Genomic DNA, 115,343 nt, shown 5'->3' on the forward strand with positions numbered 1-115,343 from the left:
GGCGAGCGCGGCCGCGACCAGGAACGCCCGGGTGAAGCCGTAGGTGAGCACGTGCTCGGCCTGGCGAGCCGGGGAGAGCCCGGCGACGGGGTGCTCGGCCTCGTGCCTCGCGGCCGTCCCGGCGACGGTGACCAGCGCGGCCAGTCCCAGGCTGCCGCCGATCTGCGACATGGAGTTGAGCATCCCCGAGGCGGCGCCCGACTCGTCGTCCGCGACGCGGGCGGCGGCGCCCACGGTGGCCGGGACGAAGATCAGGCCGGCCCCGATCCCGAACAGCACCAGCGGGCCGAGGACGCCGGTGAGGTAGCCGCTGTTCTCGTCCAGGAAGCCCAGCCAGACCAGCCCGGCGACGGTGACGGCAGCTCCGATCGCGGTGGGGGCCTTGGCGCCGACCTTCGGCAGCACCGACGCCGTCTGCTGGGCGGCGAGAATCAGCACCAGCGACAGCGGCAGGAAGGCGAGTCCCGCCTTGAGCGGCCCGAACTTCAGGACCTCCTGCAGGAACTGGGCGAGGAAGAAGAACATCGCGAGCATGCTGCCCGCGATCAGCAGCAGGACGAGGTAGGCGCGGATCCGGTCGGCGTCGCGGAACAGGTGCAGCGGCGTGATCGGCTGGCGGGCCCGCGACTCGACGGCGACGAACAGCAGCAGCGACACCACGGCCAGGGCGATCGAGCCCACCGTGATCGAGTCGCGCCAGCCGTCCGACGAGGCGTGGATGAACCCGTAGACCAGCGCGCCCATCCCGACGGTCGAGGTGACGGCGCCGGCGATGTCGAAACGGCCGGGCTGCCGGTCGGCCTCGCGGATGAACCGGGGCGTGAGCACGAGCACCAGCACCGCGATCGGGACGTTGATGAACAGCACCCAGCGCCACGACAGCACGTCGGTGAGGACGCCGCCGACGATGAGGCCGAGGGTCGACGCCGACCCGGACACCGCGCCCCACAGGCCGAGGGCCCGGGTGCGCTCGGGCCCCTCGGCGAAGCTGGTGGAGATGAGGGCGAGGGCGGACGGCGAGGCCAGCGCGGCGCCGAGGCCCTGCGCGGCGCGGGCGCCGAGCAGCCAGCCCGAGTCGGGGGCCAGCCCGCCGACCAGGGACGCCACGCCGAACAGCGCGACCCCCGCCATGAACACGGCACGGCGGCCGAGGATGTCCCCGGCCCGGCCGCCGAGCAGCAGCAGCCCGCCGAAGACCACCGTGTAGGCGTTGAGGACCCAGGCCAGGTTGTCGGCCGAGAAGCCCAGCGAGCTCTTGATGTGGGGCAGGGCGATGTTCACCACCGTGACGTCCAGCACCAGCATGAGCTGGCAGCCGAGCAGCGCGGTGAGGACGATGCCGGAGCGCTGCCGGTAGGGCGGTGGACTTGTGTCACTGGTCTGGGCGGTCGCCATCGTGGCTCCAGGAGAACGAGGTCATGGGAACTTGTGGGAGCGGAGTATGCGCACGTTGCCCCGCATGTAGGGAACGTCGACGTCTACAGCAACTATAGGACGTAGTGAACGTGGACGTCTACAGCAACACGGATCCAGTGGACGCGGACGTTCCTTGCGTGCGGCAAGGCGGCGTGGTCGCGGGCATGCGACCACGCCGCCGGAGAGCGCCGTTCCCGGAGGCCGTGCGGCTCAGCCGAACCAGGTCTTCAGCGCCAGTTCCAGGCCCTCGGGGTCGGAGCCGTCCCCGTGCGCGTAGGCGATGTAGCCGTCCGGGCGCACCAGCGCCACCGCCGCGTCGATCTCCTCGACGGGGCGGGCGCGCACCAGGTCGACCCGCCCGGCCCAGTTGGAGACGTCGACGCTCTCCGCGTCGCCGCCCGAGAGGTCCAGCAGCACCCCGTGCCCCGCCCGCAGGGTCTCCGCCACGGTGCGCTCGCCGTCGGATGTGGCGAGCGTGGCGTTGGGGATGCGGCGGCCCTCCAGCGGGTGCGGGCCGTCCGCGCGGTCGGGATACTCGAAGTCGTAGGCGACCGCGATGCCGGTCACCATCTCGATCAGGTGCCTGCGCACCTCCTTGTACTGCAGCAGCTCGCCGAACAGGTCGCGCAGCGGCCCGATCTTCCCCACCGGGTGCAGCAGCGCCAGCTGGGCCTCGGTGTTCCTCGCGACCCGCGCGGCCACCGGGTGCCGCTCGGCGTGGTAGCTGTCCAGCAGGGCGGGCGGGCCCCAGCCGTTGATCTCGGCGGCCAGCTTCCAGCCCAGGTTCACCGCGTCCTGGATGCCGGAGTTGAGGCCCTGCCCGCCCATCGGGTAGTGGACGTGCGCGGCGTCCCCGGCCAGGAAGATCCGGCCCCTGCGGTACGCGGTGACCTGCCGGCTCGCGTTGCCGAACCGCGACAGCCAGCGCGGCTTGCCGACCCTCGGCTCCTCGCCGGTGATGGCCTTGACGCTGGCGCGCAGCTCGTCGAGCGTGACCTCCTGGTCGTCGGGCGGGAGCTCCGCGTCGAACTCGGTGGTCATGATGCGCAGCACGTCCGGTCCGAGCGGGATCGCGGCGTACATGCCCTTGTCGGGGTAGAGGGTCGTCTCGATGCCGTCGACGGCGTCGTACTCCTCGATGTCTCCGAGGACGCCGTGGTAGGTCGAGTCGGTGCCGGGGAAGTCGAACCCGGCCAGCTTGCGGACGGTGCTGCCGCCGCCGTCCGCGCCGACCAGGTATTCGCCGCGCAGCCGGTACTCCTCGCCGGCGGCGTTCCGCACGCCGACGCTCACGCCGTCGTCGTCCTGGTCGACGGCCACGACGACCTCGCCGCGCCGCAGGTCCACGCCGAGTTCGCGGGCCCGCTCGTCGAGGATCTTCTCGGTCCGCCACTGCGGCACGATGTAGGTGAAGGTCGTGTCGAAGTCGCTCAGGTCCATCCACATCAGCGCGAAGTGCGCCCGGGGCCAGACCGGGGTGTCGTCGCCGAACCGTTCCAGCAGTCCCCGCTGGTCGAGGGTCTCCAGAGACCGCGCGTGCAACCCCATTCCCCGTGACTCCCCGGAAGGGTCGAGGAGCTTCTCGACGACGACGGCGTGCACGTTGGCGAGGGCGAGTTCGCAGGCGAGCATGAGTCCGGTGGGGCCGCCGCCCGCGATGATTACGGTTGGGTCCATGATTCTGCTCCAGATCGCTTCCGGTGGGCAGGGCTAGATCGATCTTTCGAGGTCGCTCTCGGCGGCGCCGTCGAGTCCGGCGCGGAGCCGCGCGGCGAGCCGGGAGAGGGTGGGCTCCTCGAACACGACGGTGGCGGGCAGCGCCACTCCCGTCGCCTCGGCGAGCAGGTTGCGCAGTTCCAATGCCGAGAACGAGGTGATGCCGAGTTCGGCCAGGTCGGCGTCCGGCTCGATCGCCTCGGGGGACGCGTGGCCGAGCGCGGCGGCGGCGTGCGTCCTGACCAGGGTGGCCAGCAGCCGTTCCCGCTCGTCCGCCGGTGCCGCCGCCACGAGTTCCCGCCAGTCCGGGCCGGTGCCGCCGTCCCGCGCGCCGGACGCGTCCTCGGGCGCGGTGTCGGGCGCGGAGCGCAGCTCGTCGAACAGCGGCGGGACGGGGCCGGCGACGGCGTCCCAGTCCGTGTCGGCGAGCAGGAGGGGCGGTTCGGCCTCGGCGCCGAGCGCGGCGGCGACGCCCGGCACGTCCACGCCGGGGTCCCATGCCACGGAGGCGGCGGGGAAGCCGGCCGCGCGGCGTGCCGCGGCCACCGCGTCCAGGAACGCGCGGGCGACCGCGTCGGCGGGCCGTCCCGGGACCGGCAGCAGCGCGCCCGAGCGGGTGCGGAACACCAGCAGCGGCGGCTCGTCGGCGCGGGTCAGCGCGTCGATCTCCAGGGCCGCCTTCACCAGCGCCTTCAGCTCCGCGGCGAAGTCGCCGTAGGTGGGCGCCGCCGCGCCGTCCGGCTCGACCGAGGCGGGCGCCGCGGCGTCGAACACGACCCTGGCCAGCGGGCGGTCCGCCGGAATGGCGGCGAGCAGGCTCCGGAGCCCGGACGCGTCGGCCGGATCCCAGTCCGTCGTCTCCCCGGCGCCCAGTTCCGGCGGAGCGGCGACCACCGTGCGGGCGGCGCCCGCACCGGCCCGCGCGACCAGGTCCTCGTCGACCCCGCGCGGGGCCAGGACCAGCACGGTCCCGTCGCCGCGCGGCGCGAGGCCGGACGGCGGCGCCGCCCGGGTCAGGCGCCGGGCGAACACGCCGGACTCGCGGAACGCCAGTTGGTCGCGGTCGGCGCCCGCGCGCAGGGTCCGTGCGAACGCCGCCGGCGGCCCGGCGTCCGGGCCGTCCGGGAGGTCCGCCAGGCCCACCCGGCCCGGACGCTCGGCGGCCAGCGCCTCGCCCAGGCCCCAGAGCGCGGCGCGCGACGGGTCGGGCGGCGGATCGGCGGGACGGGCGGCGACGGCCCGCCGGGTCGCCAGCCAGACCGGGACGTCGACGCCGGCCACCGCGCGGACCAGCTCGGCGGCCCGCTTCGGCGCGCCGTCGTCGAAGGCCAGCAGGGCGAGGACGCCCGCGATCCGGTCCGGGATCGGGCCGGACGGCGCCGCCTCACCGGTGCGGAAGGGCAGCGGGACGACGTCCAGGCCCTCGGCCCGCAGGGCGTCCAGCAGCGGCTCGGCCGAGGCCGCGTCGACCTCGTCGGGGACGAGCACCGCCCACCGGCCGGGCGTCCCGCGAGTCGGCCCGTCGGCGACGGGCCGCCAGACCGTCCGGTAGCGGGTGCGGCGGCCGCGCCGCCACCGTGCCAGGGCGGGCACCAGGGCGCCGATCGCCAGCTCCTCGTGCGGCTCGGCCTCCAGCGCCGCGGTCAGCGCGTCCAGGTCGCCGCGGTCGACGGCCGCCCAGAACGCGGGGTCCGGGCCGCCGTCGTCCGGCGGCGCCGCCGCGGGCGCGTCGGCCCGCAGCCAGTACCGGTCGCGCTCGAACGCGTAGGTGGGCAGGTCGGCCGCGACCGGACCGGGGCCGAAGGCGGCGGACCAGGCCACCGGCGACCCGGCGGCGTCCAGCGCGGCGAGGGCGGTCAGGAACGTGCGGGCCTCCGGCCGCCCGGCCCGCTGCACCGGGATCGCCCCGGCGTCCGACTCGGACCGGCCGCGCCTGACCATCGCGCTCAGCACGGCGTCGGGCCCGAGTTCCACGAACGTCGTCACGCCTTCGGCGCGAAGCGTCGTGATCCCGTCGGCGAAGCGCACGGTCCCGCGCAGATGCCGGGCCCAGTAACCGGGATCGGTGAACTCCGCGCCGCCGATCGCGCCCGTCACGTTGGAGACGACCGGGATCGTCGGCCGCTGGAACGCGAGGGCGTCCGCGACCGCGCGGAAATCCTCCAGGACCGGGTCCATGTGCGGGGAATGGAACGCGTTGCTGACGTTCACCCGCCGGGTGCGCAGGCCCTGCTCCGCCAGCCGTCCGGCCAGCTCCAGCGCCGTGTCCGCGTCGCCGGACAGCACCACCGAGTCGGGCGTGTTCACGGCCGCGATCGAGACCCGGTCCCCGTGGCCGTCGAGCAGTGCGCGGACCGCGTCCTCGGAGGCGTTGACCGCGATCATCACGCCGTCCCCGGCGTCCTGCATGAGGCGGGCGCGCGCGGCGATGAGGGCGGCCGCGTCCCGGAGGGACAGGACGCCCGCGAGGTGGGCTGCGGTGAGTTCGCCGATCGAGTGTCCGAGGAGGTGGGTGGGGACGATCCCGAAGGAGGTGATCAGCCGGTGGAGCGCGGTCTGGTAGGCGAACAGCGCGGGCTGGGTGTAGAGGGTCTGGTCCAGCAGCGTCGCGCGGGGGGAGCGCGGCGGGGCGAACATCGTCTCGCGCAGCGGCTCGTCCAGGTGACCGGCGAACTCCGCGCACGCCTCGTCCAGGGCCTCGGCGAAGACGGGGAAGTCCTCGTACAGGTCGCGGCCCATCCCGGCGCGCTGCGAGCCCTGCCCGGAGAACAGGAACGCGGTCGCGCCCGGCGGCCTCGCGGCCCGGTACCGCGCCACGTTCGGAGACGGCTCGTCCCGCGCGAGCGCGGCCAGCGCGCGGGTGGCCTCGTCCTGGTCGGCGGCGACCACGACGGCCCGGTGCTCGAAGGCCGTGCGGGTCGTCGCCAGCGCCCGGCCGACGGCGCGCGGCCCCGGCGCGTCCTCGGCGCGGACGAAGCCGAGCAGCCGCTCCGCCTGCCCGCGCAGCGCGCCGGGCGTCCTGGCCGACAGCGTCCACGGCACGACCCTGGACGCGGCGTCCCCGTCGTCCGTGTCTTGCTCGGGTTCCTGCTCGTCGGGTGGTTGTTCGAGGATGACGTGGGCGTTGGTGCCGGAGATGCCGAAGGAGGAGACGGCGGCGCGGCGCGGGCTTTCGGTTTCGGGCCAGGGGCGGGCTTCGGTGAGGAGTCGGACGCCGGAGTCGTCCCAGTCGACGTGTGGTGTCGGCGCGTCGACGTGGAGGGTTCGCGGGAGCGTCCGGTGCCGGATGCCCATGATCATCTTGATGATGCCCGCGGTGCCCGCGGCGGCCTGGGTGTGGCCGAGGTTGGATTTGATGGAGCCGAGCCAGAGGGGTTTGTCGGGGTCGCGTTGTTGGCCGTAGGTGTTGATGAGGGCTTGGGCTTCGATGGGGTCGCCGAGGGTGGTGCCGGTGCCGTGCGCCTCGACGGCGTCGATGTCGTTGGTGGTGAGTCCGGCCTCGGCGAGGGCGCGGTGGATCAGCCGCTCCTGGGACGGGCCGTTGGGCGCGGTCAGCCCGTTGCTCGCCCCGTCCTGGTTGATCGCTGAACCGCGGACGAGCGCCAGGACCCGGTGCCCGTTGCGCCGAGCGTCGGAGAGCCGCTCCAGCAGCACCAGCCCGGCCCCCTCGGACCAGCCGGTGCCGTCGGCGGACGTCGCGAACGACCGGCACCGTCCGTCGGGCGACATCCCGCGCTGCCGGCTGAACTCGACGAACACGCCGGGCGTGGACATCACCGTCACCCCGCCCGCCAGCGCCAGCGAGCACTCGCCGCGCCGCAGCGCGTGGGCCGCCAGATGGACCGCCACCAGCGACGACGAGCACGCGGTGTCGACGGTGACGGCCGGGCCCTCCAGCCCGAAGGTGTAGGCGACCCGGCCGGAGGCCACGCTCGCCGCGCTGCCGCTGCCGAGGAAGCCCTCCACCTCGGCGGGCGCCCGGCCGAGCCGGGCCGCGTAGTCGGCGTAGATCACCCCGGCGAACACGCCCGTGGCGCTGCCGCGCAGGTCCGCCGGGACGATGCCCGCGCGCTCGAACGTCTCCCACGCGACCTCCAGCAGCAGCCGCTGCTGCGGGTCCATGGCGAGGGCCTCGCGCGGGCTGATGCCGAAGAACGCCGGGTCGAACGCGTCGGCGTCGTGCAGGAACCCGCCCTCGCGGCTGTAGCTGGTGCCCGGATGGTCGGGATCGGGGTCGAACAGCCCGTCCAGGTCCCAGCCGCGCCCGGCGGGGAAGCCGCCGATCGCGTCGCCGCCGTCCGCGACCAGCCGCCACAGGTCGTCCGGCGAGGCGACCCCGCCCGGATACCGGCAGGCCATGCCGACGACGGCGACCGGCTCGGCGCCGCCGGACTCGACGTCCGCCAGCCGCGCCCTCGTGCTGTGCAGTTCGGCCGTCACCCATTTGAGGTAGTCGACGAGCTTCCCGTCGTCCGTCTCGTGCGTCATCATCTCTTCTCTTCCAGCCCCGTGCTCTGGGCGCTCAGCTCAGGGCGCGCCCGAGCTCCTTGTCGATGAAGTCCAGGACCTCTGCCGCGCTGGCCTCCCGCAGCCGCCCGCCGACGTCGGCGGGAGCGGCGCCGGGGGAGCCGCCGTCGGTCCAGCGGGCCAGCAGCCCGCGCAGCCGAATGGTGATCTCCGGCCGCGCGTCGTCGACGACGGTCGACGCGGTCAGCGTCGCCTCCAGCCGGTCCAGCTCGGCGAGGACCGCCGGGAGGCCCTCCTCCGGCGCGGGCGCCAGTTCCCCGGCCAGGTATCCGGCGAGGGCGCCCGGGTTCGGGTGGTCGAAGACCAACATGGCGGGCAGCCGCAGCCCGGTCGCGGCGGCGAGCGAGTTGCGCAGCTCCACGGCGGTCAGCGAGTCGAACCCGAGCTCCTTGAAGGCGCCGTCGGCGTCGATCGCCCCGGCGTCGGACCGGCCGAGGACGGCTCCCACGTGCTCGCGCACCACGTCGAGCAGCAGCCCTCGCCGCTCCCGCGCGGATCGGCCCGCCAGCCGTTCGGCGAGTCGCGGCGCGCCCGCCGGATCCTGGACGGCGCGGGCCGCTCTGCGCACCAGGCCGCTCAGGATCGCGGGCGGGTCGCCCGTCCCGCCGCGCAGCGCCACCAGGTCCAGCCGGACGGCGGCCACGTCCGGCCGCCCGGCCGCCAGCGCGGCGTCGTAGAGCGCCAGGCCCCGCTTGACCGGGAGCGGCAGCAGCCCGTGCCTGCGCAGCCGCCGCCGGTCGGCCGCGTCGAGCCCGCCGGCCATGCCCTCGGCTCCCTCGGACCCGGCCCACAGTCCCCACGCGATCGACGTCGCGGGCAGCCCGAGCGCCGCCCGGTGCTGGGCGAGGGCGTCGAGGCAGGCGTTGGCGGCGGCGTAGCCGCCCTGGCCCGGGTTGCCGAGGACCCCGGCGGCGGAGGAGAACAGCACGAACGACGCCAGGTCCGCGTCGCGGGTCAGCTCGTGCAGGTGCCAGGCGGCCTCGGCCTTCGGACGCAGGACGGCGGCGATCCGCTCCGGCGCCTGCCCGGTGAGGACGCCGTCGTCCAGCGCGCCCGCGGTGTGCACGACCGAGCGGAGCGGATGCTCCGGCGGGATCGACGCCAGCAGCTCGGCCAGGGCGTCGCGGTCGCCGACGTCGCACGCGGCGATCCGCGGTTTCGCGCCGAGCTCGGTCAGCTCGCGGGCCAGGTCCGCGGCGCCGGGCGCGTCCGGGCCGCGTCGGCTGACCAGCAGGAGCGTGCGCACGCCGTGGCTGACGACCAGATGGCGGGCCAGCAGCGCGCCGAGGGCGCCGGTGCCGCCGGTGATGAGGACCGTGCAGTCGGGGTCGGCGGCCATGCCCGGCGCGGCGGGCGCGGTGAGCGGCGCCAGCCGGGGCACGTACGCCGTCCCGTCGCGCAGGGCGAGCTGGGGCTCGTCAGCGGTGAGCGGCACCGGCCAGCGGGCCGGGTCGGCGTCGTCCGCGTCGAGCAGCCCGAACCGGCCGGGGTGCTCGTTCTGCGCGGTTCTCAGCAGGCCCCACACCGCGGCGGCGGCCGGGTCGGCGACGGTCTCGCCGGGCAGCGCGGCCGTCGCGCCGCGGGTCACGGCGACCAGGCGCGTCCTGGACAGCCGCTCGTCGGCGAGCCAGTCCTGGAGCAGCGCCAGCGTCTCGGCGGCCGTCCGCCGCGCGGCGGAGGCCGGGTCCTCGCCCGGCTGGGACGACACCGTCCACAGCGCGACCGCCGGAGCGGGCACGCCGCCGTCCAGGGCCGCCCGCAGCCCGGACAGGTCGCCGTGGACGGTGCGGCCGTCGCGGGCGCCCGCCTCGCCGCCGAGCAGGACCGTCTCGCCGGACGGCGGCGACCCGCTCCCGGAGGCCCGGCGCCATTCGACGTGGTACAGGGTGTCGCCGGAGCCGGTCATGGTCCGTTCGCGGGAGACCGAGCGGATCGTCAGCGCCTCGACGGACAGGACCGGGCGGCCCGACGTGTCGGCGACGCGCACCGTCACGGTGTCCTCGCCCGCGGGCGCCAGCCGTACGCGGGCGGCCGTCGGCCCGTCGGCGTGCCGGCGCACTCCGCTCCAGACGAAGGGGAGGCGGACCGAGCCGTCGTCGCCGCCGTCCTCCAGCGCCTCCAGGGCGAGCGGTTGCAGCGCCGCGTCCAGCAGCGCGGGGTCCACGCCGAACCCGCCGGGGGACGGCTCGGGGACCGCGACCTCGGCGAAGACCTCCCCGCCGCGCCGCCAGGCGGCCTTGAGCCCCTGGAACCGAGGCCCGTACTCGTAGCCGCGATCGGCCAGCCGGGGGTACAGGTCGTCGAGCTCGACGGGGACGGCCCCTTCCGGCGGCCACACGGCGTCGGTCACGGCGTCCTCAGCCGGGGTGTCGTCGGTGAGCGTCCCGGTGGCGTGCCGCGTCCAGGAGACCCCGTCCGACGGACGCGAGTGGACGGACACCGGTCGGCCCCGCTCACCGGTCTCGCCGACGTTCACCTGGATCTGGACGGCGCCCTGGTCGGGCAGCAGCAGCGGCGCCTCCAGGGTCAGCTCGGCGACCGCGTCGTGCCCGCAGCGGCGCCCGGCCTCAAGCGCCAGTTCGACGAGCGCGGCGCCGGGCAGCAGGACCGTCCCGTCGACGGCGTGGTCGGCCAGCCACGGATGGGTGGCGGCCGAGAGCGTCCCGGTGAGCAGCACGCCCCGGTCCTCCGGCAGCTCGGTGGCGGCGCCGAGGAGCGGATGCCCGGCGACCTCCAGGCCCAGGCCCGCGGCGTCGCCGGTCTCCCGGGAGTCCAGCCAGTACCGCGTCCGCTGGAACGGATAGGTGGGCAGGTCGGTGGTCCGCGCGGACGGTGCGAGGCGGCGCCAGTCGAGGGTGGCGCCGTGGGTGTGAAGGTGCGCCAGGGAGGCGTGGACCCGGGTCCAGGTGTCGTCGTTGCGGCGGAGGGTGCCGGTGGCGGTGACGCGCCGGTCGGCGGTCTCGGCGGTCTCGGTGGTCGGGCTGGTGAGCGCCGGGTGGGGGCTGCATTCGACGAAGGTGTGGTGTCCGTCTTCGAGGAGGGTGTGGATGGTCTGCTGGAACTGGACGGGTTGGCGGAGGTTGTTGATCCAGTAGTCGGTGTCGAGGTGGGTGTGCGGGGTGGTGGTGAGGGTGGAGTAGAAGGGGATCTGGGGTGGCTGGGGAGTGATGCCGCCCAGGATCTGGCGGAGGTGGTCGGTCAGGGCGTCGACGTGTGGTGAGTGTGAGGCGTAGTCGACGGGGATGCGGCGGGCGCGGATGTCGCGGGTCTCGCAGGTGGTCAGGAGGTCGTCGAGGGCGGGCGCGTCGCCGGAGATGACGGTGGTGGTGGGCCCGTTGGCGGCGGCGATGGTGAGCCGGCCGTCGTAGGGGGCCAGGAGCTGGGTGACCTGGTCGGCGGCCAGGCTGATGGACGCCATGCCGCCGTGCCCGGTGATGGTCAGAAGGGCCTGCGAACGCAGGGCGACGATGCGTGCGGCGTCGGGGAGGCTGAGGGCGCCCGCGGTGTAGGCGGCGGCGATCTCACCCTGGGAGTGGCCGACGACGGCGTCCGGGTGGACGCCCAAGGAACGCCACAGGTGGGCCAGGGAGGCCATGACGGCGAACAATGCGGGTTGGACGACGTCGACGCGGTCGAGTGTGGGCGCGCCGGGCGTCTGACGCAGGACGTCGATGAGGTCCCAGTCGACGTGGGGTCGCAGGGCCTGCGCGCAGGCCCGCATGTGCTGGGCGAACACCGGGGAGGTGTCGAGCAGCCCCAGACCCATCCCGGGCCATTGCGAGCCCTGGCCGGGGAACACGAACACCGTCCGCCCGGCGCCGTGGTCGCCTTCGGCGGCGGTGCCCTGGATCAGGTTCGGAGCGGGCTCCCCGGCGGCGAGCGCGGATAGCGCGCGCAGGATTTCCTCACGGTCCTCACCCACCACGACCGCTCGGTGGGGAAGGTGGGCGCGTCCGGTCGCGAGCGTCCGGCTCACGGCGGCGAGCTCCAGCTCCGGGTGCCGGGCCAGATGGGCGCGCAGGCGCACGGCCTGGGCGCGCAGGGCCTCCTCGGTCCGGCCCGAGACCGGCAGCATCGATCCCGGCGCGGGCTCCGTCGCGGCGGACGCCTCGTCCGGCGCCGCCGGCGGCTCTTCGATGATGATGTGGCAGTTGGTCCCGCTGATCCCGAACGAGGACACCGCGCCCCGGCGTGGCCGGTCGCCGCGCGGCCAGGGCCGCGGCTCGGTGAGCGGGGACACCGCGCCCGCCGACCAGTCGACGTGCGGGCTGGGCGCGTCGATGTTCAACGTGGCCGGAAGGGTCCCGTGCTGGAGCGCGAGCGCCATCTTGATCACCCCGGCGACGCCCGCGGCGGCCTGCGTGTGCCCGATGTTGGACTTGATGGATCCGAGCCAGAGGGGTTTGCCGGGGTCGCGGTGTCGGCCGTAGGTGTTGATGAGGGCTTGGGCTTCGATGGGGTCGCCGAGAGTCGTGCCGGTGCCGTGTGCTTCGACGACGTCGACGTCGTCGGTGCCGAGACCGGCGTCGGCGAGCGCGCGGTGGATCAGCCGCTCTTGGGACGGCCCGTTGGGCGCGGTGAGTCCGTTGCTGGCGCCGTCCTGGTTGATCGCGGAGGCCCGGATCACCGCCAGCACCGGGTGGCCGAGCCGCCGGGCGTCCGACAGGCGCTCCAGCAGGACCAGGCCCGCGCCCTCGGCGAAGGCGGTGCCGTCGGCCGCCGCCGCGAACGGCTTGCAGTGCCCGTCGGCGGCGAGTCCGCGCTGCCGGCTGAACTCCACGAAGATCGACGGTGTGGCCATCACGGTCGCGCCGCCCGCCAGCGCCAGCGCGCATTCCCCCGCCCGCAGGGCGCGGGCGGCGAGGTGCATCGCCACCAGCGAGGACGAGCACGCCGTGTCGACGGTGACCGCGGGCCCCTCCAGCCCGAGCGTGTAGGCGATGCGCCCGGACGCGACGCTGCCGGTGTTCCCGGTGACGAAGTAGCCCTCCAGATCCTCGAAGCCGGAGTGCCGCCGCGGCGCGTACTGCTGGGCGATGACGCCGGTGAACACGCCGGTGGCGGAGCCGCCGAGGCTGGACGGGTCGATGCGGGCGTTCTCGATCGCCTCCCAGGCGGTCTCCAGCAGGAGCCGCTGCTGCGGGTCGATGGCGGTGGCCTCGCGGGGGGAGATGTTGAAGAACGCCGCGTCGAACCGGTCGGCGCCGTCCAGGAATCCGCCCTTGCGGGTGTAGCTGGTACCGTGCCGCTCGGGGTCGGCGTCGAAGAACCGGTCGAGGTCCCAGCCGCGGTCGCCGGGGAAGTCGGTGATGGTGTGGCGGCCCGCGGCGAGCACCTCCCACAGGTCGTCCGGGCCGGTGACGCCGCCGGGGTAGCGGCACGCCATCCCGATGATGGCGATCGGCTCGTCGTCGTCGGAGGCGGCGGCCCGCGCCGGGACGGGCGCGGCCGGGGCGGCGGCGTCCCCGGCGGCCTCGGCGAGCACATGGGCGGCGAGCGCGGCCGGGTTCGGATGGTCGAAGACCAGCGTCGCGGGCAGCCGCAGCCCGGTCGCGGCGCTCAGCCGGTTGCGCAGCTCCACGGCGGTGAGCGAGTCGAATCCGGTCTCCTTGAACGGCCGGCTCGCGGAGATCGCGTCGGTGCCGGTGTGCCCGAGCACGGCCGCCGCCTCCCGGCGGACGAGGCCGAGCACGATCTCCCGCCGGTCGGCCTCGGGCACCGCCGCCAGGCGCTCGCGCAGCGACGTGGCCGCGCCCTCTCCCGCCGCGCTGCGCCGGGCGGGCCTGCCCGCCAGCTCGCGCAGCACCGGCGCCGGGGCCCGGCCGCGGAGCCGGGACGCGTCGAACCGGACGGCCGTCACCGCGGCCGAGCCGTCCGCGAGCGCCGCGTCGAGCAGCGCCAGGGCGGCGTCGGTGGGCAGCGGCAGCAGGCCGCCGCGGCGGAGGCGGGCGCGCCCGTCCGAGTCGAGGCTCCCGGTGAGGTCGCTGGTCTCCTCCCACAGGCCCCAGCCGATCGAGGTCGCCGCGAGGCCCTCGCGGCGGCGGGCCTCGGCGAGCCGGTCGAGGAACGCGTTGGCCGCGGCGTAGTTGCCCTGGCCCGGATTGCCCAGCACGGCGGCGACCGAGGAGTAGAGCACGAACGCCGCGAGGTCGAGGTCGCGGGTCAGTTCGTGCAGGTGGGAGGCGGCGTCGGCCTTCGGGCGCAGCACCGCGTCAAGCCGGTCCGGGGTGAGCGAGCCGATCGTGCCGTCGGCGAGGGTCCCGGCGGCGTGCACCACCGCCGTGAGGGGACGCTCGGCGGGGATCGCGGCCAGCAGCGCGGCGAGCGCGTCCCGGTCGGCGACGTCGCAGGCGGCGATCTCCACCTCGGCGCCGAGGTCCCGCAACGCGGCGGCCAGCTCCGCCGCCCCCTTCGAGGCGAGGCCGGAGCGGCCGGCGAGGACCAGTCGGCGCACCCCGTGCCGGGTGACCAGGTGGCGCGCGGTGAGCGCGCCGAGCGTGCCGGTGCCGCCGGTGACCAGGACGGTTCCGGCGGGGTCGAGCGGGGCGGGCACGGTCAGCACGACCTTGCCGGTGTGCCGGGCCTGCGCGACGTGCCGGAACGCCTCCCGGGCCGCGCGGACGTCCCACGCGGTGAGCGGCAGGGGCCGCAGCGCCCCGGCGGCGAAGAGCGGCACCAGCTCGGCCAGCATCTCGGCGATCCGGTCGGGTCCCGCGTCGATCAGGTCGAACGCCCGGTAGTCGACGCCGGTGATGTCGGCGGGGTCGCGCACGTCCGCCTTGCCGATCTCGACGAACCGGCCGCCGGACGGCAGCAGCCGCAGCGAGGCGTCGACGTGCTCGCCGGTCAGGGAGTTGAGCACGACGTCCACGCCGCGGCCGCCGGTCGCCTCCAGGAACAGGTCGGCGAACTCCGTCGTGCGGGACGAGGCGATCCGCTCAAGCCCTTGCTCACGGAGCACGGCGTGCTTGGCGGGGCTCGCCGTCGCGAACACCTCGGCGCCCCGGTGCCGGGCGAGCTGGACGGCGGCCATCCCGACGCCGCCCGCCGCCGCGTGCACCAGCACGGATTCGCCGGCGCTCAGCCCGGCCAGGTCGAACAGTCCGTGGTAGGCGGTGAGGAACGCGACCGGCACCGTGGCGGCCTGCGCGAACGTCCAGCCGTCCGGGACGGGGGCGAGCAGGCGCCGGTCGGTGACCGCGATCGGGCCGGTGCCGCCGTCCGCCATGCCCATCACCCGGTCGCCGGGCCGCAGGTCGTCGGCGCCGGGGCCGGTCTCCAGCACGACTCCGGCGATCTCGCTGCCGATCCGCGCCTCGCCCGGATACACGCCGAGCGCGATGAGGACGTCGCGGAAGTTGACGCCCGCGGCGCGCACGCCCACCCGGACCTCGCCGTCCGCGAGGGGCCGCGCCGTCTCCAGCGCGGGGCGCGGGGCCAGGTTCTCGACGGTGCCGGGCTCGGCGACCGTGAGCCGCCAGGGTTCGTCCGCCGGAGGCTTCAGAAGGTCGTCGTTCCCGGCCGGGACGAGGCGCGGCACGTACGCCCGTCCCCGCCGGAGCGCCACCTGCGGTTCGTCCTCGGGCAGCGCGCCGAGCGTCCCGGGCGCCGGGACGTCGTCCAGGTCGATCAGCGCGAACCGGCCGGGGGACTCCGACTGGGCACTGCGCACCAGGCCCCAGACCGCGGCGGCGGCCGGGTCCCCACCGCGCTCGCCGCCGTCCGCGCGGACCGCGCCGCGCGTGACGACCGCGAGCCGCGCCTGCGGGTCGCCGGTCGGCCAGTCCTGCAGCAGGCGCAGGACGGCGCCCGTCGCGGCGCGGACGTCCTGCCCCGGCGGGACCGGCGCCAACACCAGGTCGGCGTCGGAGGCCGCGTCGAGGTCCTGGACGACCGGGACCCCGAAGCCGAAGACGTCCTCGCCCAGGACCGCGGTGCGCGGCGCGGGCGGTTCCGGAGACGCCGACGGCGGCAGCGGTCTCCACGCCAGGCGCAGCAGCGGATCGGACGCGGCGGACGCCGCGCCGACCCGGTCCGCCTCCACGCCTCGGACGACCAGGGACCGGGCGGTGAACACCGGCGCCCCCGCCGGGTCGGTGACGGCGACCGCCACCGCGTCCGCGCCCGCCGGGGCGAGCCGGACGCGCACCGACGACGCTTGCGCGGCGTGCAGACGGACCCCCGTCCAGGAGAACGGCAGCATGATCCGGCCGGTGTCGCCCCGCGCGGCGAGCGGGTGCAGGGCGGCGTCGAGGAGGGCGGGGTGGATGCCGAAGCCGTCCGATCGCCGGTCCTCGGGGAGCGTCGCGGCGGCGTACAGGGTCTCGCCGTCCCGCCAGGCCGCCGTGACGTTCTGGAAGGCGGGGCCGTAGCCGAGGCCGCGCTCGGCCAGCTGCGGGTACAGGTCCCGCACGTCCACGGGCTCCGCGCCGGGCGGCGGCCAGGCGGCCGGGCCCTCCTCCGGCTCCCCGGCGGCCGCGCGCAGCAGCGTGCCGGAGGCGTGGTGGACCCAGGGCCCGTTGCCGGATCCGTCGGCGCGGCCGGAGTGCACCCGCACCTCGCGCCGCCCGTGCTCGCCCTCCGCGGTGACGACGATCTGGAGCCGCACCGTGCCGTTCTCGGGCAGCACGAGGGGCGCGTGCAGGGTCAGCTCCTCGACCTCGTCGCATCCGGCGAGGTCGGCCGCGTGCAGCGCCAGCTCGACGAACGCGGTGCCGGGCAGCAGGATCCGCCCGCCGACGGTGTGGTCGGCCAGCCACGGGTGGGTGCGCGCGGAGATCCGGCCGGTGAGGACCAGGTCGCCGTTGTCCGCCAGTTCGACGGCGGCGCGGAGCAGCGGATGGCCCACGTCCGCCAGCCCCGCCGTCGTGACGTCGCCGCCCGCCGCCGAAGGGGTGAGCCAGTAGCTCCGGCGCTGGAACGGATAGGTCGGCAGGCCGACGAGCCGTCCCCGCTCGGCTCCCGGCAGTCCCGTCCAGTCGACGGCGGTGCCGTGGGTGTGGAGGTCGGCGAGGGAGGCGAGGACGCGGGGCCAGGTGTCGTCGTCGCGGCGGAGGGTGCCGGTGGCGGTGACCTGCCCGGCGGCGTCGCCGAAGTGTTCGGCGGTCTCCGCGATGGGAGCGGTCAGGACGGGGTGGGGGCTGCACTCGACGAAGGTGTGGTGCCCATGTTCGAGGAGGGTGTGGACGGTCTGCTGAAACTGGACGGGTTGGCGGAGGTTCTGGATCCAGTAGTCGGTGTCGAAGCGGGTGTGCGGAGTGGTGGTGAGGGTGGAGTAGAAGGGGATCTGCGGTGGCTGGGGAGTGATGCCGCCCAGGATCTGGCGGAGGTGGTCGGTCAGGGCGTCGACGTGCGGTGAGTGCGAGGCGTAGTCCACCGGGATTCGGCGGGCGCGGATGTCACGGGTTTCGCAGACGGTCAGGAGATCGTCGAGGGCGGACGCGTCGCCGGAGATGACGGTGGTGGTGGGCCCGTTGGTTGCGGCGATGGTGAGCCGGTCGCCGTAGGGGGCCAGGAGTTGGGCTGCCTGGTATGCGGGGAGGGCGAGCGAGACCATGCCGCCGTGCCCGGTGATGTCCAGGAGGGCGTGGCTGCGCAGGGCGACGATGCGGGCGGCGTCGGAGAGGGTGAGGGCGCCCGCGGTGTGAGCGGCGGCGATCTCACCCTGGGAATGGCCGATGACGGCGTCGGGCTCGATGCCCAAGGAACGCCACAGGTGGGCCAGGGAGACCATGACGGCGAACAGGGCGGGTTGGACGACGTCGACGCGGTCGAGTGTGGGCGCGCCAGGCGTCTGGCGCAGGACGTCGATGAGGTTCCACCCGGTGTGCGGTTCCAACGCCTCGGCGCAGTCCTTCAGGTACCGGGCGAACGCCGGGGAGGCTTCCAGCAGGCCCAGACCCATGCCGAGCCATTGCGAGCCCTGGCCGGGGAACACGAACACCGTCCCGCCGCCGTTGACCCGGTCGGTGTCGGCGGTGCCCCGGATCAGGTTCGGCGCGGGCTCCCCGGCGGCCAGGGCGGACAGGCCCCGCAGCAGTTCGTCGCGGTCCTCGCCCACCACCACCGCCCGATCGTCCAGCGGAGTCCGGCGCGCGAGGGTGCGGGCGACGTCGGACGGGGCCAGGCCGGGGTCGGCCTCGATCCGGTCCCGCAGGCGTCCCGCGTGTGCGCGCAGCGCGGTCTCGCCCCGTCCGGACACCGGCCAGGCGACGGCCTGCGCCCCGGTCCCGGCGTGCTCGGTCTCGTCGACGGGCGCGGGCTCTCCGGCCTCCTCAAGGATGATGTGCGCGTTGGTGCCGCTCACGCCGAACGAGGACACCGCGGCCCGGCGCGGCCGGTCGCCCCGCGGCCAGGACCTCTCCTCGCTCAGCAGGGACACGGGCCGGCCCGCCCAGTCGACGTGCCGGGTGGGACGGTCCGCGTGCAGCGTGCGCGGGAGCGTCCGGTCGCGCATCGCCATGACCATCTTGATCACCCCGGCGACCCCGGCGGCGGCCTGGGTGTGCCCGATGTTGGACTTGACCGAGCCGAGCCACAGCGGCCGGTCGGCCGGGCGCTCGGCGCCGTAGGCCGACATCAGGGCCCGGATCTCGATCGGGTCGCCGAGCGTGGTCCCGGTCCCGTGGCCCTCCACGGCGTCGATCCCGGCGGGGGAGACCCGCGCGTCGGCGAGCGCCTCCCGGATCACCCGCTCCTGCGACGGGCCGTTGGGCGCGGTCAGGCCGTTGCTCGCGCCGTCCTGGTTGACCGCCGAGCCCCGGATCACCGCCAGCACCGGGTGGCCCGCGCGCTCCGCGGCGCTCAGCCGCTCCAGCACGAGCAGCCCGACGCCCTCGGCGAACCCGGTGCCGTCGGCCGCGTCGGAGAACGCGCGGCACCGCCCGTCCGGGGAGAGGCCGCGCTGGCGGCTGAACTCCACGAAGACGTCCGGCGCGGCCATCACGGTCGCGCCCCCGGCGAGCGCCAGGTCGCACTCCCCGCGCCGCAGCGCCCGCACGGCCAGGTGGATCGCGACCAGCGAGGACGAGCACGCCGTGTCGACGGTGATGGCGGGGCCCTCCAGCCCGAAGGTGTAGGCGATGCGGCCGGAGGCGACGCTGCTCGTGTTCCCGGTCAGCAGGTAGCCGCCGACGTCGTCGGGGATCTCGTCCCGGCGCGGTGCGTAGCTCTGCGAGATCACCCCGGTGAACACGCCCGTCCGGCCGCCCCGCAGCGCGGCCCGGTCCAGGCCCGCCCGCTCGAACGCCTCCCACGAGGTCTCCAGCAGCAGCCGCTGCTGGGGGTCGGCGGCCAGCGCCTCGCGCGGGCTGATCCCGAAGAGCCCGGCGTCGAACTCCGCGGCGTCGTACAGGAACCCGCCGTGCCGGGTGTAGGTGCGGCCCGGCCGGTCGGGGTCGGGGTCGAAGAGGTCCTCGACGTCCCAGCCCCGGCCGGACGGGAACGCGCCGATGGCGTCGCCGCCCCGCGCCACCAGGTCCCACAGCTCCTCCGGCGTCGTGACGTCGCCGGGGAAGCGGCAGCTCATCGCGACGATCGCGATCGGCGCCGAGTCCCTGTCCTCGGTCTCGCGGATCCGCCGGTGCGCCACCTTCAGGTCGTTCGTCGCCCGCCGGAGATAGGCGCGCAGCTTGTCCGCGTTGCTGGTCTCGTCGTTCACCGGGTGCTCCCGTGGGGTCTGGTGGCGTCAGTCGTCGAGCGAGACGGCCCCGAGACGGCCCCGAGCCGGTCCAGGGCCGAGAAAAGGTCGTCGTCGGAGGCGGGCTCGGGTTCGCCGCCGTCCAGGGGGTCGGCGTCCAGGGCATCGGCGTCCAGGGCGTCAGCGCCGGAGCCGCCCGCCCGGTCGGTCCAGCTCCACAGCAGGGACTGCAGCCGCCGGGTGACCGCGGGACCGGCGTCGTCGCCGGGCGGCAGCCGGTCCAGCTCGGCGGCGATGCGGTCCAGTTCGGCCAGCAGCGCCGCGGATCCCGGGGCCTCGTCGGCGCCGAGCTCGCCCCGCAGGTACGCGGTGACGGCGGCCGGGGTCGGGTGGTCGAACACGAGCGTGGCCGGCAGCCGCAGCCCGGAGGCGGCGTTGAGCCGGTTGCGCAGCTCAACCGAGCCCAGCGAGTCGAACCCGAGCTCCTTGAACGGACGTTCGGCGCCGACGTCGCCCGGAGCCAGCCCCAGCACGGTCGCGGCGTTCGACCTGACCAGGTCGAGGAGCAGCCGGTCGCGTTCGGGCGGGGTCAGCCCGGTGAGCCGTTCGGCCAGTGCCGGACCGGCGGTCGCGGCGACGGCCGCGACCCGGCGGGGAGGCCCTTCGGCCAGCCCGCGCAGCAGCGGCGGCAGCGTGCCGGCCGTGGCGGCGTCCCGCACCGCCGCCGCGTCCACCTTCACCGGGAAGGTCACCGCGGGCTCGGCCGCGAGCGCCGCGTCCAGCAGCGCCAGGGCCTCCCCGGTCGGCAGCGGCAGCATGCCGGTCCTGGCCAGCCGGGCGTGGTCGGCGCCGGTCAGGTGCCGGGTCATGCCGCTGGCCTCGGCCCACAGGCCCCAGGCGAGCGACACGGCGGGCAGGCCCCGCGCGCGCCGCGCCCGGGCGAGCGCGTCGAGCGCCGCGTTGGCGGCGGCGTAGCCGCCCTGCGCCGGGCCGCCGAGCGTCCCAGCGGCCGAGGAGAACAGCACGAACGCGGTGAGGTCCATGTCCCGGGTGAGGTCGTGCAGGTTCCAGGCCGCGTCGACCTTCGGCCGCAGCACCGCGTCCACCCGGTCGGGGGTCAGCGCCTCCACCAGGCCGTCGTCGAGGACGCCCGCGGCGTGCACGACGGCCCCGACCGGGTGCTCGGCGAGCAGCGCCGCCAGGGCGTCCCGGTCGGCGGCGTCGCAGGCCGCGACGGTCACCCGCGCGCCGAGCGCCTCCAGCTCGGCGGACGACTCGGCCGCGCCCGGCGCCTCCGGGCCCCGGCGCCCGATGAGCAGCAGCCGCCGCACGCCGTGCGCGGTGACCAGGTGCCGCGCGACGATCCCGCCGAGGGTGCCGGTGCCGCCGGTGACGAGGACGGTCCCCGCGCCGGACAGCCCGGAGACGGTCAGCGCGAGCTTGCCGACGTGCCGGGCCTGGGAGAGGAACCGCAGCGCCTCGGGCGCCCGCCGGACCTCGTAGGCGGTGACCGGCAGGGGGGCGAGCGTCCCGTCGGCGAAGAGCGGGTGCAGCTCGTCGAGCATCTCGGCGATCCGGTCGGGTCCGGCCGACATCAGGTCGAACGCCCGGTAGACCACCCCCGGGTGCGCGGCGGCGATCGCGTCGGCGTCCCGGACGTCGGTCTTGCCCATCTCCAGGAACCGGCCGCCTCGCGGCAGCAGCCGTAGCGAGGCGTCCACGTACTCCCCGGAGAGGGAGTTCAGGACGACGTCGACGCCCCCACCGCCGGTCGCCTCCAGGAACTTGGCGGCGAAGTCCAGGCTCCGCGACGAGGCGATGTGCTCGTCGTCGGGTCCGAGCGAGCGCAGCACGTCCCACTTGCCGGGGCTGGCCGTCGCGAACACCTCCACGCCCCAGTGCCGGGCCAGCCGCAGCGTCGCCATGCCGACGCCGCCGGTCGCGGCGTGCAGCAGCAGCCGCTCGCCGGGCCTGATCCCGGCCAGGTCGACCAGGCCGAGGAAGGCGGTCAGGTAGACCACGGAGACCGCCGCGGCCTCCGCGAACGTCCAGCCGTCCGGGATCCGCGCCAGGTACCGCTGGTCGGTGACGGCCAGCGGCCCGGCGCCGCCGGGGAACAGGCCCATGACCGGGTCCCCGGGCGCCACCCGCGTCACGCCGGGCCCCGCCTCCAGGACGATCCCGGCCGCCTCCCCGCCGATCTCGGCCTCCAGGGGGTAGAGGCCCAGCGCGATCAGCGCGTCCCGGAAGTTGAGGCCCGCCGCGCGCACCCCCACCCGGACCTGCCCCGCCTCCAGCGGCTCCAGAACCTCCGGGCAGGGCAGCAGCGCCAGGTTCTCCAGGGTGCCCGCGGCGGTGACGCCCAGCCGCCAGGCCGCCGTCCCGGCGGGCGGGACGAGTCGGTCGCCGGTGCTCACGCGGGCGAGCGCCGGGACGGTCGGGTCCTCCCCGTGCAGGGCGATCTGGTCCTCGCCACGGGACAGTGCCGCGACCACGACCTCGTCGGAGGGATCCGGCGTTCCGGGGGGCAGGTCCAGCAGTGCGAAGCGGCCCGGGTTCTCCGTCTGCGCCGAGCGCACCAGGCCCCACACGGCCGCGCCCGCCGGGTCGGGATCCCGGTCGCCGGTCGCGCCGTGCGTGACCAGCACCAGCTTGGACGCCGCGGCACGCGGGTCGGCCGCCCACTCCTGGACGAGGGCCAGCGCGCGGTGCACGGCCGAGCGCACGGCGTCCGGGGTGTCCCCGGCCGGGAGGTCCGCGAGCACGAGGTCGGGCGGACCTTCCGCGAGTACGGCGGCGAGGTCTTCGCCCGCGGTGAGCCGCGTCCATGACGGTGGCTCGTCGGCCGGAGCCGTGATGACGGGCCGCCACTCCAGTTGGAGCAGCGGTGCTGCGCCGGACGGCGCGGGCACCGGCCCTCCGGCGGGGAGCGGGCGGGTCGCCAGCGAGTCGACGGTGAGGACGGGCCCGCCCGCCGGGTCGGACACCGCCAGCGCGACCGCGTCGCCGGATCGGGTGATCCGCACCCGGACGGCGGTCGCGCCGACCGCGTGCAGCCGCACGCCCGTCCAGGAGAACGGCAGCCGGACCGGGTCCGCGCCGTCCCGGTCGAGCGCGTCCAGCGGGAGCGCGTGGAGGGCGGCGTCGAGCAGGGCCGGGTGCAGGCCGAACCCGGCGGTCCGGTCCCGCAGGTCCTCGGGGAGGACGGCCTCGGCGTAGAGGTCGTCGCCGTCCCGCCACGCCGCGGCGAGCCCCTGGAAGGCGGGGCCGTAGCCGTATCCGGCGGCGGTGAGCCGGTCGTAGGCGTCGGCGACCGGCACGGGGACGGCGCCGGGCGGAGGCCAGGCCGCCGGGCCGGGGCCGGGCGGCTCCGGGGTTCCCGGGGCGAGGGTTCCGGAGGCGTGCCGCGTCCACGCGCCGTCGGCCGGACGGGCGTGCACCGCGACCGGCCGCCGTCCCGACCCGTCGGCCTCGCCCACCACCACCTGGACCTGGACGGCGCCCTCGGCGCGCAGCGGCAGCGGAGCCTCGACCGTCAGTTCCTCGACCTCCCCGCAGCCGGTCCGGTCGGCCGCGTGCAGGGCCAGCTCCAGCAGCGCCGTGCCGGGCAGCAGCACCGTTCCGCCGACGGCGTGGTCGGCCAGCCAGGCGTGACCCGCCACTGACAGGCGTCCGGTGAGGATCGTGCTCGCGCCGTCGGCCGCCGGGACGGCCGCGCCGAGCAGTTCGTGCTCCGCCGGGTCGAGACCCGCGGCGGTGAGGTCGCCCGCGCCGCCGCCGTCGATCCAGTGGCGGCGGCGCTGGAACGGATAGGTCGGCAGCGCGACCGTCGCCGCGCCGTAGGTGCCGAGCAGCGCGGGCCAGTCGACGGACGCGCCCCGCGTCCACGCTTCGGCGACCGAGAGCGCGAACCTCAGCCGCCCGCCCTCGCCGCGGCGCAGCGACCCGACCGTGGCCGCCGCCGCGCCCGCGTCCTCGACGGTGTCCTGGACCGCCGCCCCGAGCACCGGATGCGGAGCGGTCTCGACGAACAGCCCGTGCCCGTCGGCCAGCAGCGCCCGGACGGCCCGGTCCAGCTCGACGGTCTCGCGCAGGTTCCGGTACCAGTACGCGGCGTCGAGCTCCGCGCCGTCCAGCGCCTCGCCGGTCACCGTCGACAGGAACAGCGTCTCCGCCGGGCGGGGCGCGATGTCCCCGAGCTCCGCGATCAGCTCGTCGCGGACGGTCTCGACCTGGGCGGAGTGCGAGGCGTAGTCCACCGCGATCCGGCGGGCCCGTACTCCCTCGGCCTCCCACTGCTCCAGCAGCTCGGCGAGCGCCGCCGAGTCGCCGGACACGACCGTGGCGGCGGGCCCGTTGACGGCCGCGACGCCCACGCCGGTGCCCGCGACCCGCTCGCGGACCGTCCCGGCGGGCAGCGCGACCGAGGCCATGCCGCCCCCGCCCGCCAGCCGGGTCAGCAGCCGGCTGCGCACGGCGACCACCCGGGCCGCGTCCTCCAGCGACAGGGCGCCGGCCACGCACGCCGCCGCGATCTCGCCCTGCGAATGCCCGACGACGGCCGACGGCCGCACCCCCGCGGCCCGCCACGCCTCCGCCAGCGCGACCATCACCGCGAACAGCGCGGGCTGCACCACGTCGACCCGGTCCAGCGGCGGGGCGCCCGGCGTTCCGCGCAGCACGTCGACCAGCGACCAGCCGGTGTGCGGCGCCAGCGCCTCGGCGCAGGCCAGCAGCCGCTCGCGGAACACCTCGTGGGTGTCGAGCAGGTCGACCGCCATGCCCTCCCACTGCGAGCCCTGGCCGGGGAACACGAACGCGACCCTGCCGACGTCGGTGGCCGCGCCCTCGACCAGGCCGGGCGCGGTTTCGCCCGCCTCCAGCGCGGCCAGCGCCCGCCGCAGGCCGTCCCCGTCTTCCGCCACGGCGACCGCGCGGTGCTCGAACGCCGCGCGGGTGGTGGCCAGCGAGTGTCCGGCCGCGTACGCCTCGGGCCCGTCCGCCGGGAGGTCGCGCAGCCGTCCCGCCGCGGCGCGCAGGGCGGCGCCGCTCTTGGCGGAGAACGGCCAGGCCACCGGCCCCGTCCCGGTAGCGGCGACATGCTCTGCCGTCTCGGGTGCCTGTTCGATGACGATGTGTGCGTTGGTGCCGGAGATGCCGAAGGAGGAGACGGCGGCGCGGCGTGGACGGTCGGTGTCGGGCCAGGGCTGGGCTTCGGCGAGGAGCTGGATCCCGGAGTCGTCCCAGGGGACATGGGATGTGGGCGTGTCGACGTGGAGGGTTGCCGGGAGTGTGCGGTGCTGGATGGCGAGGATGGTCTTGATGATTCCGGCGACGCCTGCGGCGGCTTGGGTGTGGCCGAGGTTGGATTTGATGGAGCCGAGCCAGAGGGGTCGGTCGGGGTCGCGTTCGCGGCCGTAGGTGTTGATGAGGGCTTGGGCTTCGATTGGGTCGCCGAGGGTGGTGCCGGTGCCGTGTGCTTCGACTGCGTCGATGTCGGCTGGTGTGAGGCCCGCGTCGGTGAGTGCGGTGTGGATGACTCGTTCTTGGGACGGCCCGTTGGGCGCGGTCAGTCCGTTGCTCGCACCGTCCTGGTTGATCGCCGAGCCGCGGATGAGCGCCAAGACCCGGTGGCCGTTGCGCTGAGCGTCGGAGAGCCGCTCCAGCAGGAGCAGCCCGGCGCCTTCGCTCCAAGCGGTGCCGTCAGCGGTGTCGGCGAACGCCTTGCACAGACCGTCCGGCGCCAGCCCACGCTGCCGACTGAACTCGATGAACGTCGTAGGGGTGGCCATCACCGTCGCGCCGCCCGCCAGCGCGAGTTCCACCTGCCCGGACCGCAGAGCCTGGCAGGCCAGGTGGGTCGCGACCAGCGAGGACGAGCAGGCCGTGTCGATGGTGATGGCGGGGCCTTGGAGGCCGAGGGTGTAGGCGATGCGGCCTGAGGCGACGCTGGGCGCGTTGCCGGTGCTGAGGTAGCCCTCGTAGTCGGCGGGTGTCGCGTGGAGGCGGGCGGCGTAGTCGCCGTACATGATCCCCGTGTAGACGCCGGTCGCGGTGCCGCCGAGGCCGGTGGGGTCGATGCGGGCGTTCTCGATCGCCTCCCAGGCGGTCTCCAGGAGGAGCCGCTGCTGGGGGTCGATGGCGGCGGCCTCGCGCGGGCCGATGCCGAAGAAGGCCGGGTCGAACGCGTCGGCGTCGTGGAGGAAGCCGCCCTTGCGGGTGTAGCTGGTGCCGGGGTGGTCGGGGTCGGGGTGGTAGAGCCGGTCGAGGTCCCAACCTCGGTTGGCGGGCAGGTCGGTGATGGTGTGTTCGCCACGGGCGAGGAGGTCCCAGAGCTGTTCGGGGGCGGCGATCTCGCCGGGGTAGCGGCAGGCCATCCCGACCACGGCGATCGGCTCGTCCGCGGCGACGGCGGTCTTGACCTCGCCGCGCTCCCGGCGGCCGAGGAGCGCGTCCCACAGGTGGTCGGCCAGCGCCTCGGGCGTCGGATGGTCGAACACCAGGGAGGCGGGCAGGTCGAGGCCGGTCGCGGTGGTCAGCCGGTTGCGCAGCTCCAGCCCGGTCAGCGAGTCGAACCCCAGGTCCACGAACGGCCTGGCTGCGGGGATCGTGTCGGGCTTCGGGTGCCCGAGCACGGTCGCCACCTGGGCACGGACCGTCCGCAGCACGAGGCGGCGCTGTTCTTCGGACGGCAGCCCGGCCAGGGCCGGAGCCGAGACCGATCCGGCCGCCGCGGTCTGCCGTCGCGTCGGCGCGCGGACCAGGCCGCGCAGCAGCGGCGGAGCGTCGCGGACGGCGCCGAGCGCGAGGTCGGCGGGCACGGTCACGGCCCGGCCGGACGCGAGCGCCGCGTCGAACAGCCGCAGCCCGAGTTCGGTGGAGAGCGGCGTGACACCGGTCCGCGCGATGCGCGCCCGGTCGGCCCGGCCGAGCCCGCCGGTCATCCCGCCGTCCTCGGCCCATGGCCCCCACGCCAGCGAGGCGGCCGGGAGGCCCCGGGCGCGGCGGTGCGCGGCGAGCCCGTCGAGGTAGGCGTTGGCGGCGGCGTAGGCGCCCTGCCCGGCGGAGCCGAGCGTCCCGGCCAGGGAGGAGAACAGCACGAAGGCGCGCAGGTCGAGGTCGCGGGTCAGCTCGTGCAGGTGCCGGGCGGCGTCGGCCTTGGGCCGCAGCGCCTTCGCCAGGTCCGCCGGGGCGAGCCGGGCGAGGGTGGTGTCGGCGAGGACCCCGGCGGCGTGCACGACGGCGGTGAGCGGCCGGTCGGCCGGGATCGAGGCGAGCAGTGCGGCGAGGGCCTCCCGGTCGGCGGCGTCGCAGGCCGCGATCGTGGCCTCGGCGCCCAGCTCGGCCAGCTCGGCGCGCAGCCGCGCGGCAGCCTCGGCGTCCGGCCCTCGGCGGCTGGTCAGCAGCAGGTGGCGGACGCCGTGCGCCGCCGCGAGATGACGGGCGACGAGCCCGCCGAGCAGGCCGGTGCCGCCGGTGACGAGCACGGTCCCGCCCGGGTCGAGTTCTGCGGCGGCGGGCTCGGCCGTGACGCGGGTGAGCCGGGGCACACGAAACTCGCCGTCGCGCAGCGCGAGTTGCGGTTCTCCGGTGGACAGGGCCGCGCCGAGCAGGCCGGACGGCACCGGCAGGCCGGACGGCACCGGCTCGCCGGTGTCTTCGGCGTCCAGCAGCACGAACCGGCCGGGGTGCTCGGTCTGCGCCGTCCGCACCAGTCCCCAGACCGCCGCGCCCGCCGGGTCGGTGACGTCGTCGGTGACGGATCCGCGGGTGAGGACGACCAGCGGCCCGGCGGGCGGCGGATCCTGCGCGATCCGGTCCTGGAGGATCCGCAAGGTGTCGGCGACGATCTCGTGCGCATCGTCCCCCGACGGCTCGACGACCTCCACCCGCGTTTCGGCCTCGGCGGTCCGGGCGGTGATGGCCTGCCAGTCCACGGCGAACAGCGGCAGGGAACGCCGCGCGGCCAGCCGTTCCCGGGACACCGGCCGCGTGGTGAGTGATCCGACGGACGCGACGGGCGTCCCGGCGGCGTCGCGGATGTCGAGCGACACCGCGTCCGGGCCGGTCGGCGACAACCGCACCCACAGGTCGCCTGCCCCGGTGGCGTGGAGCGCCGCGTCCCGGAAGGAGAACGGGACGCGCGGCCCGTCGGCCTCGTCGACGGCCAGGATCGCGGCGTGCAGGCAGGCGTCGAGCAGCGCGGGGCTCAGCCCGGGCCACTCCGGCGTCTCGCCGGGCGGCTGGATCCGCGCGTACACCTCCGAGCCGTGCCGCCATGCCGCCCGCACGCCCTGGAACGAGGGGCCGTAGGACAGTCCCGCGTCGGCGAGCCGCTCGTACAGGTCGTCGACGGGCAGCGGGACGGCCCCTTCGGGCGGCCACGCCGCCGGGCCAGACGCGGCGGACGGCGCTCCCACGTCCAGCCGACCGGTCGCGTACCGCGTCCAGGGCTCGTCGTCGTCGGCGGCGTCTGCGGCGCGCGCATAGACGCCGATGGAGCGTCGCCCGTCCTGGTCGGCCTCCCCGACCCGCACCTGGAGGAGCACCGCGCCGCCGTCGGGCGGCACGAGCGGCGCCTCCAGCGTCAGCTCCGCGACGCCGCCCGCCCCGGCGCGGTCGGCGGCCAGGAGCGCCAGCTCCAGGAGGACGGCGCCGGGCACCACGGCGGCGCCCAGCACGGTGTGGTCGTCCAGCCAGGGGTGCGCGTCGCGCGACAGCCGTCCGGTGAGCAGGTGGCCGTCGCCGTCCGCCAGGGCGACGGCCGCGCCGAGCAGCGGGTGGTCGGTCGCACTCAGACCCACCGCGGCCACGTCCGCGACGGCGGGGGCGTCCAGCCAGTACCGCTCCCGCTGGAACGGGTAGGTCGGCAGCGGCACCGGCCGTCCCGGCGGCAGCACCTGGCGCCAGTCCACCGGCACGCCCCGCACGTGCAGGGCGGCCAGCGCCTCGATCACCGCGACCGGCTCGGGCCGGTCGCGCCGGAGCGCGGCCACGATCGGCGGCGTGTCCGGCTCGGCGGCCAGCGGGGCGAGCGCGGCGTCCGGGCCGATCTCGACGGCCGTGGCGACGCCCGACGCGCGCGCGGCGCGCAGCGCGTCGCCGAAGCGGACGGCCTCGCGCAGGTGCCTGGCCCAATAGTCGGGAGACCGAAGCTGCTCGGCCGTGGCCCGCTCCCCGGTCACGTTCGACAGCACGGGAATGACCGGCGGCCGGAACTCCAGACCGGCGGCGACCAGCCGGAACTCCTCCAGCACGCCGTCCATGTGCGCCGAGTGGAAGGCGTGCGAGACGTTCAGCCGCCGGGTGCGCCTGCCGAGCCCGGACCAGTGCTCCGCGATCGCCAGCACCGCGTCCTCGTCGCCGGACACCACCGTGGCGGCGGGGCCGTTCACGGCCGCGACGTCCGCGCCGGCGGTGAGGGCGGCCCGGACCTCGTCCTCGGACGCCTGGACCGCCGCCATCGCGCCGCCTGCGGGCGCCGACTGCATCAGCCGTCCCCGCGCGGCCACCAGCGCGCACGCGTCGGGAAGGGACAGCACGCCCGCAGCGTGCGCGGCGGTCAGCTCGCCGATCGAGTGGCCGGCGAGCACCTTCGGCTGGACGCCCCAATGGTCGAGCAACCGGTACAGGGCCGTCTGGAACGCGAACAGCGCGGCCTGGGTGTAGCGGGTCTGGTCGAGGAGGGCGGCGTCCGGCGTGCCCGCGGCGGCGAACATCACCTCGCGCAGCGGCCGGTCGAGGTGGGCGTCGAGCGACCCGGCCACCTCGTCGAGCGCGTCGGCGAACACCGGGAACGCCGCGTGCAGCCCGCGCCCCATGCCGGGCCGCTGGCTGCCCTGCCCGGAGAACAGGAAGGCCGGCCGTCCGGGACGGACGGTCCCCACCAGCGTCCCGTCGCCGGGCTCGTCCCGGCCGAGCGCCGCCAGCCCGTCCAGCAGCGCCGCCCGGTCGGCGCCGACGACCGCGGCCCGGTGCTCCAGCCCGGCCCGGCCGGTGGCCAGCGCGAACGCCACGTCGGCGGGGTCGGCCCCCGGGTCGGCCGACACCCGGTCGTGCAGGCGCCGGGCCAGCTCCCGCAGCGCCGCCGGTGTCCCGGCCGACAGCAGCCACGGCGTCGCCGCCGGGGCGGTCCCGGCCCGCTCGTCCGCCGCGGGGTCCTCCGCCGGAGCCTGCTCGACGATCACGTGCGCGTTGGTGCCGCTGATCCCGAACGACGACACCCCGGCGCGCCGTGCCCGGCCCGTCTCCGGCCACGGGACGGCCTCGGTGAGCAGCGCGACGCCGTCCGCGCTCCAGCCGACGTCCGGGGCGGGCTCGCCGACGTGCAGGGTCGGAGGCAGGAGTCCGTGCCGGATCGCCATCACCGTCTTGATGACCCCGGCGACGCCCGCCGCCGCCTGCGCGTGCCCGATGTTGGACTTGACCGAGCCGAGCCACAGCGGACGCCCGCCGGGCCGGTCCCCGCCGAAGGCGCGGATCAGGGCGTGCGCCTCGATCGGATCGCCGAGGGCGGTGCCGGTGCCGTGCGCCTCGACCGCGTCCACCTCGCCGGGTCGCAGTCCCGCGTCCTCCAGGGCCCGCGCGATGACCCGCTCCTGGGCCGGTCCGTTGGGCGCGGTGAGGCGGCTGCTGGCGCCGTCCTGGTTGACCGCCGTGCCGCGCACGACGGCCAGGACCGGGTGGCCGTTGCGCCGCGCGTCCGACAGCCGCTCCAGCAGGAGCAGCCCGGCGCCCTCGCCCCAGCCGGTGCCGTCCGCCTGCGCGGAGAACGCCTTGCACCGGCCGTCGGGGGACAGCCCGCGCTGGCGGCTGAACTCCACGAACGTGTTCGGGGTGGCCATCACGGTCACCCCGCCCGCCAGCGCCAGCCGGCACTCGCCGCGGCGCAGCGCCTGCACGGCCAGGTGCAGCGCGACCAGCGACGACGAGCACGCCGTGTCGACCGAGACGGCCGGGCCCTCCAGGCCGAAGGTGTAGGCGATCCGGCCCGAGGCGACGCTCGGGGCGCTGCCGGTCCCGACGTAGCCCTCGAACGCCGGGGGGATGGGCCGGATCCGCGCGGCGTAGTCGTCGTACATCACGCCGGTGAACACGCCGGTGGCGGTGCCGTGCAGCGCCGCCGGATCGATCCCGGCGCGTTCGAAGGACTCCCAGGCCAGCTCCAGCAGGAGCCGCTGCTGCGGGTCGACGGTCAGCGCCTCCCGCGGGCTGATGCCGAAGAACTCGGGGTCGAACCGGTCGGCGTCGTGCAGGAACCCGCCCGCCCGGGAGATGGACGTGCCGGGATGGTCGGGGTCCGGGTCGTACAGCCGGTCCAGGTCCCAGCCGCGGTTGGCGGGGAACGCGCCGATCGCGTCCGTCCCCGCCGCGACCAGCTCCCACAGCTCCTCGGGGGAGGCGACGTCGCCGGGGTAGCGGCAGGCCATCGCGACGATCGCGACCGGCTCGGTGCGCTCGGACTCCATCAGGCGGATCCGCTCGCGGGCCGCGTGCAGGTCGAGCGTGACCCGCTTGAGGTAGTCGCGGAGTCGTCCGTCATTCGCCATGTGATGTCAGTCCTCGTCGATCCTCGGCGCCGGTCTCGGCGCCGAACTCCCGGTCGATGAAGTCGAAGATCTCGTCGTCGGAGGCGGAGTCGAGCCGCTCGGTCAATTCGGCGGCGGGTTCGGGGGCGGCCGGTGCGAGCCGGTCGAGCAGGTCGCCCAGCCGGGCCGCGAGCTGTGCGCGCAGGTCCTCGGGCAGGTCGTGCAGACCCTCTTCGAGCCTGTCGAGGTCGGACAGCGGCGACGGGCGCGGGCCGCCGGGGGCGGAGTCCAGCTCCCCGAGGACGAACTCGGCCAGCGCGTCGGGTCTCGGGTGGTCGAAGACCACCGTGGCGGGCAGCCGCAGCCCGGTCGCCACGTCGAGCCGGTTGCGCAGCTCCACCGCCGTGAGGGAGTCGACGCCCATGTCCTGGAAGCCCCGGCCGCGGTCGACCGTGTCCGGCGCGGCGTGCCCCAGCACCTCGGCGACCTTCGCCAGGACCAGGGCGGTGACGGCGTCGCGCCGCTCGGGGGCGGGCAGCTCGCGCAACCGCCCAGTGCGCGGCTCGCCTTCGGATTCGCGCCTCCGGGAACGGGTGAGTTCGCGGAGCAGCCGCCCGCTGAACCCGGCCGCGATCGGCGCGGGCCGGTCCGAGCCGAGCGCCGCGTCGAGGAGGCGGAGCGCTTCGTCGTCGGCGAGCGGTCGCAGGCCCGTTCGCTCCAGTCGTTTCCGGTCGGTGGCGTCGAGTTGGGCGGTGATGGTGCTGGTCGTCTGCCACAGGCCCCAGGCGATGGACGTGGCGGGCAGTCCTCGCTGGTGGCGGTGGCGGGCGAGGGCGTCGAGGAAGGAGTTGGCGGCGCTGTAGTTGCCCTGACCGGGGTTCCCCAGGGTGGCGGCGACGGAGGAGAACAGGACGAACGCCTGGAGAGGGAGGTGCTGGGTGAGTTGGTGGAGGTTCCAGGCGGCGTCGGCTTTGCCGGTCAGAACGGTGCGGAGGTGGTCGGCGGTGAGGTGGGTGAGGGTGGCGTCGTCGGTGGTGCCTGCGGCGTGGACGACGGCGCTCAGCGGTCGGTCTGGGGGGATGGTGTCGAGGAGGGCGTTCAGGGCGCCGGGGTCTGCGGCGTCGCAGGCTGCGATGGTGACTCGGGCGTCGAGTGCGGTGAGTCCGGCGTGGAGTTCGCGGGCGCCGGGTGCTTCGGGGCCGGAGCGGCTGATGAGCAGTAGGTCGCGGACGCCGTGGTGGGCGATGAGGTGGCGTGCGGTGAGCTCGCCGAGGGTGCCGGTGCCGCCGGTGATCAGGACCGTCCCGTCCAGTACGGGCGGCCCACCGTCGGGGGACGGCACGGGGGCCAGCACGGGCGCGTGGCAGCGGCCGTCGCGGACGGCCACGTCCGGTTCACCGCAGGCCAGGGCGTCGGTGACGCTCCGCAGGGACGCCTCTGTCCCGTCGAGGTCCACCAGGACGAACCGGCCGGGATGCTCCGACTGAGCCGAGCGCACCAGGCCCCGCACGGCCGCCGCCACGGGGTTCCCCGCCGTGGCGTCGCGCGTGACGACGGCGAGCGGAACATCGTCGAACCGGTCGTCGGCCAGCCAGCCCTGGAGCAGTTCCAGGGCCTGACGCGTGCTGTCGTGCGCGGCCCGCGCCGGGTCGTCGCCGATCGGGGCGGGGAACACGGCAAGGGCGATCTCCAGGGCCGCCGCCGCCAGCGAGTCCTGGTCGGGATGAGCCTCCAGGCCGAGTCCCAGCGTGTCGTCGCCGAGGACCAGCGCCCGGGGGGCGGGCCGGGACGCGGGCGGCACCGGGCGCCACACCTGTTCCAGCGGCCCGGTGCCGGACTCCCGGAGCCGCGCGGGATCGACCGCGCGGACCGCGATCGACCCGACCGTCGCGACCGGGGTTCCGTCCGGGGCCGTGAACGTCAGAGCGGCCTTGTCACCGCCGTCGCGGACGACCCGGACGCGTACGTCGGTGTGCCCGGCGGAGCGAAGCTTGACGCCGGTCCAGGCGAACGGGAGGCGGAGTTCGTCGTCCTCCGCCTCCACCGCGAGGAGGTGGAGGGCGGCGTCCAGCAGTACCGGATGCAGGGCGAAGCCGTCCCGCGCCGCGTCCGGAACGCGGACCTCGGCGTGGAGTTCGCCGCCCAGCCGCCAGGCGGCGCGCAGCCCCTGGAAGGCCGGTCCGTAGTCGTAGCCGCGCTCGGCCAGCCGGGCGTACAGGCCGTCGACGTCGACCGGATCGGCGCCCGGCGGCGGCCACGCGGCGGACGGCACGGGTTCGGGGGGCACGGGTCCGGGGGGTGCGGCTTCGGTCGGCGCGGCGGACAGGTGGCCGGTCGCGTGGCGGATCCAGCCGCCGTCGCCCCGCGAGTGCACGTCGAACGAGCGGCGGCCCGCCTCGTCGGGGGCGCCGACGGCGACCTGGATCCGGACGCCCTCCGCAGGCAGGACGAGCGGCGCCTCAAGCGTCAGCCCGCCCAGCTCCTCCCCGTCCAGCCGCGCGCCCGCGGCCAGGGCGAACTCGGCGAACGCGGCGCCCGGCAGCAGCACCGTCCCGTCGATCGCGTGATCGGCCAGCCAGGGCCGGGTCGCGGCGGAGATCCGGCCGGTGTAGGTGACGGACCCGTCCGGGGCGGGCACGGCCGCGTCGAGCAGCGGATGCCCGGTCGGGTCGAGGCCCGCGGTCGCGACGTCCCCGGCCGGGGCGGTCGCGTCGAGCCAGTAGCGGGCGTGCTCGAACGGGTAGGTGGGCAGGGCGACCGTCCGGGCCGGGCCGATGAGCGCGGGCCAGTCCACCGCCGCGCCGCGGGCGTGCAGGCGCGCCAGCGCGGTGACGAACGAGCGGGTCTCGGGCCGGTCGCGGCGCAGCGTCGGCACCGCGTCGGCGCCGCCGTCGAGGGTCTGCCGGACCGCCGGGGTGAGGACGGCGTCGGAGCCGAGCTCCACCAGCGTCGTCACGCCCTGCTCGGCGAGCGCGGCGACGCCGTCGGCGAACCGCACCGTCCCCCTCGCGTGCTCGGCCCAGTAGTCCGGATCGGTGAACCGGTCGCCGGTCCGCCCGGTGAGGTTGGAGACCAGCGGGATCTTCGGCGGGCCGTGCTCCAGCGTGCGCGCGACCTCGCGCAGCTCGCCCAGCACCGGGTCCATCAGCGGGGAGTGGAAGGCGCGGCCGACGTTCAGCCGCCGGGTGCGGCGACCGCGCTCCGCCCAGAGCCGCGCCGCCTCCTCGGCCGCCTCCGGGTCACCGGAGATCACCACCGCCCCAGGCGCGTTGACCGCGGCGATGGACAGCCGGTCGGTATACGCGGCCAGGGTCTCGGCGACCTCCTCCTCGGACGCGCCGATGCCGACCATGGCGCCGGGCCGTGAGTCCTGCATGAGCCGGGCGCGGATGGTGATGAGGACGGCCGCGTCTTCGAGGGACAGCACGCCCGCGAGGTGGGCGGCGGTCAACTCGCCGATCGAGTGCCCGAGCAGCGCGTGCGGCTCGGGACCGTAGGAGGTGGTCAGCCGGTAAAGGGCCGTCTGGAAGGCGAACAGCGCGGGCTGGGTGTAGAGGGTCTGGTCGACCTCCGGGCCGTCGCCGAACATGACGTCCCGGAGCGGGACGTCCAGGTGCGGGTCGAACGCCGCGCAGGTCTCGTCCAGCGCCTCGGCGAACGCCGGGAAGTCCGCGTACAGCTCGCGTCCCATGCCGGGCCGCTGGGAACCCTGCCCCGGGAAGAGGAACGCGACCTTTCCTTCACGCGCGGTGTCCTGGACGATCTGCGGCGGAGACTCGCCGGCGGCGAGCGACCGTAGACCGTCGAGGAACTCTTCCCTGTCGGACGCCACGATCGCGGCCCGGTGGTCCAACGCCGCGCGGGTCGTCGCCAGGGACAGCCCCGCGTCGACCGGGTCCAGCTCGGGGGCGGCCTGGACGAAGTCGTGCAGCCTGACGGCCTGCGTGCGCAGCGCGGTCTCCGTCCGCGCGGACAGCAGCCACGGGATCGGCCGCGAGGTCCGCTCGCCTTCGGGCCGCTCTGCCGTCTCGGGTGGTTGCTCGATGACGATGTGGGCGTTGGTGCCGGAGATGCCGAAGGAGGAGACGGCGGCGCGGCGTGCGCGGTCGGTGTCGGGCCAGGGTTGGGCTTGAGCGAGGAGTTGGACGCCGGAGTCGTCCCAGTTGATGTGGGGGCTTGGGGCATTGACGTGCAGGGTTTGGGGGAGCGTCCGGTGCCGGATGGCGAGGATCATCTTGATGATTCCGGCGACGCCTGCGGCGGCTTGGGTGTGGCCGAGGTTGGATTTGATGGATCCGAGCCAGAGGGGTCGGCCTGTGGGGCGTTGGCGGCCGTAGGTGTTGATGAGGGCTTGGGCTTCGATGGGGTCGCCGAGGGTGGTGCCGGTGCCGTGTGCTTCGACGGCGTCGATGTCGTTGGGTGTGAGACCGGCGTCGGTGAGGGCGGTGTGGATGACTCGTTCTTGCGACGGGCCGTTGGGCGCGGTCAGTCCATTGCTCGCGCCGTCCTGGTTGACGGCCGTGCCCCGGATGACGGCGAGGATGGGATGACCGTTGCGCTGGGCGTCGCTGAGCCGTTCCAAGAGGAGTAGTCCGGCGCCTTCGCTCCAGGTGGTGCCGTCGGCGGTGTCGGCGAACGGTTTGCACAGGCCGTCGGGGGCCAGCCCGCGCTGTCGGCTGAACTCGATGAACGTGGCGGGTGTGGCCATGACGGTGGCGCCGCCCGCCAGCGCGAGGTCGGTCTGCCCGGAGCGGAGCGCCTGGCAGGCGAGGTGGGTGGCGACCAGCGACGATGAGCAGGCGGTGTCGACCGAGATCGCCGGGCCCTGCAGGCCGAGGGTGTAGGCGATGCGCCCCGAGGCGACGCTGGGCGCGCTGCCAGTGCTGAGGTAGCCCTCGACCGGGGTGGACGTTCCGGTGGCATGGAGGCGGGCCGCGTAGTCGGCGTACATGATGCCGGTGAAGACGCCGGTGGCCGTCCCCGCGAGGGTGGTGGGGTCGATCTGGGCCTTCTCGATGGCTTCCCAGGCGGTTTCGAGCAGGAGTCGCTGCTGGGGGTCGATGGCGGTCGCCTCGCGTGGGCTGATGCCGAAGAAGGCGGGGTCGAAATGGTCGGCGTCGTGGAGGAAGCCGCCCTTGCGGGTGTAGCTGGTGCCGGGGTGGTCGGGGTCGGGGTGGTAGAGCCGGTCGAGGTCCCAGCCCCGGCCGGTGGGGAAGTCGGTGACGGCGTGCCGACCTTGGGCGAGGAGGTCCCAGAGCTGTTCAGGGGTGGCGATCTCGCCGGGGTAGCGGCAGGCCATCCCGATCACCGCGATCGGCTCGTCCGGCCGACCAGACGCGACGTGGGTCGTGGGGGCGTGCCGCGTGCCGGTGAGTTCGGCGTCCAGATGGGCGGCGAGCGCGGCGGGCGTGGGGTGGTCGAACACCAGGGATGCGGGCAGGCCGAGGCCGGTCGCGGTGGCGAGCCGGTTGCGCAGCTCCAGCCCGGTCAGCGAGTCGAACCCCAGCTCCTCGAAGGACGCCTCGGAGCCGATCGCGCGCGGGTCGGGGTGGGCGAGGACCGCCGCGATCTCGGTGCGGGCCAGGTCGAGCAGCGTCTCGCGGCGGCGTTCCGGCGGCAGGTCGGCGTGGTCGGGCGGGACGGCTTCACGCCGGGGGCGTCGCCTCTGGACGCGTCCCAGCCGGTCGATCGGCGCCCCGACGACGGCCGGGCGGTCCTGGCCGAGCGCCGCGTCCAGCAGGTCCAGTGCCTCTTCGTCGTCCAGCAGCCGCAGGCCCGCGTTTTCGAGCCTTCTGCGGCCGGCGACGTCGAGGCTTCGGGTGATGGCGCTGGTGGTCTGCCACAGGCCCCAGGCGATGGACGTGGCGGGCAGTCCTTGCCGGTGGCGGTGGTGGGCGAGGGCGTCGAGGAAGGCGTTGGCGGCGGTGTAGTTGCCCTGTCCCGGGTTGCCGAGGGCGGCGGCGATGGAGGAGTAGAGGACGAAGGCCCTGAGCGGAAGATGCTGGGTGAGCTGGTGGAGGTTCCAGGCCGCGTCGGCTTTGCCGGTCAGGACGCTGTGAAGCCGGTCGGGGGTGAGGTTGGCGGTGGTCGCGTCGTCGGTGGTGCCCGCGGCGTGGACGACGGCGCGGAGCGGCCGGTCGGGGGGAACGGCGTCGAGCAGGGCGCTCAGCGCATCGGGGTCTGCGGCGTCGCAGGCTGCGATGGTGACGTGGGCGCCGAGCGCGGTGAGTTCGGCGTGGAGTTCGCGGGCGCCGGGTGCTTCGGGGCCGGAGCGGCTGATGAGCAGCAGGTCGCGGACGCCGTGCCGGGTGATCAGGTGGCGTGCGGTGAGCGCGCCGAGAGTGCCGGTGCCGCCCGTGATCAGCACCGTCCCGTCCAGCTCCGGCGCGGGACGGTCGGTGACCGGCAGCCGAGCGACCTCCGGGGCGAGCGCGACCCCGTCGCGGAGCACCAGCTCGGGCCATCCGGACGCGGCGGCCGCCGCGACGGCGGACCGGGAGGCGTCGGTGCCGTCGAGGTCCAGCAGGACGAACCGGCCGGGGTCCTCCGACTGCGCCGAGCGGACGAGCCCGCGGACCGCCGCCGCCGCCAGGTCCGCGACGACGTCGCCCTCCCGCGCCGCCTCGGCCCTCTCGGTGAGCACCACCAGCCAGGACGCCTCCGCGCCCGGCCTCGCGAGCCATTCCTGGAGCAGTCCCAGCACCTGACCGGCCAGCGCGTGCGTCTCCGCGACCGGATCCGCCCCGGGCGAGGCGACGGGCGCGACGACGGGCGCGACGACGGGCGCGACGACGGCGTCCGGCGTTCCCGGCAGCCCCGCGAGCCCGTCCGGCCCGAGGACGACGACCGTGTCGTCCGGCGCGTCGGCGAGCGGCACCGTCGTCCAGACGACGTGCCGGAGCGCGCCGCGACCCGCCGCCCGCGCCAGCCGGTCCGCCCGCACGGGACGCAGCGTCAGCGCGTCGGCGGTGAGCACCGGATCGCCGTCCGGTGTGTGGACCGCGAGCGCGAAGGCGCTCTCCCCGCGCGGGGACAGGCGGACGCGCACCCGGGTGGCTCCGGTGGCGAACACCGACACGCCGGTCCAGGCGAACGGCAGCCGCAGCGGCCCCGCGCCGTCGTCGGCGGCGGGCAGGACGTGCAGGGCGGCGTCGAGCAGGGCCGGGTGGACCGAGTACCGCGCGGTCTCCGTCCCGCCGGGCAGCTCGACCTCGGCATAGAGGTCGCCGCCCCGCCGCCAGGCGCCGCGCAGGCCCTGGAAGGCCGGGCCGTATCCGTAACCGTGGTCGGCCAGCCGCTCGTACACGCCGTCGACCGGCAGTTCGGTCGCGCCCGCCGGGGGCCACTGCGTCAGCGGCTCGGGAGGCGAACCGGCCGCGGTGAGCGCGCCGGTGGCGTGCCGCGTCCACGGCGCGCCGGGCGTGTCCGGGCGCGCGTGCACGGACACCGGCCTGCGCCCGGACGCGTCGGGCGGCCCCGCGACGACCTGGAGCCGCACCGCGCCGGACTCGGGCGGCACGAGCGGCGCCTCCAGCGCCAGCTCCGCGATCCGTTCGAGACCGGTCTCCAGGCCCGCCCGCAGGGCGAGCTCCACAAGCACGGAGGCGGGGAGCAGGGGCGTCCCGGCGACCTCGTGGTCGGCCAGCCAGGACGGCGCCCCCGCGGACAGCCGCCCCGTGAACAGCGTCTCGTCCTGCCCGGCGACCTGGAGGGCCGCGCCGAGCAGCGGATGGCCCGTCTCCGCCAGCCCCAGCCCGGACGGGTCGGAGCCGACCGGGGCGTCCAGCCAGTACCGCGCGCGCTGGAACGGGTAGTTCGGCAGCCGCACGGGACGGCCGGGACGGGTCAGCCCCTCCCAGCGGACCGGCACGCCGCGCACGTGCAGCCCGGCGAGCGCCGCGACCACGCCGGTGGGGGCGTCGAGGCCGCGCGGCGCGGTCGCGACCGCCACGGCGTCGTCACCGAGGACCCGCCGGACGAGCGCGGTCAGCGTCGCGTCGGGACCGAGCTCCAGGCAGGCGCCGACGCCGGCGGCGTCCAGCGCCGCCACACCGTCGGCGAACCGGACGGTGCCGCGCACGTGCCGGGCCCAGTAGTCCGGGTCGGCCAGCTCGTCCGTGGCGATCCCACCGGTCAGGTCGGAGACGATCGGCACCTCCGGCGGGCGGAGGGTCAGGCGCGCGGCGGTCGCGCGCAGCTCGTCCAGGACCGGGTCCATGTGCGCCGAGTGGAAGGCGCGGCCCACCGCCAGCCGCCGGACGCGGTGCCCGCGCTCCTCGAACTCGGCCGCGACCTCGTCCGCGTCCCCGGCGTCGCCGGAGACGACGACCGCGTCCGGCGCGTTGACCGCCGCGACGGCCAGCCCCCGCCCGGCGGCCCGTTCGGCGACCGCGTCCTCGGCGGCGCTGATCGCGATCATGACGCCGGGTGGTGAGTCCTGCATGAGCCGGGCGCGGGTGGTGATGAGCGTGGCCGCGTCTTCCAGGGACAGCACGCCCGCGAGGTGGGCGGCGGTCAGCTCGCCGATCGAGTGCCCGAGGAAGTGCGTCGGGACGATCCCGAAGGAGGTGATCAGCCGGTGGAGCGCGGTCTGGTACGCGAAGAGCGCGGGCTGGGTGTAGACGGTCTGGTCGAGCAGCGCGCCGTCCTCGTCGAACATCACCTCCTGCAGCGGCGTGTCCAGGTGCGGGTCCAGGGCGGCGCACGTCTCGTCCAGGGCCTCGGCGAAGACGGGGAAGTTCTCGTACAGGTCGCGGCCCATCCCGGCGCGCTGCGAGCCCTGCCCGGAGAACAGGAACGCGACGCCGCCCGGACGGCCCGCCGAGCCGCGCACGGCCGCCGCGGTCGTCCGCCCGGAGGCCAGCGCGGCGAGCCCGTCCAGAAGGCCGTCGCGGTCCCCGGCGACCACCGCCGCGCGGTGGTCGAACAGCGCCCGGCCCGTCGCGAGCGCGTGCGCCACCGCCGGGACGTCGGCGCCGGGGTCGTCCTCGACCAGCGCGCGCAGCCGCCGGGCCTGGTCCCGTAGCGCCGCGTCGGACTTGGCGGACAGGACCCACGGCACGGCCGGGACGCGGGCCGCCTCGGGACGCTCTGGTTCCTGCTCGTCGGGTGGTTGTTCGAGGATGACGTGGGCGTTGGTGCCGGAGATGCCGAAGGAGGAGACGGCGGCGCGGCGCGGGCTTTCGGTTTCGGGCCAGGGGCGGGCTTGGGTGAGGAGTCGGACGCCGGAGTCGTCCCAGTCGACGTGGGGGCTTGGCGCGTCGATGTGGAGGCTTTGCGGGAGTCTCCGGTGCCGGAGGGCGAGGATCATCTTGATGATTCCCGCGACGCCCGCGGCGGCCTGCGTGTGCCCGATGTTGGACTTGATGGATCCGAGCCAGAGGGGCTTTTCCGGGTTTCGTCGTTGGCCGTAGGCGTTGATGAGGGCTTGGGCTTCGATGGGGTCGCCGAGGGTGGTGCCGGTGCCGTGTGCTTCGACGGCGTCGATGTCGGCGGCGTTGAGACCGGCGTCGGCGAGCGCGGTGTGGATGACTCGTTCTTGGGACGGGCCGTTGGGCGCGGTCAGTCCGTTGCTCGCGCCGTCCTGATTGACGGCGGAGCCGCGGATGACGGCGAGGATCCGATGGCCGTTGCGCTGAGCGTCCGAGAGCCGCTCCAGCAGGAGCAGCCCGACGCCTTCGGCGAAGCCCGTCCCGTCGGCGGCGGCGGCGAACGGCTTGCACAGGCCGTCGGGGGCCAGCCCGCGTTGCCGGCTGAAGTCGACGAACGTGGCGGGGGTGGCCATGACCGTCACACCGCCCGCCAGCGCGAGCCCGACCTGCCCGGAGCGCAGTGCCTGGCAGGCGAGGTGGGTGGCGACCAGCGACGATGAGCAGGCGGTGTCGACCGAGATCGCCGGACCCTGGAGGCCGAGGGTGTAGGCGACCCGGCCGGACGCCACGCTCCCGTAACTGCCGTTGCCGAGGTATCCCTCGAACTCCTCCGGCACGGAGTGCAGCCGCGACCCGTAGTCGCCGTACATGATGCCGGTGTAGACGCCAGTGGCGGTGCCGCCGAGGCCGGTGGGATCGATGTGGGCGTTCTCGATGGTCTCCCAGGCCGTTTCGAGCAGCAGCCGTTGCTGCGGGTCGATGGTGGCGGCCTCGCGTGGGCTGATGCCGAAGAAGGCCGGGTCGAAGTGGTCGGCGTCGCGCAGGAAGCCGCCCTTGCGGGTGTGGCTGGTCCCGGGGCGTTCCGAGTCGGGATGGAAGAGCCGGTCCAGATCCCAGCCTCGGTCGCCGGGGAAGTCGGCGAGCGCCGTGCCGCCCGCGGCGACGAGGTCCCAGAGATCCTCGGGCGTGGCGACGCCGCCGGGGTAGCGGCAGGCCATCCCGATCACCGCGATCGGCTCGTCTCCGCCGACCGCGGCCTCGACGGCGGGCGCGGCGGCGGGCGCGACGGCGACGTCCCCGAGCAGTCCGCTCTGCAACCGCGCGGCGAGCGCGTCCGGTGTGGGGTGGTCGAACACGAGCGTGGCGGGCAGCCGCAGCCCGGTGGCGGCGGCCAGCCGGTTGCGCAGTTCCACGGCGGTGAGCGAGTCGAACCCGATCTCCTTGAACGGCCGCCCGGCGGCGACCGTCTCCGGCGTCCCGTGTCCGAGGACGGTCGAGGCGTGGGCGCGGACCAGGTCGAGGAGGATGCCGTGGCGTTCCTCCTCCGGCGCGGCCGCCAGCCTGCGGGCGAGCGCGGACGTCCCGTCCTCGGCCGCGTCCGCCGCGCGCGCCCGCCGCGCCGGTGCCCGCACCAGTCCGCGCAGCGGGGCCGCGACGGGCCCGGTTCGCGGCCCGGCGAGGTCGAGCGCCGCCGCGACGGTCACCGGCCGCGCCGTGCCGAGCGCCGCGTCGAGCAGGGCCAGGCCCTGCCCGGTGTCCAGCGGCGCGACGCCGCCGCGCCGCATCCGGGTGCGGTCGGCCCGGCTCATGTGGCCGGTCATCCCGCTGGCCTCGTCCCAGAGGCCCCAGGCGATGGACGTCGCGGGGAGCCCCTGTTCCCGGCGGTGGTGGGCGAGGGCGTCGAGGAAGGCGTTGGCGGCCGTGTATCCGCCCTGGCCCGGACTGCCGAGTGTGCCGGTGACGGAGGAGTAGAGGACGAAGGCCCTGAGCGGAAGGTGCCCGGTGAGGCGGTGGAGGTGCCAGGCGGCGTCGGCCTTGGCGCCCAGGGCGGCGTCGAGGTGGCTGGGGGTGAGGTTGGCGATGGTGGCGTCGTTGAGGGTCCCCGCAGTGTGGACGATCGCGGTGAGCGGACGGTCGGCGGGGACGGAGTCGAGGAGATCGGCCAGGGCGTCGGGATCGCCGACGTCGCAGGCGGCGATGTGAACGGTCGCCCCGAGGGCGGTCAGTTCGTCGGCGAGTCCGGTGGCGCCGGGCGCGGCGGGACCGGAGCGGCTGGTGAGCAGCAGGTGGCGGACGCCGTGCCGGGCGACCAGGTGGCGTGCGGTGAGCGCGCCGAGGGTCCCGGTGCCGCCGGTGATCAGCACCGTTCCGTCCGGCGGGAACGCGACGGGCGTCCCTCCCTCCGGTGAGGCCGGGGCCAGTCGCGGCGCCAGGCAGGAGCCCTCGCGCAGTGCCGACTGCGGCTCCCCGGTGGCGAACGCCGCCGGGACGTCGCGCGTTGCCCCTTCCCCGTCCACGTCGATCAGCACGAACCGATCGGGACTCTCGGCCTGGGCCGTGCGGACCAGCCCCCAGACCGCCGCCGCGACCGGGTCGGCCTCCATGCCACGGGTGACGAATGCGAGCTTGGCGTTCTCGAACCGCTCCTCGTCCGTCCACGCCCGCAGCAGGTCGAGAACGCGGGCCAGCACGACCCGCGTGCCTTCGGTGGGATCGGAGGTCTCGACGGGAACCAGGACGGCGTCCGGCGCGGCCTCGGCGGCGGCGTCCAGGTCGGCGACCGCGGGCAGTCCGAAGGTCTCCGCGCCGAGCACGACGGCCTGGGCGGAACCGTCGGCCGGGAGCGGGACCGGCCGCCACTCCATCGTGTAAAGGCCGGACGGGCGGCCTGCCCGGCTCAGCGCCCCGGGAGGGACCGGCCGCATGGCCAGCGCGTCCACCGAGCCGACGGCCGTGCCCCGCGCGTCGGCGAAGGTCAGCGAGACCGCCCCGGCGTCGGCGGCGGCGATGCGCACCCGCAGCGTGGACGCGCCCACCGCGTGCAGCCGCACGCCGCTCCACGAGAACGGCAGCAGCGGCCCCTCCGAGTCGGCGGGGACGGCGAGCCCGACGGCGTGCAGGGCGCCGTCCAGCAGCGCCGGGTGGACGCCGAACCCGGCCGCGTCCCCGGCCTCGGCCTCGGCGAGCCCGACCTCGGCGAACACCGCGTCGCCGGTGCGCCAGGCGGCGCGCAGCGTCTGGAACGCGGGGCCGTAGTCGTACCCCTGGGCGGCCAGCTCGTCGTACCGTCCGGACAGGTCGATCGGCGCCGCGCCGGGCGGCGGCCAGACCGCCAGGTCGTCGCCGGGCGCGGGCCCCGCGGCGGGCGCGAGCGCACCGGTGGCGTTGCGGGTCCAGGGGCCCTCGCCGTGCCGGGAGTGCAGGCCGACCGGGCGGCGTCCCGAGGGGTCCGCCGCGCCGACGATGACCTGGATCTCGACGGCCTCGGCACCGTCCAGCACGAGCGGCGCCTCCAGCGCGAGGTCGTCGACGGCCTCCGCGCCGAGCCGCGCACCGGCGTGCAGCGCCAGTTCGGCGATCGCGGCGCCGGGCAGCAGCACGGTGCCGGTCACCGCGTGGTCGGCGAGCCAGGGATGGGTCCGCGTGGAGATCCGCCCGGTGAGCACCGTCGCGTCGCCGTCGGCCGCCGCGACGGCCGCGCCCAGCAGCGGATGGTCGGCGGACGCCAGTCCGAGCGCGGCCACGTCGCCCGAGGCCGCGGGCGCGGCCAGCCAGTGCCGCTCGCGCTGGAAGGCGTAGGTGGGCAGGTCGGCGCGGCGCGCGCCGGGGTGGGCCGCCGCCCAGTCGACCGGCCCGCCCTGGACGTACAGCTCGGCCGCCGAGCGGGCGAACCGGTCCAGGCCGCCCTCGTCGCGGCGGAGCGTGCCGACGGCCGCCGCCGGTGTTCCGGCGTCCTCGGCGACGTCCTGCACGGCCGTCGTCAGCACCGGATGCGGGCTCGCCTCGACGAAGAACGCCCCGCCGCGGCCGAGCAGCCCGCGGACGCCGTCTGCGAACCGCACGGTCCGCCGCAGGTTGCGGAACCAGTAGGCCGCGTCCAGCTCGCCGTCGCCGACCGGCTCCCCGGTGACCGTCGAGAGCATCGGGACGCGGGGCCGCCCCGGGCGGATCGGCGCGAGCGCCGCCAGCACCTCGTCGCGGATGCCGTCGACCCGGGCGCAGTGCGAGGCGTAGTCGACGGGGATCGTCCGCGCCTGGACGCCGTCCGCCTCGCACCCGGCGACCAGCTCGGCGATCGCGGCGGCGTCGCCGGCGACGACCGTGGCGTTCGGGCCGTTGACGGTCGCGACGTCCAGCCGGTCGCCCCAGGCGGCGATGCGGTCGGCGACGGCCGGCGCGGGCAGCAGCACCGAGGCCATGCCGCCGGTTCCGGCCAGCGCGACCAGGGCCCTGCTCCGCAGGGCAACGACGGCGGCGGCGTCCGCCAGCGACAGCGCCCCCGAAACGGCCGCCGCGGCGATCTCGCCCTGCGAGTGGCCGATGACGGTGTCCGGGCGGACGCCGAGCGACTCCCACAGCGCGGTCAGCGCCACCATGACGGCCCACAGGGCGGGCTGGACGACGTCCACCCGGTCGAGCGAGGCCCCCGTGCCGCGCAGCACGTCCAGCGGCGACCAGTCGACGTGCGGCTCCAAGGCCGCCGCGCACTCCTCGGCCCGCGCGCGGAACACCGGGCTGGAGTCCAGCAGTTCGGCGCCCATGCCGACCCACTGCGACCCCTGCCCCGGGTAGACGAACACGGTCGCCCCCGAGGCGGCGGTCGTTCCCCGCACCAGCTCCGGCGCCGACCCTTCGGCGGCCAGCGCGTCGAGGCCGCGCAGCCGTTCCGCGGCGTCGCGTCCGAGCACGACGGCCCGCTCCGGGAAGTGAGTGCGGCCCGTCGCCAGGGAGAAGCCGACGTCGGCGGGATCGGCGTCCAGGTCGCGCAGCCGCGCCGCCTGCGCGCGCAGCGCGTCCCCGGTCCGTGCCGTGACCGGCCACGCCGTCAGCGCTCCGATCGGCCCGCCGGTCGCGGCGGCCCGCTCCCGCGCGGGCTCCGGCACCGCCTCCAGGATCAGGTGGGCGTTGGTGCCGCTGATCCCGAAGGACGACACCGCGGCGCGCCGCGGCCGGCCGGCCTCCGGCCACGGCGTCGCCTCGACGCGCAGCGCCACCGTGCCGGACGACCAGTCCACGTGCGGGGTCGGCTCGTCCACGTGCAGGGTCGGCGGCAGGACGCCGTGCCGCATGGCCTGCACCATGGCGACCACACCGGCCGCGCCCGCGGCGGCCTGGGCGTGCCCGATGTTGGACTTGACCGAGCCGAGCAGCAGCGGCCGCTCCGGGTCGCGGTCCCGGCCGTAGGCCGCCAGCAGGGCGCGCGCCTCGATCGGGTCGCCGAGCCGGGTGCCGGTGCCGTGCGCCTCCACGGCGTCCACGTCGGCGGGGGACAGGCCCGCGTCGGCCAGCGCCCGGCCGATGACGCGCCGCTGGGACGCCCCGTTCGGCGCGGTCAGTCCGTTGCTGGCGCCGTCCTGGTTGATGGCCGAGCCGCGCACCGCGGCGAGGACCGGGTGGCCGTTGCGGCGGGCGTCCGACAGCCGTTCCAGCAGGACCAGGCCGACGCCCTCGGCCCAGCCGGTGCCGTCGGCCGCCGCGGCGAACGCCTTGCAGCGCCCGTCCGGCGACAGCCCGCGCTGCCTGCTGAACTCGACGAACATCCCGGGCGTGGACAGCACCGTGACGCCGCCCGCCAAGGCCAGCGAGCACTCGCCCCGGCGCACCGCCTGCGCGGCGAGGTGCAGGGCCACCAGCGACGACGAGCAGGCGGTGTCGACGGTCACCGCCGGGCCCTCCAGGCCGAGCGTGTAGGCGACGCGGCCGGACGCGAGGCTGACGGACGTGCCGGTCAGCAGGTAGCCGCCCGCGTCGTCGGCCGGGTCGTGCAGGCGGGGCCCGTAGTCCTGGGCGGTCGCGCCGACGAACACGCCGGTCGCGGAGCCGCGGAGCGTCCCCGGCGCGATCCCGGCCCGCTCCAGCGTCTCCCAGGCGGTCTCCAGCAGCAGCCGCTGCTGCGGGTCCATCGCGGCGGCCTCGCGCGGGCTGATGCCGAAGAACCCGGCGTCGAAGTCGGCGATGCCGGAGAGGAAGCCGCCGTGCCGGGTGTGGGAGGACCCGGGCCGGTCGGTGTCGCGCAGGGCGTCGAGGTCCCAGCCGCGGTCCTCGGGGAAGGGCGAGACCGCGTCGGTGCCGGAGGAGACGATCCGCCACAGCTCCTCGGGCGAGGACGCGCCGCCGGGGTAGCGGCAGCCCATGGCCACGATGACGACCGGATCGTCGTCAGCGGACGCGGCTGGGACGTCGTCCGGACGGACCGGCTCGGCGGCGTCGGACGTCTCGCGCGCCAGCAGGTCGGCGACCGCGGCGGCGGTCGGGTGCTCGAACAGCAGGGTGGCGGGCAGGTCGATGCCGGTCGCGTCGGCGAGCCGGTCACGGAGCTCGACCACCATCAGGGAGTCGAACCCCAGCTCCTTGAAGGCCCGGGTGTCGTCGACCGAGCCCGGATCGTCGTGTCCGAGCACCAGGGCGGTGTGGACGCGGACCAGTTCGCGGAGCCGGTGCGCGCGTTCGGCCTCGGGCAGTCCGGTCGGGGCCTCCGTCGCGCCCGTCGGCGGCTCCTCGTCGGGGCCGGATTCCACCTGCGCGGATTCCACCTGCGCGGTCTCCGCCTGCCGGGCGGGCGGGCCCTTCAGCCAGTGCCGGCGCCGGTCGAACGCGTACGTGGGCAGGGTGATCCGCCGCGCGCCGGGCAGCAGCGCGTCCCAGTCGAGTTCGGCCCCGTGGGCGTGGAGCGTGGCGAGCGCCGTCGCCAGCGTGCGGGCCTCGGGACGGTCACGGCGCAGCGCCGGCACCAGGGCGACGCCCTTCGGCAGGCTCTCGCGCGCCATCGCCGTCAGCACCCCGTCCGGGCCCAACTCCACGGCGACGGCGGCGCCCGCCACGGCGCGGACCCCGTCGGCGAACCGCACCGCCTCGCGGACGTGCCGGACCCAGTACTCAGGCGCGGTGAGCTGCTCGCCGGTCGCGATCGCCCCGGTCAGGTTCGACACGACCGGGATCTCGGGGGGACGCGGCCGCAGTCCCTCGGCGACCCGGCGGAACTCGTCGAGCATGCCGTCCATGTGCGGGGAGTGGAAGGCGTGGCTGACCCGCAGCCGCCGCGCCTTGCGTCCCGCGTCGCGCCAGTGCGCGGCGACCTCCAGGACGGCGTCCTCGTCGCCCGAGACGACCACCGCGGACGGCCCGTTGACGGCCGCGATGACCACGTCGTGCCGTCCGTCCAGCGCGGCTTGGACCTCGTCCTCGGTCGCCTGGAGCGCGGCCATCGCGCCGGTCGCGGGGAGCGCCTGCATTAGCCGTCCGCGGGCCTCCACCAGCGCGCACGCGTCCTCCAGTGACAGCACCCCGGCGATGTGCGCGGCGGTGATCTCGCCGACCGAGTGGCCCAGCAGCAGCGCCGGCCGCACCCCCCAGTGGCCGAGCAGGCGCGCGAGGGCCGTCTCGATCGCGAACAGGGCGGTCTGGGTGTGGGCGGTCCGGTCGAGCGACGCGGCCTCGGGAGAGCCGGCGGGCGCGAACATGATGTCCTTCGGCGGCGCGGAGAAGTGCGCGCACACCTCGTCGAGCGCCGCCGCGAACACCGGGTGGGCCAGATACAGCTCGCCTCCCATGCCCGGACGCTGCGAGCCCTGGCCCGAGAAGAGGAACGCGGCCCCTCCCGCGCCCGCGACGCCGCGTACCACGCCCGCGGCCGGAGTGCCCGCCGCGACGGCCGTGACGCCGCGCAGCAGCTCCGCGCGGTCGTCGCCGACCACCACGGCCCGCCGCTCGAAGGCCGTCCGGGTGACGCCGAGCGAGTACGCCACGTCCTGGTCCGCCGCGTGCGGGCCGGACGCGGCGAACTCGGCGAGGCGGGCCGCCTGCCCGCGCAGCGCCGTCGGGCTCGCGGCCGACACGGGCCACAGGACCGGGGCGGCGTCGCCGTCCAGAGCGTCCCGGTCGGCGTCCGGTTCCGGCTCGGGGCGTCCGGGCGCCTCGGCCAGGACGACATGGCAGTTCGTCCCGCCCATCCCGAAGGAGCTCACTCCCGCGACCAGCGGACGGTCGGGGCGCGGCCAGGGACCGGTCTCCCGCTGGACGCGGATGTTCAGCTCGTCCAATGGGATGTCCGGGTTGGGGCTCTCGAAGTTGAGGCTGGCCGGGACGCGGCGCTGCCGGATGCTCAGCACGGCCTTGATCAGTCCGGTGATCCCCGCCGCGCCCTCCAGGTGGCCCACGTTCGTCTTCGCGGATCCGACCAGCAGCGGCGACCCCGGCGCGCGGCGCACGCCGAGGGCCGCGCCGAGCGCGGCCGCCTCGACGGGGTCGCCGCGGCGGGTGCCCGTCCCGTGCAGCTCGACGTACTGGACGTCGGCGGGCGACACCCCGGCCGCCGCGCAGGCCCGCCGGATCACGCTCTCCTGCGCCGCCGCGCTCGGCACGGTCAGGCCGTCGGTGCCGCCGTCGTTGTTGGTCGCCCCGCCGAGGATCACGCAGTGCACCGGGTCGCCGTCGGCCAGCGCGGCGGCCAGCGGCTTGAGCGCCACGACGCCGCCGCCCTCGCCGCGCACATAGCCGTTGGCGCGGGCGTCGAAGGCGTAGCAGCGGCCGTCGGGGGACAGCGCGCCGAACCGGTCGACCGCGACCGTGCCCTCCGCGGTGAGGGCGAGGCTCACACCGCCCGCGAGGGCCAGCTCCGACTCCCCGCGGCGCAGGCTCTGGCACGCCAGGTGCACCGCCACCAGCGACGAAGACTGCGCGGCGTCCACCGTCATGCTCGGTCCGCGCAGCCCCAGCGTGTAGGACACCCGGTTGGCGATGACGCCCCGGCTCAGCCCGGTGATCGTGTGCCGGCCGAGCGCCGGGCCGCCGATCCGCGTGACGAGCGACGCGTAGTCGTCACCGATGGCCCCGGCGAACACGCCGGTCGCGCTGCCGCGCAGGGTCGCGGGCACGATCCGGGCGTCCTCCAGCGCCTCCCAGGCCAGCTCCAGCATCAGCCGCTGCCGCGGATCCATCGCGGCGGCCTCGCGCGGACTGATCCCGAAGAACGCGGCGTCGAAACGGTCGACCCGCTCCAGGAACCCGCCGCGACGGATCCGCGTGGTGCCGTCGCCGTCCGTCCAGCGGTCGGGCGGGGCCTCGGTGATCGCGTCCCGTCCGGCGCCGAGCAGATCCCAGAAGGCGTCCGGTCCCGGAGCCCCGGGCAACCGGCACGCCACCCCGACGACCGCGACGGCGGAGTCCTCCGGCCCGGTGTAAGCAGCTTCGGTGTCACGCATGGTGCCGTTTCGTCCCCAGTTCGATGGATGAGCGATGACGGTGCGGGCGCGTCGGCGGACCGGTCGCGTCAGGGCGCGGCGGGCGCGGCACGCGTGAACCTTCCGCGCAGCCGCAGCGCCGCGTGCAGGGTGCGCAGGACCGCGTACGCGGGGCCGCCGGTCCGCCGCATCCGCAGCAGCGACAGCACCACCCAGAGGCGTGTCTCCGTGGCGTGCCGCGGCGAGCCGTGCACGTCGTCGTTCTCGACGAGACTTAGGTCCCGGACGGCGCGGCGGAGAAGCTCGACGTCGGCGGCGGGGATGATCTCGTCGCGGGTGCTGGCCGCGCAGTGCACCGGGACGCCGAGGGAGCCGAGCAGCGCGTCGTCCAGCGCCCAGCCGCCGATCCGGTCGAAGACCTCGCCGGACCCCGTGCCGAGCAGGTGCGCCAGCGTGTCGACGGTGACGCGCGGCACCCGCCGCCGCCACCGCTCGTCGGTGAAGAACGCGCTCACCGGGACGCCCGCCGTGACGATCCCGCGGATGCGCGGGTCGTCCGCCGCCGCCCGCAGCGCCAGGTGCCCGCTGAAGCTCATGCACGCGGCGTAGGTGTGGTCGACGTCGGCCCGGTCGGCGACGGCGTCCAGGATCCCGGACAGCATCGCCGGGGAGTCCTCGTCGTAGGGGAGGGTGTTCTCCCCGACGCCGGGCATCTCGGTGACGATCCCGGCCATGCCGAGGCGGCCGAGCCGGGCCAGCATCGGGGCCCACTGCTCCTTGACCGACACGATTCCGCCGGTCATGACCAGCAGCGGCAGCCGCCGCGTCGCCGACAGGCCGCTCGTCCAGCAGCGGACGACGCCGCCCTTCAGCTCCACCTCCAGCGGCTCCAGTCCCGTGCCCGACCGCCACTGGTCGAAGGCGCCTACGCAGGACTCCAGGGCCGCCCGCCGCGCGGGGCCGTCCACGAAGGGGAAGCGGGCCAGGCCGTAGTAGCGGCAGGCGTCGAGCAGCTGGCCTCGCGCGCGAAGTGCGTCCGCGACGCGGGTCCACTCCACGGCCCACGACCCCGGGCGGCCGTCCACGTCGTTGTCGATGCGGGCGAGCACCTCGGTGTAGCGCTTCTTCGGGATGGACTGCGCCCTGGCGTGGACCACCACGAACTGCTTGAGCTCCTCGACGTCGTTCACCGGTGTTCCTCCGTCCCCCGTGGTGCGGCCGGTCGCGTTCCGTTCGCCCGGCCCTCGGCCGCGGCCTCCCGGATCGCGCCGCCGCCGTCCGCCTCCAGCCGCTCCTTGATCTCCGCGAGGACGTCGGCCGCCTCCGCCCCGTCGATCGCCCGGTGGTCGAACGCCAGGTTGAGCCGCAGCACCGGGGCCACCTCGACCCGCCCGCCGCGCACGACCGGCCGGTCGGTCACGCGGCCCAGCCCGAGCGTGATCGTCGTGCCTCCGACGGAGTGGAACCCGTCGACGGGGCGATGGCCCAGCGACGTGACCGCGAAGGTGCCCATGGTCTGCGGGCGGCGGCGCAGCGAGCGGGAGACCGCCCGGTAGGCCACCGGCCCGGCGAGCCACGGCAGCCTGTGCAGCGCCCGGACCCGCGCGAACTCCGGCATGACGGCGGGGTCGCCGTCCCGGAAGTGCTCGACCCGGTCCTGGATCTCCTCCAGGCTCGCCGCCTGAAGCCCCTCCAGGACCGTCGACAGCACGATCCGGCGCCCGTTGAGGACCTTGTCGAACGTCAGCTTCCCGTTCACCGAGCCGTACCGGGCGACCTTCGGGCGGACGCCGCCGCTGAACGCCGAGTTGGCCTCGGGATGCTCGGCGAGGACGCGCGCGGCGGCGTGCAGCACGTGGGTGACGGTGGAGAAGCCGCGTCCGGACGTCCGCCGCCGCCGGATGCCGGACCAGTCGACCTCGGTGTCCAGGAACACGGGTGCGAACGCCCGCGCCTGGTCCAGGAAGTAGAGGGTGTGGCGGCGTTCGCGAGGGAACGGCTCGATCCTGGTGTCCATGCGGCCCTCCGGTCGTCCCGCGAGGCGGGTCACGGCTTCTCCAGGGCGAACCCGGCTTTGATCCACTTGCTCGACTCGACCGCGATGCCGATCGCCCGGTCTCCGGAGACCATGTCCGCCAGTGCCTGTTCGAGCTGGAGGAACGGCATCGCGTTGCCGTTGTTGCCGGTCTCGCGGACCCGGGTGACCTCCTTGGCGCCCGGCGTCCGCAGGACCTCGACGATGCGGGCGGTCATCGTCCCGGAGAGCTGCGGCGGCAGCAGGTGGTCGATGTCGCCGCGCTGCCAGCCCAGGTCGTCCAGGAGCTCCTTGAGGACCTCGGCCGCCATCGTCGGCACCGACGTCTCGATCGCCTTGTAGTCCTCGCGGACCGCGACGCGCCCGGACGGCCGGTCGGCGGGCCCGAACCACTCCAGGACCTGGCCGGGCGCCCGGTCCAGCCCGACCAGCCGGTTGACGACCCGCCGGAGCGCCGCGGAGCCGGGCGCCGGCTCGGCGGTCAGCACGGCGGCCCCGGCGCCGTCGCCGAACAGCACGACGTTCACCAGCTCCGACGGCTCCAGCTCGGCCAGGTCGACGCCCAGGTCGAAGTGCTTGGCGCACACGTCGCCGCCCATCACCAGCGCCACCCGGTGCTCGCCCGTGGCGAGCGCCCGCCTGCCGACGTCCAGCGCCTGGACGGCGCCCGCGCAGCCGGACTGCAACTGGTAGGACTGGACGTCGTCGATGCCCAGCCGGTCGGCCACGAGGTTGACGGTCGCGGGCATGAGCATGTCGGGGGTGGCCGTGCCCAGGACGATCACGTCCACCTCGCCCGGGTCGACCGACGCGGCGGTCAGCGCGTGGCGGGCGGCGGACTCGGCCAGGTCGGCCAGCGAGTACCGCACCTCCCCGGAGTCGAGGTCGACCGCGAGGTGCCGGGTGCGGGTGCCGATGAAGGCGTCCACCCATTCCTCCCAGAGCCGGTCCATGCCGAATCGGCGGGCGAGGGCGGCGTTGTCGATCGGAGGCCCGGGCAGCGCGGAGCCGGCGGACAGCACATGAATGTCGGGCGCGACCATTCCGTTCCTCCCAGCGGCGATCATTGGTTCGAACGCTAGGAGGACGGGCTTAAGTCGATCTAGCTGGTTCCTGTGCAGTGTCTTAGCGGTGTCTGGGTGGCAGGATCCGGCCATGTACGTACTTTCGCTGATGCATTCGTACGGGCCGGTTTGCCAAGGTGGCGGAGGTAAGGGGAAAGGCCGTCAGCCGTAAGGGCCCGACCGATCACTTCTCCGGGTTGGTGCGACAGTGAGGTATGAGATCCTGGGTTCGCTGCGCGTCGTCGACGAGGAAAAGACTCTCGTCATCAATGCGCGCAAGATGGAAGTATTGCTGACCACGTTGCTGATCAGGGCGGGAGAAGTGGTCTCGCTCGACCAGCTCGTCACCGAGATCTGGAACCACAATCCGCCCAAACGGGCCACCGACGCGCTGTACGTCTACATTTACCAGTTGCGCAAGCTGCTGACCCGGCCCGGCCGGGCGGAGACCCCGATCGTCACCCGCGCCCCGGGATATGTCCTGTGCCCGCGCGATCACGAGTTCGACTTCTGGCAGTTCCAGCAACTCGTCAACGAGGGCCGGGACGCCGCCCGCGCGAACCGGCCGGAACAGGCCGCCACCGCGCTCGGCGCGGCCCTCGACCTGTGCCGCGGCCCCATCCTGCCCGAACTGCGCGACGGCCCGATCATCGCCGGCTTCGTCACCTGGCTGGAGGAACTGCGGCTGGAATGCACCGAGTGGTTCGTCGAGTCCAACCTGGCGCTCGGCAGACACCGCGAGATGGTCCGCTTCCTCTACGGCCTCGTCGGCGAGCAGCCGCTGCACGAGGCGTTCTACAGGCAGCTCATGCAAGCGCTGTACCATTCCGAGCGGCGCGCCGACGCCCTGAAGGTCTACCAAATGGCACGGAAGACACTTCAGGACGAACTGGGCCTGGAACCGGGCCGCGCCCTCCGGGAACTCCAACAGCGCATACTGCTGGCCGACGAACCATACGGCGAACACGCCGCAGCGGGCTGAACGACAGTCGCCGCGAGCGGCCACGGTGGCGAGCGCCCATTCTGCCCGCTATTCCGGAGCAGCCCGGCCCTGTGGACGACCGTGACTGCGTCGCCTGCGGCTAAATCAAGCATCCCATCACGCACATCAAAATACGCTGTGCGATGACCGACTCAATTTCCGGCGAGTTTGGACGATCCCGTGTCCGGCGTACTCTTTCGTCGGCGCTAGAAACGGCCGAGTCCCATTGAGCGAGGATGGGATCGTGACGGACGAGACGCAGCGGCCTGGCGCGGGCGCATCGAGCACGTTCGCGGCGCCGACCTGGGCGCCGACACCGCCCAGACCTCGGGAATGCGCAGGTACGAGGCGCTCTCGGGGAAGACCGTGGACTCGGAGCGGCTCTGGATGGGCCGCACGCACGCCCGCGACCAACTCGGGCGACCACCACCTGGACCAGCTCGGCGGCCATCTTGCTGCGCGCCGGGCACGACTTGAAAGTCGTGCAGGAGACTCTGAGGTTGTCATCGATCACGATCGCCTCTGACACCTACATCAGCGTCCTTCCCGACCTGGCCCGCCAGTCCGCCGAAGACGCAGCCGCCGTCATCCTCAACGCCCGCACCGAACCCGAACCCACCGAAACGGCAACACCCGGACGCATCGCCCACCTGGCCGAGGTATCAAGACGATGACCAGCGGAGGTTGACCGCCGGATTCTTCGCACCGGTGTCCGCATCCGAGCCTCAGCTTGCACGCGCACACCAGGTCGCCCGCTCAACGCAGACGGGAGGACATCCCGAACGGAGTCCAGGATCTTGGCAGTGGTAAGACTGCAGGTCAGGGGTGCCGCGCCCGGCAGGATTCGAACCCGCGACCGTCGGATTAGAAGATCCCTCGATCACCTGCCGTCCCGTCACGCAGGCCGCTGCGCTGTGCCGCTATACACCGTTCCGTCTGCCCGGCGGCGCCGTTGAGTGATGTCTTGTGCCGCTCAGGCCCGAGCTGTTCCGCGACATACGAGCAAACAACGAGCGAACACGGCCCCCACGCCAACAACTATGCAGCTGGTGTTTGAGCCGGTCGATGCCGCACTCCACAGCATGGCGGTCGCGGTAGTCGCCGGGATCGGCGGCCACGGTGTCCCTGCCGAAAATTTGTCTGCGCAGGTAAAGCGGCATGTTCGTACTCGTTCGTGGCTTACCCCTCCGGCGGCTCGGCCTGCGCAGCCCCCCCTTTTGCGGGCGTCGGCGGCGTGCTGGTGCGCCCGCATGACGGTGGAGTCCACGTTCACCTCCCAGGTGATCAGCCCCGCCGCGTCGCGTCCGACCGGGTCTGCAGAGCGGTCAGGACGCGCGCCCAGGTGCCCTCGCGCTGCCATCGGCGAAACAACCCGTAAACCATCTGCCAGGGCCCGTACTGCACGGGCACGTCTCGCCATGAAGAACCGACCCGCACCCGCCATCGGAGGCCGTCGATGAGTTGCCGCTTGCTCCAATTCGGCGGACGACCTGTTGGCTTGCGGATCGGCAGCAACGGCTCCAGCACCGCCTACTGCACGTCGGTCAGGTCGAACCGCCTCGTCACCGCTAGGCGTGGGCGCGACTGAGCCACTTCTGCCGATGTCCTACTAGTGGCCCAGTTGGCGGCCGGAGTGGCAAGGCGGCAACTCATTGACCGAGCCCGGCGGCGGGTCCGAGCCGGTGCCCTAGCGGGAGGTGGGCGTGGATTCCACGATCGCCTGGGCACATCAGCACGCCGCCGATGCCCGCAGTCGGCCTGGCGAGCAGGCCGAATCACTTATCAGTCGAGGTCGCGCAGACGTCCGGCGACTCCCTCCAGTTTACATTTTCTGTCGTAACGGCGCACTGCGGTCAGTCACCGAATTGGGTTGCGGTAGGACGCCTGTGAGCAGTGAGGTTGGTGTGTGCGGATAAAACGGGTGGCGATCAGGAACTATCGGTGTCTGCGAGACGTGGACATCCGCTTTGACGACATCACGACCTTCATCGGGCCGAACGGGGTGGGCAAGTCCGCGGTGCTGCGCGCGCTGGAGTGGTTCTTCAACGGTCCGCCGGGAGGCCGTGGGCTTACCGAAGACGACGTGTGGGCCGGGGCCGAGCGGAAGCAGATCAGCGTCGGGGTGGAATTCTCCGACCTCACCGACACGGACCGGAACGCGCTGGGCAAGTACGCGGCCGGTGACGTCCAGACCGTGTGGCTGTGGCGCCGTTGGGAGGACGGTTCCGACAAGCTGTCGGGACGCGCGCTCACCTACCCGCCCTTCGACGAGATCAGGGCCATCAAGGGTGCGGTGGATCGCCGCAAGCGTTACAGGACGCTGACCGACGAAGACCCCGGGCTGGACCTGCCGCCCGTCAAGAATGCTCAGGAACTGGACGACGCGATGACCAGGTGGGAGCGTGAGCACCCAGAGCTGCTTGAGGGGACGGAGCTCGATTCCGACACGCACTTCTTCGGGTTCGCCGGCCAGGCCAAGATGACCGGCCTGTTCGACTACGTATTCGTCAGCGCCGATCTGCGGGCTGGCGAGGAGGGACGGGATGTCAAGGGCTCCGTCATCGGGCGGATCCTGAACCAGGCCATCGACCGCAGTGAGGCGGAGGAGGAGATGGCCGAGCTGCAAATACTGGTCAACGCGAACCGGGAGAGCATCCAGAGTAAGCACTTCGGAAAGCAGCTGGAATCTCTCTCGGATCAGCTGACCACGGAGATCGAGCAGCTGACCATGGGCCGGCGCGTTCAGGTCGACTCGCTCGTACCCGAGCTGCTGTTGCCGCAGGCGCAGTTCCAGGTTTCCATCCAGGACGGCACTGCGCGCACCCGGATCGACCAGCAGGGACACGGCTTCCAGCGCGCCCTGCTCGTCACCGCCCTGCGTGTCCTCGCGCAGAGCGCCGTCACGGCAAGCGATCGCACGATCCTACTCGCGATCGAGGAGCCGGAGCTTTTTCAGCACCCGGTGCAGGCCCGCGCATTCGCAGCCATCCTGCGCAAGCTGGCCGCCGACACCGGCCACGGGGTCCAGATCGCGTACGGGACGCACAGTCCGTATTTCCTGGAGACCGAGGGCTTCGCGCAGATCCGCCGGATGACGCGCGAGTTCGCTCAAGGCGCACCGTCCGTGCGGATCCATTCGACAACCGCCGACGATGTCGCGGCCCGACTCAGCACAGTGCTGGGCAGGGACCAGATCGACCGGCGGCTGACGAACATGTACCTCCTGAACCTCCCCGAGGCGCTCTTTGGTCACGCCGTACTCCTGGTGGAGGGCAGTACCGACAAGGGTGTTTGGGAAGGTTGTGGTCAACGTTTGGACCCGCTGAAGAGACACAGCGTCGTGGTGGCCAACGTCGGTGGCAAGGACAACATCGCGCTGGCGCATGCGGTCCTCACCGAGTTGGGCGTGCCCTGCTACGCCGTCTTCGACGGTGATGCCAACTGCAAAGCGGATAAGGTCGAGGAGAACAAACGCAAGAACCGCTTGCTGGTCGGTTACCTCGGCGGGGTGCCAGAGGACTTTCCGGTGACGAAGGTGCACGACCCCTATGCGGTCGCCCACGAGGACCTGGAAACGTATCTGCGCAGCGAATGGCCCGACTGGGAGGACGCGCGGCGATCGCTCATCACCGACGGGCGTGGAGTGGACGGTAAGAACTGGGCCACCTATCGGCAGGCCGCTGTTGAGGCGATCTTGGATCCGCCGGCGTGGCTCAGCGACGTGATCTCCAAGGTCCGGGATCTGTGCCCCGACGGGTGAGACAGCGCCTCCGCGGAGCGAGAGTCCCGCCATAGAAGGTCCCGCTTTTGAGGTCCCGGATGACGGGCTTCGGCAATCCGAGAGTGAGCCTTCTTAGCGTGATGCGGTCTCGCGGAGTTTTCAGTGTGTGGATTGCCTTGGCGAGACGTCCGGGGCGGTGGGGGCAGCAGCGGAGCTTCCGCAAATTTCGCCATGGCTTGAGCTGGGCGTTCGCGTGTTCTCCGGGTCCGCGGAGCTTGGCGCGCCAGCGGTTGGCGTCCTTTTGCGGTTCGGGCTTGTCGCAACCCTTGAAGGACGTGCGCGCGGGCGCTGTGGTAGGCCTTGTCGGCCAGCACGAGCAGCCCGGTTGCGGCCAGTGCTCAGATGATGCCCCAGATCCGGGCCGCGGTCCGAGCCGCGCAGGGGTCCCGACACCCACAGCAAGGTCCCGTCCGGAGGGCGATGATCTGGAGGTTCATGCCGTGGCGGCGGTGTTTTTCCCGAGCAGCAGGGCCGGTTGGCGGCGACCCGGTCGATCGAGATCAGGGTGCCGCCCAGCACCAGATACAGCAGCTCGTCCTTGACCGCGTTGGACAGCGCGGCGCCGAGGTTGTGCGCGCGGGCGGCCAGTACGTTGACGGCCCCGCTGACGTAGCGTCACGCGGTGGTGACGGAGACGGCGAATCCGGCACCCAGGTCGGCGTAGGTCTCGCCCTTGCGCAGGTAGACCAAGGTCATCAGGGCCTGCATGCCCGCAGGAAGGCACCGGCCCTTGCTACCGATGGCCCGGCGGCACACCACCCCCGGTGGTGTAGGCCAGGGTCTGACGCGACAATGGCAGCGAAGCACGGTACAAAAGCATGTGAGGCCTCTGGTGTGGACGGGGGTTGTGAGAGATCAACTGTGCTAACGAGAGCTTCTTGACGTCCGGCACCGCCTACGCCGTCCGCGATCATGCTGTGATCAGCACACACACGGAACGGCCGCTGAAAATCCTCAGTTCCGCCTCGAGCATCGAGCAATTAGTCTGCGGGCGCCTGTTGTTCGAAATGCTGGAGGAGGGGCTGAGTAAGTGGGTCTCTGATCAGTCGTGGTGCCGCTGTGGCGGTTATTGGAGGTGGAAGCACTCCCGCTGTGGTGAGTTTTGACGCGCTTACTGTTCGATGGGTGCATATCCTCTGAAGGAGGTCCTTCTGTTGGTCCTCTAGGGCCACGCATCCAGTGAGAACCGCAGTGAGGGCGAGGAGTTCGTCGGTCATCGCGGCCGTCCAGCGTTGCGGCCTGACGTGGTCAAGTGGGGAGGACCGGCCGTGGTACTCGGTGGTTCGGTAGTTCAGCCAGTGCCGTATGACTCGCATGCCCCCGACGTCGTACTCCCAGACGTCTAGTGTCACGGGGCGGATGCTGCCAGCGCCGATGTGTAAGGTCAGGGAGGTCGCATCGTGAGTGATCTCTCCGGCCGAGCGGGAGGGCAGGGTACTGATCGGCGCAGGATTATGGATGCCGAAATGCTGGGCGAGAACTCGATGTCCACGGGGCCGACCTGCGGCACCATCATGCTGGTGCTCGCCGAAGGTGTGCAGCCACAATAGGTGCCGCCCGAGTTCGACGGCCTCGGCCCACAGCTCGGGTTCCGTCGTCAAAGGTACACGGACGCCAGGAAGCTTGAGGTCTGAGCGGAACCGTTCGGTGTAGCCGCGGTGAGCGGTGACGGCGGCCATGTAGGAGAGCAGGTCGCTGGCTGTGACCGTGGACTTCAAGATCTGTGAAAGTATGGATAGCAGGCCGGGGGCGATGTTGGTTGAGGTGTCGCTGGTGTCGTGGGCGTTTCGGTAGAGCGGCCTTATGCCACCGCCGCGACCGTTGAAGTGATCCAGGTCGGGAATGTGGTTGGTGAATAAAAGCCCTGGGCCGCTCTTGATGCTGTGGGAATCCTGCTCATTCACATAGATCTGGTGATCTGAACGTACGGCCCACAGCGGCGGCCGGGGCATCTCCATCAGGCGGCTGTCGGGAATTATCCACTGCCGGTCAAACGGACGATACGCGACGGGGATAGGTTCCGGGCAGGGGCCGGTTTCTCCAGAGAGTGATCCGCTGGCGGGTGGAAAGCCAGGGAGAGGGCAGGGCGCAGTGTCAATCTTGCGGTCGCGCCCCTCCTTGAATAGCTGGACACGACTGGTGCCGGAAGCTGTGATTAGCTGGAGCCAGCGGGTCTTGAGAGTGTCTGGATCGGGGGCGTAGATCCATGAGCGGCCTGGGGTGATGCCGCGTGATCGCCACGGCATGATGTCGCTGAGCGCTGGATACTGCGACCATTCGGGAGTTGCTTCCGGGAGGAAGGGCGCTTCCCAGCCGTTTCTGCAGGTCCGCCATTCCGGATCGTCTGGTCCGAGCGCGGCGAGCCGGGCCAGTTTCCCTTGTCGGCTTCCGTGAAGTTCCAGATACCGGACGATGGCCAGCCTTGTGGGTGCGGGATCGTTGGAGCGGCTGAAGACGGCGATGCAGAGTTGGCGACTGACCGCTGCGCCGAAGATTCGTGTTCCGGCTTTGGATCGGTTGCCCTCAGGTGACAGTTCGATGACCCAGCCCTCGTCGCAGATGCTCCGCAGGTAGCGGCGGACACCGGCGAACGCCCTGCTGCTGATGAGGCTCGCTGGAACGATGAAGGCGACGACTCCCTGGTTGTGGTCGTCGTGGGCCTCGAATGCCTTCCAGATGGCCCAGCGCCAGAACAGCCACGGCATGCCGTGTAGATCGGACGTGTACCTGCCCATTCCGGGAGTGCGGAACTCATCCAGGGAGGGTCGAGTCCGGTTGCCGTCCGTGCCGGAGTGGCGGGGCTGCTCGATCCAAGGTGCCTGTCCCTTGGTGTTCTCCACGTGGGGTGGATTACCGATCACTACCATGACGGGCACTTCGCGTTTGAAGCGGTTGGCCTCCTGGCGGGAGCGTTCCAGAGGCCAGGTGGCGGCGCCGCCCATGCGCCCTTGCTGTGCCGCCGGGTTCTCAAGGGCGTCAGTCAGGAAGCGGGTCTCGACACTGGGGACCTCGGTGCTGAAGCGGGACAAGGCTTGATGGATGCGCAGCTCGGTGATCGCGTAGGGAGCGACCTGTACCTCGAAGCCCACCAGCCGGGTGGAAAGCAGTTCGCGTAAGCGCTCGTTGCGTGCGCCGTCTCCTTGGGCCTGGCCGATGGTGTCGGCGACGCGTTGGACGACCTCGACCAGGAAAGTTCCTGTGCCCATCGCGGGATCGACCACGACGACGTCGTCATCGGCGAAGCCCCATGGTCTTTCCAGCCGACTGCGCAGGATCTGGTCGACGAAGTCGACCATGGCATGCGCCACGGGTTCGGGTGTGTAGTAGCTGCCGCTTTCTTTGCGTCTGCTCGGATCGTAGGCGGCAAGGAATTTCTCATAGAGATCGACGTAGATGCTTGGCCGAATGCCCTTGGGCCGGGTGAAGTCGACTACACCAATGATGCGGTGCAGGGTGTCGATCGTGCGGAGTTCCTCCACGGCGGCACTGTCCAGCAAGACCTGGAAGGCCCGCCCGATGAGGAGGTGCTTCTTGCTGAGCTGGCGGCCGATCTCCAGCAAGGGTGTGCCCTGGAAGACGATGCCGTCCAGTCGGGCCAGCAGCATCGCAAAGACGATGGTCTGGGCATAGGCGTCGGCGAAGCCAAGGTCGTCCAAACCGGGGAAGAGCAGGGCACGCCAGTCCTCGGCGAGCAGGCTGAGTCCTTCGTAGGCGCGATGATCGGGCGAGCCACGCAGAATCGCCACGACTTCGTCGCGCAGCAGCCGACACAGTCCAGCGACTCGCCGGATGAGTTCGGGCAGGGAGGTCAGCCGCTTAGGCTCCCAACACAGAAAATCAAGGACGAGATCCGAGAACCCAGCGCCGGAGAGACGAAGGGGTTTGCGAGGATTGGTGAGGTCACCGTCCAAACGGACAAGATTCTTGCATTCACCGAACGAGTAATGTGCCCACGACGTGCCGTCAGTGTAGATCAAGTTGGGCAGGGCGCGGAGCCGTTCCCATTGCTCTCGTTCACGTTTGTTCGGACGCCACTCCTTGGTGCAGGGCACGCCCCGCTTGGGGGCCTTGACTTCCAGGTAGCCCACACGGGTGCTACCGAGATCAACGGCGTAGTCGGGGCGAGCGCGGATGTCCTTAAGCAGCACCTCGCCGTAGGCCACGGCGTCAAGTCCGAGCTTGAGTGCTACCCGCTTCAGCAGAAGCTCCAGCGGTCCGCGAAGCTGATCTTCCGGGGCTCCGCCTCGGCTCAGCTTCTCGCTGACGTCGGCCCCGAAACCCGCGACCGCTTCCTCGACCGTGCACCCGGGCAACGGATCACGGCTTCGGCTTCCGGCCATGAAGGATCCCGCCTTCCAAGACAGTGAATCCACCCTGCCTGGAGAATGACCCGCGGCTCAGCAAGGCTCAAGAGCCTGCCTAAAACTCTTTTGGCCACAATGGGCAACGAACACTGGTTAACGCCTTCGTATGCGCCAGACCGACGGGCCACTGGAATGAAATCTGCTGGGTGCAGATCGCGCACGTAAGCACATCTGGTCGAAGTGCCGCCGGTTTGCTCCGGTAGCCTCGCTGCCTTGGGGGCGGGACCGCGACGTCAATGCCCAAAAAGGTAGATCTTTCACGATTCGCGGGACTCCCAGGCGAACGCGGTGGTCGACTTCCTCACGTGCCGCTGGGCCAGTACGTCAACGTGTGACAACATCAGATGTGCGGTGAGTAAGGACAGCGCCTACAGAGTGCGGGCCGTCGCGTCGATATCGTTGGTCGACGTGTCCTAAACCTGGTGACGGGTGGCCTCACCGACCGACGGTTCCAACGTCGCCGACGTCAACGGGCCTACCGGGGATTGGCGATTGGACGCGCACTCGGACGAGGCATGGGCATAGCTACCCGCGACTGCCGCAGGTTTGCGAGGTATGCGCCTATACCCGATGTGAGCACCGCCCACACTTGCAACAGGGAGCAAGATGGAGTCCACCGGGTCTGGTGATGTGTCCCTGGCCCGCAGGCTTGAGTGTCCTGGGTTGCGTAGATGGCGCCATGGTGTTCATCAAGGGTTCTGGTCGGGTGTACCGGCGCTGTGGCTGTGTGGACCCGCAGTCGGGGAAGGCGCTGGGCGCGGGCTGTCCGAAGCTGGGGGCTGGCCGTCGGCATGGGAGTTGGTATGTCCGGCTGGAGTTGCCGGTTGGGTCCGATGGGCGCCGGCGACGGGTTCGGCGTGGTGGCTTTGGTACGCGGAAGGCGGCCGAGGAGGCGCTGGCGCGGCTGGGTAAGCCGTCGGGCGCGGGTGGTGGGCTGCTCACGGTCGGGGCGTGGCTTGCACAGTGGCTTGCCACTCGGACCGGCGCGGCCTCCACGAGTAAGAACTACGGCCATCACGTCCGCCGCTACCTGACCCCGTAGTTGGGGCGGATCGTGCTGGTGGAGCTGTCAGTCGCGCACGTGCAGGCGATGTTCGCGGCGATAACCCGTCAACACGAGGCGCGGGGTGCGCCGTTATCGGCGGCGACCCTGAACCGGATCCGTGCGACGTTGCGCACGGCGTTGAACGCGGCGATCCGGTACGGGCTGATCGGGGACAACCCGGCGTCGCGGGTGCAGTTGCCGGTGGCGCGGCGTCCGCGGGCGGTGGTGTGGACCGCGGCACGGGTGGAGCATTGGCAGCGGACGGGGGAGCGGCCTCCGGTGGCGGTGTGGACGGCCGTGCAGACCGCCGAGTTCCTGCACGCGATCCGAGAGCACCGGCTGTACGCGGCGTTCCACCTGATCGCGCTACGCGGGCTACGGCGCGGGGAGGCGGCCGGGCTGCGGTGGTGTGACGTGGACCTGGACCAGCGGGCGGCGGTGATCTGCCAGCAGATCCAGCAGCACCAGGGGTATCTCACGGCGTGTCCGCCCAAGACCGCCACCAGCGCCCGCGTCATCGCGCTGGACCGCACCACCGCCGCCGCACTGCGTGATCATCGCGAGCGGCAGCAGCGTGAAAAGGCAGTGTCGGGCCACCGTGACAGTGGCTATGTGTTCACCGGCCTCAACGGTGATCCGCTGGCCCCGGAGCGGCTGACCCGGCTGTTCCGTGACCTGGTCGCCGAGCATGGGTTGCCGCCGGTCCGGTTGCATGATCTCCGTCATGGTGCGGCGACGTTGGCGTTGGCGGCGGGGGTGGAGTTGAAGGTGGTGCAGGACATGCTGGGGCATTCCAGCATCGTGCTGACGGCTGACACCTACACCTCGGTGCTGCCCGAGGTCGCTCAACGTGCGGCGGAGAGGACCGCTAAGCACCTGTTGAAGGCGGGCCAGCTGGTGCCCGGCACCAACCGGGTGTGTCGGCGAGACACCGGCTGCCGGAAACGCCGACGCGGCAAGGCCGGTGCGGTCCCACCACGGGTGTCGGTGGCGCATCCTGCACGTCAGCTCGGCCGACCGCAACGCTGCTGACCCCCGGATAGCAGGAGCGGCCGATGGGCCGCATCGTCGAGTAATCGTGAGCCCCGGGCTCCCAGTCCTTCTACCTGGAGGACCAACTGGATAACCGTCCGTATCGGCGCCGGTGACAGGTCGATACGCGATGAGTGCTGCCTTTCCGAGGCTCGGGATCGTTGTTGATGTTGCTGTGTGGGGCTTGCCCGGTGTGTGGGGGAATGCCTGGGCCCCAGGTGGGCCTCAGTCCGGCCCCATGCGGGCGGGGCGGCACGTCCGGGGTGTGGTGTTTGCACTGGTCAGGGGTGGCGCGCCCGGCAGGATTCGAACCCGCGACCGTCGGATTAGAAGAGTTACCCGCCGGCTTCAATGTCCTTTCGGGTTGTCGGCTGCCGGCATGTTCCGCGACATACGAGCAAACAACGAGCGGACACAATCCGGTGTTGCGCAGGTTCGTGCCTCGGGGCGGGGCACAAACGGCACCTACGCCGCCACCACTGGGACAACCTGGAGATCTCGTCCCTGTGGATCCCACCGTCTCGTATGGCGGGGCTACATGGAGGGACTATCCCCGCGCAGGCGGGAAGCACGTCCTCCGAGTCTGGTTCACCGAGGACTCTGGGAGACCAGCCCCGCGTGCGCGGGGAGCACTTCCGGCTCGGGCTCGTCCGGCGACCGCTGGAGGGACCATCCCCGCGTGCGCGGGGAGCACGGGGCGCCCGCTCTGTCCGGGTGCCCGCCGCGGGGACCATCCCCGCGTGCGCGGGGAGCACGTGACTGAGATCCCGCGCTTGCCGTGGGAGCAGGGGCCATCCCCGCGTGCGCGGGGAGCACGTCATGGAGACGACCTTCTCCACGCTCGCCGGGGGACCATCCCCGTGTGCGCGGGGAGCACGTCGCGTCGTCCAGCGACGCAGGCGAAACGTAGGGACCATCCCCGCGTGCGCGGGGAGCACACGCTCCATCGCGAGGTGCGCGCTCCCATGGTGGGACCATCCCCGCGTGCGCGGGGAGCACCGGTTCCTCACCCCGTGCTGTGCCGACCCGGTGGGACCATCCCCGCGTGCGCGGGGAGCACGACATCCCCGGCAGGCCGGGGGCTCCCTTCCGGGGACCATCCCCGCGTGCGCGGGGAGCACAGGTTCTCGTCCTCCAGCAGGCCGTGAAGCGAGGGACCATCCCCGCGTGCGCGGGGAGCACTACCGCGACACCCTCACCGGCCCCCGCGCCTCGGGACCATCCCCGCGTGCGCGGGGAGCACCTTGAATAGACGCTCTGGTTGGAGGAGAACTGGGACCATCCCCGCGTGCGCGGGGAGCACGATCCGATCAGGTTGTCGGGGGTGACCGCGACGGGACCATCCCCGCGTGCGCGGGGAGCACAGTGGAAGGCTCGTGGTCCTCGTCTCCAGGAGGGGACCATCCCCGCGTGCGCGGGGAGCACCCGAGCTGCAACCGGGTGGCGGGCCAGTTCGGGGGACCATCCCCGCGTGCGCGGGGAGCACCGCCGCTCAACATCAGACCCCGTCCCATATGAGTGGACCATCCCCGCGTGCGCGGGGAGCACCAGCCGGGCGTTGCTCATTCGTCCTCCCGTTGGGGACCATCCCCGCGTGCGCGGGGAGCACCGAGCATCGGGCCGCACCTGTTCGCGACCACGGGGACCATCCCCGCGTGCGCGGGGAGCACCTGTGGCGGGCCACCCTGGCGCTGTCGGAGTCGGGACCATCCCCGCGTGCGCGGGGAGCACCCATGCAGCAGCGCGCCAAGAAGGGCGCCGACGGGACCATCCCCGCGTGCGCGGGGAGCACTCCGTGACCTTGATCATCGGCGGGCGGTGGGTGGGACCATCCCCGCGTGCGCGGGGAGCACACGGGGTCGATCTCGTGGGGCTCTGGCCGGAAGGGACCATCCCCGCGTGCGCGGGGAGCACGCCATGACCGCGCTCGGGCCCGTAGCGGTCGGGGGACCATCCCCGCGTGCGCGGGGAGCACCAAGAACGCCATCTGGTGAGGGTTGGGGCGGCGGGACCATCCCCGCGTGCGCGGGGAGCACCGGCTCCCCACAGCAGGAACACTGTGGCCACCGGGACCATCCCCGCGTGCGCGGGGAGCACTCAGCCTGACGCTGGGGGAGCGAGCACCCGAGGGGACCATCCCCGCGTGCGCGGGGAGCACGGACTAGCGAACGAGTCCTTGAGGGCCGGTCTGGGACCATCCCCGCGTGCGCGGGGAGAACCCGACGTCGGGCGACTGGATGGCGACCTCGCCGGGACCATCCCCGCGTGCGCGGGGAGCACACGGCTTCACCCTTCGGGTCTCCGACATCGTCGGGACCATCCCCGCGTGCGCGGGGAGCACGGCCCCGTCCAGACGCACGCGCTCCCCGCCCGGGGACCATCCCCGCGTGCGCGGGGAGCACCGGGAGGCATGGTCCAAAGTGCAGGCCGCGCCGGGACCATCCCCGCGTGCGCGGGGAGCACTCACCCAGAGACCGGGGGTTTCGTCATTGTCAAGGGACCATCCCCGCGTGCGCGGGGAGCACCCGGCTCGTCCATCCAGATGGGCCCCTACGACGGGACCATCCCCGCGTGCGCGGGGAGCACGGTCCATGCCGAACATGGGGTTCCTTTCAGGGGGGACCATCCCCGCGTGCGCGGGGAGCACTTCGCGGACTTCTCTGCCGAACCCCTGGAACAGGGACCATCCCCGCGTGCGCGGGGAGCACATCCCCAAGCGCGTCATTGAGCTCCGGACGCCGGGACCATCCCCGCGTGCGCGGGGAGCACGAGCCGTCCGTGTTCTTGTTGCGGGCCGTGGGGACCATCCCCGCGTGCGCGGGGAGCACTCGACCGGGGCGTCCGCGACGACCTGCACCCAGGGACCATCCCCGCGTGCGCGGGGAGCACTTCCCCCACACCAGCGCGAACGACCGTGCGCCGGGACCATCCCCGCGTGCGCGGGGAGCACGAACCCAAACCCGCCGGTGCGGGCATCACGGGGGGACCATCCCCGCGTGCGCGGGGAGCACGTCATCCGCGAGATCGTCTTGCGCTGCACCGAGGGACCATCCCCGCGTGCGCGGGGAGCACGCAAGTCCTGATCAGCGCAGACGGTACCCACGGGGACCATCCCCGCGTGCGCGGGGAGCACGGCCCGGTAGAGGCGGGACCAGGACCGGGCTCGGGACCATCCCCGCGTGCGCGGGGAGCACAGCGGCCCGATCTGGGTCACCGATCCGGCTGAGGGACCATCCCCGCGTGCGCGGGGAGCACACAGAGCTGACCGACCGGAAGCGCATCGCGCAGGGACCATCCCCGCGTGCGCGGGGAGCACCGGTGTGGGCTTCATGGCTTCCCCTTCCTGCTGGGACCATCCCCGCGTGCGCGGGGAGCACCGCACCATGTACGCGACCGCCGCGATACCCGCGGGACCATCCCCGCGTGCGCGGGGAGCACGGGGCCTGCGTGCCTGGCAAGCCCTGCGGGCTGGGACCATCCCCGCGTGCGCGGGGAGCACCACGGCGACGTGGAGACGGACCCGCGCAGGGTGGGACCATCCCCGCGTGCGCGGGGAGCACTCTCCCTGACCTGGGACTCTATGGAGCGGTCGGGCCGTTCTGAAGCACTTCTGCGGATAAGGACATTTCGGGCAGTCGGTTCGATGTCGCGTAAGTTGCCTGCGGTTCGCCGCGTTCGGTGACTGGCGAGGCTCTATGGCCAGATTCGTCGGCCCGGGTCGTTCAACTCAGTGGTGCCATCTCTGAGGGGTGCCTGGAGATGCGCTGTGTGAGTGGCTATGGACGCTGGATCTTAGTGGACCTTGATCTGGTGGAGGCAGTCTGCTTTGGTGCATGACTTGGCGTTTCGGTGGCATGTCATAGATTTGTCTGATCCTGCCCAATTTGGAAAGAAGTGGGCAATGTGTCGTACTTCCTGTACATGCGAGTTTGAGGGCTCAACTGGCCTCTTGTGGTCGGTGATGCTGACTGGGAGAAGATGATCGCTCCTGTCGTGTTGAATCCGCTTGTGTTCGAGGGCGAAGTGGGGGGTGCTTGGCTGCGGGGGCGGCTGTCGGAGGCGGCTCGTTCGGTCTGGGCTAAGCATGATCGGAAGTCCGACGGGTGGCTGCCGTTGTGGCGGCATCTGGCTGACAGTGGTGCTGTCGCAGGGCGGTTGTGGGATGCCTGGGTGCCTTTCCAGGTCCGCGCGGTGGTGGCTGATTGCCTTCCTGAGGGTATTGAGGATGCTCGTCGGCTAGTGGTTTGGTTGGCGACGACGCATGACGTTGGTAAAGCGACGCCGGCGTTTGCGTGTCAGGTTGATTCGCTGGCGGACAAGATGCGCGATGTGGGCTTGGGTATGCCGTCTCGCCAGCGGTTGTCTGACCGCAGGCTTGCCCCTCATGGCCTGGCAGGGCAGGTTCTGTTGCGGGAGTGGCTGGTTGAGCGGGGCTGGCCGCGGTCTGTGACTTTGCCGTTCTCGATTGTTGCGGGTGGGCATCATGGGGTGCCGCCGACGAATGCGGGCATCCGCGAGCTGAATGTGCATCCTGATCTGCTGTGGTCGCCGGGTTGTGAATCGGCGTGGCGAGGCGTCCAGAAGGAGATTTTGGATGCGTGTGCAGTGATGTGCGGGGTTGAGGGTCGCCTGGACGATTGGCGTCGGGTGAAGCTTTCGCAGTCGGCGCAGGTGGTGCTGACGGGTGTGGTTATCGTTGCCGACTGGATCGCCAGCAATTCTGATCTGTTCCCATATTTTCCCGATGGCTTAAATGTCAGCGGTAAAGAGCGTGTCGAGGCGGCGTGGCGGGGCCTTGCCCTTCCGGTGCCGTGGCGGGCGGCAGAGACGGACATCGACGTGGAGGAGTTGTTCTTCTCGCGTTTCGATCTGCCTGCCGATGCTTGTGTCCGGCCCGTTCAGACGCGCGCGGTCGAGGTGGCGAGGGGGATGTCGGCACCGGGGTTGATGGTGATCGAGGCGCCGATGGGGGAGGGGAAGACCGAGGCCGCGCTGGCTGTCGCGGAGGTGTTCGCGGCGCGTTCGGGAGCGGGCGGTGTATTCGTGGCGTTGCCGACGATGGCCACGGGCAACGCGATGTTTCCACGGATGCTGCGATGGTTGCGTCGGGTCCCGGACGCGGATGGTGCGGCGTTGCGGTCGGTGATGCTGGCTCATTCCAAGGCGGCGCTGAATGAGGACTTTGGTGAGCTGGTTCGGGCCGGGCGGCGAGCGGTCGCAGGTGTCGAGGTGGACGGTGGCCAGGCCGAGTGGCGGGCACTGGACGATAGGCACGTCTGGTCTGCTGAGCTGGTCGCGCACCAGTGGTTGCATGGACGTAAGAAGGCGATGCTGGCGTCGTTCGTGGTGGGGACGATCGACCAGTTGCTGTTCATGGGGTTGAAGAGCCGGCACTTGGCGCTTCGTCATCTGGCGTTGGCGGGCAAGGTCGTCGTCATCGATGAGGCGCACGCCTATGACACCTACATGAACTCCTATCTGGATCGGGTGTTGTCGTGGCTGGGCGTCTACGGTGTGCCGGTCGTGGTGTTGTCGGCGACGCTGCCCGCGCAGCGGCGCCGCGAGCTAGCCGAGGCGTATGCCGGGCCGGGCGCAGCCGACCTCGCCAAAGTCGGGAAGACCACGGGGTATCCGCTGCTGACCGCGATCGAACCGGCGAGGCCCCCGGTAGTGGAGGAAGCGGCGGCGTCGGGGCGGCGTACCGACGTGTGGGCCGAGCCGCTGAGTGACGATCTCGGTGCTCTGGCGGAACGACTGGAGTATGAGCTGGCCGGTGGCGGTTGCGCGCTGGTGGTGCGCAACACGGTCGGACGGGTCCTGGAGACGGCCCAGTTTCTGCGGGCCCGGTTCCCGACGGTGACCATCACCGTTGCCCACGCTCGTTTCGTTGATCTGGACCGGGCCGGGAACGACGCTGAGCTGCTCAGGCTTTTCGGGCCACCCGGAAGGGATGCGGGTGAGCGTCCCGGGAAGCACATTGTGGTGGCCAGTCAGGTCGCCGAACAGTCTTTGGACATCGATTTCGATCTGCTGGTGACGGATCTGTGTCCTGTCGACCTGCTGCTGCAGCGGATGGGGCGTCTGCATCGGCATGAGCGCGGTGAGCGGCAGTGCGAGCGCCCCGAGCGGGTGCGGGTCGCGCGGTGCCTGGTGACGGGTGCGGACTGGGACGCGGTTCCGGTGGAGCCGGTCAAGGGGTCGCAGCGTGTCTACGGGCGGCATGCGCTGCTGCGGTCGGCTGGGGTGCTGGAGCTGTACCTGTCGGGGACGGCGGCGACGGGTCACGTGGTGCGGCTGCCCGAGGACATCAGCCGGGTGGTGCAGGCGGCCTACGGGACGGGGCCGGTCGGCCCGACGGCGTGGCAGGACGCGATGGAGCACGCGCATAAGGAGCACGTGGTGCGTCAGCAGATGTTGCGCGGCAAGGCCTCGGATTTCCAGATCAATGCGGTGGGGCGTCCGGGGCGGGCGCTGATCGGCTGGGTGGACGCCGGTGTCGGCGACGCCGATGACACCCGGGCTGGCCGCGCCCAGGTGCGCGACAGTCGGGAGTCGTTGGAGGTGCTGGTGGTGCAGCGCCTCGCTGACGGGACCGTCCGGACGCTGCCGTGGCTGGGGAAGAACGGGGGCCGGGAGTTGCCGACCGAGGCCGTCCCGCCGGGGGACCTGGCGCGGACCGTGGCGGCGTGTGGGCTGCGGCTGCCGTTCCAATTCTCGATCCCGGACGTGCTGGACCGGGCGATCGGGGAGCTGGAGGCCGATTGCGTCCTGGCGTGGCAGTCCAAGGACAGTCATTGGCTGGCCGGTGAGTTGATCTTGATGCTCGATGAGAACTGTCGGACCCGCTTGGCAGGCTTCGACCTGCTGTACACCCCTGCCGATGGTCTTGAGGTGACGAATGCCCGGTAAGGCTCCATTAGCGGCCTTCGACCTGACCCGCGAGTCGTGGCTGCCGGTACTGCGCGACGACGGTACCGAGGACGAACTGTCGTTGCTGGAGGTCTTCGCGCAGGCCGACACGGTGCGGCGTCTGGTCGGGGACGTCCCGACCCAGGAGCTGGCGCTGCTGCGTCTGCTGCTGGCGATTCTGCACGACGTGGTCGAGGGCCCCACCGATCTGGAGCACTGGCAGCAACTCTGGGAGGACGGCCTTCCCCTGCACGGGGACGACGGCGTCAGCGAATATCTGGCCCGGCACCGGAGCCGCTTCGACCTGCTGCACTCCGAGACGCCGTTCTTCCAGACGGCCGGGCTGCAGACCGCCAAGAAGGAGATCGCGTCCCTGGACCGGCTCGTCGCCGACGTGCCCAACGGGGCGCAGTTCTTCACCATGCGGGCGCGGGGCGTGGAACGGCTGTCGTTCGCCGAGGCCGCCCGGTGGGTCGTGCACGCGCACGCGTTCGACACCTCCGGCATCAAGACCGGCGCGGACAAGGACAAGCGCGCCAAGGGCGGCAAGGTCTATCCACTGGGCGTCGGGTGGACGGGCAACCTGGGCGGCGTGTTCGTCGAGGGCGCGAACCTGCGCGAGACGCTGCTGCTGAACCTGATCGCCTTCGACACCACCAACCTCAGAATCGACGCCGACCGGGACCGTCCCGCGTGGCGGCACCCGCCGCCCGGCCCGACACAGATGGAGCCGTTGGAGCTGAGCCGTCGTCCGGCGGGGGTGCGTGACCTGTACACCTGGCAGTCCCGGCGGGTCCGGCTGGCGTTCGATGACGAGGGCGTCCACGGTGTGGTGCTCGCCTACGGTGACCCGCTGAGCCCGCGCAACCAGCACATGCGCGAACCGATGACCAGTTGGCGGCGCAGCCAGGCCCAAGAGAAGAAGCTCGGCGTGGCCCAGGTGTACCTGCCGCGCGAGCATGACCCGGGCAAGAGCGCGTGGCGGGGGCTGGGCGCGCTGGTCGCGGGCCGCACCCCGGGGGCCGAGCAGCGCAACGAGGCGGCCGACATCGTCCGGCCGCGGATCCTGGACTGGGTCGCCCGCCTGACGGTCGAAGGCGACTTCGACCCGGACTTCCTGATCCGAGCGCGGCTGGTCGCCGCACGCTACGGGACGCAGCAGTCGGTGATCGACGAGGTGATCGACGATTCGGTCGCCATGCCGGTGGTGTTGCTGCACGAGCGCGACACCCGGCTCGGGCAAGCCGCGATCGACGCGGTCGCCGATGCCGACAGGGCCGTGAACGTGTTGGGCGACCTGGCCGCCGACCTCGCCCGCGCCGTCGGCGCCGGCCCCGATCCCGCCCGAGAACGGGCCACAACCCAGGCCTACGGCATGCTGGACGGCTCCTTCCGCGACTGGCTCGCCGCCCTGGACCCGAGCCACCCGCCCCAACCGCAGCGAGCGGCGTGGCAGGACACGGCCCGGACGATCCTCGCCCGGCTGGGAGCCCGGGAAGTCGCTGACGCCGGCGACGGCGCCTGGGAAGGGCGCGTCATCCAGACCGGCAAGGGCCAGGAGCTGTGGCTGACGTCCTCACGCGCCGAGGCGACCTTCCGCTACCGGCTCCGCAAAGCGTTGCCCGGGACCGCCCCCGAGCCTGAGCCCGATGAACCGGCGCGGCAAGCACTCGAGGAGCCCATGGAGGCCAGTTCATGACCGCCACCACCGCAGGCGAGCGGCAGTACGCGTCCGACCTGGTCGGTCAGGTCGTGGGGGACTTCGTCCGCGAGCTGCAGGACGGCTACCTGCGCGACACCAGCGCCGCGGTCGGCCGCCTGGCTCAGTTGCGCCGCGGCGCGGGCAAGCTGCCGCAGGACGTTCCGGAGCTGTGGGGCCTGACCGGGACCGAGCGGCTCTACCAGGATCAGACGCTCGGCGAGGAGCAGGCCGTCCGCGCAGAGAACGCGGTCTTCCTGGCCGTCACCCTGTACGCCTTGCACCAGCAGTCGCGCACCACACAGAAGATGCACATCCCCGGCGTTGACCTGGGCGCGGCCGTCCGGCGACTGATGCCGCCCGACAGGATCGACGAGCCGATCCGGCGGCGGTTCGTCCGGGTGGGGACGGCGGGAAGCCTGGAGGTCCTGGCCTACCGGCTCCGCGAGATCGTCTCCCTGCTGCGCCGCGACTCCATCCCCATGGACTACGCGCTGCTGGCACAAAACCTCTACCGCGCCCACACACCGGACGGGCTCGCGCAGGTCCGCCGGCAGTGGGGGCACGGCTTCCACACCTACCGGCCGCCCCGCGACCCGGGCGACCAGCCCCGGCCCCAACCGCCCGGACGACAAGAACAGACGCCGCAGGACGAGGCCGCCACCCGGGCCACCACCCAGGACAGCACTGACAAGGACGTCACATGACCCGCACTATCATCGACCTGCATGTGCTGCAGAGCGTCCCGCCCAGCAACCTCAACCGGGACGACACCGGCACGCCCAAAACCGCCGTCTACGGCGGGGTGCGCCGCGCCCGGGTGTCCAGCCAGGCGTGGAAGCGCGCCACCCGCACCAGCTTCCACGACCTGCTCGACCCCAGCGAGCTCGGCGTCCGGACCAAGCGGGTCGCCGAGCTGCTCGCCGACCGCATCCACGAGCTGGACCCCTCGATCCCGCAGACCGAGGCGTGGGATCTGGCCGCCGAGACCGTGCAGAACGCGACCGGCTCCAAGATCGAGGTCCCCAAACGCCGCGGCGGCACCGCCAAGAACGGTGACGAGGAGCCCGCGGCGGCCCCGGAGTCGAAGTACCTGATGTTCCTCAGCGCCCGCCAACTCGACGGCCTCGCCGAACTCGCCGTCGAGGGCCGCGACGACATCAAGACCTTCTTCAAGGACAAGGACACCAAGGCGCGGGCCAAGCAGATCGCCAACGCCCGCCACTCGGTCGACATCGCGCTGTTCGGACGGATGGTCGCCGACGGCGCCGACATCAACGTCGACGCCGCCACCCAGGTCGCGCACGCGCTCAGCGTCCACCAGGTGGAGAACGAGTCCGACTACTACACCGCCGTCGACGACCACAAGGAACGCGAGGACGACGACCTGGGCGCCGGCATGATCGGAACGGTCGAGTTCAACTCCGCCACCCTCTACCGCTACGCCGCCCTCGACGTCGACCGGCTGAGCGACAACCTCGGCAAGGGCCTGCGCGACGACGAGCCGCTCACCGAGCCGGTCCGCCGCGCGGTGGAGGCGTTCGTGGAGGGCTTCATCACCTCGATGCCGACCGGGAAGGTCAACACGTTCGGCAACCACACCCTGCCGGACGCGGTCGTGGTGAAGATCCGCTCGTCCCGTCCGATCAGTTTCGTGTCCGCGTTCGAGGAGCCCTGCAAGCAGGGCCCGGACGGCGGCGGGTTCGTCCAGGAAGCCGCCGCCCGGCTGGCTCGATACGTGCCCGAGATCGAGGACGCCTACGGCGTCGCCGACGACGCCCGAACCTGGGTACTGCGCGTCGGGAAGAACACCGAGCCCCTGTCCGCCCTCGGCACCCAGGTGTCCCTGCCCGAGCTGGTCAACGCGGTGGGCGAGGAGGTCGCCGGACGTCAGGAACAACAGCGGTGAGCGTCCTGACCATGCAGCTCGCCGGCCCCCTCCAGGCATGGGGGGCCTCGGCGCGGTTCGCGCGCCGCACGACCGAGCAGGCACCCACCAAAAGCGGCGTCATCGGCATGCTGGCCGCCGCGCTCGGTCTGCAGCGCACCGACGACCTGGCCGATCTGGCGGCGCTGCGCTTCGGTGTGCGCGTCGACCAGCGCGGTGTTCCCGTCCGCGATTACCAGACCGCACAGCATTTCGACACCGGCCGATCCATGCCGCTCTCCGAACGGTTCTACCTGGCCGACGCCGTGTTCGTCGCCGCGGTCGAAGGCGAAGGCGACCTGATCGAACGCCTGCACCGAGCGTTGCGCGAACCGGTCTTCCTGCCCTACCTCGGACGCCGATCATGCCCGCCGGCCCGACCGATCGAGCTCGCCGTCCACCACGACCAGACCCTCGACGCGCGGCTGGAAGACGAGCAGTGGCGCGCATCGTCGTGGCACCAGCGCAAAAGCCGTGAACCGATGGTGACCCTGGAGACCATCATCGAGGCCGACGGCACGGAGGGTCTGGTCGACACCCTGCGCGACCAGCCGCTCAGCTTCGACCCGCGGCACCGACGCTACGCGCTGCGCGGCGTCCGCCACCAGCCGGTGGAGATCCCCAACCCGGCCGCACCCCGTCCCATCGCCGACCACGACCCGACCGCCGCCCTGCGAGGCCAGTGATGTACCTGACGCGCTTCCGGATCAATCCCGAACGGATCGGCGCCCGCAAACTGCTGTCCTCCCCGCAGGTGCTGCACGCGGCCGTCATGTCGTCGTTCGCCGAACTTCCCGACCCGACACCGGACGCGCCGCGGGTGCTGTGGCGGATCGACCGCGACAGCCGCCACAGCACCCACCTGTGCATCGTCAGCCCCTACAAGCCTGACCTGACCCACCTGGTCGAACAGGCCGGATGGCCCACCACCGCCCGCTGGGAGACCTACGACTACGGCCCCTTCCTCGACCGCCTCGGCGCGGGCGACCAGTGGGCGTTCCGCCTCACCGCCAACCCGGTCCACTCCGTCCGCAACAAGGACGGCGTACCGACCAAGACCACCGCCCACATCAGCCCCCGCCACCAGCTGGGCTGGCTCCTGCAACGCCAACAGAGCGGCGGCTTCACCATCGTCCGCAAACCCTCCGCGCACAAACAGCAGGACGAGCTGACCCAGCACGAGTTGGCCCAGCATGAACTGGTCCTCCACAACCGCCGCCAACTCGCCTTCAAAAAGAAGGGGGCGGGCAAGCCGGTCACCCTGGTCACCGTCACCTACGACGGACGCCTCCACATCACCGACCCCGACGCCTTCCGCCGCACCCTCACCCACGGACTCGGCAAAGCCAAGGCCTACGGCTGCGGCCTGATGACCCTCGCCCGGGCATGACCGATGTCCACCGTCGGTAAACGCGGCGCGTCCTCACCGCACGAACTCACTCGGATGAGCGACCGGCTCTCGTTCATCTACCTCGAACGCTGCACACTTCACCGCGAAGACAACGCCATCACCGCCGAAGACGCCGACGGCGTCACCCACATCCCGTCCGCCGCCATCGGCACCCTCCTGCTCGGCCCCGGAACCCGCGTCACCCACCAGGCCATGAGCGTCCTGGGCGACAGCGGCGCCGGCGTCGTCTGGGTCGGCGAACAAGGCGTACGGTTCTACTCCGGCGGCCGATCCCTCAACCGCTCCTCCGCCCTCGTCGAAGCCCAAGCGACGGCCTGGGCCAACCGCCGCACGCGCCTGAATGTCGCCCGCGCCATGTACAGCATGCGATTTCCCGGCGAAGACCCCTCCGGACTCAGCCGCCACGAACTCCTCGGCCGCGAAGGACGACGCGTCAAAGAGCGCTACCGCTACGAAGCCGCCCGCGTCGGCCTCACCTGGAACGGACGCCGCTACGTCCCCGGCGACTTCGACACCGGCGACACCGCCAACCAGGCCGTCACCGCCGCCGCCCAATGCATGTACGGCATCGCCCAGACCACCGTCGCCGCCCTCGGCTGCTCACCCGGCCTCGGATTCATCCACTCCGGCCACGAACTCGCCTTCGTCCTGGACATCGCCGACCTGTACAAGACCGAGATCGCCATCCCGGTCGCCTTCGACGTCGCAGCCGAAAGCCCCGACGACGTCGGCTCCCGCACCCGCCGCGCCATCCGCGACCGCGTCAACCAAGTCGGCCTCCTCAAACGCTGCGTCCACGACATCAAGTCCCTGCTAGTCCCCGACGACACCGCAGAGGATCCCACCGGCGACGACACCGATCACGTCACTTTGCAAAGCGACCACGGCATGAACATCGAGTCCGGACGCAACTACGCCGAAGACGTGCACTGGTGACCATCATCATCCTCACCAACTGCCCTGCCGGCCTGCGCGGCTTCCTCACCCGCTGGCTGATGGAGATCGCCCCTGGCGTCTTTATCGGCGGCCCCTCCGCCCGCATCAGGCAGGCCCTCTGGGACGAGGTGCACCAGTACGCCGACACCGGCCGCGCCCTGCTCTGCTACACCACCAACAACGAGCAGGGTTTCACCTTCGAAACCCGCGACCACAAATGGCATCCCATCGACCACGACGGCCTGACCCTGCTCCGCCGCCCCAAGTCCCAGCCGAGCATTTCTTCCAAGCCCCCGCCCGCGGGCTGGAGCAAGGCCTCCAAACGCCGCCGCTACGGCCGCCGCTGACCCGAGCCCGAAATGTCGGAATCTGTGAAAGTGCTCCAAAACGAGCCCAACACCCGACAAACCCGCAGGTCAGCCAGAGTGCTCCCCGCGCACGCGGGGATGGTCCCGGGAAGCTCGACGCCCGGATCAGGGAAGCCGTGTGCTCCCCGCGCACGCGGGGATGGTCCCTGGCCCAGGTGTTCCACGGAACACCGCCGAAGGTGCTCCCCGCGCACGCGGGGATGGTCCCGCGACTCTTCGCCCAATGCCTGGCCCTGGCTCGTGCTCCCCGCGCACGCGGGGATGGTCCCGGCGCTACTCCCTGGAAGAGGCAGTAGCGGAAGTGCTCCCCGCGCACGCGGGGATGGTCCCGGAACGAACGTGTTCTCGTACTGGGTGTGGAAGTGCTCCCCGCGCACGCGGGGATGGTCCCTGGTAGTAGAGCTGGCGCAGGGTCAGGTCGAAGTGCTCCCCGCGCACGCGGGGATGGTCCCAGCGACGACCCGACTTGGTAAGGGGGGTGTCCGTGCTCCCCGCGCACGCGGGGATGGTCCCCGGATCGTGTGTCCGGACGCCGAGTTCGGGTCGTGCTCCCCGCGCACGCGGGGATGGTCCCGTGTCTCCCTTGCCACTATCTAACGCGGCGCGGTGCTCCCCGCGCACGCGGGGATGGTCCCGTGTGCGGGTACACGCCACTGACCGCCGCGCCGTGCTCCCCGCGCACGCGGGGATGGTCCCTTCAGGTACCTCAGGTTCCCCAGGTCGAAGGAGTGCTCCCCGCGCACGCGGGGATGGTCCCACCCCCGGACATGCGAAAACCCCCGGGCCGCGGTGCTCCCCGCGCACGCGGGGATGGTCCCAACTATCAGCTGGCGGTAGAGGCGGTGAAGGAGTGCTCTCCGCGCGGGGATGATCCGCGATCTACGCTGAGACGTTGCCCTACGCCGGGGTGCGTCCCGCGCATGGGGGGAGGTCTCAAATACATGATCGAAGAGGACTGGCAGGCCACTACCCAGGCTCATTCATTGGGCACCTCGACGCTCTTGTCGGTGTCGGCGTGCCGCCCCACACCCTGAGGCTGCTGCGCCACCATCGCGCTGCGGCCTGCTAAGCGGCAGGTCGGCCCGCCGCACGGCCGCGTTCCAGGCCGTCCTTGCCGCTGTGGCGCGGGACACTGCTGCGATCGGTGCTCATGCTCACGCCCGACTCGCCGTCTCTGCGCGCTCGGATCAGCTTGAGCGAAGCGAAGACTGAGGGCGTCCGATCAACACAGAGAGCTGACATCTCGGGCGCATCTATGCAATTGCCTCACGGTGACATCGAAGCCCCTACCAGACGGGTTTGGCCGGGAATGCAATATTCCGGTAAAGCGAGGGTCACGCCGAGTATTATTTTGATTTTGGGACCTGCGATTGGCGCTGTGTCAGCAGGGCCGATATTTACTCGATGAAGTCAAGTATGTTCAGATACCAGTCGAGCATGCATAGTGGAACCTGGCCGGCCACACATACCCGGCTGCGAGGTCACAGTGCTGGACGAGGGCCGTCGGCCCCGGCTCCGGCCGCTTGGGGAAGGGGTGATCGCTGTCTGCTTGGCTGCCCCCACCGCCGCGAATGGATTTAGGTTAGACGCCGTCCCCGTACCCGGTTCCGGCGGTGCCCCCTCCTTCGAGACGGCTCCCAGATCAGCGGAACGCTGAACCCTTCGCTGCTTCATTAGTTTCATTCATCGGTCGGCCGTGCCTGCGGCAAAGTGCAGAACGGCGTTCTCGTATGGTGTGTTAAGCGTGTCTGCGAAAGATTCCACATGAGGTATTACGTGTTGGGCCCCCTCGAAGTCATCGGTCCCGGCGGACTCCCGATCGTCATCAACGCCAAACGTATCCGCGCGCTACTCGCCATCCTTCTTCTGCACCCCGGGAAAGTGGTCACGCTTGATCGGATCATCGACGGCATCTGGGACGATGCGCCCCCGCGTTCAGCGGTGGAGAACGTCCGCACCTACACCTGTCAGCTACGCACGATCCTGCGGCGATCGGGTCACCGCGACAGGCTGGACAGCCACCCGGGCGGCTACCGGCTCCACACCCACCCCGAAGAGTTGGATCTTCAACGTTTCACGACGCTAGTCGGCAATGGGCAGCTTGCGCTGCGGTCGGGCGGCTACGCCAACGCCGTCACCTTGCTGGGCGACGCGATCGGGCTGTGGCGGGGCACGCCGCTGGCTGAACTTGAACTGGGCGCCGAGATGCGCGCCAAGACCGTGGCCTTGGAGGAGTTGCGCTGGCAGGCGCAGACCGACTGGATCAACGCGAGGCTGGCCCTCGGCGAACGGGCGGGCCTGGTGGCCCCGCTCCAGGAGCTGATCGGTGAACGGCCGCTCGACGAGGGCCTGTGGTGTTCGCTGGTGATGGTCCTGCACGCGATCGGCCGGACGAGCGAGGCGCTGGCGGCGTTCGCCCAGGCCAGGGAACGGCTGGTCAGGGAACTCGGAGTGGAGCCGGGCCCGGCGCTGCGCAAGGTCCACGCCGCCGTGCTGGAGGGCGCGGCGGTCCTGGACGTGTCCTGGCCGGAGCGGAGGTGGACGACGTCCGCGGTGCTGACGCCGCGCCAGCTTCCAGGGGTCCCGACCCTCATCGGCCGGGACGCCGAGGTGGCGCGGGTCCGCGCGCTGGTCGACCGGACGGACCGCGGCGCGGTCGACCACGTGCCGACCGTGCTGGTCTCCGGAGTGCCGGGAGTCGGCAAGAGCGCCACCGCGGTCGCCGCGGGACGGGCCGTGTGCGGCGCCCATCCCGACGGTGAGATCTACCTCGATCTGCGGGGATCGACGGCCGAGCCCCGGTCGCCCAGCGACGCGATCGCCGAGCTGCTGGGCACTCTCGGGCTGATGCCGGAGGCGATCCCGCGGTCCTGGGACGGCCGGCAGGCCCTCTACCGGTCCGTGCTCGCCGAGCGGCGTGCGCTCATCGTGCTGGACGACGCGGCCGACGCGAATCAGGTGATCTCCCTGCTGCCGGGTCTCGGCCGGAGCCTGCTGATCGTGACGAGTCGGCGGTGGCTGGTCGGCATCCGCGCCGACGTGCATCTGGCCCTGGAGCCGCTGTCGGTGAGCGCCGCGGTGCAGATGCTGAGCCACCTGATCGGCGTGGACCGCACCGAGCGGGAGTACGCGGCGGCGACGGCCATCGTCGAGGCGTGCGGTCGGCTGCCGGCCGCGATCCGGATCGTCGGAGCCAGGCTGGCAGCGCGGCCCCGCCACCCGCTGCGCTTCCTCGCCGAGAACCTGCGCGACGGGGAGCGGGTGCTCGACGAACTCGTCGTGGACGGCATGTCCCTGCGGCGGCTGTTCGACACCAGCCGCCAGGCCTTGGACCCGGCCTGCCGCAGGGCGTTCGGCATGTGCGGGCGGCTGGCGTCCGACCGCATCACGGCGGCGGATCTCGGCGCCGCGCTGGGGCTCCCGGCCTTCGCCGCCGATCGCCTGCTGGAGCGGCTCGTCCACGAGGGGCTGCTGATCTCACGTGAGCCCGAGTCCGGCGTCCCGACCTATCATCTGCCGAGAATTCTCGGTCTTTACGCTCGGGAATGCTTCGCCCGCGACGTCGAGCGGGAGAAGGCGGGATAGTCAGAGGAAAAGGCAGAACGGGTGACCGGCCGGATCCAGCATCACCCGGACGTCCGGCTGCGGCTGATAGTCGGCGAGCACGGCTCCCGATTCGACGGCCCACGCGACGGCCGCGTCGAGATCTTCGACGGCTATGTCGAGGTGTTCCATGATCTGCTGCCTGCCCGGCGCGGTCGGCCACGTCGGCCGCGCGTAGTCGGCGTCGTATTCGAAGTTCAGTGTCGGCCCCCTTTCGCCCGCGGGCGGGCGTATCTTTGCCCAGCCGGACTCGGGCGGTTCGCCCGGTTCGGGCTCTTCCACATCGGCCACGGGCCAGCCCAGCAGCCGCGCATAGAATGCCGCCAGCTCGCGCGGATTCGGCGCGCTGATGGTCACGGACGTGACGTCCATCCGCACTCTGCGATCACGATTCACCGGCCCCACGATAGAGCTTCACCGCCCACTTGTGACGCTGGCCGCCCGGCCATAGCCGGGATGTATCACGCCTGTACTCGTGTTGAGCAGCATTTGATCTCATGAGCGCTGGACATGTCGGGGCGCGGCGTTCCCGTCCCCGGCTCCTTGTGGTGGGCGCGAGCACGATGCGCGACCACGCATTCGCCGTCTGGCGGGAGTTGGGATTGGAGATCGTGCTGGCCGACGGCTATTCCGGCGGACGGTACGAACACCTCGTCCACCATTTCGTCGCGCTCGACCCGCGCGACGGCTCGGCCGCCGTGACGGAGTTGACCGAACTGGCGCGCACGTGCGACGGCGTCGTCACCCTGGCCGACAACTCCCAACTGACGGCCGCCCAGGTCGCGCACGACGCAGGACTTCCCGGAATCGGGCCCGAGATCGCCTTGATCGCCCGCTCCAAACTGCTCCAACGCCGGGTCGGTGAACGGCGCGGGCTGTCTACGCCGCGCTGGCGGCAGGTCTCCGGCGCCGACGACCTCGACGCCTTCTACGACGGCCGCTCCGGCTGGAGCGTCCTGAAACCGGTCGACTGCGCGGGCAGCGCGGGAGTGCTCCAGGTCGCCGACGCCGCCGAGGCACGCCGCCAGTGGCCGGTGGTCCGCTCGTTGTCGCCCTCGCGCACGGTGGTCATCGAGGAGTTCGTGGGCGGACGGGAGGTCTGCGTCGACGCGGTCGTCCTGGACGGGGTGCCCGCCTTCGTCTCGGTGTGCGACGCCGAGTACGTCGGGCCGGACGGGTTCATCGCCGTGTCCGCCACGTACGCCGCCGTCCAGCCGGACCGCGAGACCGCCACGTCCGAGATCGGGCTGGTCGCGGACGCCTACGGGCTGCGAGACGGCGTGATGCAGGCCGAATTCAAGATCGACGACGGCCGGTGGACGCTGCTGGAGGTCACCTTCCGTCCGGGCGGTGCGCTGGTGCCCGAACTGACGGAGCGGGTCACCGGGATCGACCTGTACGAAGCTCAGGCGCAGCTGGCCCTGGGCCGGACGCCGCCGCTCCCCGAGCCGGACGCCGCCTGGTCGCCGGTGCCGTTCGCGGAGGTGCGCTTCCTGGTCGGCAGCGGGCCGGTCCGCAGGTTCGTCCCGCCGGCGACCGTCATCGCCGGGCTGCCCGACGTGAAGATCGTCAACCAGCTCGTCCTGCCCGGCCAGCGGGCGCGCCTCCCGGTGAGCGAGGAGGGCCGCGCGGGATACGCGGTCGGCTGGGGAGCCGACCGCGACCGGCTCGACCGGCAGCTGCGCGAGGCCACCGGCAGGCTCGGCCGGGAGATGGGCATCGTCGAACACCCCGACCGCCGATCGGAGGCGGCCCATGCGTGACGAGCTGAGCTCGGCGCAGATCGACTCCTACCGCGAGAACGGATTCCTCGTCGTCGACGGTTTCCTGGACGACGCGGAGACGCGGCACTGGCGGACGGTCCTTGAGGACGCGGTCCGCGAGCGCGGCGACGCCCGGCTTCCGAGCGAACCGGACGAGCCGCGGGCCGACGAGGCCGGGGAGCCTCAGCCGTTGTCCGGACTGCGGTTGCGCGAAGCCCTCGCCAAGCACAGCCGGGCCTGGGTGCGGGTGCTGTCCCAGCACGTGAACCTCTGGCAGACCGACGTGAGGGTGCGCGATCTGGTCCTCGATCCCAGGCTCGGACGGATGGCGTGCGACCTGGCCGACGTCGACGGCGTCCGGATCTGGCACGACCAGACCATGTTCAAGCCCGCGTGGGGAGAACCCACGGGCTGGCACACCGACACCCCGGTGTTCTCCTTCACCCATCCGGGCGCGTCCACGTTCTGGATCGCGCTCGTCGACGCCGACCTGCGCAACGGGTGCATGCACTACCTGCCGGGCAGCCACAAGGCGCGCGTGACGACCAAGAGCAACATGCGGCTGGACGGCCTTCGCCACCTCAATCCCGAGTGGGAGTTCGCCGAGCCCGTCCCGTGCCCGGTCCGGGCCGGCTCGCTCATCGTCCACGGAGGCGACACCGCGCACGCGGCGGGCGCCAACATGACCCCGCTACCGCGACCCGCGTTCGCGATCTCCTGGATGCCGGCGGGCGCCACGTTCAACGGGACGCCGAACATCCTCCCCAGGCGGTTGCTCGCCGCGCTCAAGGTGGGCGACTCCCTCGACATCGATGCTCAATGCCCGCTCGTCTACAGCCGATGACACCGGCGGTGCGCCGCGCGATGACGGCGCGTCTCCGTCCCGTCCCGATTCGCGAGGGTGAGACATCACATGAACGACCAAGAACTGCGCCAGATCGTCGTGGAGGCTGTGGACCAGGTGCGGCAGGGCGGTGACGGGGACGGTGACCACGACGGCGACCAGCCGGGCGACGAGCTGGACCTGACCTCGCTGGAACTGGTCCGGCTGCTGGTCAATCTCGAAGAGCTGCTGGACATCGACCTCGACGACGCCGCCATCATGAACGGCCGCCTGGACACCGTCGACGACATCGTCGCGCTGATGCGCCAGTCGTTGACGGTGTCGGCCATGGACCTGTCCGAATGACCGAGGTCCCCGGCGCCTGGTACAACGTCCTGCCCGATCTGGGTTTCGAGCTGCCGCCCGATGTGCCACCGCCGGGACGCTCAGGCTCCCCGCGAACCACGCCACGGACCACCACCCTGCGGGTGCCGCCCGCGCTGATCCGGCAGGAGGTCGGTGGGAAGTCCTGGATTCCGATCCCGGACGAGGTGGCGCAGCGCTACCGGCAGTGGCGGCCGACGCCGCTGCGCCGCGCGGCGGCGTTCGAGCGGGCGCTCGGCACCCGGTGCGCGATCTTCTACAAGTACGAGGGCGGAAATCTCAGCGGCAGCCACAAGCTCAACAGCGCGGTCGCGCAGGCGTACTACTACCGGCGCGCCGGCGCCACCCGGCTCGTCGTCGGCACCGGGGCCGGGCAGTGGGGCACGGCCGTGGCCGCCGCGTGCGCCATGTTCGGGCTCGCCTGCACGGTGTACATGGTGCGCTCCAGCTATGCCGACAAGCCGTACCGCCGCACCATGATGGAGATGCTCGGCGCGTCGGTGCTGCCCAGCCCGTCCGACCGGACGGAGGTCGGGCGCCGGGCGCGCGCCGACGGTCAGGAGCAGGGCAGCCTCTCGATCGCGCTGGCGGAGGCGCTGACCGACGCGCGGGAGCCCGGCGGCTACTTCTGCACGGGCAGCGGTGAGACGTACACGATCCTCCACCAGACCGTCATCGGCCTGGAGGCCGCCGCCCAGCTCGCCGAGGCGGGCCGCGCTCCGGACGTCGTGATCGCCTCGCTCGGCGCCGGAAGCAACTTCGGCGGGCTGTGCATGCCGTTCATCGGCCCGGCGGACGGTCCGCGTCCGCGCTGCGTGGCGGTGGAGCCCGCGGCGTGCCCGACCCTGACCCGAGGGCGGTACGCCTACGACTTCACCGACGCGTCGCGGAGCACGCCCTTGCAGAAGATGTACACACTGGGCCACACCTTCGCGCCCGAGCGGATTCACGCGGGCGGCCTGCGGTATCACGGCGCGTCCAAACTCGTCAGCGCTCTGTACGACCGGAAACTGATCGAGGCGGCGGCCCACCCGCAGCGGGCGGTGTTCGCCAGCGCCGTCGAGTTCGCCAAGGCCGAGGGGGTCCTGCCCGCGCCGGAGAGCGCGCATGCCGTGCACGGCGCGGTCGTCGAAGCGCGGCGGGCCGACGACGAGGGCGTTCGCCGCACGATCCTGCTCGGCGTCAGCGGCCACGGACTCCTCGACATGGCGGCTTATGCGGCCTTCCACGACGGCACTATGCGCGACTCCGCGGCGGCTCCTGAGCGGATCGCGGCCGCGCTGGACCGGCTGCCCGCCCAGCCGGCCGCTGTCGGCGTCAGCGCGCGTCTCGGAGCGCGTACCGTTCGCTGAGCTCCCGCATCGTCGTCTCCGGAGAGGCCGCCATCTCCTCGACGACCCACAGGTAGGAGTCCATGTAGGACTTCATCTCCTCGTGGGCGTACATCTCGCCGTTGTAGATGAGCGCGCACCCGTCCCGTTCGGGGTAGACCTCCATGCTCGGGCCGCAGTACGCCGTCCACACGTCCTGCTGGGCGGACGGTAAGGTCCCCGCGTGCAGCGTGGGTGTGCTGCCGCCCGCGGGTTCGCGGCCGGGCAGCAGTGGTGCTCGCACACGCATTCCCGCCAGCGTGATGTCGGAGTCGCCGAACGCGGCGGCGTAGAAGTTTCCGTGGCACAGGTCGCTGTCGGGCCAGGGACGCTGCGAGTCGAAGGCGGGATTGATCGCGCGGGCCAGTGATGTGTAGGGCACCAGGTTGGACATCGCCTCCACCATCGCCGCATGGGTTCTCCGGATTGCCTCGTGCAAAGACGTCCCAGGCGTGAGCGTCGTGACCACGTAAGGGTCGACCGTGCAGGGGAGCGGCGACCGGCGTTCGCGCCTGCTCGCCCGGCCGAGCGTCACGGTGCTCAGGACCGTCCGCTCTTGCCCGGTTTCCAGCGACAGTAGGGCGTGGTACGCGGCCATCAGCACCATGTAGACGGTCGTCCGCGACTGCCACGCGCGGCGGCTGAGCGTCGCCAGCAGCTCCGGCGTGAAGGTGACGTCGATCCGGTCGCGGGTGAGTACCGAGGTCCGCGCGGTGGTGCGCGCCTGGAACAGCGAACCGTCCGGCAGCGGGAGCAACCGCTCGCGCCAAAACTCCAGCCTGTCCCCGCTGGGCTCCATCCGGTGGCGTTGGATCGCGTCCATCTGCGCGAACGACAGCGCGGGTTCGGGCGGCGCGGCGGTGCCGACGTGCGCCGCGTACCCGGCCAGCAGGTCCTCCACCAGCGCCTTGGTGGCCCAGCCGTCGGCGATGGCCTCCGACAAGCACACATTGAGGAAATGGCGGTCCGCAGCGAGCCGGACGAACCAGGCGTGCCAGGCCGGGCCGCGCAGCAGGTCGAAACTGCGGTTGTTCTCCCAATACACCAGTTCGGCGATGCGGTCGTGCTGCGCGGCGGTGCCGAGCGCGGACAGATCCAGGTACTCCACCTGCGGTTCGGCCGCTGCCTCGATCCGCATCCGGGGCTCGTAGTCGATCGTGTCGAAGACCAGCCGCAGCGCGTCCTGGCGCCGGGTGACGTCGGCGAAGGCGAGTTTGACGGCCTCATAGTCCATGGGCGCATCGATGAACCGGCTGTCCACGACGATGAACCGGGACGCGCCCGGAGCGTCGGGCGACAGCCCGCACATCAGTTCCCAATGGCTTTCCTGGGCCGGGAGCAGTCCGGCGGACTGGACGTGCTCGGTCATAGGGCATCACGCACGGAGATCACCTCGGCTGTCGCAACGTACGGGCTCGGGTCGGCCGGGCTCGCCGCCGGCCCACGGCCGGGTCAGACCGGCAGGTCGGCGAGCGCGGCCGTGACGCAGCGATGCGCGTCGTGGACGGGACGGGAGAACTGGGCCGGTGACGGGACCTGGTTGTTGTAGTAGGTGGCTCCCTCGCAGAGCGGGCCGAGCACCCACATGTGCGTGTCCGGCTGCCCGTCGACGGCCCGTGGGTGCTGGTCGCGGTCGATGTCGATCCCGCTCGGCCGGCCGCTCTCGGGCGGCAGCGGGCGGATCCGCCCGGCGCGGCGCAGCGCGGCGAGCAGCGGGCTGGCGGACGAGTCGACGCTGGGCGGCGGCACGCGCGCCCGGATCAGCCAGTCGGCCGCCGCCGAATGCGGCCGTCCGAGCCCGGTCGAGACGATCCGCCAGCGCCCCGTCCGGGCGTGCCACGACACCGCCGGAGCCGGTCCGAACGGCGCGCGCGCCACGCCCGCCGCCATGATCGCCAGCAGTTCGGCCTGCCGCTCCCACTGCGGACCGACGACCGCGCGGTTGAACAGGGAGGTCATCGGGCCGGTGAAGTAGGCGCGGGACCGGTCGGTGATGCCGTCGAAGTCGATCGCGTGCCGGATCACGTCCCGGTGGTCCTCCATGACCTCCAGCGCCGCCTTGAGCGGGCTCTCGGACAGCGGCCGGGCGCCTTCCCGCAGGTCGCTTCGCATGGCGTCGACGAGCCAGCGGGCGTACTGCGCGCTGTCCCGGCGGGCCATCCCGGCCGTGCCGTCCAGGGCCGCCCAGGCGTCGAACGCGCCGAGCCGGGTCGCCAAGGCGTCGAGCGTCCGGTGCAGCCGGGCCGGTTCCGGGTCGCGCGACAGGTCGTCGAGTATCAGCAGGACGTCGCCCAAGCGCGCGCGCCGCGCCTGAGCGCGGCGGTAGGCGATGTGCATCTCGGTGAGGAGCAGCGGGAGCACGTCGATGCGGAAGTCGAGGCGCGGTCCGCGGCTGCGACGTAGCGCGTCGATCGCGGCGGTGGTGAAGGCGACCGGCGGGTCCGCGGGGCCGTCCCGGCCGATTCTGGGCCTGACCCGGTACGGGGCGCCGGTCCTGGAGTACAGCAGCAGCACGGGCTCCGCGCCGCTCGGCAGGTACCGCATCCGTTCACCCCTACCGGAGAACCGGCCGCCTCGGCCGACCGTCAGGCAGGCGATCACGTCCATCGCGCTCAGGCCGAATCCGGCGATCGCGGCCGATTGCCCGGGCGCGATCGCGCCGGTGTCTCCGGGCAGCGGGTAGGGACTGCCGATCGTCTGTTCGCGGCCCGGCTCGTCTGGAGGGGCGTTCTCGGCGGTGTATCCGGTCGTGAGGAAGACGTGCCGGGCCAGCACGGTCGAGCCGTCGGCGCAGACGATCGAACGCTGCCCGGCGGCCTCGTCACGAATGTCGACGGCGGTCGTGGGAAGCATCGTGACCTCGACGTGGCCGCCTGCAGAGTCCAGCACCTGGCCCTTGAACCAGTGCAAGTACTCACCGAGGACATTGCGAGGCAGATAGTCGGCCGGATGCACAGGCCGACGCCGGGGCAAGGAGTCCTCCTGCGGGCCTGCGACGCCTTCGCTGACCCATTCGTACAGGCTCGGCCCTCGCCGAACGGTCCCGAGCGGCACGGTTCCCTCGTCCGGAAACATCGACACTTCCGCGCACGGCGAGTTGAGCAGGAGATAGTCAGGCAGATCCGGGGCGTGGACGCCGCAACCGGTGCCCGCCGGATCCACGACCGCCACCCGCACCGGCCCGCGCTTACCCGCCGGGCTCTTGGGCGAATCGCGGGCGAGGGTGACGACACGCTCGAGCACGCTCAGCCCGCGCGACCCGAACCCGATGATCGCGATGTCCGCGACCACGGGCGCCGCGGCGACCGTCGCGGCCGTGCCGTCCCGTACCTCCACACTTTGGTGGGCGCCTTGGTGGGCACTGCCGACTGCCATCCACCGATCCCTCCAGGAGACGGGCCGCGCGTGGCCTGGCGGCCCGCTCCACGGCGGTCCGCGCGCCCAGTGTTCCCAGGGCGGATATATGGCCCGTACACGCCAGCGGTTGTAGCCGTGCTGTAGGCGGCGGCCGGAGGCTTGCGGCAGGCCGGGTCGCTACGGCGAACCCTCCCGGTCATCTTCGGACGCAGACCGGACGCGGAAGGGCGCCGCCGTGGACGTGAGGCATCGCTTCCCACTCGGGAACACGCCGTGGACGGTGTGGCGAGAGGTGCTGCTGCGGACGACCGGATTCCCCGCCGCGGGGCTGGACCTGCTGGCGGCCCCGCAGTGCGCGGCCGCCGCGGACGCACACCTCGCCGGCACCGCCGAACCGGGCGCGTTCGCCGCCGAGTTCGACCGCGCGGTCGCCGCCAGTTCAGCCGAGTTGCGCCGCATCAGCGCCGATCCGCTGCTGCGCGAAGCGATCACCTGGCAGAACCCGCCCACCGTCGTCCTGCTCGACGCGATCGCGGGCCGGGGACCGGGCGGATCGCGCACCAGCAAATGGCGGTACCGCGAGCAGCAGTTGTCCCGTTACTGGCAGCGGTACTGCGCCAAGACCGAGACCATCGGCTTCTTCGGCCCGCTGACCTGGGCGACGCTTGATCCATCCGTGCCGGATTTCGACGCGACGCCGGGCCCGCGGCTCCTCGACCGGCGCCGCGTGTTCTTGGAGCCGTGGGCGCTGGCCGCCTACGGGGCGCGGCTCGCCGAGGACCCGGAGCTGCGGCGCGAGCTTCCGCCGACACCGATGCCGCACTTCTGGCTGGACGGCGACCTGCTGCGTCGGCCGGGGCGCGATCCCCTCACGCTGACAGAGCGGGAGACCGCGGCCCTGACGAGGTGCGACGGGCGGCGCCCGGCCGCCGGAATCGTCGCCGACCTGGTCGCGGACGCGCGGACGCCGGTCGGCACGACCGAGGAGGGCTACCAACTCCTGGCCGGCCTCGCGTCCCGCAAGCTGATCAGATGGGACGCGAACCTGCCGGTGGCCCCGCACACCGAAACCGTCCTGGACGACCGCATCGCGGCGATCGGCGATGACGGCCTGCGGCGTAGAGCATCGGAGGGGCTGCGGCGGCTGCGGGCGGCCCGCGCCGCGGTGGCCGGGGCCGCCGGCGATCCCGCGACGCTCGCCCCGGCGATGGCCGCCTTGGACGCCGAGTTCACCGCGCTGACCGGCCGGGAACCGCGCCAGCGCCTCGGCCAGACCTACGCGGGACGCGGCCTGTGCTACGAGGACACCACGCGCGACCTGCGGCTGACCGTCGGTTCCCGCGTCATCGACGCGATGGCCCCGGCACTGGCGCTGGTGATGCAGATCGCGCGCTGGCTGACCGCCGACATCGCGGCCGCCTACGAACGGGAGCTGCTGCGGCTGGTGGAGAAGGGACCGGGCGGGCCCGTCCGGCTCAGCGACATCTGGTACCCGGCGATCGAGCTGGTCTCCGGTCGCGGCGCAGGGCCGGTCGACGACGGGCTGGAGGAGCTCGTCTCCCGATGGCGGACGCTGTTCGGGTTGCCGCGCCTCCCCGAGTCGCAGCGAAGGGTCGAATTCACGAGCGCCGGATTGGCGGGCCGGGTCGCGGAGTTGTTCGCCGCCGATCGGCCGGGCTGGTCGGCCGCACGCGTTCACAGCCCGGACCTGCACATCTGCGCCGAGTCGGTGGAGAACGTCAACCGCGGCGACTACCTGGTGGTGCTCGGCGAGCTGCACGTGGCCAGCGGAACGCTGTGCGACCGGGCCGTGAACTGGCCCAAGGCCGAGCCCGGCCGGATGCTGGAGGCGATGGTGCGGGACTTCGGCCGTCCCCGGATGGTGCCGTTGCTGCCGCTCACCTGGTCCAAGTACGCGGGACGGCTGGTGTACGCCGAGCCCGCGCCGGACGACTGGAACATCGCCTTCACCCGCACCGGCGGCGTCGACACCCACCGGCTGGTCCCGACCGAGGCCGTCACCGTCGAGGTCGTGGACGGTCGGCCGGTCGCCACACTGCCGACCGGTGAACGGGTGCCCGCGATCGAGCTGTTCGGGATGTTCTTGTCCACGGTCGTCGCCGACGCGTTCAAAGGCGTGACGCAAGGTCCGCACACGCCGCGGGTGACCGTCGACCGGCTCGTGGTCACGCGGGAGACCTGGCGCATGACCGCCGCGCAACTCGCCGGGCTCACCGTGCGCGGCGACGAACCCGGCCAGTACCTGGCCGGGCGCCGGCTGGTGGCCGAGCACGGACTGCCCGACCGGTGCTTCGCGAAGATCGCCACCGAGAGCAAGCCGGTGTACGTGGACTTCACCAGCCCCGCCTTCGTCGCCTCGTTCGGTTCCGCGGTCCGCGCGGCGGCCGCCGCGCACGGCGAACGTACCGAGGTCGCCGTCAGCGAGATGCTGCCGACACAGGAGCAGACCTGGGTGCCCGACCAGGAGGGCCGCACCTATTTCGGAGAACTGCGGCTGCAGGTGACCGATCCCGCATACGCCGACACAGTCGACCGTACCGCCGATGTATCAGCCGCATACGAGCGCCACTGAGCATGTCGTGTGGCGCGTTGACCGGGAGGGAATGACCATGCGTACCCAAATGCTGGGGCGGATCTCGATCGACCGGTCTCGCGTTCAAGACGAGCTGGAACTCGGCAGGGATTTCCACTACGCCGAGCAATACCCTGAATTCCAGAGCGGCCAGCCGTGGAAGACCTGCATGATCTGGTCGTGCGGCGGGGAGGTCGGCGACGGCGTCATCGCCCATTACGACACCAGCCTGCCGGCGCAGCCGACGGTCTACGGGAAACAGCTGCCGTATCTGCGGCGGTTGATCGAGGAGTCGGTCGTCGTCGAGCATCTGCGCTTCGCGCGGCTGGTGGTGATGACCGATGCCGTGCTGCTCCCGCACCGCGACTTCCTGGAGTTCACCGACAAACCGACCGCGGCGCGCGCGGCGCACCGGCTGCACGTCCCGCTGACCACCGACGAGACCTGCCTGTTCATGGAGGACGGCACCGTCTACCGGATGTTCCCCGGTGAGCTGTGGTCCTTGGACGTCTCCAGAATGCACAGCGCCGCGGTGCTGTCCGACATTCGCCGGGTGCACCTGATCATGGACTTCGCGGACCTGCCCGATCACGCGCTGCTGCGGATCGAGCGGAACCCGGTCCAGGGCATCCCCGAACCGAACCTGGTGCACCGGCCGAAGCTCACCGACGAGCAGCGGACGGCGATCCGCGCGCTCGCCGGAGTCGTCGACCTCGAGAACCTGAACGAGGTGTTCGGCATCGTGATCCGCAAGAGCTACCGGGCGGACGGCGGCGAGCGGTTCGCCTGGGACGCGATGAGCGAGATCGCCCGGGACGCCGAAGACCCGGCCGTCGGCGCACGGATCGAGGAGCTGTACAAAGTGTGCGCCCTGGAAAGGAATGAGTGAGGCCGACTCGCATGTCCAACCAGAAAGCACATCCCTTCCCCGAGCCCCTTCCGGTGTTCCATCACATCGCCGTACAGACGAATGACCTGGAGAACTCCCAGAAGTGGTACGAGGCGTTCTTCGGCGCCCGCCCGACCTTCACGCAGGAGATCTTCTCCGACCTGACCAACGGCCGGTTGCCCGGCATCAGGCGGCTGGTGGAAATGACGGTCGGCACCGTGCGGATCCACCTGTTCGAACGCGAAGGGCGCCCGGCCCCGGCACCGGGCGAGAGCGTCACCCAGTACCAGCACCTCTGCCTCGCCGTGAGCGACCCACAGGATCTGGTGACGATACGACGGCACTGGATCGACCTGTTCGAATCAGGCCGCTTCGATTTCGCGGTGAAGGACCCACCCAGCCCCATCGTCGTCGACGACGGCGTCAGCAGTTTCTACACATTCGACGTCAACGGCTTGGAATTCGAGTTCACTCATGTCCCGCGAGCGGCCTAGCCATGACCATGCTCCGTGGCCCGTCCTGACGGGCCGTCCGTCACCGCGGCGCTGGGACTTCGGTGGTCGCCCCTTCGGTGTGGAGCCCCTGACGCTTCCGCCGCCCGGCGCCTGGCATCCACCGGTGGAGGACCCCGACGCGGGTGCCGCCGGGCCGGGTCCCGCGCGCGGCTCGCTCATCGAGCGGTTCGGCCTGGCGGCGGAACCGGCCGACGAGGGCGACGGGGCCGACGGGGCCGAGGTCGTCCCCGGAGCGGAGGAACTCTTCTGGTTTCGGTGGATCACAGGGCATCAGGTCAGCTTCATCCTGTGGCGGCTGATCGGGCAGCTCGTCCACGACGCGTCCTCGCATCCGGCGGGCTCTCGTTCACAGGACGAGGTGGAGTCGATGCTGGTCTCGGTGCGGAACTACGTCCGCGGCTACTGCGCCATGCTCCTGTACACCGCGACCTGCCCGCGCGGCCTGTATGAGGACATGATCCGGCCGAGCATGAGGTTGCGGCATCCGTCCTTCAGCGGCAGTTGGGCTCCCGACTACTGGCCGATCAGGGACCTGCTGCGCGGTCGGCGCACCGCGCTCACCGAGACGGTGGAGGCCCGGGAGCTGGTGGAGGCGATCAGGGTGCAGCGGCTGGTGCACGAGGTGATCGCGGCCCGGCTGGTCCCCGACGGGCAGTCGCTCCTGCGGCGCTCCGCCTTCCGATCGGGGGACCTCCGCGTGCTGCAACTGCTCTACGACAACTACTTCCTGACCTTGCGCGGCGCCGTCACCCAGCACGACGTGACGGCCCAACTGCAGCGCCGGCTGGTGGCGATCGTCCGCGACTGCGCCGTCAACGGCCTGCATCCCGAAGGCCACGGCGCCCCGGACCCCATCGGGGAGCCGTGGTTCGCGGAAGTGGCCGCCTGCGAGGACGGCATCATCGGCATCCTGGACGAGGTCGCCGGCTCCGACGTCCGGATGCCGTCCGCGGTGACCGGTGCGCGCCCGGTCGGCCTCGGCTGATGCCGGGTCACCACCGCGCCGCCGGTCGGCAACTCGCTGCCCGACTCGCGCCCGTCAACGCCGCGCCGCGCGGTCACGCGACGATCGCGTCCACCTCGATCTCGATCAGCAGGCGCGGGTCGAACAGAGCCGACACCTCCACGATCGTGGCGGCGGGCAGGATCGCGGCGAACACCTCGCGGTGCACCTCGCCCACCTGCCGCCAGGCGCTGATGTCGGTGACGAACACCCGGCTGCGCACGACGTCGGGCATGCCCGCTCCGGCCCGCTCCAGTGCGGAGGCGATCCGGCGCAGGACCTCCCTGGTCTGCTCGGCCATGTCGGCTCCGCCGACCGGGCCGTCCGGCGCCATGGCCGTCGTGCCGGCGACGCTGATGAAATCGCCCACCCGCACCGCGCGGGAGAAACCGAAGATCCGCTCCGCCGGGCTCTGGTCGGAGATGAGCGTGCGGTCAGCGCCGTGTCGCGATTGCCGGTCGATGAGCCGAGTTTACAGGTCCACCGCCGCTTGGCGGAGGCTCGCTCCGCGGCGGCGCGGACGACGTTCCGGCCGAAGGGAAAGGGGAGCTTGTGTCCGTCATCCGTCCCGAACTGATCGGAACACGCGGCGCGGTCTCCACGACGCACTGGCTCGCCTCGGCGGCGGGCATGGCCGTCCTCGACCGGGGCGGCAACGCCTTCGACGCGGCGGTCGCGGCGGGCTTCGTCCTGACCGTGGTCGAGCCGCACTCCAACGGGCTGGGCGGCGACGTGTCCATCGTCGCCCACCGGGCCGGCACCGGTACCACCACGGTCATCTGCGGGCAGGGCCCGACACCGGCCGCCGCGACGATCGAGCGCTTCCAGGAGCTCGGCCTGCGCAGCATCCCAGGGTCAGGACTGCTGCCCGCCTGCGTTCCCGGCGCCTTCGGCGCATGGCTGCGCCTCCTGCTCGACCACGGCACGGTGCGGCTCGCGGACGTCCTGGAACACTCGATCGGTTACGCCGAGCGCGGTCATCCGCTGGTGCCCGACGCCGCGCGGGCCATCGGCGCTCTGGCGCCGCTGTTCCAGAACGCGTGGCCGGAGTCCGGTCGCACCTACCTGAACGCGGACGGCACACCGCCCGCCGCGGGCACGGTGGTCCGCAACCGGGCGCTGGCCGAGACGATGCGGCGCATCCTCCGCCACGCCGAATCGGTGTCGGCCGACCGCGACGCCCAGTTGGAGGCGGCGCACGCGGCGTTCTACCAGGGATTCGTAGCGGCGGCGATCGGCGAGTTCGCCCAAGGCCGCGAGGTGCTGGACGCGACGGGACGGCGGCACCGCGGGCTGCTGTGCGCCGACGATCTGGCGTCCTGGCGGGCGCCCGTCGAGACGCCGACGAGTTTCGCCTACGGCCCGTACCTGGTGCACAAGACCGGGCCCTGGTCGCAGGGCCCCGTCTTCGCGCAGCAACTAGCACTGCTGGACGGCATCGACCTTGGCGCCCTTGGCCGAGGCAGCGGCGCGTACGTGCACACCCTGGCCGAGGCGGCCAAGCTCGCCTTCGCCGACCGGGAGGCCTGGTACGGCGATCCCGACCATGTGGCCGTCCCGATGGACGACCTGCTCGGTCCCGACTACAACGCGGCACGGCGGAAGCTGATCGGTGACGGCGCGGCCCGCGACCCGCAGCCCGGCACGCCCGGCGGCCGCTCGTCGTGGATGCCGCGGCCGGTCCAAGACACGCCCATGCCGGAGCTGGAGGACTGGATGTTCCAGCTGCAGAGCGGCATGCCGACCATCGTCCTCGCGGCCACCACCCGTCCCGGCGACACGTGCACGGTCGCCGTCGCCGACGGGCACGGCAATCTGGTGGCGGCCGTCCCGAGCGGAGGATGGCTGAAGAGCTCGCCGGTGATCCCGGGCCTCGGCTTCCCTCTCGGCACCCGGGCGCAGTCGATGTGGCTGCTCGACGGGCATCCCAACAGCTTGGCCCCGGGCAAGCGGCCCCGGACCACGCTCAGCCCGACCGTGGTGCAGCGCGACGGCGAATCCTTCCTCGCCTTCGGGACGCCCGGCGGAGACCGGCAGGACGTGTGGACGCTCCAGACTTTCCTCGCCATCACCGAGTTCGGCCTGGACTGGCAATCCGCTACGGAGGTGCCGCTGTTTCACAGCGACCATTTCTCCTCGTCGTTCACGCCACGGGCGTGCCGTCCCGGAGTCCTGGTCGTGGAGGCGGGCACCGCGCCGGAGACCGTGGAAGATCTGCGGCGGCGCGGCCACGACGTCCAGGTGGTGCAGGAACTGTCGCTGGGCAGCAAGACGTGCGTCGCGGGCGTCGACCGGGACGGCGGGACGGTCCGCGCCGCGGCGGGCCCTCGCGGACGGCAGGCCTACGCCGTGTGCATGTAAGACGTGTGCATGTAAGACGTGCGCATGGAGCGCCGTGCGCATGGAGCGCCGTGCGCGGGTGGCTCAGAGCCGGTGGATCTGCGGTAGCACCTCCTCGGCGATGCGGTCCAGCATCGCCGGGTCGCCCGCGTAGACGCCCGACGGGCGGGGCCAGTGGACGATCAGGTCGGTGAAGCCCGCCGCGGCGTAGCGCTCGGCCATCTCCAGGCACGCCTTCGGGGAGGCGAGCGGGTCGCCCGCCCAGCCGGTGCTGACGAAGATCCGGTCGAGGTCGCCGGGATCGCGGCCCGCCCGCGCGCACGCCGTCCGGAACCGGGCCATCTGCTCGGTTGCCGCCGCCAGGCATCCGGCGGGTTCGTGGGTACGCGACCAGTCCGTCGGGCCCATGGTCACCCAGGCGTCCGCGTACCGGGCCGCCAGCGCCAGGCCGCGGGGCCCGCTCGCCGCTATCGCCAGCGGCGCGCGAGGGTCGCGCACGCAGCCCGGGATCATCACGGCGTCCTGGACGGTGTAGAACCGCCCGCGGTGGGTGGTCAGCGGCGTGCGCAGCAGCCGGTCGGTCAGTTCCACGAACTCGGCGAACCGGGCCGCTCGCTCGCCCGTCGGGAGCGGGGGCGTGCCGAGCGCGGCGGCGTCTCCGGCGTCGGGCGAGCCCGCCCCGATGCCGAGCACGAACCGTCCGGCGGAGATGTCGTCGATGGTCATGACGTCCTTGGCGAGCGTCACCGGATGCCGGAAGTTGGGTGAGGCCACCATGACGCCGATGGTGATCCGCTCGGTGAGCGCCGCCGCCGCGGCCAGCACCGGGAGGCTGGCGTACCACGGGCTGCCGCGCAGCCCTCGCCAGTGCAGGTGGTCGTAGGTCCAGGCGGAGTCGAACCCCAGCTCCTCGGCGGCGCGCCAGCGGTGCGCGTTCGTCCGCCACGGCTCCTCGGTCAAGATCATGACGCCGAGGCGCACGGGTCACTCCTTCTCGGGCGTCAGCTCGTAGAAGCAGGTGCGAGGACCGGCGACCGCGCTGGTGTAGAGCCGCCCGCACTGAAGGCGCGTCCTGCCGAACACGGCCAGCCAGCCCTGCCGGTCGCGCGGGATTCCCTGCGCCGTCAGGACGTGGACCAGGAAGAAGTCGGAGTCGTTCTCCCGGTTGTCGTAGCGCACCTCCGGCTCGCCGATCAGCAGGACGCGGTCGCCGGTGAGGATGTCGGCGTACCGGTCGAGCAGCTCCACGACCCGGCCGTCGCCGTCCCGGAAGTGCTCGTGCAGGACGCCGATGCCGCAGATCACCTCGGCGCCGTCGCATCCGTCCGGCCAGGTCGCCGGATCGAACGCGTCGGCCACGGCGAACCGGGCCCGGTCGCCGACGCCGGCGCGGTCGGCCGTCTCCCGCGCCGCCGCGATCGCCTCTGGAGCGATGTCCAGACCGACGCCCGTCAGCTCCGGGTCCGCCTGGCAGAGCTGGATCAGCAGCGACCCGGTGCCGCAGCCGAGGTCGATCAGTCGGGCGGCCGACCGTCCCGCCATCGCGCGGCGGACGATCGGCAGGTAGGACACCGTGGAGACGGTGCCGGAGTGGCGGCCGAGCGCCGCCGGCGCCCGGGTCACGTCGACGCCGTAGCGGGCCGAGCCGGTGAGCAGGTCGGTCATCGCCCGGGTGACCGGGCCGTACGCCTCCAGGTAGAAGCCGAGCCTGGCGAGCGCTATGTCGCTGGTCAGCATGGTGCCACGGCGCGTGAGCCGGTAAGCGCCACCGAACTCCTCCAGCACGCCGCAGACCGACAGGTAGCGCAGGAAACCGGCGCCGACCTCGGGATTGAGCCCGTCGAGCAGTGCGTCGCGCGGGCACGGGCCGTCCTGGCGCAGCCGGTCGAGCATGCCGGAGCCGACCAGCGCCAGCAGCGCCTGGGACAGGTTCACCGCACTGATCAGGTCGGCGACGCCGGCGAGGTGGTAGTCCTGCCAGCCTCTGATGCGCTCACCGTCCCACAGTTCGACGACCTCCGGTGAAGCCCGGTCGGTGACGGACACGTCGACTCCTTTCCGGAATCGGAGTCCGCCGTCGCACCACCCGGCGACGGCGCGACGCCGCTGACCCCGATCATCGTGACGGCGGATACACATCGCCTACAGCCGCGGAGGCTGCGGCTCCGCCGGACCGGGCCGCCGCCGCGCAGACCTCGCGCAGGCGGAGCCGGTCGACCTTGCCGTTGGGATTCACCGGCAGGCGCGGCAGGTGGTGCAGCCGCACCGGCACCATGTACGCGGGCAGCCGGTGCCGGACGTGCTCGCTCAACTCGTCCTCGCCGCGCCGCTCGCCGGTGTAGGCCGCGTGCAGTTCGAGACGTCCGCCCGCGGCGTCGTCGGCCGCGACCGCCACGACCGCGACGTCGTGCACTCCTGGGCAGGCTCGGAGCACGCCCTCGACCTCGCCGGGCTCGACGCGGAAGCCGGCGATCTTGACCTGGTCGTCGGTCCGGCCGAGATGGACGAGCTCGCCGTCCTGCCAGTGGACGCGGTCGCCGGTGCGGTACCACGCGGCGTCGCCGGGCGCGGTGCCGGGCGCGAAGGCTCCGGCGTCGTCGGCCGGGTCGAGGTAGCCGGTGAAGCGCTGCGATCCGCGCACCCACAACTCGCCTTCGCCGGCCGCGCCCTCGCCATCATGGACGACGACCTCAAGGTGCGGATGGGCGCGGCCGATCGGCACCGTGCCGTTGACCGTCGAGGGCCATCGGGCGCGGTCGGCCGGTAGCCGGTAGCCGGTGCAGGTGATGGTCGCCTCGGTCGGGCCGTAGAGGTTCTCGACGACGGACCGCGGTGCCGCGTCCGCCCAGACCGCGGCCTGGGCGAGCGTCAGTTGCTCGCCGGCGAACAGGCTCCAGCGCAGGTCCGGCATGCTCGCCGCGGGCAGCCCGCGCAGCCGACGGGCGAGCGAGATCACCGAGGGCACCGAGAACCAGTGGGTCACCCGCCGCTCGGTGACGAACCGTGCCGGGGTGAGGATCTCCTCGCGCTGCGGGACCACCAGCGTGCCACCTCCCGCCCAGGTGACGAACATGTCGAAGACCGACGGGTCGAAGGACAGCTCGAAGGTCTGGGAGACGCGGCAGCCGGGCGCGATCTCATACCTTCGCGTGCAGTGGGCGAGGTAGTCGGCGAGCTGGCGGTGGCGGATCGGCACGCCCTTCGGACGCCCGGTCGACCCGGACGTGAACAGGACGTAGGCCATGTCGTCGGGCCCCGTTCCGGGCGCGGCGATGACGCTGGCGGCCGGGAGATGGTCCCACCAGCGGTCACCGGTCAAGTCGACGACGGGCACACCGAGGGCGCGCGCGACCTCGCCGCCAGCGTCGGCTCCGCGGGCGTCGACGATCACGGCGCCGACACCCGCCGCGCGGCACATCGCGGCACACCGGTCGGGCGGGGCGTCGAGGCTCAGCGGGACCACCGCCGCACCGGCCCGCAGTGTCGCCAGGTAACCCGCATAGGCGGCCACGCTGCGAGAGGCGACCAGCGCAACAGTGGTGGGCGTCGCCACCGCCCTGATGCGTGCGGCGACGTGCTCGGCGAGTCCGGCCAACTGCCCGTAGGTGAGGCCGACGCCGCCGACCTCCAGTGCGCAGGCGTCGGCGAACCGGTGCGCCGTCCGTGTGAACCAGGCGTCGAGGGTGGCCGGTACGGCTTCGGCGGTCATCGTGCTCCCTCTGGTGCCTGTTCGTCGTCCGGCATGTGGAGCAGGCCCGTCAGGGACGCGCGGATCAGGCTGAGGCGTGGTCGGCCGCGGTCGGCGGATTCGGTCGCGATCCTCAGCGTCTGGGGCAGCCGTTCCCAGCGCGCGAGCGTCGCCTCTAGCTCCTGCCGTGTGTCGTCGTCGGGTTCTGCAGCGAGCCGGTGGCGGCAGGCGAAGCATCGGTGACCCGCAGCGGCCCAGAGGTCTTCCAGGTGGCGGGAGAGGAGCGCGCCGTCTCCGCTCAGCCGGTTCGCGAGGAAGGGGAGGACCGTGTCGTCGCCGGTCAGCCAGCCTTCGGCGTCGGTGGATCGCGCCGGGCCAGAGGTGCCGGGACTCCGGTGCAGCCACAGCGCCGCCGCCGCGGGCACGGGGACCGGTGAGCCGAAGGCCAGCGTGTTGCGGCGGTGCTGCTCGGGAGTCCAGGACGGCGGCACCGCCATGGCCGTGGACAACTCGGCGGTGCTCAGCCAGCCTCGGTGGCCGTGCTGCCGTCTGCCGTCGGGCAGCAGGGCCGTGAACTCGTCGACGGCGTGCCAGGAGTCGGCCCGGTGTCCGTCGATCAGCAGCCAGTGCGGGGCGGGCGGCCCGCCGTAGGTCACCGACCAGGGCAGCCTGGCGCTGTCGGTGACGACCAGGGTCCGGCCGTGCCGCTTCAGCTCGGCCGCCAGGTACGGCAATGCGGGCGGGACGGAGTGTGTGCCGCGGTACCGCAGGAGCGACCCATCCGGCAGCCGGTCCAGCGGCGGCGCGTGGTGGGAGAAGGCGAGCCGGTCGCCGTCCGCGCGCACCGAGAGCCGGATCGAGGACGCGATCAGCCGGTCCGCGTCCCACTCGGCGTCAAGGTAGCGGTGCAGATTGGCGGTGTAGCAGGTCAGCCCGAGCGCTGCCACGGCACCTCCGCTTCGCCTCGTGCACCGGCGCCGAGGAGGTCGGCGGCGTTGTCGGCGATGGCGGCTAGCATCGCGCCGGTGGCGCCGCCCGCGATGCCGAACATCGCCGCCTGCGCGCGAAGGCCGACGAGGCCGCCGTCGCCGAACGGCCCGTCGCTGAACGCCTCGGCGCCACGCAGGTCCGCGCACTCGCCGAGGATCCGGTCGGCGCTCTGCGCGTAGGCCGCTTTGAGTACCATCCCCTCGGTGATCGCGGACGTACCGCCGGTGTGCGCGGTCGCGGTGTGCGCGGCGCACATGGCGTCGAGGCGGCTCCATTCGACCAGGCACCGGGCGAAGCGTTCGCGGACGGCCTGGTTGTGCCAGAGCGAGCCTCCATCGGCTGGTCGTTCCGACAGGTACCGGTGGGTGTCGCGGAGGACGCGCCGGCACAGGGCGCGGGCCCACAGCGCGCCCGCCAGCCGCTCGGCGCCGATGTGCCGGGCGAACTCGGCCAGGGCCCGGCCCGGCCTGCCGATCACGTGCGCACGGTCCAGCCGGACGTCGGCGAAGCGCAGGTGGGCGACGTCCGCGCCGGCGAAGTGCCGGGTGGTGGCCCGCTCGCGGCGCACTCCGGGATTCCGGGCCGGGACCAGCGTCCAGCAGAAACTGGTGAAATGGCGGGCCGGGCGGTGGCGGGCGAGCACCAGCGCGTAGTCGCAGGCGCCGCCGTTGGCGATCCAGTCCTTCCCGCCGCTGATGGTGACGCCATCGTCGTCGATGCGGGCGCGGGTGCCCATGTTCATCAGGGCGGAGCCGGAGGCCGCCGCGTCGGTCGCCGCCAGGGCGAGGACCGCCTCGCCGCGCTGCGCCTCGGCCGCGACCGTCCGCGCCAGGGGGCTGACGTGCGCGGCGGAGCGGAGCAGCGGAATGGCGGACGCGACCTGGACGCACACCGCCAGCACCGTCCCCAGCGGCTGGCGCGCGTCGAGTTCGGTGAGCAGGACGTCCAACCGCTCCGTGTCCACCTCGGCCGCGTCATAGAGGCCGTCCAGCACGCCGAGCTTCCCGAGAGCGCGCCACAGTGGGCGTGTCCCGGTGGCGTCCGCCGCGTCGACGACGGCGCGCCTGAACGCGTCGGCGTGTCCGGACGCCGGGCGTTCAGACAAGGTGGACCTGCGAGTCCATCAGGGCCAGTGATCCGTTGGCCAGCGTGAGGCGGTCGTTGCTGTAGTTGAGCGACGCCGAGCGCAGGTCGCGCAGCGCGCGCTCCAGCCCGAGGGCGGATCCCGCCATGTACCCGTGCTTGAGCCCGGCCACGTCGATCAGCTCGTCGACTGCCTGATAGCACTCCTGCGAGGCCCGCACCTTGAGCGTGTTGACCAAGAGCTGGACGGGCGGCGCGCTGAGATCGCCGACCGAGTCCAAGACGGCGGCGGTGTGCCGGAGCAACGCGTTGACCACGTCGAGGCGGCCGCGGACCGTGGCCAGGTGCGCGCGGACGAGTTCGCCCGGCGGTCCCGCCGCCGACCGTCCGGGCCCGCGCAGGTGCCGCACGACCCTGCTGAGCGCACCCGCCGCGGTGCCGAGCCAGGCGGCGGCCCAGCCGACGTGCGCCAGCGGGGCGAACAAGCCCGCAGCGATCGCCGGGAAGCCGCCGGGCTCGCCGACCGTCTGCCAGGCCGGAACCGCGCCGGTCAGTCGCATCGGCGTGCTCTCGGTGGCGCGCATGCCGAGCGGCTGCCAACCGCCGAGCATCCGCACGTCGAGCTGGTCGCGGGCGGCGAACACCAGGTCCACCTGGCCGGGTGTGGCGGTGCCCGCCGTCTGCACGGTGATCAGGAAGCCGTCGGCGTGCGCGCCGCCCGTCACGATCGGCGCGTCCCGGTCGATCCGGATCAGGTCGCCGTCGCGCAGGCTCGGCGACGAGGAGGTCTGCAGCCGCCCGCCCGAACCCGCCGACGTCGTCACCGACGCCAGGTACATGGCGCCCTTGGCGACCTGGGGCAGGACGCGCTCGCGCAGCCGCGGCCCGGCGTGCCGGGCGAGCGTCATGACCTGCTGGCAGTGCATGGTGAAGATCAGGGCGACGGACAGGTCGGCGCGTCCCAGCAGGATCGTCGCCTCCACCAGATCGGTGACGCCGCCGCCGCGGCCGCCGTGGTCGGCGGGCGCGGTGAGGCCGAGCAGCCCGGTGTCGCGCATGGCGGTGAGCGCCGCGACCGGGAACGTGGCGGTGGCGTCGGCCGCGGCGGCGTCCCGCTCGGCGGCCTCGCAGGTCGCTTCGACGGCGTCGCGGTCGGCCGGGTTCACCGCCGGTCTCCCTCGCGCAGTCTGACGACCACCGACCACAGGTTGCCGCCGGTCTCGAAGGTCTCGTCGACCAGCAGCTCGTCGGGGATCGACACGCCGTAGGCGTCCTCGATGGCGAACAGCAGGTTGATGGCCTGCATCGAGTCCAGGCCGAGGTCGCGCAGCCGGGCATCGCCGGTGAGCGGCGCGGAGCCGAGGTAGCGCAGATGGCGCGACAGCAGCTCGGCGAACCCGGCGTCCAGCCCGGCGCCCGCCTCGGCAGGCTTCTCGGCAGGCGTCTCGGCGCCGATGTCTGTGCTGGTGTCGGTGTCGGCGTCCATGGGTCAGGTCCCTTCGATCGGCTCGGCGGGCAGCCGGACCACCGCCGGCTGCGACACCTCGGTGACGGCGCCGCGCGCGTGGACGACCTCGCGGGGCGCCGGGCGGCCGAGGAAGGCCAGCAGGCTGGCCGACAGCCCGTACGCTCCGACGTTGGGCACCCGCACTAGGTCGCCCGGACGCAGTTCGGGCACGTCCGCCGAACGGGCCCAGGTGTCCAGCGGAGTGCACAGCGGCCCGGCGATGATCGCCTCGCGCAGGGTCGCGCGTGGCTCGCCGTCGCCCGCGACGAGCTCGGGCACGATCGGCGGCAGCCGCCGCAGCCCCGACATCCCGCCGAGGTGGTTGACGCCCGACTCCAGGACCACGACCGGACGGCCGTGCGAGCGCTTGACATCGGTCACCCGGGTGAGGAGCGAGCCGCAGGCGGCTGTCAGGTACCGTCCCGACTCGAACACCACCGCGGGTGCCCCGTCGCGCCAGCCCGGGAACATCGCGTCGAGCCGGGCGGCCAGCACGTCCGCCAATGCGGGGAACCGCGGCAGCGCGCCGGAACGGGCGAAGGGAACGCCGAAGCCGCCGCCCAGGTTGAGGACGCGCGGCCGGTACCCGGTGGCGGCGGCGAGGCGGGCGGCCGTCTGGAGCGCGGCGTCGAACTGCGCCAGCAGCGCCGCCTCGTCGGCGAGGTTGGTGCCTTGGAACAGGTGGAAGCCGGCGATGCGGTCGCGGACGGCGGTCAGGTGCCGGCGCGCCCATGCCTCGTCCGCGCCGAACTGCGAGGGGACGCCGGTCATGGCGAGCCCCTGACCCGGCGCGGTGGCCGTGCCGTTGACGCGCAACAGGATCGTGGCCGGGCCGTCGGCGCGGTCCGCGGCGCTCGTCACCTGGTCGAGCCCGGTCGGTGAGTCGACCGAGAACCAGCGGACACCGGACTTGACGGCCTCGGCCACCTCCGCGTCGGTCTTCCCAGGGCCGGTGTACTGGACGTGTTCCGGTGCCGCACCCGCGTCGAGCGCCGTGGCGAGTTCGCCGACCGAGCAGACCTCGGCGCCGCAGCCGAGCGCCGTGAGTGTGCGCACGATCGCCGGATGCGGATTGGCCTTGAGCGAGTACAGCAGGCGGCTCGGCTGAGGCAGGGCCGCGCGCAGCAGGTCGTGCGCCCGCGTGACCTCGTCCAGGTCGTAGACGTAGGCCGGCGTCCCGAATCGGTCCGCGATGTGCGTCCAGTGGCTAGTCATCGGCGGCACCGGCCAGGCTCGCCAGCGCGCGGCGCTCGATCTTGCCGTGCGCGTTGAGCGGCAGCTCGTCCATGACCACGCAGCGTGTGGGGACCTTGGCCTCCTCAAGCTCGTCGCGCAGCGCGTTCAGCACCCGCTCGGACGAGAGCCCGGCGCGCACGAACAAGGTCGCTCCACCTGTCCCGTCCGAGGGCGGGACGACCGCCGCCGCGTGCACGCCCGGAACCCGCAGCGCCGCCGCCTCCACCTCGATCGTGCTGACGCGGACGCCGCGCTCCTTGTACAGGTCGTCTCGGCGTCCGACGAAGTAGAGGCATCCGGTCTCATCGAGCCGGCCGTAGTCGCCCGTGCGGAGTTCGGGGAACAGCCCTTCGGCGCGGTGGAAGCGCTGCGCGGTGAGCCGCGGATGCCGCCAGTAGCCCGCCATCACGTGCGGGCCGCGGACGACCACTTCGCCGATCTGGCCCGGCGGCAGGCGCCGTCCGTGGTCGTCGACGGTGTACACCTCGGTGCCGGGCAGCGCCCGGCCGCACGCGCCCGGACGTTCCAGGTCCTCGTCGGGATCCATGATGGTGGCCCGTTTGCACTCGGTCAGGCCGTACATCAACTGGATCCGGGTCTGCGGGAGGTGCCGCCGCAGCCGCCGCAGCAGGTCGTCGGGCATGGCGGCCCCGGTGTTGGTGATCAGCCGGAGGCGCGGCAGCGGGGCCGGACGGCGCTCCAGCAGGCGCGCGAGGTTCGCGGCGAGCGAGGGCACCGCGGGCAGCACCGTCGCGGACGCCTCGGCGAGGCGGGCGACCAGCCGGTGCCCGGCGTCCTCGGCGGTGGCCAGGTGCAGCCGCGCGCCGCCGATCGCGCAGAGGAAGAGCTGGTAGAGGCCGTAGTCGAAGGACAGCGGCAGCGGGTTGTAGACCACGTCGGCCGGGCCGTACAGCAACCGGGATTGGACGGCCCCGGCCGCGAACGTCATCTGCTGGTGCGTGCTCACGACCGCCTTCGGCATGGCGACGCTGCCCGAGGTGTAGACGAAGCACGCCGGATCGACCGGCAGCACCGGAACGGGCGGAGGCCCGTCCGGGCCGCCGTGCGTCGGGTGCGCGGCGTCCGGCGGCCTGTAGGCGGCGATGCGGTGCTCAGCGGCCACCCGGCGCAGCGGCTGCGAATCGGTCACCATCAGGGTCGCCGCCGAGTCGGCGCAGACATGGGCGGCCACCGCCGCGGGCGTGTCGGGACGCAGGACGACGAACACCGCGCCGACGCGGGAGCAGGCGTAGACCAGCGCGGCGAGGTCGACACCGGCGGGCAGGGCGAGGAGGACCCGGTCGTGCCGCCGTACACCGGTGCCGCGCAGCCAGTCGCCAAGCCTGCGGCTTCGCGCGGCCAGGTCCGCGTAGCGCAGTTCGGTGTCGTGGTCGCGGACGGCGACATGCCCTGGACGGCGTGCGGCGGTGGCGTCCAGGAGGTCGTGCAGGAGGGTCGTCATCGCCCGCTCCGCCCGGCCCGTTCGGTGGCCGCGGCCGTGAACAGCTCGCACAGCCCGTCGATGTCGCTGAGCTTGTCGCCGGACAGGTCGCCCGGCAGCCGGACGCCGAGCCGCTCCTCGACCCGGCTGATGATGTCGACGAGGCGGAAGGAGTCGAAGCCCGGCAGGGCGCGCAGGGTCCCGGCGGCACGGATGGTCTGCTCGTCCAGCCGCAGCGTGTGCCGCACCGCGTCGAGGACGGCGACGGTCACCGCGCCGACCGGTGGCACGTCGCCGGCCGGAGTCGGCGGCGGTTCTGGTGCGAGCGAGCGGGCCAGATCGGCGTCGGCGTGCAGTTGCCGGGACATCTCCGCGAGCACGGTCCCGGCGAACCGGCCGTCCGTGCGGGCCCTGCGCATCGCCAGGTAACTGTGCGCGGCCAACCGCCGCCAGGCGGCGGCATGCTCACGGGCGCGCGCCGCCGCCGGATGCTCGCCGAGCCAGAGCGCGTGCAGCAGACGTTCCCTGCCCAGCAGCCAGATGTCGAGCACCAGGTTCTCGACGGCCTCGGTGTCATCGAGGCCGCGCTCGACCGCGGCGATGTAGCCGTCGATGTGGGCGGCGGCGTCCTGAGCCTGTGCGGCGTTGGCTGCGAGGACCTCCGCCGGGGCGGGCGGCACCGGGCGCTTCCCGGTCGGCTCGATCGTGACCACGGTCGCGCCGTCGGCGAGGACGGCGTCCAGCTCACCGTCGGTCAGGGCCCACGCGCCGGGCCGCGCGGGGCCCCATTCGGTGTCGTTGTGGTAGGCGTCCACCACAAGGTGGCCGCCGGGACGGGATGCGAGCAGAAAGCTGTGCGCCATGTGCCGGTGCCCGGTGTAAGGCACCCACGGCAGGACGTAGGCGTCCGCCACCAGGAAGACCGGCTCACCGGTCTTGGCGCGTTCGCACACGTCACCGGAGGTGGCCTGGCTCCCGGACGGGACGGCCGACAGGCCGAGCCGCGCGGCCTGCGCCAGCCGGGCCGACAGCGGCGGTCGGAGGCTCGCCGCGGCGGCGTCGTGCGGCGTCGGGAACCGCCAGTCCGTGCCGAGAGCCAAGTGCGCGCCGACGCCGTGAACGTGGTCGGCGAGCAGCGCGACCGTCGTCTGCACGCAGTCGAGCGCCTCGGCGCGCAGCCCGCGCAGGGCCGACTCCCACCGATGCCCCGTGACCGGGGCACGGCGTGCGGGATCGTACGCAGGCAACGCCCTTCCCTCCGTTAGGAGCCCGGCCTCCGTTAGGAGCCCGGCGGCCGCCGGGCGGGTGGCCGCCTGCGATCGAGAGTGGCGCGGCCGCATACACCGCGCGTACAGGTCGGGTGCGTTCAGAAGCCAGGGCCCCGCCCGGCGGACTCTGCCGCTGCGGAGCCCGCCCGCCTGGAGGTGAGCTGTACCGCTGGCGTATCTGCTCCCGGCACGCTCGCCTGTGACCCATCCGAGGGGGAACGATGCTGATCAGAGACGAGTGGACCGCCTGTGACGAGTCCGAACTGAAGCGGCTCGGCTCGGACTACGACTCCAACGCGTTCGCCGTGATGCCGGGCTTCCTGTCGAGCCCGGGTCTGAGGCTGCTGGCGAAGGAGACCGGCCGGCTTCTCGACCACTCCGTCCGCAAGGACTTCCAGATGGAGTGCATGGACGGTTCGACCCGGCGGATGCGGACTCTCGGCGCACCCGTCATCGACGCCCTCTCGACGCTCGTCCCTGACCTGTACTACTCGCCGGACCTGCTGAAACTGATCGGCGACATCGTCGGCCAGGAGGTGTACCCGCTGTATGAGGACGTGGACCGCTACGTCCTCAACTCCCTGGTGGAACCGGGCGACACCTTCGGCGCGCATTTCGACGACTACCCGCTGTCGGTGGTGGTCGTGGTGGAGGTCGCGCCCGAAGGAGCGCGCCCTCGGCTGCTGCAGGACGCCGCGAGCGTGCTGGGCGTCATGGACGAGTACGTGGAGGTCGAACTCGCGGCGGGCGACGCCTACCTGCTCAGGTCCGACACCACCGCGCACATGGTCTCGCGGCTGGGCCGGACGGGCCGCCGGCTGGGATTCAACTTCGCCTACGCGCTCAGCCCGCAGACGACCGGCGGCACCGAGTCGCCAGGGCTGCTGTACTCCCGCACGCAATCCAGCGACGAGACTTCACCGGTCAACTCCTACACCGAATGGGACCCGCTGGAAGAGGTCATCGTGGGCGTGGCCACGGGCAGCGCGATCCCGCGCGAGTCCGAGCGCATGATCCGAGCCACGATGCCGGAGGAATGGCAGGACATGTTCCTGGCGAACGGCGGCTCCCCGTTCCCGGCCGAGATCGTCGACGCGGCGCAGGAGGAGCTGGACCGGCTGGCCGACGAGCTGTCCGGTATGGGGGTGACCGTGCGGCGTCCCGACGCCGTCGACTGGGCGGGGAGGGGCGGGTACACGAGCGCCATGCCGCGCGACTGCCTGCTCGTCGTCGGCAGCCGGATCATCGAGGCGCCGATGGCGTGGCGGTCACGGCAGGAGGAGACCACCGCCTACCGGGCGCTTCTGGCCGAGTACGGCGCCGGGGGAGCGGTATGGGTGTCGGCTCCCCAGAGCGATCCCGACCGGGTCGCGGCCGACTCCGGGCCGTGGGCGGTCAACGAGTCGGCGCCGGCGTTCGACGCCGCCGACTTCGTTCGGGTGGGCAGGGACATCGTCGGGCAGCTCAGCAACGTCACCAACCGCGCGGGAGTGCGGTGGCTGCGGGACTACCTCGGCTCCGACTTCACGGTGACGCTGCTGGACGTCGACGACCCGCACGCGATGCACATCGACGCGACCGTCCTGCCGCTTCGTCCAGGCGTGGTGCTGGTCAACCCGACCCGGGTGTCGGAGCGTGCCCTGGCGCGCTCGCCGTTCGCCCGCTGGGACAAGATCGTGGCCGAGGGGCCGCGGCCCGCGGGAGCCGTACCGCGCTGCATGACCAGCGGTTGGATCAACATGAACGTGCTGAGCGTCGACGAGGAGCGGGTCATCGTCGACTCCTGCGACGTCGGCCTGGCGCGGCAGCTTGAGCGGCACGGTTTCCAGCCGATACCGCTGCCCTTCCAGCACCTCAACGCGATCGGCGGGTCCTTCCACTGCGCCGCGCTGGACGTCCGGCGGCGCGGCACCCGGGAGTCCTACGTCTGATCCCGGACCGCCGGCACCGCCGGACGGCGTCACCGCGCGGGCTCGGCGTCGGTGACCTGGAGCCGGAACTCGCACAGGTAGCGGTTTCCCTCGGTGTCGCGCAGCCACGTCGCGTCCAGGTCAGGCAGCATCTCCGTCACGGTGACGTCCAGGGCGCGGCCGGTGCCGTTCAGGGCGGAGCGGATCATCGAGCCCAGCAGGGACACGTACAGCGGGCTGGTGAAGTCGACGTAGATCGGCTTCTTCACGGTGGAGAGCCGCACAAAGCACCGCTCTGGAAGCCCGCGTCGGGTCACGAGGCGGCGTCCGGCCAGGTAGGCGGCGGCCTCTCCGGTGGGCGCGGCCAGCGCCGCGATCTCGGCGCGGGTCAGCCGCCAGGTCTCCCGCCAGATCACCAGATTGTCGATCGTCACCCGCGGCGTGTGCGCGGCGCCCTGCATGACCTCGCGGAACGCGTTCGTGCAGCACATCGACAGGTGCGTGCCGAAGAACTCGGTCAGCGGGATGAGCGCGCCGCCGGGCGGCCTGCCGGCGAGGCCTTCGGCGGTGGGCTCGATCGCGACGGACCCGGTGCTCACGACGCGGTCGGCCGCGACGCCGGTCGCCCGCGCGAACCCGATGTACCGGTCGGCCCGGTGGTCGTAGAACTGCAGGGACCGCTTGGCGTAGCGCGACCACACGGCGGGCACCAGCGGGATCATGCGGGGCCGCCCGTAGTCCTGGACGGCGAGGTCGATCAGCCGGTGCGGATCGGGCTGGGCCCAGGTGAGGGTGGGAATGGAATAGGTCGCATACGCCACGTGCAGTTCGCCGAGGACGGCGAGAAAGAGTCCCTCATTGATCGCCTCGATGGACGGTGCGCACAGCAGCAGGTCGGGGCTGTGGATCCGGGCCAGCGACCATCCGGGGCGGTCGGCGGCGAACAGCCGCTCGGCGCGTTCCCGCAGTCGCGCGGAAGCGACGTTCTGACGGCGTGCGTCGTCGTCGAGCTCCAGCAGTTCTCGCCAGCGCGTTTCGAATTCGCTGAGCACATCGGGGAATGGGTTCCGCCCGGTTCCAAGGAGCATTTCGAGGCCGTCGTCCCACACGTCGGCCAGCGACAGCCCGGTTGCGCCCGCGTGCTTGACCCGGATGAGTTCTGCCAGGGCCGTCTCGAAGCGGTGGGCGAGTTCGGCCGTCAGCCATCGTGCCGCCTGCAGGGCGATGGTCAGCGCCGGTGTGACGGGCGCGAGCACGTCGCCTCCGAGGGTGACGTCGGCGTCGCGGATGGTGTCCTCGTAGCAGACGTTGCTTCCGGGATAGCCGTGGCCGGGACGCCGCGGTGCGCGGCCGGTGACGTCGGTGAACACCGCGTTCAGGGCTTCGAGCGCGGGCAGCAGCGAATCCGGGTCGCCCGCCGCGGCGGCGACCTTGTCGCGGGCGGACCTGATCGCGTCCAGACCCTCCTGGGCCTTGGCCCGGAGTTCCTCGTCGCCGATCGACGCGATGCGTTCGGCGAGTACGTCTTCGGTCTCCGGGCCGACCGGCAGGTTCTCGTTCCACTCCAGCAGCCGCCGGGTAACGAGGCCGCTCAGGAACCGCAGCGCGGCCGCCTCGTCGACGCCGGTCCCGAGGACGCCGGCGGCCGCGAGGTCGGCGGCGGCGACGGCGGCGGGACGGCGCCCGTCGCACAGCGCGATCGCCTGCGCCTCCTCGGGCGTCACGGTGATCGGCGGCAGGCCCGGCCTGCGGATCGCGTCACCGTCCAGGAAATGGTGAGTGCGCGGTGAGAGGGGCATCCAGCGGCGCAGCTCAGGCCGCTCGGCGAGCCTGGCACCGTAGGCCGCCATCGCCCACGCCTCCAGGAACACCTCCCTGCGCGACGGGCGGACGGGCCCGGCTGTCGCCACGGTCCGCGCGGCGCGCGGGTCGAGGGTCGCCCATACGAACGGCCCGAAGAAGCCGATCGTGTCGTTGACGGCGCTGTACCGCTGCCAGAGCCGTCCGAAGGCGTTCTCCAGCTCGCGGCGGCGGTCGTCGCGCGGCTGGCCGGCGGTGTCCGCCAGGGCGTCCAGCAGCGCGGGCGCGGACGCCTGTTCCCAGATGACCGCCTCGCGGAGGCGTTCGTCGGTGACAAGGGCGTCGATCTCCCGTGCCTGGGCTTCGGCGGTGCGTGCGACCGCCGCCTCCACGTCTTCGACGGTCGCCCCGCCCGCCAGGTGGGCGTCGGTCAACCGGGCCAGTTCCGGTGCGGACAGTCGGGAGAGCCCGCCGACGGGAAAGCCGGTGGAGCGGAAGACGGCATCGTGCCACAGCCACCACGCCGAGCCTCCGAGCTGGAAGCGGTGTTCGGGCCTGCCGGGCGCGCTTGGCGATGGCGTGGTCACAGGTGGCTCCTTCACGGCCGCCACGTTCCGCCGCGCCCATATGCCGCTGGTACAGGGGCCGTACGGGGCGTAAGTGAGGCGTGCTCTGCGCGGTTCGTCTCGCAACGGACGCGCCCGGCGGAGCTGCGTGTACTGCGTCTGTATCAAAGGCGTGCAGGCTTGCCGGTGTGACCGCGCGCCCTGGACCAGCCGAGCAGACGGTACCGGTGTCACCGGCCCGCCCGAGCTCCGACACTCCGCTCATCGACGCCCGCGGCCTGGTCAAGCGGTTCGGCGACCGGATCGCCGTCGACGGTGTCGACGTCGCGGTGCACGCCGGCGAGGCGTTCGGGTTCCTCGGTCCGAACGGCGCGGGCAAGACGTCCACGATGCGCATGATCGGCTGCGTGTCGCCGCCGAGCGGCGGGGAGCTGACCGTCCTGGGCATGGACCCGCTGCGCGACGGCGCGGCGATCCGCGCCCGGTTCGGCGTCTGCCCGCAGGACGACCACCTGGACCCGGAGCTGACCACCGGCGACAACCTGACGACCTACGCCCGCTATTTCGGGATCTCCCGCCGGGACGCCCGCAGGCGGGCGGCGGAGCTGCTGGACTTCGTGCAGCTCGGCGAGCGGGCGGGCAGCAAGGTGTCCACGCTGTCGGGCGGCATGAAACGGCGGCTGGCCATCGCCCGCGCGCTGGTGAACGATCCCGACGTCATCCTGCTGGACGAGCCCACCACCGGCCTCGACCCGCAGGCCAGGCACCTGGTGTGGGACCGGCTGTTCCGGCTCAAGCGGCGCGGCGTCACGCTCGTGGTGACCACGCACTACATGGACGAGGCCGAGCAGCTCTGCGACCGGCTGGTGATCATGGACGCTGGGAAGATCGTCGCCGAGGGATCGCCGCCGTCGCTGATCGAGCGGTACTGCACCAAGGACGTGGTCGAGTTGAGGTTCGGCGACGACGCCCTGGAGCCGTACGCGGACAAGCTGGAGGGCATCGGCGACCGCCTCGAAGTGCTCCCGGACCGGATCCTGCTCTATGCCGCGGACGGCGACACGGTGGCTCCCGTCCTGTACGGGCGCGACCTGGCGCCGTCGGGTGTGCTGGTCCGCCGGGCCGGCCTGGAGGACGTCTTCCTGCGCCTGACCGGCCGCACCCTGGTGGAGGACTGATGGCCCACCCCTCGGTCGCGGTGCTGGAGTACCACCTGGTCAGCTATCGCCGGATGTGGCGCAGCACGCTGTTCAGCTCGTTCGCGATGCCGGTGCTGCTGTTCGTGGGCGTCGGCGCGGCGGTGGGGGAGTACGTCGACAGGGGCGACGCGCTGCCGGTGCCGTACCTGCACTACATCGCCGGAGGGATGCTGGCGTTCACCGGGATGCAGGTCGCGATCACCGAGTCGGGCTTCCCCGTCCAGTCCTACATGACCTGGGACAAGGTCTACCACGGGATGGCCGCCACGCCGGTCCGCGTCGCCGACATCCTCGCCGGCCACCTGCTCTACATCGCGCTGCGGGTGGCCGCCGCGTCGGCCGCGTTCCTGGTGGTCATGGTGCCTTTCGGGGCGGTCGGCTCGGCATGGGCGGTGCTGACGCCGCTGGTGGCGGCACTGGTAGGGCTGTCGGTCGCCGCGCCCATGTTCGCCTATTCGGCCTCGGTGACCGGCCCGTACCTGATGACGGTCATGCGGTTCGCCACCATGGTCATGACGTTCTTCAGCGGCGCCTACTTCCCGGTCGACCAGTTGCGCGAGCCCCTCTCGCTGGTGGCCTACCCGCTGCCGCTCTGGCACGGCGTGGAGCTGTGCCGCGCGGCGGCCCTCGGAACCGGCACCGCATGGCCGGTGGCCGCGCACGTCGGCGTGCTGGCGGCGTGGTTCGCGGGCGGCCTCGCGCTGGCCCATCCGCGGTTCGTCAAGCGGCTGGCGACCTAGCCGGCGACGGTCGGCGGGAAGGAGAGACCGATGCTGGTGGCCGTCGCGGCGCGCGCCGTCGGAGGAGAGCAGCTCCGCCTGCACCGGGCGGCGGCGGTGACCGAGCAGAACCTGGCGCTGATGCGCTCGGGCGGCGGCTACTGGTGGCTGCTGCTGTCGGGCTTCGCCGAGCCGGTGTTCTACCTGCTGGCCATCGGATGGGGTGTCGGCGACCTGGTCGGCGACGTGGCGGTGGGCGGCGGGCGGACGGTCCCGTACCTGACCTACGTCGGTCCGGCGCTGCTGGCGGCGGCGGCGATGAACGGCTCGATCATCGAGTCCGGCGTGAACTTCTTCGTCAAGATCACCGGGATGCGGTTCTACGACGCGGTGCTCAACACGCCGGTGACGCCCGTCGACATCGCGTTCGGCGAGCTGGCCTGGGCCATGGTGCGCGGCGGTCTCTACAGCGGCGCGTTCTTGGCGATGATGGCCGGGATGGGGTTGATCGGCCCCTGGTCGGCGCTGGCGACGGTTCCCGCGGCGCTGCTGGTCGGGTTCGCCTTCGGCGGTGTGGGCCTGGTGATCGCCACGATCATGCGCGTCTTCGAGGACTACGACTACATCAGCATCGTGCAGACGGCCCTGTTCCTGTTCTCCGGGACGTTCGTGCCCGTCGCGGACTATCCGCGGGCCGCTCAGGTGCTGGTCGAGCTCACTCCGCTCTACCACGCGGTGGAGTTGGTGCGCGGCATCGCGCTCGACCAGATCGGATGGAGCCTGCTGGGCAACGCCGCCTACCTGCTGGCGCTCATGGTGGGCAGCCTGGTCCTGGCCTCGCGCAGGCTGATGCGCAAGTTCCGCGTCTGAGCGTGGATTGGATACGCGGACTGGATGAAGGGTCGCTGGTGCGGGGGCTATCGGTTGGCGGTCAGGGGCCTGGCGGTGCGCGCTGCGGCGGCCGCCCTCTCGGCGATCTCCACCGCGCGGGCCGCGTCGAGCAGGGACGCGCCCGAGCGGCGCCCGGTCCGGACGAGGTCTGCGAAGGCATCGGCCTGTCGGCGGAGCGCGTCGTGGAACACGCGACCGGGATCCACGGGATCGAGCAGGTCATGGCGCTCGTACCCGCGCGAGCCGAAGACCTCCGCCCGCACCATGTCGCCTCCGGGAAAGTAGCGGCCGAGGCTGACCGTGCCGAGAGTCCCACCCGACAGCCGCAGGGTGACGACCGCGCCGTCCACGTCTCCGGCGGTCGCCGCCGCCGGGTCCTCGACGTGGCCGGCGACCGCGGCGTGGACGTCCACCACCTCTTCGCCGGTGAGCCAGCGGATCTGGTCGAACTCGTGGACGCCCATGTCGAGGTGGATCCCGCCGCTGGTGGCGCGGAACACCGCCGCCGGTGGCTCACCGTCCCACTGCGCGGCGGTGACCAGGTAGATCGAGCCCAGCGCGGCGGTCCGCATCCGCTCGCGCAGCGCGGCGAGCACCGGCAGGTGGCGGCGCCAGTAGCCGACCTGCACCGGGACGCGGTGCGCCGCCGCGAAGGCGGCCAGTTCGTCCACCTCGCGCGCTGAGCGTCCGGCGGGCTTCTCGCACAGCACGGGCACTCCGGCGGCCACGGCCGTCCTGGTCAGCCCGGCGTGCTCGTCGGTCGGCGCGGCCACCACGATGCCGTCGGGGAGCCGGTGGGCCAGCAGGTCGGAAAGGCTCGCATGGACCCGTCGGCCGTCGCCCGGCAGCGCGCGGCGTGTCGCGGGCTCGGGCTCGACGATGTCGGTGATCTCGACGGTCCGGCTGGTGGCCAGAGCCGCCAGATGCTGGCGGCCCATCCGTCCCGCGCCCACCAGTGCGAGCCGGAAGGGGACCGGGAGGTCACTCATCGGTCCACCTGTGCAGCGCGTCCACGACGGCCGCGCCGCCGACGGCCAGGAAGCAGAGTCCGTCGGAGCGGTGCCAGCGGCGGCTCGTCCCGCCCGCCGCCTCGACCAGTGCCACGCCCGCCGCGAGGTCCCACGGCTTCGCGTCGACGCTGAGGAATCCGTCGAGGCGTCCGGTCGCCACGGCGGCCAGGTCGCAGACAGTCGAGCCGAAGTTGCGCAGGTCCTGGACCCGCGGGGCGACGGCGGCGAGACCGGTGTAGGCGGCCCGCCGGGCGGCGGGCGGGCTCGGCACGGCGAACGCCACCAGCGCCCTGCCCGGCTCGCGGGCGCTGACGCCCGGCGCCTGGCCGGAGCTCGCCTTCACTGTCCCGTCATCCAGGACGAGCCACTCCCCGGAGGCGGGCTGGACCACGGCGGCCGCCAGGACGGCTCCGTCTGATTCGGACTCCACGGCGACGCTGACCGCGAAACGCAGGATGCCGCGGGTG

55 protein-coding genes, 1 pseudogene and 2 CRISPR repeat arrays (2 of these 58 cut by a window edge) are annotated in these 115,343 nt (G+C 72.8%); of the genes and pseudogenes, 27 read left to right on the forward strand and 29 right to left on the reverse strand.

Features of this window, described 5'->3' with window-relative positions:
- From FXF65_RS30760 to FXF65_RS30800, 9 genes are all read right to left on the reverse strand, one after another.
- Positions 1 to 1,395: the 5' portion of an MFS transporter gene (locus tag FXF65_RS30760; protein ID WP_148353562.1), read on the reverse strand. 126 nt of this gene lie to the left of the window's left edge; only the first 1,395 of its 1,521 coding nucleotides appear in the window; the start codon lies at positions 1,393 to 1,395; its stop codon lies beyond the left edge, outside the window.
- A gap of 231 nt (positions 1,396 to 1,626) precedes the next feature.
- Positions 1,627 to 3,093, reverse strand: coding sequence for an FAD-dependent monooxygenase (locus tag FXF65_RS30765; RefSeq protein ID WP_148353563.1), 1,467 nt, complete (start codon positions 3,091 to 3,093; stop codon positions 1,627 to 1,629).
- 33 nt (positions 3,094 to 3,126) lie between these two features.
- Positions 3,127 to 7,620, reverse strand: a complete 4,494-nt coding sequence (locus FXF65_RS30770; protein ID WP_187412587.1) for a type I polyketide synthase — start codon at positions 7,618 to 7,620, stop codon at positions 3,127 to 3,129.
- A 34-nt stretch (positions 7,621 to 7,654) separates the two neighbouring features.
- Positions 7,655 to 19,318 carry a type I polyketide synthase gene (locus tag FXF65_RS45985; RefSeq protein WP_148353565.1) on the reverse strand — a complete coding sequence of 3,888 codons (11,664 nt, stop codon included), beginning with the start codon at positions 19,316 to 19,318 and terminating at the stop codon, positions 7,655 to 7,657.
- Positions 19,315 to 30,846, reverse strand: a complete 11,532-nt coding sequence (locus FXF65_RS30780) for a type I polyketide synthase (RefSeq protein ID WP_148353566.1) — start codon at positions 30,844 to 30,846, stop codon at positions 19,315 to 19,317. Before FXF65_RS30780 ends, FXF65_RS45985 begins: the two co-directional genes overlap by 4 nt.
- On the reverse strand, positions 30,836 to 49,396 hold the full coding sequence (locus FXF65_RS30785; protein ID WP_148353567.1) for a type I polyketide synthase: 18,561 nt from the start codon (positions 49,394 to 49,396) through the stop codon (positions 30,836 to 30,838). The genes FXF65_RS30780 and FXF65_RS30785 overlap by 11 nt, the downstream gene beginning before the upstream one ends.
- Positions 49,397 to 49,464: 68 nt before the next feature.
- On the reverse strand, positions 49,465 to 50,565 hold the full coding sequence (locus tag FXF65_RS30790; protein WP_148353568.1) for an alpha/beta hydrolase: 1,101 nt from the start codon (positions 50,563 to 50,565) through the stop codon (positions 49,465 to 49,467).
- A complete protein-coding gene (locus tag FXF65_RS30795) occupies positions 50,562 to 51,392 on the reverse strand; it encodes a 2-oxo acid dehydrogenase subunit E2 (RefSeq protein WP_148353569.1) in 831 nt (276 codons plus the stop codon). The genes FXF65_RS30790 and FXF65_RS30795 overlap by 4 nt, the downstream gene beginning before the upstream one ends.
- A gap of 29 nt (positions 51,393 to 51,421) precedes the next feature.
- Positions 51,422 to 52,453, reverse strand: coding sequence for a 3-oxoacyl-ACP synthase III family protein (locus tag FXF65_RS30800; RefSeq protein ID WP_148353570.1), 1,032 nt, complete (start codon positions 52,451 to 52,453; stop codon positions 51,422 to 51,424).
- 229 nt (positions 52,454 to 52,682) lie between these two features.
- On the opposite strand from FXF65_RS30800, the gene FXF65_RS30805 reads away from it, so the two are divergent.
- Positions 52,683 to 53,456 carry an AfsR/SARP family transcriptional regulator gene (locus tag FXF65_RS30805; protein WP_148353571.1) on the forward strand — a complete coding sequence of 258 codons (774 nt, stop codon included), beginning with the start codon at positions 52,683 to 52,685 and terminating at the stop codon, positions 53,454 to 53,456.
- Between the two features lie 452 nt (positions 53,457 to 53,908).
- Positions 53,909 to 54,130: a hypothetical protein gene (locus FXF65_RS30815; protein WP_148353572.1), complete on the forward strand. Its 222-nt coding sequence runs from the start codon at positions 53,909 to 53,911 to the stop codon at positions 54,128 to 54,130.
- Positions 54,131 to 54,740: 610 nt separating this feature from the next.
- Here FXF65_RS30815 and FXF65_RS46305 read toward each other — a convergent pair.
- The gene (locus tag FXF65_RS46305; RefSeq protein ID WP_222868803.1) at positions 54,741 to 54,983 is read right to left on the reverse strand and encodes a transposase; all 243 of its coding nucleotides are present in this window, start codon (positions 54,981 to 54,983) and stop codon (positions 54,741 to 54,743) included.
- 394 nt (positions 54,984 to 55,377) lie between these two features.
- Here FXF65_RS46305 and FXF65_RS30825 point away from each other — a divergent pair, with 394 nt between their 5' ends.
- Positions 55,378 to 57,216, forward strand: coding sequence for an ATP-dependent nuclease (locus tag FXF65_RS30825; protein ID WP_222868804.1), 1,839 nt, complete (start codon positions 55,378 to 55,380; stop codon positions 57,214 to 57,216).
- Between the two features lie 118 nt (positions 57,217 to 57,334).
- Here the strand turns inward: FXF65_RS30825 and FXF65_RS30830 are convergent.
- Together FXF65_RS30830 and FXF65_RS30835 are read right to left on the reverse strand one after the other, a co-directional pair.
- Positions 57,335 to 58,057, reverse strand: a pseudogene (locus tag FXF65_RS30830) (transposase family protein); the annotation flags it as partial.
- A gap of 160 nt (positions 58,058 to 58,217) precedes the next feature.
- On the reverse strand, positions 58,218 to 61,577 hold the full coding sequence (locus tag FXF65_RS30835) for a type ISP restriction/modification enzyme (RefSeq protein WP_148353574.1): 3,360 nt from the start codon (positions 61,575 to 61,577) through the stop codon (positions 58,218 to 58,220).
- A 703-nt stretch (positions 61,578 to 62,280) separates the two neighbouring features.
- Here FXF65_RS30835 and FXF65_RS46310 point away from each other — a divergent pair.
- From FXF65_RS46310 to FXF65_RS30890, 11 genes are all read left to right on the forward strand, one after another.
- Positions 62,281 to 62,643, forward strand: a complete 363-nt coding sequence (locus FXF65_RS46310; RefSeq protein WP_187412589.1) for an Arm DNA-binding domain-containing protein — start codon at positions 62,281 to 62,283, stop codon at positions 62,641 to 62,643.
- Positions 62,644 to 62,655: 12 nt separating this feature from the next.
- Positions 62,656 to 63,678 (forward strand): tyrosine-type recombinase/integrase, encoded by a 1,023-nt coding sequence (locus FXF65_RS30845; RefSeq protein WP_246199233.1) that lies wholly within the window; start codon positions 62,656 to 62,658, stop codon positions 63,676 to 63,678.
- 543 nt (positions 63,679 to 64,221) lie between these two features.
- A CRISPR array of direct repeats spans positions 64,222 to 67,238; the repeat unit is 29 nt; unit sequence GGGACCATCCCCGCGTGCGCGGGGAGCAC.
- A gap of 418 nt (positions 67,239 to 67,656) precedes the next feature.
- A complete protein-coding gene (gene cas3 / locus FXF65_RS30850; RefSeq protein WP_148353576.1) occupies positions 67,657 to 70,587 on the forward strand; it encodes a CRISPR-associated helicase Cas3' in 2,931 nt (976 codons plus the stop codon).
- Positions 70,577 to 72,286 (forward strand): type I-E CRISPR-associated protein Cse1/CasA, encoded by a 1,710-nt coding sequence (gene casA, locus FXF65_RS30855; RefSeq protein WP_148353577.1) that lies wholly within the window; start codon positions 70,577 to 70,579, stop codon positions 72,284 to 72,286. The genes cas3 and casA overlap by 11 nt, the downstream gene beginning before the upstream one ends.
- Positions 72,283 to 72,993 (forward strand): type I-E CRISPR-associated protein Cse2/CasB, encoded by a 711-nt coding sequence (gene casB, locus FXF65_RS30860; protein WP_148353578.1) that lies wholly within the window; start codon positions 72,283 to 72,285, stop codon positions 72,991 to 72,993. Before casA ends, casB begins: the two co-directional genes overlap by 4 nt.
- Positions 72,990 to 74,195 (forward strand): type I-E CRISPR-associated protein Cas7/Cse4/CasC, encoded by a 1,206-nt coding sequence (gene cas7e, locus FXF65_RS30865; protein WP_148353579.1) that lies wholly within the window; start codon positions 72,990 to 72,992, stop codon positions 74,193 to 74,195. The genes casB and cas7e overlap by 4 nt, the downstream gene beginning before the upstream one ends.
- On the forward strand, positions 74,192 to 74,899 hold the full coding sequence (gene cas5e / locus FXF65_RS30870; RefSeq protein ID WP_148353580.1) for a type I-E CRISPR-associated protein Cas5/CasD: 708 nt from the start codon (positions 74,192 to 74,194) through the stop codon (positions 74,897 to 74,899). The genes cas7e and cas5e overlap by 4 nt, the downstream gene beginning before the upstream one ends.
- Positions 74,899 to 75,603, forward strand: coding sequence for a type I-E CRISPR-associated protein Cas6/Cse3/CasE (gene cas6e / locus FXF65_RS30875; RefSeq protein WP_148353581.1), 705 nt, complete (start codon positions 74,899 to 74,901; stop codon positions 75,601 to 75,603). Before cas5e ends, cas6e begins: the two co-directional genes overlap by 1 nt.
- A 3-nt stretch (positions 75,604 to 75,606) precedes the next feature.
- On the forward strand, positions 75,607 to 76,560 hold the full coding sequence (cas1e, locus tag FXF65_RS30880) for a type I-E CRISPR-associated endonuclease Cas1e (protein ID WP_148353582.1): 954 nt from the start codon (positions 75,607 to 75,609) through the stop codon (positions 76,558 to 76,560).
- Positions 76,557 to 76,907 carry a type I-E CRISPR-associated endoribonuclease Cas2e gene (gene cas2e, locus FXF65_RS30885; RefSeq protein ID WP_148353583.1) on the forward strand — a complete coding sequence of 117 codons (351 nt, stop codon included), beginning with the start codon at positions 76,557 to 76,559 and terminating at the stop codon, positions 76,905 to 76,907. The genes cas1e and cas2e overlap by 4 nt, the downstream gene beginning before the upstream one ends.
- A 78-nt stretch (positions 76,908 to 76,985) precedes the next feature.
- Positions 76,986 to 77,746: direct repeats of the CRISPR family, unit length 29 nt; unit sequence GTGCTCCCCGCGCACGCGGGGATGGTCCC.
- Between the two features lie 946 nt (positions 77,747 to 78,692).
- A complete protein-coding gene (locus tag FXF65_RS30890) occupies positions 78,693 to 80,513 on the forward strand; it encodes an AfsR/SARP family transcriptional regulator (RefSeq protein ID WP_148353584.1) in 1,821 nt (606 codons plus the stop codon).
- Here FXF65_RS30890 and FXF65_RS30895 read toward each other — a convergent pair whose 3' ends face one another.
- Positions 80,514 to 80,888 carry a VOC family protein gene (locus FXF65_RS30895; protein WP_222868805.1) on the reverse strand — a complete coding sequence of 125 codons (375 nt, stop codon included), beginning with the start codon at positions 80,886 to 80,888 and terminating at the stop codon, positions 80,514 to 80,516.
- A gap of 140 nt (positions 80,889 to 81,028) precedes the next feature.
- On the opposite strand from FXF65_RS30895, the gene FXF65_RS30900 reads away from it, so the two are divergent.
- From FXF65_RS30900 to FXF65_RS30915, 4 genes are all read left to right on the forward strand, one after another.
- Positions 81,029 to 82,294, forward strand: coding sequence for an ATP-grasp domain-containing protein (locus FXF65_RS30900; protein WP_148353585.1), 1,266 nt, complete (start codon positions 81,029 to 81,031; stop codon positions 82,292 to 82,294).
- Positions 82,287 to 83,138, forward strand: coding sequence for a phytanoyl-CoA dioxygenase family protein (locus FXF65_RS30905; RefSeq protein ID WP_148353586.1), 852 nt, complete (start codon positions 82,287 to 82,289; stop codon positions 83,136 to 83,138). The genes FXF65_RS30900 and FXF65_RS30905 overlap by 8 nt, the downstream gene beginning before the upstream one ends.
- A gap of 69 nt (positions 83,139 to 83,207) precedes the next feature.
- A complete protein-coding gene (locus tag FXF65_RS30910; protein ID WP_148353587.1) occupies positions 83,208 to 83,483 on the forward strand; it encodes a phosphopantetheine-binding protein in 276 nt (91 codons plus the stop codon).
- Positions 83,480 to 84,853, forward strand: coding sequence for a TrpB-like pyridoxal phosphate-dependent enzyme (locus tag FXF65_RS30915; RefSeq protein WP_148353588.1), 1,374 nt, complete (start codon positions 83,480 to 83,482; stop codon positions 84,851 to 84,853). The genes FXF65_RS30910 and FXF65_RS30915 overlap by 4 nt, the downstream gene beginning before the upstream one ends.
- On the opposite strand, the gene FXF65_RS30920 is transcribed toward FXF65_RS30915, so the two are convergent.
- Both FXF65_RS30920 and FXF65_RS30925 read right to left on the reverse strand, forming a co-directional pair.
- Entirely contained in the window at positions 84,819 to 86,240 is a 1,422-nt protein-coding gene (locus tag FXF65_RS30920; RefSeq protein WP_148353589.1) for a condensation domain-containing protein, read from the reverse strand. The two genes, FXF65_RS30915 and FXF65_RS30920, sit on opposite strands and share 35 nt — an antisense overlap.
- An 83-nt stretch (positions 86,241 to 86,323) precedes the next feature.
- Positions 86,324 to 88,246 (reverse strand): FAD/NAD(P)-binding protein, encoded by a 1,923-nt coding sequence (locus tag FXF65_RS30925; RefSeq protein ID WP_148353590.1) that lies wholly within the window; start codon positions 88,244 to 88,246, stop codon positions 86,324 to 86,326.
- A gap of 217 nt (positions 88,247 to 88,463) precedes the next feature.
- Here FXF65_RS30925 and FXF65_RS30930 point away from each other — a divergent pair, with 217 nt between their 5' ends.
- From FXF65_RS30930 to FXF65_RS30945, 4 genes are all read left to right on the forward strand, one after another.
- Positions 88,464 to 90,821, forward strand: coding sequence for a lantibiotic dehydratase (locus tag FXF65_RS30930; protein WP_246199234.1), 2,358 nt, complete (start codon positions 88,464 to 88,466; stop codon positions 90,819 to 90,821).
- A 37-nt stretch (positions 90,822 to 90,858) separates the two neighbouring features.
- Positions 90,859 to 91,710 (forward strand): aspartyl/asparaginyl beta-hydroxylase domain-containing protein, encoded by an 852-nt coding sequence (locus FXF65_RS30935; RefSeq protein WP_187412590.1) that lies wholly within the window; start codon positions 90,859 to 90,861, stop codon positions 91,708 to 91,710.
- A gap of 11 nt (positions 91,711 to 91,721) precedes the next feature.
- The gene (locus tag FXF65_RS30940; RefSeq protein ID WP_148353592.1) at positions 91,722 to 92,204 is read left to right on the forward strand and encodes a VOC family protein; all 483 of its coding nucleotides are present in this window, start codon (positions 91,722 to 91,724) and stop codon (positions 92,202 to 92,204) included.
- A 124-nt stretch (positions 92,205 to 92,328) separates the two neighbouring features.
- Positions 92,329 to 93,210, forward strand: coding sequence for an L-tyrosine 3-hydroxylase (locus FXF65_RS30945; protein ID WP_148353593.1), 882 nt, complete (start codon positions 92,329 to 92,331; stop codon positions 93,208 to 93,210).
- A 73-nt stretch (positions 93,211 to 93,283) separates the two neighbouring features.
- Here the strand turns inward: FXF65_RS30945 and FXF65_RS30950 are convergent, their stop codons facing one another.
- On the reverse strand, positions 93,284 to 93,691 hold the full coding sequence (locus FXF65_RS30950) for a RidA family protein (RefSeq protein ID WP_342787665.1): 408 nt from the start codon (positions 93,689 to 93,691) through the stop codon (positions 93,284 to 93,286).
- Positions 93,692 to 93,780: 89 nt separating this feature from the next.
- Between FXF65_RS30950 and FXF65_RS30955 the strand changes: the two genes are divergently transcribed.
- Positions 93,781 to 95,589 (forward strand): gamma-glutamyltransferase family protein, encoded by a 1,809-nt coding sequence (locus tag FXF65_RS30955; protein ID WP_246199235.1) that lies wholly within the window; start codon positions 93,781 to 93,783, stop codon positions 95,587 to 95,589.
- 63 nt (positions 95,590 to 95,652) lie between these two features.
- On the opposite strand, the gene FXF65_RS30960 is transcribed toward FXF65_RS30955, so the two are convergent.
- From FXF65_RS30960 to FXF65_RS31005, 10 genes are all read right to left on the reverse strand, one after another.
- Complete coding sequence (locus tag FXF65_RS30960) at positions 95,653 to 96,549, reverse strand: LLM class flavin-dependent oxidoreductase (protein ID WP_222868807.1); 897 nt, start codon at positions 96,547 to 96,549, stop codon at positions 95,653 to 95,655.
- A 3-nt stretch (positions 96,550 to 96,552) separates the two neighbouring features.
- Positions 96,553 to 97,614 carry an SAM-dependent methyltransferase gene (locus tag FXF65_RS30965; RefSeq protein ID WP_246199236.1) on the reverse strand — a complete coding sequence of 354 codons (1,062 nt, stop codon included), beginning with the start codon at positions 97,612 to 97,614 and terminating at the stop codon, positions 96,553 to 96,555.
- Positions 97,615 to 97,684: 70 nt separating this feature from the next.
- Positions 97,685 to 99,277, reverse strand: coding sequence for an amino acid adenylation domain-containing protein (locus FXF65_RS30970; protein WP_148353596.1), 1,593 nt, complete (start codon positions 99,275 to 99,277; stop codon positions 97,685 to 97,687).
- The gene (locus FXF65_RS30975; RefSeq protein ID WP_148353597.1) at positions 99,274 to 100,203 is read right to left on the reverse strand and encodes a hypothetical protein; all 930 of its coding nucleotides are present in this window, start codon (positions 100,201 to 100,203) and stop codon (positions 99,274 to 99,276) included. The genes FXF65_RS30970 and FXF65_RS30975 overlap by 4 nt, the downstream gene beginning before the upstream one ends.
- Entirely contained in the window at positions 100,185 to 101,351 is a 1,167-nt protein-coding gene (locus FXF65_RS30980; protein WP_222868808.1) for an acyl-CoA dehydrogenase family protein, read from the reverse strand. The genes FXF65_RS30975 and FXF65_RS30980 overlap by 19 nt, the downstream gene beginning before the upstream one ends.
- Positions 101,344 to 102,495: an acyl-CoA dehydrogenase family protein gene (locus tag FXF65_RS30985; RefSeq protein WP_148353598.1), complete on the reverse strand. Its 1,152-nt coding sequence runs from the start codon at positions 102,493 to 102,495 to the stop codon at positions 101,344 to 101,346. The genes FXF65_RS30980 and FXF65_RS30985 overlap by 8 nt, the downstream gene beginning before the upstream one ends.
- A complete protein-coding gene (locus tag FXF65_RS30990) occupies positions 102,492 to 102,815 on the reverse strand; it encodes a phosphopantetheine-binding protein (protein ID WP_222868809.1) in 324 nt (107 codons plus the stop codon). The genes FXF65_RS30985 and FXF65_RS30990 overlap by 4 nt, the downstream gene beginning before the upstream one ends.
- A 3-nt stretch (positions 102,816 to 102,818) precedes the next feature.
- Positions 102,819 to 104,051, reverse strand: coding sequence for a type III PLP-dependent enzyme domain-containing protein (locus tag FXF65_RS30995; protein ID WP_187412591.1), 1,233 nt, complete (start codon positions 104,049 to 104,051; stop codon positions 102,819 to 102,821).
- Complete coding sequence (locus FXF65_RS31000; RefSeq protein WP_148353599.1) at positions 104,044 to 105,534, reverse strand: class I adenylate-forming enzyme family protein; 1,491 nt, start codon at positions 105,532 to 105,534, stop codon at positions 104,044 to 104,046. The genes FXF65_RS30995 and FXF65_RS31000 overlap by 8 nt, the downstream gene beginning before the upstream one ends.
- Positions 105,531 to 106,760, reverse strand: coding sequence for an acyl carrier protein (locus tag FXF65_RS31005; RefSeq protein ID WP_148353600.1), 1,230 nt, complete (start codon positions 106,758 to 106,760; stop codon positions 105,531 to 105,533). Before FXF65_RS31005 ends, FXF65_RS31000 begins: the two co-directional genes overlap by 4 nt.
- Before the next feature lie 242 nt (positions 106,761 to 107,002).
- On the opposite strand from FXF65_RS31005, the gene FXF65_RS44845 reads away from it, so the two are divergent.
- The gene (locus tag FXF65_RS44845) at positions 107,003 to 108,712 is read left to right on the forward strand and encodes a HalD/BesD family halogenase (protein WP_222868810.1); all 1,710 of its coding nucleotides are present in this window, start codon (positions 107,003 to 107,005) and stop codon (positions 108,710 to 108,712) included.
- 29 nt (positions 108,713 to 108,741) lie between these two features.
- On the opposite strand, the gene FXF65_RS31015 is transcribed toward FXF65_RS44845, so the two are convergent.
- A complete protein-coding gene (locus FXF65_RS31015; RefSeq protein WP_187412592.1) occupies positions 108,742 to 111,078 on the reverse strand; it encodes a lantibiotic dehydratase in 2,337 nt (778 codons plus the stop codon).
- A 167-nt stretch (positions 111,079 to 111,245) separates the two neighbouring features.
- Between FXF65_RS31015 and FXF65_RS31020 the strand changes: the two genes are divergently transcribed.
- Genes FXF65_RS31020 through FXF65_RS31030 form a run of 3 tightly spaced genes read left to right on the forward strand, consistent with a single transcriptional unit; the run spans position 111,246 to position 113,845 of the window.
- Positions 111,246 to 112,235 (forward strand): ABC transporter ATP-binding protein, encoded by a 990-nt coding sequence (locus tag FXF65_RS31020; RefSeq protein WP_246199238.1) that lies wholly within the window; start codon positions 111,246 to 111,248, stop codon positions 112,233 to 112,235.
- Complete coding sequence (locus tag FXF65_RS31025) at positions 112,235 to 112,996, forward strand: ABC transporter permease (protein WP_148353603.1); 762 nt, start codon at positions 112,235 to 112,237, stop codon at positions 112,994 to 112,996. The genes FXF65_RS31020 and FXF65_RS31025 overlap by 1 nt, the downstream gene beginning before the upstream one ends.
- A gap of 30 nt (positions 112,997 to 113,026) precedes the next feature.
- Positions 113,027 to 113,845, forward strand: a complete 819-nt coding sequence (locus FXF65_RS31030) for an ABC transporter permease (RefSeq protein WP_148353604.1) — start codon at positions 113,027 to 113,029, stop codon at positions 113,843 to 113,845.
- 47 nt (positions 113,846 to 113,892) lie between these two features.
- On the opposite strand, the gene FXF65_RS31035 is transcribed toward FXF65_RS31030, so the two are convergent.
- Entirely contained in the window at positions 113,893 to 114,855 is a 963-nt protein-coding gene (locus FXF65_RS31035) for a Gfo/Idh/MocA family protein (protein ID WP_148353605.1), read from the reverse strand.
- Positions 114,848 to 115,343: the 3' portion of an inositol monophosphatase family protein gene (locus FXF65_RS31040; protein ID WP_148353775.1), read on the reverse strand. 329 nt of this gene lie beyond the right edge of the window; only the last 496 of its 825 coding nucleotides appear in the window; the start codon falls outside the window, past its right edge — the gene reads right to left on this strand; its stop codon occupies positions 114,848 to 114,850. Before FXF65_RS31040 ends, FXF65_RS31035 begins: the two co-directional genes overlap by 8 nt.

The sequence above is a fragment of the Actinomadura syzygii genome, from assembly GCF_008085905.1.
GTDB lineage: Bacteria > Actinomycetota > Actinomycetes > Streptosporangiales > Streptosporangiaceae > Spirillospora > Spirillospora syzygii.

Bases quoted from the DNA above. Each gene is read 5' to 3' on its own strand.
- FXF65_RS30765 (WP_148353563.1), bottom strand. From the start codon at position 3,093: ATGGACCCAACCGTAATCATCGCGGGCGGCGGCCCCACCGGACTCATG.
- FXF65_RS30770 (WP_187412587.1), bottom strand. From the start codon at position 7,620: ATGACGCACGAGACGGACGACGGGAAGCTCGTCGACTACCTCAAATGG.
- FXF65_RS30780 (WP_148353566.1), bottom strand. From the start codon at position 30,846: ATGGCGAATGACGGACGACTCCGCGACTACCTCAAGCGGGTCACGCTC.
- FXF65_RS30785 (WP_148353567.1), bottom strand. From the start codon at position 49,396: ATGCGTGACACCGAAGCTGCTTACACCGGGCCGGAGGACTCCGCCGTC.
- FXF65_RS30795 (WP_148353569.1), bottom strand. From the start codon at position 51,392: ATGGACACCAGGATCGAGCCGTTCCCTCGCGAACGCCGCCACACCCTC.
- FXF65_RS30800 (WP_148353570.1), bottom strand. From the start codon at position 52,453: ATGGTCGCGCCCGACATTCATGTGCTGTCCGCCGGCTCCGCGCTGCCC.
- FXF65_RS30835 (WP_148353574.1), bottom strand. From the start codon at position 61,577: ATGGCCGGAAGCCGAAGCCGTGATCCGTTGCCCGGGTGCACGGTCGAG.
- FXF65_RS46310 (WP_187412589.1), top strand. From the start codon at position 62,281: ATGGTGTTCATCAAGGGTTCTGGTCGGGTGTACCGGCGCTGTGGCTGT.
- cas3 (WP_148353576.1), top strand. From the start codon at position 67,657: ATGATCGCTCCTGTCGTGTTGAATCCGCTTGTGTTCGAGGGCGAAGTG.
- casA (WP_148353577.1), top strand. From the start codon at position 70,577: ATGCCCGGTAAGGCTCCATTAGCGGCCTTCGACCTGACCCGCGAGTCG.
- casB (WP_148353578.1), top strand. From the start codon at position 72,283: ATGACCGCCACCACCGCAGGCGAGCGGCAGTACGCGTCCGACCTGGTC.
- cas7e (WP_148353579.1), top strand. From the start codon at position 72,990: ATGACCCGCACTATCATCGACCTGCATGTGCTGCAGAGCGTCCCGCCC.
- cas6e (WP_148353581.1), top strand. From the start codon at position 74,899: ATGTACCTGACGCGCTTCCGGATCAATCCCGAACGGATCGGCGCCCGC.
- cas1e (WP_148353582.1), top strand. From the start codon at position 75,607: ATGTCCACCGTCGGTAAACGCGGCGCGTCCTCACCGCACGAACTCACT.
- FXF65_RS30890 (WP_148353584.1), top strand. From the start codon at position 78,693: ATGAGGTATTACGTGTTGGGCCCCCTCGAAGTCATCGGTCCCGGCGGA.
- FXF65_RS30900 (WP_148353585.1), top strand. From the start codon at position 81,029: ATGAGCGCTGGACATGTCGGGGCGCGGCGTTCCCGTCCCCGGCTCCTT.
- FXF65_RS30905 (WP_148353586.1), top strand. From the start codon at position 82,287: ATGCGTGACGAGCTGAGCTCGGCGCAGATCGACTCCTACCGCGAGAAC.
- FXF65_RS30910 (WP_148353587.1), top strand. From the start codon at position 83,208: ATGAACGACCAAGAACTGCGCCAGATCGTCGTGGAGGCTGTGGACCAG.
- FXF65_RS30915 (WP_148353588.1), top strand. From the start codon at position 83,480: ATGACCGAGGTCCCCGGCGCCTGGTACAACGTCCTGCCCGATCTGGGT.
- FXF65_RS30920 (WP_148353589.1), bottom strand. From the start codon at position 86,240: ATGACCGAGCACGTCCAGTCCGCCGGACTGCTCCCGGCCCAGGAAAGC.
- FXF65_RS30925 (WP_148353590.1), bottom strand. From the start codon at position 88,246: ATGGCAGTCGGCAGTGCCCACCAAGGCGCCCACCAAAGTGTGGAGGTA.
- FXF65_RS30935 (WP_187412590.1), top strand. From the start codon at position 90,859: ATGCGTACCCAAATGCTGGGGCGGATCTCGATCGACCGGTCTCGCGTT.
- FXF65_RS30940 (WP_148353592.1), top strand. From the start codon at position 91,722: ATGTCCAACCAGAAAGCACATCCCTTCCCCGAGCCCCTTCCGGTGTTC.
- FXF65_RS30970 (WP_148353596.1), bottom strand. From the start codon at position 99,277: ATGACCGCCGAAGCCGTACCGGCCACCCTCGACGCCTGGTTCACACGG.
- FXF65_RS30990 (WP_222868809.1), bottom strand. From the start codon at position 102,815: ATGGACGCCGACACCGACACCAGCACAGACATCGGCGCCGAGACGCCT.
- FXF65_RS30995 (WP_187412591.1), bottom strand. From the start codon at position 104,051: ATGACTAGCCACTGGACGCACATCGCGGACCGATTCGGGACGCCGGCC.
- FXF65_RS31000 (WP_148353599.1), bottom strand. From the start codon at position 105,534: ATGACGACCCTCCTGCACGACCTCCTGGACGCCACCGCCGCACGCCGT.
- FXF65_RS44845 (WP_222868810.1), top strand. From the start codon at position 107,003: ATGCTGATCAGAGACGAGTGGACCGCCTGTGACGAGTCCGAACTGAAG.
- FXF65_RS31025 (WP_148353603.1), top strand. From the start codon at position 112,235: ATGGCCCACCCCTCGGTCGCGGTGCTGGAGTACCACCTGGTCAGCTAT.
- FXF65_RS31030 (WP_148353604.1), top strand. From the start codon at position 113,027: ATGCTGGTGGCCGTCGCGGCGCGCGCCGTCGGAGGAGAGCAGCTCCGC.
- FXF65_RS31035 (WP_148353605.1), bottom strand. From the start codon at position 114,855: ATGAGTGACCTCCCGGTCCCCTTCCGGCTCGCACTGGTGGGCGCGGGA.